The organism is Halomonas sp. ATBC28 (assembly GCF_005937175.1).
GTDB classification, from domain to species: domain Bacteria; phylum Pseudomonadota; class Gammaproteobacteria; order Pseudomonadales; family Halomonadaceae; genus Vreelandella; species Vreelandella titanicae.
This window is the reverse complement of sequence record NZ_VCQL01000004.1, coordinates 228,136-319,055: the sequence shown is the minus strand read 5'-3', so window position 1 is coordinate 319,055 and position 90,920 is coordinate 228,136. Positions and strand designations below refer to the sequence as shown.

The 90,920-nt window shown below is 54.8% G+C and carries 83 protein-coding genes (1 of these 83 running past the window's edge); 31 read left to right on the top strand and 52 right to left on the bottom strand.

Annotated elements, in window-relative coordinates; translation table 11 throughout:
* Positions 1 to 192: 192 nt before the first annotated feature.
* From lpxL to E0L35_RS06470, 12 genes are all read right to left on the bottom strand, one after another.
* Entirely contained in the window at positions 193 to 1,107 is a 915-nt protein-coding gene (gene lpxL / locus E0L35_RS06525; RefSeq protein ID WP_009287327.1) for an LpxL/LpxP family Kdo(2)-lipid IV(A) lauroyl/palmitoleoyl acyltransferase, read from the bottom strand.
* Positions 1,108 to 1,119: 12 nt separating this feature from the next.
* Complete coding sequence (gene alr / locus E0L35_RS06520) at positions 1,120 to 2,220, bottom strand: alanine racemase (protein ID WP_027958029.1); 1,101 nt, start codon at positions 2,218 to 2,220, stop codon at positions 1,120 to 1,122.
* A gap of 218 nt (positions 2,221 to 2,438) precedes the next feature.
* Positions 2,439 to 3,413: an RNA polymerase sigma factor RpoS gene (rpoS, locus tag E0L35_RS06515; RefSeq protein ID WP_022522360.1), complete on the bottom strand. Its 975-nt coding sequence runs from the start codon at positions 3,411 to 3,413 to the stop codon at positions 2,439 to 2,441.
* A 165-nt stretch (positions 3,414 to 3,578) separates the two neighbouring features.
* Positions 3,579 to 4,646, bottom strand: coding sequence for a peptidoglycan DD-metalloendopeptidase family protein (locus E0L35_RS06510; protein WP_081742557.1), 1,068 nt, complete (start codon positions 4,644 to 4,646; stop codon positions 3,579 to 3,581).
* A 6-nt stretch (positions 4,647 to 4,652) separates the two neighbouring features.
* On the bottom strand, positions 4,653 to 5,612 hold the full coding sequence (locus E0L35_RS06505; RefSeq protein ID WP_009287330.1) for a DUF368 domain-containing protein: 960 nt from the start codon (positions 5,610 to 5,612) through the stop codon (positions 4,653 to 4,655).
* Entirely contained in the window at positions 5,609 to 6,286 is a 678-nt protein-coding gene (locus E0L35_RS06500; RefSeq protein WP_022522357.1) for a protein-L-isoaspartate(D-aspartate) O-methyltransferase, read from the bottom strand. Before E0L35_RS06500 ends, E0L35_RS06505 begins: the two co-directional genes overlap by 4 nt.
* Positions 6,273 to 7,019 (bottom strand): 5'/3'-nucleotidase SurE, encoded by a 747-nt coding sequence (gene surE / locus E0L35_RS06495; RefSeq protein WP_022522356.1) that lies wholly within the window; start codon positions 7,017 to 7,019, stop codon positions 6,273 to 6,275. The genes E0L35_RS06500 and surE overlap by 14 nt, the downstream gene beginning before the upstream one ends.
* Before the next feature lie 169 nt (positions 7,020 to 7,188).
* Positions 7,189 to 8,220, bottom strand: a complete 1,032-nt coding sequence (locus E0L35_RS06490; protein ID WP_027958032.1) for a tRNA pseudouridine(13) synthase TruD — start codon at positions 8,218 to 8,220, stop codon at positions 7,189 to 7,191.
* Positions 8,213 to 8,701: a 2-C-methyl-D-erythritol 2,4-cyclodiphosphate synthase gene (ispF, locus tag E0L35_RS06485; protein WP_022522354.1), complete on the bottom strand. Its 489-nt coding sequence runs from the start codon at positions 8,699 to 8,701 to the stop codon at positions 8,213 to 8,215. The genes E0L35_RS06490 and ispF overlap by 8 nt, the downstream gene beginning before the upstream one ends.
* A gap of 16 nt (positions 8,702 to 8,717) precedes the next feature.
* Positions 8,718 to 9,425: a 2-C-methyl-D-erythritol 4-phosphate cytidylyltransferase gene (gene ispD, locus E0L35_RS06480; protein WP_009287334.1), complete on the bottom strand. Its 708-nt coding sequence runs from the start codon at positions 9,423 to 9,425 to the stop codon at positions 8,718 to 8,720.
* Entirely contained in the window at positions 9,422 to 9,760 is a 339-nt protein-coding gene (gene ftsB, locus E0L35_RS06475; protein ID WP_022522352.1) for a cell division protein FtsB, read from the bottom strand. The genes ispD and ftsB overlap by 4 nt, the downstream gene beginning before the upstream one ends.
* A 156-nt stretch (positions 9,761 to 9,916) precedes the next feature.
* Positions 9,917 to 11,065, bottom strand: coding sequence for a GNAT family N-acetyltransferase (locus tag E0L35_RS06470; RefSeq protein ID WP_027958033.1), 1,149 nt, complete (start codon positions 11,063 to 11,065; stop codon positions 9,917 to 9,919).
* 211 nt (positions 11,066 to 11,276) lie between these two features.
* On the opposite strand from E0L35_RS06470, the gene E0L35_RS06465 reads away from it, so the two are divergent.
* Positions 11,277 to 12,632: an aldehyde dehydrogenase family protein gene (locus tag E0L35_RS06465; RefSeq protein ID WP_027958034.1), complete on the top strand. Its 1,356-nt coding sequence runs from the start codon at positions 11,277 to 11,279 to the stop codon at positions 12,630 to 12,632.
* A gap of 214 nt (positions 12,633 to 12,846) precedes the next feature.
* On the top strand, positions 12,847 to 13,710 hold the full coding sequence (locus E0L35_RS06460) for a MurR/RpiR family transcriptional regulator (RefSeq protein WP_009287337.1): 864 nt from the start codon (positions 12,847 to 12,849) through the stop codon (positions 13,708 to 13,710).
* Between the two features lie 64 nt (positions 13,711 to 13,774).
* On the opposite strand, the gene E0L35_RS06455 is transcribed toward E0L35_RS06460, so the two are convergent.
* Both E0L35_RS06455 and E0L35_RS06450 read right to left on the bottom strand, forming a co-directional pair.
* On the bottom strand, positions 13,775 to 14,131 hold the full coding sequence (locus E0L35_RS06455) for a RidA family protein (RefSeq protein WP_027958035.1): 357 nt from the start codon (positions 14,129 to 14,131) through the stop codon (positions 13,775 to 13,777).
* 71 nt (positions 14,132 to 14,202) lie between these two features.
* Positions 14,203 to 14,688: an Lrp/AsnC family transcriptional regulator gene (locus E0L35_RS06450; RefSeq protein WP_022522347.1), complete on the bottom strand. Its 486-nt coding sequence runs from the start codon at positions 14,686 to 14,688 to the stop codon at positions 14,203 to 14,205.
* A gap of 278 nt (positions 14,689 to 14,966) precedes the next feature.
* Between E0L35_RS06450 and E0L35_RS06445 the strand changes: the two genes are divergently transcribed.
* Positions 14,967 to 16,658: a 2-isopropylmalate synthase gene (locus E0L35_RS06445; RefSeq protein WP_027958036.1), complete on the top strand. Its 1,692-nt coding sequence runs from the start codon at positions 14,967 to 14,969 to the stop codon at positions 16,656 to 16,658.
* A 25-nt stretch (positions 16,659 to 16,683) separates the two neighbouring features.
* On the opposite strand, the gene E0L35_RS06440 is transcribed toward E0L35_RS06445, so the two are convergent.
* Together E0L35_RS06440 and E0L35_RS06435 are read right to left on the bottom strand one after the other, a co-directional pair.
* On the bottom strand, positions 16,684 to 17,025 hold the full coding sequence (locus E0L35_RS06440; protein ID WP_027958037.1) for a molecular chaperone DnaK: 342 nt from the start codon (positions 17,023 to 17,025) through the stop codon (positions 16,684 to 16,686).
* A 40-nt stretch (positions 17,026 to 17,065) separates the two neighbouring features.
* The gene (locus E0L35_RS06435; protein ID WP_027958038.1) at positions 17,066 to 17,920 is read right to left on the bottom strand and encodes a universal stress protein; all 855 of its coding nucleotides are present in this window, start codon (positions 17,918 to 17,920) and stop codon (positions 17,066 to 17,068) included.
* Positions 17,921 to 18,242: 322 nt separating this feature from the next.
* Between E0L35_RS06435 and E0L35_RS06430 the strand changes: the two genes are divergently transcribed.
* Genes E0L35_RS06430 through E0L35_RS06420 form a run of 3 tightly spaced genes read left to right on the top strand, consistent with a single transcriptional unit; the run spans position 18,243 to position 20,030 of the window.
* Positions 18,243 to 18,644, top strand: a complete 402-nt coding sequence (locus E0L35_RS06430) for a CrcB family protein (RefSeq protein ID WP_027958039.1) — start codon at positions 18,243 to 18,245, stop codon at positions 18,642 to 18,644.
* Complete coding sequence (gene crcB, locus E0L35_RS06425) at positions 18,641 to 19,027, top strand: fluoride efflux transporter CrcB (RefSeq protein ID WP_027958040.1); 387 nt, start codon at positions 18,641 to 18,643, stop codon at positions 19,025 to 19,027. Before E0L35_RS06430 ends, crcB begins: the two co-directional genes overlap by 4 nt.
* Positions 19,028 to 19,073: 46 nt before the next feature.
* On the top strand, positions 19,074 to 20,030 hold the full coding sequence (locus E0L35_RS06420; RefSeq protein WP_009287340.1) for a bile acid:sodium symporter: 957 nt from the start codon (positions 19,074 to 19,076) through the stop codon (positions 20,028 to 20,030).
* 17 nt (positions 20,031 to 20,047) lie between these two features.
* Here the strand turns inward: E0L35_RS06420 and cfa are convergent, their stop codons facing one another.
* The 3 genes from cfa to E0L35_RS06405 form a co-directional block, all read right to left on the bottom strand.
* Positions 20,048 to 21,202 carry a cyclopropane fatty acyl phospholipid synthase gene (gene cfa, locus E0L35_RS06415; protein ID WP_170834162.1) on the bottom strand — a complete coding sequence of 385 codons (1,155 nt, stop codon included), beginning with the start codon at positions 21,200 to 21,202 and terminating at the stop codon, positions 20,048 to 20,050.
* Positions 21,203 to 21,429: 227 nt separating this feature from the next.
* Positions 21,430 to 22,287 (bottom strand): universal stress protein, encoded by an 858-nt coding sequence (locus tag E0L35_RS06410; RefSeq protein WP_022522339.1) that lies wholly within the window; start codon positions 22,285 to 22,287, stop codon positions 21,430 to 21,432.
* A gap of 19 nt (positions 22,288 to 22,306) precedes the next feature.
* Positions 22,307 to 23,932 carry a SulP family inorganic anion transporter gene (locus E0L35_RS06405; RefSeq protein ID WP_027958042.1) on the bottom strand — a complete coding sequence of 542 codons (1,626 nt, stop codon included), beginning with the start codon at positions 23,930 to 23,932 and terminating at the stop codon, positions 22,307 to 22,309.
* A 481-nt stretch (positions 23,933 to 24,413) separates the two neighbouring features.
* On the opposite strand from E0L35_RS06405, the gene E0L35_RS06400 reads away from it, so the two are divergent.
* Complete coding sequence (locus E0L35_RS06400) at positions 24,414 to 25,430, top strand: isocitrate dehydrogenase (protein WP_027958043.1); 1,017 nt, start codon at positions 24,414 to 24,416, stop codon at positions 25,428 to 25,430.
* A 25-nt stretch (positions 25,431 to 25,455) separates the two neighbouring features.
* Here the strand turns inward: E0L35_RS06400 and E0L35_RS06395 are convergent, their stop codons facing one another.
* Positions 25,456 to 27,678 (bottom strand): heavy metal translocating P-type ATPase, encoded by a 2,223-nt coding sequence (locus E0L35_RS06395; RefSeq protein WP_138799896.1) that lies wholly within the window; start codon positions 27,676 to 27,678, stop codon positions 25,456 to 25,458.
* Positions 27,679 to 27,746: 68 nt separating this feature from the next.
* On the opposite strand from E0L35_RS06395, the gene E0L35_RS06390 reads away from it, so the two are divergent.
* On the top strand, positions 27,747 to 28,226 hold the full coding sequence (locus tag E0L35_RS06390) for a helix-turn-helix domain-containing protein (RefSeq protein ID WP_022522335.1): 480 nt from the start codon (positions 27,747 to 27,749) through the stop codon (positions 28,224 to 28,226).
* Between the two features lie 7 nt (positions 28,227 to 28,233).
* On the opposite strand, the gene E0L35_RS06385 is transcribed toward E0L35_RS06390, so the two are convergent.
* Positions 28,234 to 29,010 (bottom strand): ZIP family metal transporter, encoded by a 777-nt coding sequence (locus E0L35_RS06385; RefSeq protein WP_027958045.1) that lies wholly within the window; start codon positions 29,008 to 29,010, stop codon positions 28,234 to 28,236.
* 173 nt (positions 29,011 to 29,183) lie between these two features.
* On the opposite strand from E0L35_RS06385, the gene E0L35_RS06380 reads away from it, so the two are divergent.
* Positions 29,184 to 29,753 (top strand): sigma-70 family RNA polymerase sigma factor, encoded by a 570-nt coding sequence (locus tag E0L35_RS06380; RefSeq protein WP_027958046.1) that lies wholly within the window; start codon positions 29,184 to 29,186, stop codon positions 29,751 to 29,753.
* Between the two features lie 16 nt (positions 29,754 to 29,769).
* Positions 29,770 to 29,973: a zf-HC2 domain-containing protein gene (locus E0L35_RS26830; RefSeq protein ID WP_081742556.1), complete on the top strand. Its 204-nt coding sequence runs from the start codon at positions 29,770 to 29,772 to the stop codon at positions 29,971 to 29,973.
* Positions 29,974 to 30,143: 170 nt separating this feature from the next.
* On the opposite strand, the gene E0L35_RS06370 is transcribed toward E0L35_RS26830, so the two are convergent.
* From E0L35_RS06370 to E0L35_RS06360, 3 genes are all read right to left on the bottom strand, one after another.
* Complete coding sequence (locus E0L35_RS06370) at positions 30,144 to 30,794, bottom strand: peroxiredoxin (RefSeq protein ID WP_022522333.1); 651 nt, start codon at positions 30,792 to 30,794, stop codon at positions 30,144 to 30,146.
* Positions 30,795 to 31,018: 224 nt separating this feature from the next.
* Positions 31,019 to 32,056: a CNNM domain-containing protein gene (locus E0L35_RS06365; RefSeq protein ID WP_009287346.1), complete on the bottom strand. Its 1,038-nt coding sequence runs from the start codon at positions 32,054 to 32,056 to the stop codon at positions 31,019 to 31,021.
* Between the two features lie 123 nt (positions 32,057 to 32,179).
* The gene (locus E0L35_RS06360) at positions 32,180 to 34,105 is read right to left on the bottom strand and encodes a diguanylate cyclase (protein ID WP_138799895.1); all 1,926 of its coding nucleotides are present in this window, start codon (positions 34,103 to 34,105) and stop codon (positions 32,180 to 32,182) included.
* A 345-nt stretch (positions 34,106 to 34,450) separates the two neighbouring features.
* Here E0L35_RS06360 and E0L35_RS06355 point away from each other — a divergent pair, with 345 nt between their 5' ends.
* Positions 34,451 to 35,722 carry a PAS domain-containing methyl-accepting chemotaxis protein gene (locus E0L35_RS06355; RefSeq protein WP_138799894.1) on the top strand — a complete coding sequence of 424 codons (1,272 nt, stop codon included), beginning with the start codon at positions 34,451 to 34,453 and terminating at the stop codon, positions 35,720 to 35,722.
* Positions 35,723 to 35,835: 113 nt separating this feature from the next.
* Here E0L35_RS06355 and E0L35_RS06350 read toward each other — a convergent pair whose 3' ends face one another.
* The 9 genes from E0L35_RS06350 to doeA all read right to left on the bottom strand — a co-directional run bounded on the left by E0L35_RS06350 (position 35,836) and on the right by doeA (position 44,362).
* Positions 35,836 to 36,447, bottom strand: coding sequence for a LysE family transporter (locus E0L35_RS06350; RefSeq protein ID WP_138799893.1), 612 nt, complete (start codon positions 36,445 to 36,447; stop codon positions 35,836 to 35,838).
* A gap of 161 nt (positions 36,448 to 36,608) precedes the next feature.
* Positions 36,609 to 37,076, bottom strand: a complete 468-nt coding sequence (locus tag E0L35_RS06345; protein WP_022522331.1) for an S-ribosylhomocysteine lyase — start codon at positions 37,074 to 37,076, stop codon at positions 36,609 to 36,611.
* A gap of 33 nt (positions 37,077 to 37,109) precedes the next feature.
* Positions 37,110 to 37,457, bottom strand: coding sequence for an antibiotic biosynthesis monooxygenase (locus E0L35_RS06340; RefSeq protein ID WP_027958049.1), 348 nt, complete (start codon positions 37,455 to 37,457; stop codon positions 37,110 to 37,112).
* A gap of 61 nt (positions 37,458 to 37,518) precedes the next feature.
* The gene (locus tag E0L35_RS06335) at positions 37,519 to 38,196 is read right to left on the bottom strand and encodes a haloacid dehalogenase type II (RefSeq protein WP_138799892.1); all 678 of its coding nucleotides are present in this window, start codon (positions 38,194 to 38,196) and stop codon (positions 37,519 to 37,521) included.
* Positions 38,197 to 38,325: 129 nt separating this feature from the next.
* Positions 38,326 to 39,759, bottom strand: coding sequence for an aspartate aminotransferase family protein (locus E0L35_RS06330; RefSeq protein WP_009287349.1), 1,434 nt, complete (start codon positions 39,757 to 39,759; stop codon positions 38,326 to 38,328).
* Positions 39,760 to 39,899: 140 nt separating this feature from the next.
* The gene (locus E0L35_RS06325) at positions 39,900 to 41,396 is read right to left on the bottom strand and encodes an NAD-dependent succinate-semialdehyde dehydrogenase (RefSeq protein ID WP_138799891.1); all 1,497 of its coding nucleotides are present in this window, start codon (positions 41,394 to 41,396) and stop codon (positions 39,900 to 39,902) included.
* Between the two features lie 223 nt (positions 41,397 to 41,619).
* Complete coding sequence (locus E0L35_RS06320; RefSeq protein ID WP_022522328.1) at positions 41,620 to 42,096, bottom strand: Lrp/AsnC family transcriptional regulator; 477 nt, start codon at positions 42,094 to 42,096, stop codon at positions 41,620 to 41,622.
* Positions 42,097 to 42,104: 8 nt separating this feature from the next.
* On the bottom strand, positions 42,105 to 43,124 hold the full coding sequence (gene doeB / locus E0L35_RS06315) for a N(2)-acetyl-L-2,4-diaminobutanoate deacetylase DoeB (RefSeq protein WP_022522327.1): 1,020 nt from the start codon (positions 43,122 to 43,124) through the stop codon (positions 42,105 to 42,107).
* 38 nt (positions 43,125 to 43,162) lie between these two features.
* Positions 43,163 to 44,362: an ectoine hydrolase DoeA gene (doeA, locus tag E0L35_RS06310; RefSeq protein WP_027958052.1), complete on the bottom strand. Its 1,200-nt coding sequence runs from the start codon at positions 44,360 to 44,362 to the stop codon at positions 43,163 to 43,165.
* Between the two features lie 304 nt (positions 44,363 to 44,666).
* Between doeA and E0L35_RS06305 the strand changes: the two genes are divergently transcribed.
* The 5 genes from E0L35_RS06305 to E0L35_RS06285 all read left to right on the top strand — a co-directional run bounded on the left by E0L35_RS06305 (position 44,667) and on the right by E0L35_RS06285 (position 49,690).
* Complete coding sequence (locus E0L35_RS06305; protein WP_022522326.1) at positions 44,667 to 45,602, top strand: glyoxylate/hydroxypyruvate reductase A; 936 nt, start codon at positions 44,667 to 44,669, stop codon at positions 45,600 to 45,602.
* 91 nt (positions 45,603 to 45,693) lie between these two features.
* Entirely contained in the window at positions 45,694 to 46,416 is a 723-nt protein-coding gene (locus tag E0L35_RS06300) for a hypothetical protein (protein WP_236557342.1), read from the top strand.
* Complete coding sequence (locus E0L35_RS06295) at positions 46,417 to 47,349, top strand: lysine exporter LysO family protein (protein WP_009287351.1); 933 nt, start codon at positions 46,417 to 46,419, stop codon at positions 47,347 to 47,349.
* An 81-nt stretch (positions 47,350 to 47,430) separates the two neighbouring features.
* Complete coding sequence (locus E0L35_RS06290) at positions 47,431 to 48,660, top strand: spore maturation protein (RefSeq protein WP_138799890.1); 1,230 nt, start codon at positions 47,431 to 47,433, stop codon at positions 48,658 to 48,660.
* A gap of 163 nt (positions 48,661 to 48,823) precedes the next feature.
* Positions 48,824 to 49,690 carry a DMT family transporter gene (locus tag E0L35_RS06285; protein WP_022522323.1) on the top strand — a complete coding sequence of 289 codons (867 nt, stop codon included), beginning with the start codon at positions 48,824 to 48,826 and terminating at the stop codon, positions 49,688 to 49,690.
* 5 nt (positions 49,691 to 49,695) lie between these two features.
* Here E0L35_RS06285 and E0L35_RS06280 read toward each other — a convergent pair whose 3' ends face one another.
* The 3 genes from E0L35_RS06280 to E0L35_RS06270 all read right to left on the bottom strand — a co-directional run bounded on the left by E0L35_RS06280 (position 49,696) and on the right by E0L35_RS06270 (position 52,616).
* The gene (locus E0L35_RS06280; RefSeq protein ID WP_022522322.1) at positions 49,696 to 50,709 is read right to left on the bottom strand and encodes an asparaginase domain-containing protein; all 1,014 of its coding nucleotides are present in this window, start codon (positions 50,707 to 50,709) and stop codon (positions 49,696 to 49,698) included.
* A gap of 42 nt (positions 50,710 to 50,751) precedes the next feature.
* Positions 50,752 to 52,215 (bottom strand): alanine/glycine:cation symporter family protein, encoded by a 1,464-nt coding sequence (locus E0L35_RS06275; RefSeq protein ID WP_022522321.1) that lies wholly within the window; start codon positions 52,213 to 52,215, stop codon positions 50,752 to 50,754.
* Between the two features lie 185 nt (positions 52,216 to 52,400).
* Positions 52,401 to 52,616 carry a DUF2798 domain-containing protein gene (locus E0L35_RS06270; RefSeq protein ID WP_022522320.1) on the bottom strand — a complete coding sequence of 72 codons (216 nt, stop codon included), beginning with the start codon at positions 52,614 to 52,616 and terminating at the stop codon, positions 52,401 to 52,403.
* Positions 52,617 to 52,716: 100 nt separating this feature from the next.
* On the opposite strand from E0L35_RS06270, the gene E0L35_RS06265 reads away from it, so the two are divergent.
* Entirely contained in the window at positions 52,717 to 53,619 is a 903-nt protein-coding gene (locus E0L35_RS06265) for a LysR family transcriptional regulator (RefSeq protein ID WP_022522319.1), read from the top strand.
* Between the two features lie 79 nt (positions 53,620 to 53,698).
* On the opposite strand, the gene E0L35_RS06260 is transcribed toward E0L35_RS06265, so the two are convergent.
* Positions 53,699 to 55,882: an OsmC domain/YcaO domain-containing protein gene (locus E0L35_RS06260; protein WP_022522318.1), complete on the bottom strand. Its 2,184-nt coding sequence runs from the start codon at positions 55,880 to 55,882 to the stop codon at positions 53,699 to 53,701.
* A 172-nt stretch (positions 55,883 to 56,054) separates the two neighbouring features.
* Entirely contained in the window at positions 56,055 to 56,696 is a 642-nt protein-coding gene (locus E0L35_RS06255) for a TetR/AcrR family transcriptional regulator (protein WP_022522317.1), read from the bottom strand.
* Positions 56,697 to 56,777: 81 nt separating this feature from the next.
* Here E0L35_RS06255 and fabF point away from each other — a divergent pair, with 81 nt between their 5' ends.
* Positions 56,778 to 58,049, top strand: coding sequence for a beta-ketoacyl-ACP synthase II (gene fabF / locus E0L35_RS06250; protein WP_022522316.1), 1,272 nt, complete (start codon positions 56,778 to 56,780; stop codon positions 58,047 to 58,049).
* Between the two features lie 61 nt (positions 58,050 to 58,110).
* Here the strand turns inward: fabF and E0L35_RS06245 are convergent, their stop codons facing one another.
* The gene (locus E0L35_RS06245; RefSeq protein WP_138799889.1) at positions 58,111 to 58,995 is read right to left on the bottom strand and encodes an alpha/beta hydrolase; all 885 of its coding nucleotides are present in this window, start codon (positions 58,993 to 58,995) and stop codon (positions 58,111 to 58,113) included.
* A 117-nt stretch (positions 58,996 to 59,112) separates the two neighbouring features.
* Entirely contained in the window at positions 59,113 to 59,997 is an 885-nt protein-coding gene (locus E0L35_RS06240; RefSeq protein ID WP_009287358.1) for a LysR family transcriptional regulator, read from the bottom strand.
* A gap of 122 nt (positions 59,998 to 60,119) precedes the next feature.
* Here E0L35_RS06240 and E0L35_RS06235 point away from each other — a divergent pair, with 122 nt between their 5' ends.
* The gene (locus E0L35_RS06235; RefSeq protein ID WP_138799888.1) at positions 60,120 to 61,130 is read left to right on the top strand and encodes a zinc-binding alcohol dehydrogenase family protein; all 1,011 of its coding nucleotides are present in this window, start codon (positions 60,120 to 60,122) and stop codon (positions 61,128 to 61,130) included.
* A gap of 108 nt (positions 61,131 to 61,238) precedes the next feature.
* The gene (locus E0L35_RS06230; RefSeq protein WP_022522313.1) at positions 61,239 to 62,042 is read left to right on the top strand and encodes a helix-turn-helix transcriptional regulator; all 804 of its coding nucleotides are present in this window, start codon (positions 61,239 to 61,241) and stop codon (positions 62,040 to 62,042) included.
* 26 nt (positions 62,043 to 62,068) lie between these two features.
* Here the strand turns inward: E0L35_RS06230 and E0L35_RS06225 are convergent, their stop codons facing one another.
* The gene (locus E0L35_RS06225) at positions 62,069 to 62,659 is read right to left on the bottom strand and encodes a TetR/AcrR family transcriptional regulator (protein WP_022522312.1); all 591 of its coding nucleotides are present in this window, start codon (positions 62,657 to 62,659) and stop codon (positions 62,069 to 62,071) included.
* A gap of 409 nt (positions 62,660 to 63,068) precedes the next feature.
* Here E0L35_RS06225 and E0L35_RS06220 point away from each other — a divergent pair, with 409 nt between their 5' ends.
* The 6 genes from E0L35_RS06220 to E0L35_RS06195 all read left to right on the top strand — a co-directional run bounded on the left by E0L35_RS06220 (position 63,069) and on the right by E0L35_RS06195 (position 71,679).
* On the top strand, positions 63,069 to 64,283 hold the full coding sequence (locus E0L35_RS06220; RefSeq protein ID WP_138799887.1) for an efflux RND transporter periplasmic adaptor subunit: 1,215 nt from the start codon (positions 63,069 to 63,071) through the stop codon (positions 64,281 to 64,283).
* The gene (locus tag E0L35_RS06215) at positions 64,280 to 67,402 is read left to right on the top strand and encodes an efflux RND transporter permease subunit (RefSeq protein ID WP_022522310.1); all 3,123 of its coding nucleotides are present in this window, start codon (positions 64,280 to 64,282) and stop codon (positions 67,400 to 67,402) included. The genes E0L35_RS06220 and E0L35_RS06215 overlap by 4 nt, the downstream gene beginning before the upstream one ends.
* Positions 67,402 to 68,808, top strand: coding sequence for an ATP-binding protein (locus E0L35_RS06210; RefSeq protein ID WP_138799886.1), 1,407 nt, complete (start codon positions 67,402 to 67,404; stop codon positions 68,806 to 68,808). Before E0L35_RS06215 ends, E0L35_RS06210 begins: the two co-directional genes overlap by 1 nt.
* A gap of 87 nt (positions 68,809 to 68,895) precedes the next feature.
* A complete protein-coding gene (locus E0L35_RS06205; RefSeq protein ID WP_138799885.1) occupies positions 68,896 to 69,591 on the top strand; it encodes a response regulator in 696 nt (231 codons plus the stop codon).
* Between the two features lie 14 nt (positions 69,592 to 69,605).
* Positions 69,606 to 70,307: a response regulator transcription factor gene (locus E0L35_RS06200; protein WP_022522308.1), complete on the top strand. Its 702-nt coding sequence runs from the start codon at positions 69,606 to 69,608 to the stop codon at positions 70,305 to 70,307.
* Entirely contained in the window at positions 70,300 to 71,679 is a 1,380-nt protein-coding gene (locus E0L35_RS06195; protein WP_022522307.1) for a sensor histidine kinase, read from the top strand. Before E0L35_RS06200 ends, E0L35_RS06195 begins: the two co-directional genes overlap by 8 nt.
* Here the strand turns inward: E0L35_RS06195 and E0L35_RS06190 are convergent.
* The 4 genes from E0L35_RS06190 to E0L35_RS06175 form a co-directional block, all read right to left on the bottom strand.
* A complete protein-coding gene (locus E0L35_RS06190; RefSeq protein WP_138799884.1) occupies positions 71,672 to 72,682 on the bottom strand; it encodes an AbrB family transcriptional regulator in 1,011 nt (336 codons plus the stop codon). The genes E0L35_RS06195 and E0L35_RS06190 overlap by 8 nt on opposite strands.
* Before the next feature lie 21 nt (positions 72,683 to 72,703).
* The gene (locus tag E0L35_RS06185; RefSeq protein WP_022522305.1) at positions 72,704 to 74,212 is read right to left on the bottom strand and encodes a tripartite tricarboxylate transporter permease; all 1,509 of its coding nucleotides are present in this window, start codon (positions 74,210 to 74,212) and stop codon (positions 72,704 to 72,706) included.
* Positions 74,213 to 74,221: 9 nt separating this feature from the next.
* Positions 74,222 to 74,671, bottom strand: a complete 450-nt coding sequence (locus E0L35_RS06180) for a tripartite tricarboxylate transporter TctB family protein (protein ID WP_022522304.1) — start codon at positions 74,669 to 74,671, stop codon at positions 74,222 to 74,224.
* Positions 74,672 to 74,768: 97 nt separating this feature from the next.
* A complete protein-coding gene (locus tag E0L35_RS06175; protein ID WP_138799883.1) occupies positions 74,769 to 75,782 on the bottom strand; it encodes a tripartite tricarboxylate transporter substrate binding protein in 1,014 nt (337 codons plus the stop codon).
* Positions 75,783 to 76,148: 366 nt separating this feature from the next.
* Here E0L35_RS06175 and E0L35_RS06170 point away from each other — a divergent pair, with 366 nt between their 5' ends.
* Positions 76,149 to 76,649: a hypothetical protein gene (locus tag E0L35_RS06170; RefSeq protein WP_138799882.1), complete on the top strand. Its 501-nt coding sequence runs from the start codon at positions 76,149 to 76,151 to the stop codon at positions 76,647 to 76,649.
* Between the two features lie 13 nt (positions 76,650 to 76,662).
* Here E0L35_RS06170 and E0L35_RS06165 read toward each other — a convergent pair whose 3' ends face one another.
* On the bottom strand, positions 76,663 to 77,613 hold the full coding sequence (locus tag E0L35_RS06165; RefSeq protein ID WP_138799881.1) for an alpha/beta hydrolase: 951 nt from the start codon (positions 77,611 to 77,613) through the stop codon (positions 76,663 to 76,665).
* A 149-nt stretch (positions 77,614 to 77,762) separates the two neighbouring features.
* On the opposite strand from E0L35_RS06165, the gene E0L35_RS06160 reads away from it, so the two are divergent.
* The 3 genes from E0L35_RS06160 (at position 77,763) to dauA (ending at position 82,337) form a co-directional block, all read left to right on the top strand.
* Positions 77,763 to 78,185 (top strand): hypothetical protein, encoded by a 423-nt coding sequence (locus tag E0L35_RS06160; protein WP_027958072.1) that lies wholly within the window; start codon positions 77,763 to 77,765, stop codon positions 78,183 to 78,185.
* Positions 78,186 to 78,388: 203 nt separating this feature from the next.
* The gene (gene betT, locus E0L35_RS06155) at positions 78,389 to 80,437 is read left to right on the top strand and encodes a choline BCCT transporter BetT (protein ID WP_009287370.1); all 2,049 of its coding nucleotides are present in this window, start codon (positions 78,389 to 78,391) and stop codon (positions 80,435 to 80,437) included.
* A 151-nt stretch (positions 80,438 to 80,588) separates the two neighbouring features.
* Complete coding sequence (gene dauA, locus E0L35_RS06150) at positions 80,589 to 82,337, top strand: C4-dicarboxylic acid transporter DauA (protein ID WP_027958073.1); 1,749 nt, start codon at positions 80,589 to 80,591, stop codon at positions 82,335 to 82,337.
* A gap of 76 nt (positions 82,338 to 82,413) precedes the next feature.
* On the opposite strand, the gene adhP is transcribed toward dauA, so the two are convergent.
* Both adhP and E0L35_RS06140 read right to left on the bottom strand, forming a co-directional pair.
* On the bottom strand, positions 82,414 to 83,442 hold the full coding sequence (gene adhP / locus E0L35_RS06145; protein ID WP_009287372.1) for an alcohol dehydrogenase AdhP: 1,029 nt from the start codon (positions 83,440 to 83,442) through the stop codon (positions 82,414 to 82,416).
* A gap of 138 nt (positions 83,443 to 83,580) precedes the next feature.
* Positions 83,581 to 85,101, bottom strand: coding sequence for an aldehyde dehydrogenase family protein (locus tag E0L35_RS06140; protein WP_027958074.1), 1,521 nt, complete (start codon positions 85,099 to 85,101; stop codon positions 83,581 to 83,583).
* A gap of 116 nt (positions 85,102 to 85,217) precedes the next feature.
* Here E0L35_RS06140 and E0L35_RS06135 point away from each other — a divergent pair, with 116 nt between their 5' ends.
* Positions 85,218 to 85,895 carry a response regulator transcription factor gene (locus E0L35_RS06135; RefSeq protein ID WP_022522294.1) on the top strand — a complete coding sequence of 226 codons (678 nt, stop codon included), beginning with the start codon at positions 85,218 to 85,220 and terminating at the stop codon, positions 85,893 to 85,895.
* A 10-nt stretch (positions 85,896 to 85,905) separates the two neighbouring features.
* Here E0L35_RS06135 and E0L35_RS06130 read toward each other — a convergent pair whose 3' ends face one another.
* The 4 genes in view from E0L35_RS06130 to E0L35_RS06115 are tightly spaced (each overlapping or abutting the next) and all read right to left on the bottom strand, a layout consistent with a single transcriptional unit that may run on beyond the window.
* The gene (locus E0L35_RS06130; RefSeq protein WP_027958075.1) at positions 85,906 to 87,282 is read right to left on the bottom strand and encodes a hybrid sensor histidine kinase/response regulator; all 1,377 of its coding nucleotides are present in this window, start codon (positions 87,280 to 87,282) and stop codon (positions 85,906 to 85,908) included.
* A complete protein-coding gene (nosP, locus tag E0L35_RS06125; protein WP_022522292.1) occupies positions 87,251 to 88,417 on the bottom strand; it encodes a nitric oxide-sensing protein NosP in 1,167 nt (388 codons plus the stop codon). Before nosP ends, E0L35_RS06130 begins: the two co-directional genes overlap by 32 nt.
* Positions 88,398 to 90,644, bottom strand: coding sequence for an ATP-binding protein (locus E0L35_RS06120; protein ID WP_009287376.1), 2,247 nt, complete (start codon positions 90,642 to 90,644; stop codon positions 88,398 to 88,400). Before E0L35_RS06120 ends, nosP begins: the two co-directional genes overlap by 20 nt.
* Positions 90,634 to 90,920, bottom strand: partial view of a molybdopterin-dependent oxidoreductase gene (locus E0L35_RS06115; RefSeq protein ID WP_223828113.1) — the 3' portion only. Its footprint extends 226 nt past the window's final position; only the last 287 of its 513 coding nucleotides appear in the window; the start codon falls outside the window, past its right edge; its stop codon occupies positions 90,634 to 90,636. The genes E0L35_RS06120 and E0L35_RS06115 overlap by 11 nt, the downstream gene beginning before the upstream one ends.

Genomic DNA, 90,920 nt, shown 5'->3' with positions numbered 1-90,920 from the left:
AAGCAATCTCTACCTACGGTGGGCACTCAAGTCGAGATCGCCGCGCTTCGCTCGCGATGACAGGAAGGGCATTAGGAGCCTGGCTTATCTGTCATTGCGAGGAGCCTGCGACGAAGCAATCTCTACCTACGGTGGGCACTCAAGCCGAGATCGCCGCGCTTCGCTCGCGATGACAGGAAGGGCTATCGCCGTTTAATAAACGCTTGGCTCGCCTTCAGGGCGAGTCTTAAAACGTCGGTGTAGCCAGAGGTACTGCTCGGGATGCTTGCGAATGGCCAGTTCAATAAACTGATTGATTCGTGTGGCATCGGCAACTTCATCGCCGCTGGGAAAACCTTCCAGGGCAGGCAGGCTTTCAATGGTATAGGTGGCGTTATCCGGGTTGCGGTGAAACATCATCGGCACCACTGACGCGCCGGTCATACGCGCAAGCTTGGCCGTTAAGCGAATAGTCGCGGCCTGCTGACCAAATAGCGGCGCAAATACGCTCACATCGCGGCCAAAATCCTGATCCGGTGAGTACCACACCATACGTCCATCCTTGAGCTGACGCACCGCGCCACGCAAGTCATAACGGTCGAGGGCAACACCAAAATTGCGCCCGCGGGCGCGGGTCATAAAACGCTCAAACAGCGGGTTATTATGCGGTCGATAGACCGCATCGGCAGAGAAAAACAGCGCGTGCAGGGCACCCCCTAAATCGAGGGAAGAGAAGTGAACCCCCACAATGATCACGCCTTTACCCCGGGCCTCGGCGCGGGCCATATGCTCTTCGCCGATGTAAGCGACCCGGTGGCGTAGGCTTTCGCCATCCCGACACCAGCCGGTTGCGGTTTCAATCAGACCAATACCATTGGCAATAAAGGTATCTTTAACGAGCTGATACTGTTGCTGGGGACTCTTTTCGGGAAAACAGAGCGCTATATTGGTTTCGGTAATATGGCGCCGCCGTTTGGCAAAGCGCCAGGCGAGCAGTCCAAGCCCTTTGCCAATGGCCATTTTTAATCGCCAAGGCAACCAGGCAGCGATATACATGGCACCAATAGCCAGCCATGTGGGCCAGTAACGCGGGTGGGCGAATGAGCGCGGGTAACGTGATTTCGACATGCAAACAACCGTTTAAGCAGAACGCCCATGATAACGCCGCGGCGCCCGAGGCAGTACCCCTGTTAGCAGCGTATAGCTGATGGTATCGCAGTAGCGGGCCACTTCATCCACCGACAGCACCTCGCCGTTGCTGGCCCTGCCCCACAATACAACGTCGCTGCCAATCGCGGCGTCGGGTACGTCCGTCACATCAACGGTCAACATATCCATGGAGACTTTTCCGGCAATCGCACAGCGCTGGCCGTTGACCAGTACCGGCGTGCCATCGCGGGCATGACGGTCATAGCCATCACCGTAGCCGCAGGCGACCACGGCAATGCGTGAACGCCGCGGTGCGCGCCAGCGCCCGCTATAGCCCACGGGCTCGCCCTCTTCCAGCTCCCTCAGGGCAATTATTTCTGAGCGTAGGGTCATCACCGGCTGCAGTTGCTGAGTGATTTCGTTGGCAACTTCCAAGGGGTCGCTGCCGTAGAGCATCACACCTGGCCGGTTCCAGTCACCATGGGCCACCGGCCACGCCAGGGTAGCCGGTGAGTTGGCCAGGCACAGCGGCGCTTCTAGCTCGCTAGCAAGACCTTGCAGCCGGGTCATTTGCTGGTTGAAATAGCGGTTATCGCGGGAATCGGCGCTGGCAAAATGACTCATAAGGTGGAGCGAGGCCACGCTTGGCGCGGCACTTAGCTGACGCCAGATAGCGGCGGCCTCGTCGATGGCAAAGCCCAGGCGGTGCATGCCGGAGTCAACTTTCAACCAGACAGGAATTGGCTTTATAGGTGAAGCGGCTAGCAGGGCATCGACCTGCCATTGGCTGTGTACCGCAATCCAGAAGCCGTGGGAATCCACCAGCTCCAGCTCGTCGGCGCTGAAGATACCTTCCAACAGGATGATGGGTTGGGTAATGCCGCCCTGGCGCAGGGTAAGCGCCTCTTCGATACAGGCAACGGCAAACGCGGGAGCCTGGCCTTCCAGCGCCTGAGCGCAGGCCAGCGCGCCATGCCCATACCCATCGGCTTTGATAACTGCCACTGAGCGGCTTTGCGGCGCGCAGCGGCACGCCAATTGATAGTTGTGACGCAGCGCGTCCAGATCAATATCGGCCACAAGGGGGCGCATGTGCTTTCTCACTTACCTGATTTAGCAATAAAAGTTTGTTAATAAAAATGCCAGCAATAAAAAGCCGAGTAAGCGCTTAATAACGCTCGCCCGGCTTAGAGAGGTGGCACACCTTTCCCAACCACATAAGCGGTCGCGAGCTAAAGCTGCCTCCCACTGGTGCATTTAGCCGACTAGAAGAGTTAACTCAGCGTTCAGTGGCAAAAGCTCCCGATCACTCAGGTTTCAAACAGCGCCTCTAAAGAAAGGCCCTGTTTTTCCAATGCACGGCGTAGTTTCTTGAGTGCTTCGACCTGAATCTGGCGAACTCGCTCGCGGGTTAAACCGATTTCGGCGCCCACCTCTTCCAAGGTGGCCGATTCGTGACCGCGCAAACCAAAACGGCGCACCACCACTTCGCGCTGTTTTTCGCTCAGCTCATCCAACCAAAGATCCACATGCTCTTTAACGTCGCCATCCACTAGCCGCGCCTCAGGCCCCTGCACTTCATCGTCAGCCAATGTATCGATCAGCGGTTTATCACTTTCACCACCCATGGGGTAATCGACAGATGATACGCGCTCATTAAGACCGAGCATCTTTTTGACCACATCGACCGGTTTATCAAGGTGATCAGCGATCTCTTCGGCGGTGGCTTCATGGTCAAACTTTTGAGTCAATTCACGCGCCGCACGCAGGTAAATATTGAGCTCTTTGACCACGTGAATGGGCAAGCGGATCGTCCGCGTCTGGTTCATCAGCGCCCGCTCAATGGTTTGACGAATCCACCAGGTGGCGTAGGTCGAGAAACGAAAGCCCCGTTCGGGGTCAAACTTCTCTACCGCGCGAATCAAACCTAAATTGCCCTCTTCGATCAAATCCAGCAACGTCAAGCCACGGTTTAGGTAGCGGCGGGCAATTTTCACTACCAGCCGCAGGTTGGATTCAATCATTCGTGAGCGACCCAAGGGGTCGCCTTTACGCGCTAAGCGGCCGTAGTAAACTTCCTCTTCTGGCGTTAACAGTGGCGAAAAGCCGATTTCGTTGAGGTAGATTTGCGTCGCATCCAAGCTTTGGGTCGATTGACGATCCTCACGCCCTAGCGCTTTCTCAAAGGCATCTTCTTCTATCGTGACATCGTCATCGGTATCATCAAGTGCCTCCTCAGCAGCGTCCAGGTCAACCTCCTGTAGATCTTTCTCCAACATACTCATGGCCTTACCCCTCGTTTGTCGCCTACCCGCCATTTAGAAAGTCAAAGGGTGCGTTCTAAGACGCACACCATATTGTTATGTGACGATTGTTATATGACGCTCGAATGCTGCGATTCGGGCAACGTCCAAGTTATGCGCTGACTGCTCACTATCCCGGTGAGTGCATTAGCGAGAAGGCAGGAAGTCCATGGGATCTTGCGGCTGCCCATCACGGCGAACTTCAAAGTGTAATCTGACGTTTTCAGCATCGCTATCTCCCATTGTGGCAATCACCTCACCAGCCTCTACTACGTCATTTTCACTGACCCGTAAGCTGTCGTTATGAGCATACGCGCTCAGGAACTGATCGTTGTGCTTGAGAAGGATGAGGTTGCCGTACCCCCTGACGCCACTGCCCGCATAAACCACAATGCCGGGGCCTGCTGCTTTAACAGGTTGCCCCTTTTCACCAGCGATATCAATCCCGGCGGTGATGCTATCACCCTGACCAAATGCCCCGACCACATTACCATCGGCAGGCCACTGCCAGTCGATGTTTTCGGCGGGCGTATAGGTACGCGATGAACGGTCTACGCTGGCACTTTGTGTGGCAGACGCTGCTTCAGGCTGTGGTTCGGGCTCAGATTCGGGCTGCGGTGCCGGCGCTTGCTGTGGCTCAGCTTGTTCGGGTTCTGATGATGGCTGTGGTTCAGGTTGCTCGGCGGGCTCAGGCTCAGCCGCCGCGACGACTTCAGGCTGAGGTGTTGAGGACGATTCATCAGCCTCTTGCTCTGCTGCATTGCGTTCAGCGGTAAGGCGCTGGTTGCGTTGAATCGCGGATTCATCGGGCAGTAGCCAATCCAACTCCTGGTCGTCGCTGGCCACTGAGGCCGTCTGTGGGCTCAGCCCGGTCGCCACTGCGCCACTTGAGGTATTCGTCGTGGGCTGGTTACTGGCCGTTGATGCCGACCCAGCGCCTTCACGCAGGGCAATCGTTTGCCCTGGCCGAATTTGGTAGGGCGGATCAATGTTATTGATTGCCGCGAGCTGGCGATAATCCAAATTGTGCTGCCAAGCAATGCCATACAAAGTATCACCCGCTTTCACCGTGTACTGGGGCGAGTTTTCCACCGCCTGGCGTGCTTGGCTTAAATCGCGCACCTGGGGGCTTCCGCCTTGCTGGCTGGCACAGCCAGCAATGGCTAATGCCAGCGCCGACATCATGAGTACTTTAGGTATATGACCTTTACGCATTCAAACCTACTCCTTTTCAGCGCCAAGCTGGGTATCGATTGGCCGACGATCTGCATGTCGGTTGAGTAACACGACAATGAGGGCACCCACGGCCATTAGCGCAACAACACCGGCCACTTGTGCCGAAGCGCCGGTCAATACGGCATAGTCAGCGGGCAATAAATAGCGGTACTCCAGAGGAATCATTTGCCCTTCTGGCCCGATTTGGTAGCGTAACAGCTCGCGCCATGGCCAGAGAACCGGCAGCGAACCGGCAATAAACCCCAATAGCAGTTGCATCGTTGGGGTATGGTGACGCCGTAACAGCCAGGACAGAAGTCGTGAAAACAGCGCTAAGCCGACTATGCAGCCCATGCCAAACAGCACGATAATGCCCAGATCCAAACTGCGAATTGCACCCATAATGGTGCCGTAGAGGCCCATAGTCAGCAATAGAAAGCTACCTGACACGCCCGGTAACAGCATGGCGCTAATCGCGATGCAGCCTGCCACCATGACTACCAGCGCTTCATTACCAATTAATAACACCAGCGGCATCATGCCCGGTAACGCCTGGGCGAGCACTAGCCCCACCAGTAGCGGCAATAGATACCAAAGCTTCCAGCCGCTACTCGCCTGCCCGACCACCAGAGCAGAGGCTGCCACCAGGCCAAAAAAGAAGCCATCCAGCAGCAACGGGTGCGCTTCCATCAACCAGAGCGCTAAATGCGCTACGCTAAACAGGCTAACCGCAACCCCCGCCAATAGCGGCACCAGAAAGGCGAGATTCAAATGGTTGCTAAGAGCCCGCCAGCCACCGCGGTGCCAAGCGCCGATGGCACCGGGGCCAAACTGTTTGATCGTATTGATCAGCTCTTCATAGATACCGCTAATAAATGCAATCGTTCCTCCCGACACGCCAGGCACTGCGTCGGCAGCGCCCATCCCTGCGCCTCGTAAAAATATTCCCAAGGGTTGCCGCTTCAATCCACTACTCCTTGCAGTAAGGGTACAAAACGCACGGGCTCAAGCCGACGTTTTTCAAAGGCACTGCCAATGCGCTTTACTTGAGTAAGCCACTGGTTGCCATCGGGCTCTTCCAACGGAGCAATCAGCACCCCGTCGTGGCTCAATTGCTCTAGTAGCGGTGTGGGTAGCGTCTGGGCACAGGCGGTTAGCAAAATAACGTCAAACGGCGCAACGTCTGGCCAACCATAGCCGCCGTCCGCCACCGCCAGTCTGGCAGGTGCTGCTAGCCGTCTTAACCGCTCCGCCGCACGCTCGTGTAGCGCACTGATGCGCTCAATGGAGTAGAGCTCTTCGACCAAGCGCGACAGTATTAACGTCTGATAGCCAGACCCTGTCCCCAGTTCCAATACCCTGCGCGGCTCGGCGCGCAACACAAGCTCCGTCATGCGCGCCACGATGAACGGCTGCGACAGCGTTTGGCTAAAGCCAATCGGTAGCGCGGTATCTTCGTAAGCGCGATGGGCCAGCGCTTCATCAACAAATAGATGACGCGGCTCTCTGGCCATGACTTCCAGCACCCGGGCATCGCTGATGCCCTGCTGCATGAGGCGCTCGACCATGCGGTCACGAGTACGCTGGGAGGTCATGCCGCGACCGCGCAGCTCTCCTGGAGAGATATCAGGCAAAAACATCCAACCATTCCTGCACATCGTTAAGCGCGGGGTGCCGCGTTAGGTCTGTTTGTAAGGGAGTAATCGACACATAGCCCGCCTCGACGGCAGCAAAATCGGTATCATCACCGTCATCGGCATTGGCCGCTACCGGCGCAATCCAGTAGCGCGTACGCCCCCGCGGGTCTTTTACCGCTAACGGTTTCTCGGCTGGCCCACGATAGCCTAAGCGAGTCACTTTTACGCCTTTAACCTCCTCCCAGGGCACATCGGGCACATTGACATTCAGCAGCGTTCTCGGCGGCAGAGAGAGCTGATCAGCAGCACCAATCAAGGTGGCAGCGACCCTGGCAGCGGTGGCGAAATGACGCTCGCCACACAGCGACATGGCAATCGCCGTCATACCTAAATTACGCCCCTCCATCGCCGCCGCGACAGTGCCTGAATAGAGCACGTCATCGCCCAGATTACTGCCGTGATTGATGCCGGAGATGACTAAATCGGGTTTTTCATCCCATACGCCGTGAACGCCCAAATAAACGCAGTCCGCGGGAGTACCATCGACGCTATAAAAGCCGTTATCCAGAGGCGTCAACGAGAGAGGCCGTGACAGAGTAAGCGAGTTGCTAGCACCACTGCGGTCTCGATCAGGCGCCACTACGCGAATATTGGCATGGGCCAACAGCGCATCGTGCAACGCACGCAGTCCGGGCGCGTACACACCATCATCATTGGAAAGCAGCAGTCGCCGCATAGTGGGTCTCCCTGTTCTTAACCACAAAAGTTATAAGCACAAGAGTCGTAAGCCAAGAGTGATAGCCACAAGAGACGTGAGCGCAAAAGCATATGCACGAAACGCGGCCGCTCATATCCCTCTCTTTTACTAACTTTTCTGTATGCTAATCTCAAATCTAATAGCTAAATCAGTTCGCTAACATCAGCTCACCCAGCACAGCGGTGGCAAAGCTGCCCCGCGGCAGCGAAAACGAAAGCCGGACAGCACCTGACTCCCAAGCATACTGGGGTTCCAGCAGCCGCATACGAAGTGCACGGCGTGCCTGCTTTACTCCGCTGCGTTGTAAGCCACTGCATAGCCCAGGGTAGTGCTCCAGCAAACGGGCTTCATAGCCAGCGGCGTCGCCCTGGTCAGCTTCACCAACGCCCCAAAGCACCCCAGTGGGATGCACATCCAGTTCAGCGGCGCGGGCCTGAAGCGTATGGTCGGAGGCGTCGATACGAAACACACTTTGGGTGCCGTCCAGCATCAACGTGTCTCCCGCCAGCGGCTGCGACCAGGTGCCATCCGCAATGCGCGCGCTGAGCAGTTCGTTAAACAAAAAACTGCGCGCAGTGGAGAGCATCATACCCTGGCGATCGTCGCGTTTTCGCCAACCTCGGTTAAGTAATGCTTCGGCACGCTGAAGATTACGTCCTTCGGGCCCAAAGCGCTGGGGGCCAAAATAGTTAGGCACGCCATGCTGACAAAGGGCTTCCCAGCGGCTGACAAAATCTTCGCTTTCAATGGCCTCACCGCTAAGGCGCAATACAAAACGGTTAGTGCGGTGAACGCCACGCTTCAGCTTACGTGGGTGGCGCGCCTGCTCAACGACAGTGATCCCCAGCGCATTAAGCGACTGCTCAAGCTCCGTGGGCGCGTCGCGGCCGGGCAGATGCACGCTCAGCCACTGGCGCGTGACGGCAATGCGGTCTTTCATGCCAGAGTAACCGATATCACGGGGCGTTACGCCACAAAGCCGACTTAATGTATTGACGACATCTAACGTGGTTTGATTGCGCTTTTCAACTCGCAGCCACAAATGTTCCCCGTGTGCTTCAGGGGTGAAATCCAGCTGCTCATCGACCCAAAAATCTTCCGGCTGGGCACGGTACTGGCCCGGTTTGGGAGAGCCAAATTGAGCATCGAGACAGCGCTGCCACTCAGGCATATTAATCATTAAGCGCCTCAGCACGGTTAAGCAGCACCACCGCCTCCGCGGCGATACCTTCACCGCGCCCGGTGAAACCTAATCGTTCGGTGGTGGTGGCTTTAACGTTGACTTGACCAAGCGCGACGCCTAGATCGGCAGCAATGACTTCTCGCATTGCCTCGATATGCGGTGCCATTTTAGGTGCTTGAGCCATTAGCGTGGCGTCGATATTGACCACCCCATAGCCTTGACCTTGAGTCAGCGTGACTACATGACGCAGCAGCTCGCGACTATCAGCCCCCGCCCACGCCGGGTCAGTATCGGGGAAGTGGCGGCCAATATCGCCCAGCGCACAGGCGCCCAACAGTGCATCACTAATCGCGTGAAGCAGCACATCGCCGTCGGAGTGGGCCACAAAGCCGTGTTCAAACGGCAGCTTAACGCCGCCGATCATTAAATGATCGCCGGGGCCGAAACGGTGTACATCAAATCCGTGGCCGATACGCATTATAAGCTCCTAGTGATTAAAGCCTGTCAGGCGTGTTAACGGTTTGTGCCGCCATAATCGCGGCTGCCAGCGCCAAGTCATCCGGGTGGGTAATTTTCAGGTTGTCGCGCCGTCCGCTTACCAACTGTGGGCATTCGCCCAAGGCTTCAACCGCCGAGGCTTCATCGGTTACCAAGGTTCGTTGCTGGCGGGCGGTTTCTAAGGCTCGCCGAAGTAGCGCATAGCGAAACCCTTGGGGCGTTAGCGCGTGCCACAAGTCATCCCGCGGTTCGGTTCGCGCGCTTTGGCACTGATCATCGGCACGCTTCATGGTATCCGCCACCGGCATCGCCAAAAGCGCGCCTGCGGGGTGGGTCGCGGCGGCTTGGTACAGCGCCTGGAGATCGCTCACGGTAATACAGGGGCGGGCCACATCATGCACCATCACTACGTCATTATCATCGGCGGCCATCGCGTGCAGGGCATTTAAGACGCTGTCCATTCGCTCATCGCCCCCGGTCACGCGCTGCCAGACAGTAAAAGGCACCCAGCGGGGCGAGAACCAGCGGTCGTCGGCATCTAAACAGAGCACCAAGCGAGCGCTAGGAAAGGCGCTATGAAGGCGTGCCAAAGTATGCGCCAACACCGGCTGCTCATCGGCCAAGGTTAAGTACTGTTTGGGCTTATCGGCCCCCATACGGCGCCCTTGACCCGCCGCGGGCACAATTAACCAGGTTTGGCTCACTGTGGCGGCTCCTGGGGAGCGACCAGACCTGCATTAATACCGATAAGCTCCTTCTCAATCGCTACACCAGGCACCCAGAAGAACTGCTCGTCGGTGCGCACCATGCCCATATCGCTACGTGCCCGCTCCTCAATGGCGTCTAAACCGTTTTTTAAATCCGTCACTTCGGCCGCCAGCCGCGCATTGCGCTCGCGCATGGGCACATTGGCCGCCTCTTGCACCGCGACCCGCTGCTCCACTTGCTGCAAATCGTGCCAGCCACCGTTGCCTAACCACAGCTCGTACTGAAGCAGCGCCAAGACAGCGAGCAATGTCATCACTAACCATTTACGCATCACGGCACTCCTTGGAAATATCGGCTGGATTTTATTCAAAGCCCTGGTTTGATCAAAAGCGGCGTTGATACACTAAAGAGTGCTTATCGGCGCGCATTATGCCATTAAGGGGCAGCACCAGCGAGCCGCACGTCGTTATAATGACAGCTTAAATAACTACTTAAATGGCAGCGCTTGATGGGCCGCATCGCGGTAGGCGCTGACATGCTCGCCCTCTTCATGACAAAACTGGGCAACACCTGCGGCAAGCCCAGGGTGGCTAATATAGTGCAGCGAACGCACACGCTGGGGCGCAAACCCGCGTACCAGCTTGTGCTCGCCCTGGGTGCCCGGATCAAACAGCGTTAAGCCGCGCTGCAAACAGTACTCGATACCCTGGTAGTAACATGCCTCAAAATGCAGGCAATCGGCGACGACTTCACTCCCCCAGTAGCGCCCATAGAGCGTGCTACTGCCACGAAAATAGAGTGCTGACGCCACCGGGCGCCCTTCAACGTAAGCCTGCACCAGCACCAGCGCCTCTGGCATGGTTTGGCGCAGGCGCTCAAAAAAGTCATAGTTTAAGTAAGGCGGCCTGCCGCGCTCATGGTAGGTAATTGCATAGCAGCGATAGAAATGCACCATGTCCGCTGATGTAATTGCATCACCCTCAAGGTGCGCTACCTGTAGCCCCTGCTCGGCGACCAAGCGACGCTCGCGCTTGATCATCTTGCGCCGTTTCGATGTCATGCTGGCTAGAAAGCCCTCAAAATCGCCGAAGCCGCGATCACGCCACTGAAACTGTACGCCTTCACGCGTAATAAGCTCAGGACACTGCGCCTGCCAGGCGGTGACATCGGCCTCGTCGGCAAATAGCAAGTGCCAGCTAGACAGACCGAGACTTTCACACTGCTCGCGCCAGGCGCCGGCCAGCAGCCCACGGACGGCGCGGGCATCGACATGCCTGGCGATTAACGTGCGCGCGCCAGGCACTGGCGTAAACGGTACCGCACTGAGGGCTTTTGGATAGTAGCGACCACCGGAACGCTCTAGCGCTTCCGCCCAACCCCAATCAAACACATACTCACCGTAAGAGTGGTGCTTGCGGTACATCGGCAGCGCCGCTACCAACTGCTCGCCTTGCCATACACTCAGATGGCACGGTTCCCAGCCCGTGGCCTCACTGACCGAGCCGCTTGCCTCCAGGGCGTGTAAAAACGCGTGACGCAAAAAGGGCTGATCATTATCGACCAGCGAATCCCACTGGCTTGCCGTAACGGCCTCAATGGTGGGTAGAATGGTGATCGATAGTGGGGGTAACGGCATAGCACCTTCCCGAACGTGTGGGGGCTAAAAGGTCACTTTACACTAACTGTTTATATAAACCGTTTACACTAACCACCTACATCGATGTCTAAATCAACTGGCTAAATCAACGAGCTATGCCATCGGGCTATGCCAACGAAAGCAGATACGGCTATTGAACTGCAGTATTTAACGTTAACGCCACGCCGGTAACGGCATATGAGGAGAGTCCATGACGCGCGATATGACGGGTGACTTTCAAACGCAGCGCCACGCTGTCGATCAAATGCCCTACCCGACGCTAACGGTGCGTCGTGACCGGCTGGCCCGCCTCGCGCGTATGACCAAGCATCACCAGCTTGAGATTATCCGCGCGATTCAAACGGATTTTGGTCAGCGCAGCGAGGTGGAAATACGCATGGCTGAAATCAGCGCGGTGCTCCACGCCATTCGCCATGCCAGACTGCATCTATGGCGCTGGATGCGCCCTTGGTCGGTCAGCATGCCGTGGCGATTGATGCCTGCCCGGGCACGCATCGCGCCGCAGCCGCTGGGCGTTGTCGGCGTGATGTCACCCTGGAATTACCCCTGGAGTTTGGCGCTAATGCCGATAGTGGATGCATTTGCTGCGGGCAATGTGGTGATGCTTAAACCCAGCGAGCACTCCCCCGCTACCAGCGCCCTACTGCAGCGACTGGTGCCGCAATACTTCACCCCTGAAGAACTCAAGGTAGTAGAAGGCGATGTAGAGGTGGCGCGTCGTTTTAGCAGTTTGCCGTTCGATCACCTAGTGTTCACCGGCTCCAGCGCGGTAGGTCGGCAAGTGGCCCAAGCAGCCGCGGCGAATTTGACCCCAACGACGCTTGAACTGGGCGGCAAGTCGCCCGCCATCGTGGCAGGCGATGCGGATTTCGACAAAGCGGCAGCAGATATTATTTTTGGAAAAGGCATGAACGGCGGGCAAACCTGTATCGCCCCCGACTACGTGCTGGTTGAGAGCCGCCATATTAATGCCTTGGTTAAAGCGTTGAGCGAGGCTATCCAACGGCAGCGCCCCGACGATCATGCGGCCACCCACGCGATTAACGCGGCCCACCAGCAGCGGCTAGATGCCATGCTGCAAGAAGCCCAAGACCACGGCTGCAGAGTCATCGATCACGGCACTCATGCCCCAGCGCTGATTATCGACCCCCACCAGGGGCTACAGGTGATGCGCGAAGAGATTTTTGGCCGCTGCCTACCGATAATTGGCATTAGCGATATGTCGGCTGCAATACGTTATGTGAATGCCCGCCCTCACCCGCTGGCACTGTATGCCTTCACACATGATAAGGGCTTACAGCAGCAGTTGCTGCAAACGACACGCTCTGGCGCACTGGTGTTTAATGCCACGCTGCTTCATCACGCCGTTCCTTCACTGCCCTTTGGCGGCGTCGGCGAGAGTGGCATGGGCGCCTACCATGGCCGTCACGGCTTTGAGCGTTTTAGCCACTTACGCAGCGTTTTTTATCAATCAAAACGCACCTCGAGCCACTTGCTTTATCCACCTTATCGGCGCTGGTTAATGAAATTGTTAGGAGTCGGTTAAAGCTTAAGAACTGATGATCGTTTGCTAATAACAAATTTTCACAATGCCCTTATGATATATTTCACATACGCTCTACGTTGGAATTATCTACAAAGCCCACGTAAGCACAGCAGAAACTGCCCTGAGCATTTGCAACAGCTTACTGAAACTCGTGGGAAAACTTTTGTAAGCATAGGAAATTTGCTGCTTTCCATACACGACACGGAGACCGTTAATGGCTCATGACTTACTTGACCGCTTACGCGAACGTTTAGAAGAACTCAACCGATCGGAGCGTAAAGTCGCCAATGTAATTCTTGAAGACCCAACGGTCGCCACCAGCCTAAGCATTGCCAGCCTGGCCCAGGCAGCTAGCGTCAGCGAACCCACGGTTAACCGGTTTTGCCGTAACTTTGGCGCCAAGGGCTATCCCGATTTTAAAATCAAATTGGCCCAGAGCTTAGCTGGCGGCACACCCTATGTGACCCGCGCAGTGGAGCCTGGCGACTCCGCCACCCAATACACCCACAAAATCTTTGGCGCCACCATCGCTGCCCTCGATGAAGCCCAACGCGACATCGATATGGGTGCTGTCGAGCGCATGGTCGACTACCTTACCCAGGCCAAGCAGATCCATATTTTTGGCTTGGGTGCCTCTGGCGCGGTGGCCCAGGATGCCCAGCACAAGTTCTTCCGCTTCAACCTGCCGGTGATGGCCTACATTGATGTGCTGATGCAGCGTATGGTCGCCGCCGCTTGCCATACGGGGGATGTGGTGGTGATTATCTCCTACACCGGGCGCACCCGGGAGCTGGTGGATATCGCCCGTTTGGCGAGGGATGCAGGGGCCGTCGTTCTTGGTATAACCGCGCCCAACTCGCCACTGGCCAACGAATGCACCGCCACCCTGGACGTCGCTACCCCCGAAGACACCGACCACTACATGCCGATGACCTCGCGGGTAATTCAATTAACGCTGATTGATGCGCTGGCCACTGGGGTAACCTTGAGGCGTGGTGAAGACTTCTTACCCCACCTCAAGAAAATCAAAGACAGCCTGCGCGACACCCGCTTTCCGGTAGAAAAGCCCGGTAAGTGAATGATAAATAGCAAGTGAATGGAAAATAGTGAGGGGTGAATGGTGAGTAGCGAATAGAAAGCAGTTAGCTCACTGCGGCAGTCACCGTAATTTCCACTTTAAGCTCATCGGCGGGCATGGGCGCGCAGACGCAGGTGCGCGCCGGTGCGTAGCCTGCGGGCATCCAGGCATCCCATACCCCGTTCATAGCGGCAAAGTCACTGCCCTCTTTCAGGTAGATCGTCGCGCTAAGCAGCTGCTCACGGCTTGAACCAATCTCTTTCAGTAGCGCATCCACCCGCGCCAGCATACTTTCCGTTTGGGCAGTAATGTCGCCCTCGCGGGCCTCCGAGCCAGCCACTTGGCCGCACAAATAGGCCACGCCCTGGTGAATCACCGCACGGCTCATGCGGGCTTTTGTATCGTGGCGTTGAATGGTCATAGGGAAAACTCCTAGTGGGTTTAAGAAAAGCAGTCTAAACCGCTTGACTTATCCTTGACTATGCCTTCTTATCAAAGCCGATCCGTAGGTACCGGCCGATGCTCAAAGACCCGCCGCAGCACAAAGCTGGTATGCGCGCCGGTAACACCCTCGATGCGGTTAATCACATGCAACAGCAGGTGTTGGTAGTCATCCATGTCCCGCACCAGGATTTTGAGCTGAAAATCCGCCGCCTGACCGGTAATGATCAGGCACTCGATAACGTTGGGTATCTCACGAATATGGCGCTCAAAATTATCGAAGCGCTCCGGCGTATGCTGATCCATGGAAATATGCAGCAGCGCCATTAACTGATAGCCCAGCTGGCGGGAATCGACCTCCGCACGGTAGCGCAGTATTAGGCCGTGCTCCTCCAGAGCCCGCACCCGGCGCAAGCAGGGCGAAGGCGAAAGCCCGATTCGATCAGCCAACTCCTGATTACTGATGCGCCCCTCCTGCTGCACAATATCCAGAATATGGCGATCAAATCGATCAAGCGACAGCGGCATTACGGCCATAGAAAGCAGCTCCTACCAATAAAAGAGAATTATGCGATATTTAATGTCAATTATTGGCGATAACACTACATTTTCGCAATAACCTTTCGTCGCTCTCCGCATACACTATGTCAAGTACGAGATAGCTAGTAAAAGATAGTCCAGTAAGAGATAGCTCAGTACCACAAGAGTCGTTGCCACAAGCAGCCCCTTAAAGTGCCTCACCCTGGCACTGCAGCAATGCGGCATACGCCACAAGCGGCCGCTTTTAACAACTCACCGCCTTTAGGAAACTCACCATGTCTGCTTTTGATCATCGCAAATATCGCCCTGCGCCCCGCGTACCTGCCTTCAATCGCCAATGGCCAGATCGTGACCTGGATCATGCCCCGATCTGGGTGAGCGAAGACCTACGCGACGGCAATCAGGCGCTGCTTGAGCCGATGACCGTTGAGCAAAAGCAACGCTTCTGGCAGCAGATCGTTAAAGTGGGCATTAAAGAAGTCATGGTAGGCTTTCCTTCGGCCAGCCAGCCCGACTACGACTTCGTGCGTTGGCTGATCGAAGAGAATCAAATTCCCGATGACGTCACCATAGCGGTACTAGTGCAGTGCCGTGAACACCTGATTGAGAAGACCTTTGCCTCGCTGGTGGGTGCCAAGCGCGCCATTGTTCACCTATATAATTCCACCTCCACCATTCAGCGCGAGCGGGTGTTTGAGATGGATCGTGCCGGGATTGTCGATATTGCGGTACAAGGGGCCACCTGGGTCAAAACCTACGCCGACCAATACCCCGATATTGAGTGGTGTTTCGAGTACACCCCGGAAAGTTTCTCCAGCACCGAGATCGATTTTTCGCTGGAAATCTGCGAAGCGGTGATGGATGTGTGGCAGCCGACGCCAGAGAATAAATGCATTCTCAACCTGCCCACCACGGTGGAAGTGGCCGGGCCGCACCATCACGCCGATCAGATTGAGTACTTTTGCCAGCACATTAGCCGCCGCGACAGCGTGATTATCTCGGTGCACACCCACAATGACCGCGGTGGTGCGGTAGCCTCTGCTGAACTCGCCCTGCTGGCCGGCGCCGAGCGGGTAGAAGGCACCCTGCTGGGCAATGGCGAGCGCACGGGCAATATGGATATCGTCACCCTGGCGATGAATCTCTACAGCCAGGGCATCGATCCTGAACTGGATCTATCCAACCCTGATGAAATCATTCAGGTGGTCAACGAGTGCACCGGTATCGCTATACACCCGCGTCACCCCTGGGTGGGCGAGATGGTCTACACCGCTTTCTCGGGCAGCCACCAGGATGCGATTCGTAAATCCCTCAAGCACCAAAAACCCGACGAGCCTTGGCAAGTGGCTTATCTGCCCATCGACCCCCATGATATCGGCCGCGATTATCAGGCGGTAATTCGCGTCAATAGTCAGTCCGGCAAGGGCGGTATGGCTTTCCTGCTTGAGCGGGATTACGGCATTAACCTGCCGCGCTGGATGATGCTGGCTTTGGCCCCCTTTGTTCAGCAAGAGAGCGAGCGGCGCGCCAGCGAACTCTCCAGTGAAATGATTCGCCAGGTGATGTTCGACAATTTCACCCAGGAAGCGCCCCTATCTCTTGTGGATTATCAGCTCTCCAAAGGCCAGCAGGAAGGCATTGAGCTGACGCTGAAACAGGGTGACGAAACGCTGCGCCTTTCTGGCAAGGGCAACGGCGCGATGTCGGCATTTACCGATGCGTGGCAACGCCACTCCGGCAGCAGTGTAGGGATTATCGATTACAGCGAGCATTCGCTGGGTGCCAGCAGTGAAGCCAATGCCATCGCCTTCGTTCAGCTCAATATCGATGGCCAACGGCTTTGCGCAGTGGCCGAAGATAGCGACACCGTGAGTGCATCGCTCAAGGCACTGTTGTCAGGTATTAACGCAACGATTAATCCTGGTCAGACAACTGAGCAGCAGCAAGAAGCTGCCGCCGAAGCGTAAACGGCTTGGCTCTAAGGAGCAGGGTCTAATCAGCACACTCAATACACTTCAGCACTAATGGGTCCCAGGTGAGGCGTTTGGCCCCAATCCATTCGCCGCACTCTATACACTCACCAAAGCTTTCACTCTCAATGCGTTGCAGGGCAGCGGCAATCTGCTTCAGCTTTAGCTGACGTCGCTGCTCGCCTGCTTTGGCCATCGCTTGCCCTTGCATTGCATCCATACGCGACAGCCGACCTACCGACGTTTGATCCAGCATCACCGTATCCCGGGACTCTTCACTGCTGGCGCTCTCCTCGCGGAGCGTGGCGTCAAGAGCAAGTAATTTCTCACGGATAACGACTATATCCACCTCAGGGTGATTCATCTGCAACTCTCATCCCGGCTGAGCCATAAAAGTGCAGCAATCAGCGCAAAATCAGCACCGGCAACTGGGCATTACGCAACATTGTGGTGGTAGTACTGCCGACCAGCAGATGACGGATCCGCGAGTGGCCGTAGGCGCCCATCACCAGCATGTCGATATCATGCTCTTGCTTATAGCTACGCAGCGTCTCTTCCACCTCGCCCGCGCGTATCGCCCCTTCGGCGGTGTGCCCGGCCTCGCGTAAGGTTTCCAGCGCCCAGTTCAGTTGCGAGCGGTTTTCAGCGGTTTCCGCGCCCACAATCACCACGTGGCAGGTAGCGCCCTCAAACAGCGGACTTTTGGCCAGCATTTCCACGCCTTTACGGGCCGTTTTACTGCCGTCAAACGCCATCATCACATTGTGCGGTTGAGTAAACTCTTTCGGCACCATGAGAATCGGGCGATGCATTTCCCGCACCACGCGCTCTAGGTTGGAACCTAAATGACCACTGGCTTGGTGCGCCGTCTCGCCCCGCTTGCCCACCACTAACAGCCTTACATCTTTTTCATTCTCGACCAGGGTTTCCACCAGAGTGCCGTTGCGCTGCAAACACTGCGGGTCGGCAATACCGGCGTTGGTCGCGCGCTCCTTGGCGGCGTCGAGTAGCAGGCGGCCCCGCTCGCGGGAGACTTTGGCATGCTGCTCTTCAATAGCTGACAGCTTTTCCAGCAGGTGCTCTCTAGTACCTAGTCCCAGGTTACCGGTTAAATCCGGCTCAGCTACTTGGGCATGGTTATCCACGGTATGAATAAAACTGAGCGGAGCATCCAGGGCTTGGGCGGCCCAAGCCGCATAATCACACACGCCTTCTGAAAACTGAGAACTATCAATAGCTGCCAACACGCGATCTGACATGAGGTACTTCTCCTTGAGCATCAACATTATTTTTATATTCTCACCCTTTTCTACACGAACTCATTGACCCGCGACACCCTAGGCTTTGTTCGAAAACTGCCTACGCTCGCCTATACGGCGTTAAAAATCATCTCAAAATGCTCATTTACACCCCGTAAATTCGCACGCGAATCCGATCCTTTTTTCGTTGATTTTTGCCTTGTCTAGCCTTCGCTCGCCGACTTTTCGTACAAACCCTAAAACGTTCTTACGTGCTTCGGACGCTATAAAACGCACATGCTAAACTTAGCGGCCTATTGAAGTTGGCGACTCGGAGGAAAGCATGGGGCATGGCTTAACAAGCGTACTGTTAGTCGCACTAGGCGGCGCGCTGGGCGGGATGGGACGATTTGCGGTTTCAAATCTACTTGCCCGCTATCTCGGCAAGGCCTTCCCCTGGGGAACCCTGGCGGTTAACGCCAGCGGAGCCTTTCTAGCGGGCTGGCTGCTCGGCAGCCTAGGTATCGCTAGCGCCCCCTCTTCTGTATGGCTGTTCACCGTCGGAGGTGTGTTAGGTGGCTACACCACTGTCTCCTCTTTTAGCTTGCAGACCATTGAGCTATGGCAGGGCGGCCAGCAACTCCGCGCAGGCATTAATGTGGGCACCACGCTGCTGCTTGGTTTAGTCATGGTCACCCTGGGCTGGTTGTTATCAGGGGCTTCTCTGTCAGGAGCGACCTTATGAGCGCCTGGAAGGCTTACCTTGCGGTAGGTGTCGGTAGCGGCGTGGGCAGCGCGCTGCGCTACGGCGTTTCGCTATTATCCCAGGCAGCACTAGGGGGCTATTTCCCCTGGGGAACACTCATTGTTAACGTACTGGGTTCGTGCTTAATCGGTTGGTTGGCCGCCACCCTCTCGCGCTCCCCCCACAGCCAGCTAGCGCGTTTTCAGCCATTATTGGTGGCCGGTTTTTGCGGCGGTTTTACCACCTTTTCGCTATTTAGCTTAGAGACGCTACATCTGGTGCAGTTAGGCCGCCCGGGGATTGCGCTGGTTTACATTGTGGTTAGCCTTCCCCTTTGGCTGGGCGCTGCCGTGGTGGGTGAGCGCATGGCGCTTTTTCGTTAGCAAAACAGCCCCGATTGCAAAACCGTTAGCGACAGGATGTGCCAGCATGCGCGATCAGATGGAAAAGCATCAGTCTTGGCTCTACCTGATTTTCATTGGCTTAGGCCTAACGTTAGGCATCAGAGCACCGCAATTCGCTGAGCCGCTAGCGCATTTTTTATGGCCGCTGTTAGCGGTGCTGCTTTACGCCACCTTTACGCAAATTCCTTTGCTGCATATTGCCCGAAGCTTCGCTGACACACGCTTTATGGCCGCGTTGATGGTCGGTAACTTTATTGCCATTCCAGCCTTTTTAGCCCTTACCGTTATTTGGCTACCACTCTCCCCCGCCGTGCTGGCAGGCGTTTTACTGGTACTGCTGGTGCCCTGCACCGATTGGTTTATCACCTTCACGCATTTAGGCAAGGGCGATAGCGCTCGGGCCGTTGCCGCCGCCCCACTACTGCTGCTGGTGCAGTTAGTCGCGTTACCCGTTTATTTGTGGCTGTTCCTGGGCAGTGAGTGGTTTCAGCTAACGCTCTCTAAAGAACTATTGAGCGCTTTTGCAGGGCTTATTCTCACGCCTTTAGCACTCGCCTGGTTAACCGAGTACATAGCCCAGCGTCACAAGGCAGTTAAACGCACCGTGTATTACCTGGGAATACTGCCAGTGCCCTTACTGGCCTTAGTGGTGTTTATGATCGCCGCTTCCCAGGTCAACACTGTGTTCGGCCTTAGCCAAGTGTTGGTTCAGGTGGTGTTTATTTTTATTGGTTTTTTACTCTTTGCAGCTCTATTGGGTAAGGGGCTTGGCAAGTTGTTTAAGCTACCCACCGCCAGCGCTAGAACGCTAGCGTTTAGCTTTGGTACACGTAACTCTTTTATGATGTTGCCCATCGCCCTGACGCTACCCAGCGCTTGGCAGGCGGCGGTTGTGGTGGTGGTGTTTCAATCACTGGTAGAGCTATTTGGTATGGTGACACTCTTACGCTGGGTGCCCAATAAGCTACTGCCAGATCCCTAGTTTGTGTTAGATAGCGATTAGCTAACGCGGGAATAACCGCCCAGTACCCCCTGCTTACTCATCACCAGTTGCCAAAGATGAATTTCTCTGGCTCGGAAAGCACCGGCGCAACTCAGCAGGTAGTAGCGCCACATGCGATAGAAACGCTCGCCATACTGGCTTTCGAATGTGGGCCAGTGCCTCTCGAAATTATTGTGCCATGCCATCAGAGTACGGTCGTAATCAGCCCCAAAGTTATGCACATCCTCCACCACAAACAGTGCTTCGGCGGCATCAGCTATTTGCCCCAAGGTGGGCAGTTCGCCATTGGGGAAAATATATTTATCAATCCAGGGGTCAGTCACCGTGTTGCTCAAGTTTTTGCCGATGGTATGTAGCAAAAACAGGCCGTCATCCTTTAAGCAGCGGTTAACCACGTTCATATACTCGCGATAATTTTTATGCCCCACATGCTCAAACATGCCGATGCTGACAATACGGTCAAACTGCTCGCTTTCATTGCGGTAATCCTGCAGTCGAAACTCTACCGGCAAGCCCTTTTTGATCAATCGTTGCCCAAACTCCGCTTGCTCTTTGGAGATAGTCAGGCCCACGCACTCAACACCATAGTGCTCAGCCGCGTAGGCCATGAAGCTTCCCCAGCCGCAGCCAATATCCAGCACGCGCATGCCTGGCTTTAATTGCAATTTACGGCAGACGAGATCGAGCTTGGCTTCCTGGGCCTCGTCCAGGGTTTTGGCATCTTTCCAGTAGCCGCAGGTGTAGGTCATGCGCTGATCGAGCATGGCCGCGTAGAAGTCATTACCCAGATCGTAATGCTTTTCGCCCACTTCCCAGGCACGCTTCACCGTTTGCCGATTCAGCAGGCGCGAACGCAGAGAGTGATAAATCAATTGAGTGGGCTTGATACGCTGCCCGAGCTGGGCACGCATTAAGCGGTAAAACAGCTCATCAAGCCGATCGGCGTTCCAGTCCCCCTTCATGTAGCTTTCGCCAAACCCAAGATTGCCTCGCGAAAGAGCGCTATCAATAACGCCGGGGGCATTCAATTGGATATCCCAGGGGCGGTGCCCGTCGAAATGAATATCGGCTTGGGCCAGTAGCTCAGCAACAAAACGGTGGGAAGTAGAGGCTTCGTCGAAGCCAACAGGCTTTTTTTCCAACATAGGCATGTTCACAGCAGGCTCCTTACGCTATTCCAGTGGGTGAATAGGTTACAACCTGACTACTAGCATAGAAGCGCATGGCAACATTAGCATCATTTGATGGAGATCATTTATGCACTGCAGAGACTAAAAAGCCGGCTCACTCAAGAAAGAGGGCCGGCTGCGAAGGTAATACGCAAAGCGAGCTAAACGGTTATGCGCTGCTGCTTTTTTGAGTTTTAGCTTATTGAGCCCTAGCGCAAAATCAGCACCGGTATGCGGCTACCACGTAGCATAGCCGTTGTGGTGCTACCTACCAGCAAGTGGCGAATACGCGAGTGCCCATAAGCGCCCATCACCAGCAGGTCAATACCATGCTCTTTTTCGTAAGCTTGCAGGGCTTCATCTACCTCGCCTGCACGAATGGCGCCTTCGGCTTGGTGGCCCGCATCGCGCAATATGCCTAACGCCCACTCAAGCTCGGAACGGCGTTCAGCCGTTTCCGCACCCACGATCAGCACATGGCACTCAGTGCCAGCAAAAAGCGGCGAACGAGCCAGCATCTCGACGCCTTTACGGGCGGTTTTGCTGCCGTCAAAGGCCATCAATATCTTTTCAGGTCGCTTGAAGGTTTTCGGCACCATCAGGATCGGACGGTGCAATTCACGCGCCACCCGTTCAAGGTTAGAGCCAAGGTGGCCACTGGCCTGGTGGGCGGTTTCACCGCGCTTACCCACCACCAGCAACCGTATGTCTTCCTCAAGCTCTAACAAGCTTTCCACCAGGGTGCCATTGCGTTGGCGCGTGGTGGGGTTGCTGACTCCATCATCGATAGCGCGCTCTTTAGCTGCTTCCAGCATGAGCTTGCCATGCTCGCGATTCACTTTAGCGCGCTGCTCATCAAGCTCGGACAGCTCTTTCATCAGCCTTTCGCGGGCACCGAAACGCAGGTTGCCGGAAAGGTTCTGCTCTTCGGGTACTGCTGAGTGGTTGTCGACCACATGCACAAAGGTTAACGGTGCATCCATAGCCAAGCTTGCCCAGGCAGCATAATCGCAGACGCCTTCAGAAAACTGGGAGCCGTCAATAGCGGCTAATACTTGATCTGTCATGTCGCTCTCCTTGCGTTGGTTAGTGGCCGCCCATCAGCTTTTCAACCGCTTCGGGGTCGTTGTGTACCGCATAGCGATCCACGACCGTCGCACTGGCCTCGCTCAAGCCCACAAGCTCTACCTCGGTACCTTCACGGCGGAATTTAATCACCACGCGATCCAGCGCCTGCACGGCCGTCACATCCCAAAAATGCGCACGAGAAAGATCAATCGTCACTTTCTCGATACTTTCCTTAAGATCAAAAGCGGCCGTGAAACGCTCAGAAGAGGCGAAGAACACTTGGCCGACCACCTGATATTCACGCTGCTTACCGACTTCCACTTCTTTTGAACCAACGTAGAGAATGTTGCCCACTTTATTAGCAAAGAATAGCGCTGCTAGCAGCACGCCTACAAAAACACCAATCGCTAAGTTATGTGTACTGACGGTAACTGCAACTGTTGCCAGCATGACAATATTGGTGCTTATCGGATGCTTTTTAAGATCACGAATCGACTCCCAGCTAAAGGTACCGATCGACACCATAATCATTACCGCCACCAGCGCCGCCATTGGAATTTGCGAAACCCAATCGGCTAAAAAGACCACCATCATCAGTAGTACGACACCCGCTATCAGCGTTGAAAGGCGCGTACGGCCACCCGATTTAATGTTGATTACCGATTGACCGATCATCGCGCACCCTGCCATGCCCCCCATAAGGCCCGAGCCGATGTTGGCCACGCCCTGGCCCTTGCACTCGCGGTTCTTGTCACTGGGAGTACCGGTCAAGTCATCCACGATGGTCGCGGTCATCATGGACTCCAGAAGGCCCACCACACACAGCATCAGCGCATAAGGCAGAATGATCATTAGCGTATCGAGATTCAGCGGTACATTGGGCCAGAGGAATACCGGTAGCGTATCCGGAAGCTCGCCCATATCGCCCACGGTGCGAATATCCATGCCAAAAGCTGAAGCAACGCCAGTCATTAAAACGATACACAATAGAGGCGACGGGATCTCAAGGTTACGCACCCAGCGCGAAAAAACACTTGCACAAGCGATCCCGATGATGGCTACACCATACCCCCAGCGGAAATCAAAACCACCAACTGCCAATGCAAAACCCAAGACCAGAAGATAAACTCCAACGCCCGGGAAGGTAATTCTACTTAGCCACGGGGCACCATATATGACGCCTAGTCCAGCCGCCGTTATGGCGTATACGTGCCAGGTGACGTTGGTCAGCTCCGGCAGCTGGGCCATGAAGATCAGAATCGCCAGGGCGTTGACAAAGCCCGTCACCACCGAGCGCGACACGAAGCGCATCAGCTCGGCCATGCGCATATACCCGGCGACAATCTGAAACACCCCGGTAAGCAGTGTTGCCGCCAGCAGATATTCAAGCCCATGCTCTCTCACCAGCGTCACCATCAGTAACGCCATAGCCCCCGTCGCTGCCGAAATCATGCCGGTGCGGCCACCAGTGAACGCAATGACCACAGCGATACAGAAGGAAGCGTAAAGACCAACTTTAGGGTCAACGCCTGCAATGATTGAAAAAGCAATCGCTTCGGGAATCAGTGCAAGGGCGACAACGATTCCCGAGAGCGTGTCGCCTTTAATGTTGGAAAACCACTCTTGCTTGGTATAGAGAGACATTCAGGAAGTCCATGGCTGGAGGTTAAGATTTTACAAACTCTCGACGCGGCGCATCAGCACACACAAGACGTGCGGCGTCAAACCAATGAGTCAGTGCTGGAGCAACCTAGGGTGCGGCCGACAGTAGCATGCTGCAACGCCATGACAACGCAATTAACGAGGCCAGACGTTTTCTTGAGGAGGGGGAAAACCTAGGGCGGAGTCATCAGCCCTGAAATAGGTAGTTTCTGGAATAAACGTGAAAAGATCATTACCGTTATGCCTTGCTGTAAGAAGAACGCAAAGTTAAAGCGTGGCGCTATAAGCCGCGGCATTCTAGCAGCAATTAGCGCTCTTTGCACCCGCGCTACACCCTTTGCAGGGTGCCCTCTAGATTCAATTTGGCGTACCATTGCACTCGAAAATGATGTCTTATCAAGTCCCAACTATTTACGTTGAAGCGGCATACGCAACACACTTGTCGCTCAAAGAGGAGCAGCACATGAGCCAATCTATTGCAGTCATCAAGGGCGACGGTATCGGTCCCGAAATTATGGAGGCCACGTTGCGAGTACTCGACGCCTTAGATTGTGGCTTAATCTACCAGCACATCGACGCTGGCTTAGGCGCCCTGGAAAAGCATGGGACGCTGATTCCCCAGGAGTCGTTGGATGCCATCGAGAAATACGGCATTGCGCTGAAGGGCCCGCTGACCACGCCGATTGGCAAAGGCTTCTCCTCAATTAACGTGCAGCTACGTCGTCACTTTGACCTTTATGCCAATGTGCGCCCGGCGATTAGCTTCCCCGGTACCCGCTCGCGCTACGACGATATTGATATGATCACCGTGCGCGAAAACACCGAAGGCGCGTATCTTTCCGACGGCCAGGAGATGATAGACGACGGCGATACTGGCATTTCGGTGATCAAAGTAACTCGCAAAGGCTCCGAGCGCATTGTGCGCTACGCCTTTGAGCTGGCCAAAAACAACGGTCGCAAAAAAGTCACCGCGGTACACAAAGCCAACATTATCAAAACCAGCTCGGGTTTATTTCTGGACGTAGCGCGGGAGATTGCCAAAGAGTACCCCGAGATCGAATTCCAAGAGATGATCGTCGATAACGCCTGCATGCAGCTGGTAATGAACCCACATCAGTTTGATGTGGTGGTCACTACCAACCTGTTTGGCGATATTCTCTCTGACCTTTGCGCTGGCTTAGTCGGCGGTTTGGGTTTGGCTCCAGGGGCGAACATCGGCGAAAAAGCAGCGATCTTTGAAGCTGTGCATGGCTCAGCGCCGGATATCGAAGGCAAAAACATCGCTAACCCCTGCGCCTTGCTGCTCGCCGCAGCACAAATGCTTGATCACCTGGGCATGACAGAGAAAGGCACCGCCATCCGCCAGGGTATCCGTACCGTGCTGGAAACCCGCCGCGATATGGTCACCCCCGATATGGGCGGCACTGGCTCTACCGACTCCTTCGCCCAGGCGTTGGTTGAGTACGTACAGAGCCACTAGTCGACTCTTTCTAGCTGATCGCTTTCTAGCCAATTTCATTAAAGCGGTAACGCAATAAGTACAATGCATTGAGGGTGACCAGCACGGTCGCCCCAGTGTCAGCCATTACCGCGACCCACATCCCTGTAATCCCCAGCACCGTAGAGACCAAAAACAGCGCCTTGAAGCCAAGCGCCAAGGCCACGTTGGTTTTTACATTGCGCATGGTCGCCCGGGAAAGTGCGATCATCTCGGCTATCCCACCTACGCGGTTTTTAAGCAGCGCGGCGTCGGCGGTTTCAAGCGCCACATCGGTACCGCTACCCATGGCAATACCCACTTCTGCCGCTGCGAGTGCTGGTGCATCGTTAATACCATCGCCCACTTTACCCACTGGCCCAAGCCCTTGCGCCTGCCACTCGCGCACGCGCTGGGCTTTATCTTCCGGCATCAGCTCGCCTTCTGCTTCAATGCCCAACTGTTCACCAATGGCCGCCACGGTGCGGGCATTATCACCGCTGAGCATCACGGCTTGCACACCTAGGCGCTCTAACGCTTGAAGACCTTCGCGAGCATCTTCACGGGGTTCATCACGCAGAGCGATTAGTCCTAATAGGCGCTCACTTTCTATCCCGTCCTCTCCTTCTATCCCTCTTTCTATCCCTCTTTCTAGCAATATGGCCAAGCTTTTGCCCTGCGCTTCCAACGCCGCAATACGGGCTTTTATCTCACCGGTGTGCTGGGTGAAAGATTGTAAATAGCGCGGGCTCACCAGCATTAACTCACGTCCTTCGACATGTCCGGCAACGCCCTGCCCTGCTAGCGCACGAGCACCTTGCACAGTAGGTACCGAAGCCCCCTCCTGCCGGTCATAATAGTCACTGATCGCCACAGCGAGGGGGTGGCTCGAGCCCTGCTCCAGAGCGGCAGCAAGACGCACTATCTCAGCGCAACGGCTTTTATCAAGACGGCTACCCGCTTCAAGGCTCTCTACATCCGTCACGGTGGGTTTGCCCGCGGTTAGCGTGCCGGTTTTATCCAGCGCGACCCGCTTGAGTTTGCCTAACTGCTCTAATACCGCACCGCCTTTCATCAGCAGACCGTTGCGAGCGCCCACCGATAACCCGGCTGCAATGGCCGCGGGCGTCGAAATCACCAGCGCACAGGGGCAAGCAATAAGCAGTAGCGCTAGGGCGCGATAGATGGATTCCGACCACAGCATCGTCGATACCAGCGGCGGTACGATAGCGACCAGCAGCGCCACCCCGACGACCGCAGGCATATAGTAAAACGCAAAGCGGTCAATAAAACGCGCCACCGGTGCTTTGGCCGCCTGAGCCTCCTCCACGAGCTTAATCACTCGGGCGATGGTGTTGTTTTCAGCGCTGCGGGTTACCTCAACTTCAAGCACGCCATCCAGATTGACGGTGCCAGCAAATACTGACTCGCCTTCGCTACGCTCCCGTGGCACCGACTCACCATTCACAGGCGATTCATCAATCGAGGAGTGACCGGCAATAATTTGCCCGTCACAGGGCAGACGGTCGCCAGGGCGTACCTGCACTCGTTGCCCCGGCACCAGAGACGCGGCAGCAACTTCCCGAGCTTCGCCCTGCTCCATCAACCGCGCAGTAGAGGGAGTCAGCTTGGAAAGCGCCGAAATACTGCGGCGCGCCTGAGCGGCGGCAACGCCTTCCAGCATCTCCCCCACTGCAAATAGAAACACCACCACTGCCGCTTCAGCGGCGGCGTTTATCGCCAGTGCCCCTAGGGCTGCGATGCTCATCAGCATTTCAATGGTGAAAGGGTTACCCATCTTAAGCGCCTGCCAAGCACGCTGAATAACCGGCACAAGACCAACGACCGTTGCGGCGATGAACGGCCAACTGCCCAGGGTGGGCCAGGCGAATTTAAGCCCCCAGGCAAGCGCCAGCAATACACCACTGACAATCACCAAACGCCCTTTAGGCGACTGCCACCATGAGGACGACTTTTCCGATTCAGTTGTGTTCACCGACTCATCGATTACCTGGTAGCCCAGAGCCGTGATCGTTGACTCAATATCGGAATGTGGCAGGGTCTTACCGGGCGGTGCGGTTAATCGCACCGAGCCGGTGACAGAACTCGCGGAAACATGTTCAACATGGTTTAAACGATTTAGCGCCGCCTCAACTTTACGTTCGCAGCCACCGCAGTCCATACCTTGCACGCGCAGGGTGGTCGGCGACGGAGAAACTGCAGAGGTTTTAGCCGGTGTGGTCGTACTCATCGCTCTTTGCTCCAAGTTAGTCTATCTTAGGAGCAGCGTAATACCTGTAGTCACTAGAGGTTCAAGTAATGAAAGATCAAACCCCTGAGCCAACTGCCACTGAGCGTTATATCGGCATTGGTGAGCTGGCACGCGAGTCCGGCTGCAAGCCAGAAACGGTGCGCTACTACGAACAGATTGGGCTACTGCCTTCAGCACCGCGCAACGAAGGCAATCAGCGGCGCTACACTACTGCTGCTATCCGCCGTTTGACGTTTATTCGCCATGCGCGGGATTTTGGCTTTTCGGTGGAGGCAGTCCGGGAGCTGTTACAAATGGCGGATTACCCCACTATGCCCTGCGAAGAGGTAGACACGCTAGCGAAGCGTCACCTAGCCGAGGTCGAGGCACGACTTGCACGACTCACCTCGGTACGCGATGAGCTCAAACGCATGATCAATCAATGTGCGGGGGGCAATGTTGGCCAGTGCCATATTATTGACGTACTCAGCGACCACCGGTTGTGCCATCAAACGGGGCCTCACGGTGGCGCGGATGTCATAGGTTAACGCGCAATTAACCCAGCCACACATCCAAGAACAGCATAATCACCAGCCCCATCGCCAAGCCAAAGGTGGCTTTTTTCTGGTGCCCGCAGCGGTGGGTTTCGGGGATGATTTCGTGGCTGATCACGTACAGCATCGCGCCGGCGGCAAAGGCCAGGCCCCAGGGCAGCAGTATTTGGGAAACGCTGACAATACTGGCACCAAATAGCCCGCCAACGGGCTCGATTAGGCCGGTTAGCGCAGCAATCGACCAGGAGCGCCACTTTGAGTAGCCCTCGCCCATTAAGGCGACCGCAACGGCGAGTCCTTCTGGCATGTTCTGTAAGCCAATACCGATCGCCAGGGGCATACCGCCCTCTAACCCATTGGCCCCAAAGCCAACGCCCACTGCCATGCCTTCCGGCAGGTTGTGGATAGTAATCGCAAACACAAACAGCCACACCCGGCGAAGCGATGCAGCCTCCGGCCCTTCACGGCCCTGGGCAAAATGCTCATGGGGCAGATGCTCGTTAAGCAGCGCAATCGCGCCCATTCCTAACAAAATAGCCGCACAAACAATCGCGGCAGGCACGGGGCCACCGGGATAATAGATTTCCGCAGCTTCAAGCGCTGGAATAATCAGCGAAAAGAATGACGCTGCCAGCATTACCCCCGCCGCAAAACCTAACGCCAAATCACGAAAGCCACGGCTAGGCGTTTTACCTAGCAGCACCGGTAGCGCACCTACCGCCGTCAACAATCCAGCAATTAAGCTGCCCAAAAACCCTAATAACAACGTATTTTCCATGGACAGCATAAACTCGGTTGGCATTCAGAAAGGCATCAAAGAGAACGACACGTTGTTGTCTAACGTGGTATCAACACGTACTTTAACGCATTAATGCCTAATGAATAAATAACGATGGTTTTCATTAGCGCGATGTCAGTAGTGCGCCTTGGGAACATTAAAAGGGGATTCTCGTGCCTCATTCCGCTACGTTCGCCGCCGCCCACTTTACCAAGCTACGACCCCGCTTAGTGGCCTTTGCGCGCCTGCAGTTACGCGACTCTACCGCCGCTGAAGATGCTGTACAGGAGACCCTGCTCACCGCCTTTGAGAAAAGCGCCACCTTTGAAGGGCGCTCCGAGTTCGAGACCTGGGTATTTGGCATATTAAAATACAAAATTCTGGATCAACTGCGTCAACAGCGCCGTCAAGGTACTTGGCAACCGTTAGGCCTGGACTTAGATGACGACACCCTTGACCGTCTATTTCAACAGAATGGTCACTGGCAAAGCGCTGCCCGCCCCAGCCACTGGGGAGAGCCTGAGCAGGTGTTAGAAAACCAGCGTTTTTGGCAAGTATTTGATGCCTGCTTGATAGCCTTACCGGAGAATATCGCACGCGTATTTACCTTGCGTGAACTCATGGGGCTCTCCACCACAGAGATCTGTAAGGAAACCGGCATTACTGAAACCAACTGCTGGGTCATCTTACACCGTGCGCGTTTACGGCTAAGAGAGTGCTTGGATCATGGTTGGTTAAATTAGCTGAGGGGAACCTGATATGCTTATGTGCCGCGAAGCCACGAGGTTGATGTCTTTAAAACAGGACAAAATATTAACATTGCGTGAAAAGATGGCTCTTCGTCTTCACCTGTCGATGTGCCGGGATTGCCGTCACTGCGCCCGCCAATTCGATCTGTTGCACAACATTAGCGACCACCACCCCGCCTCGCGAATCTCTTCCCGCAAAACGCTAGACGATTAGCTTTTTCGGCTAAGTGCTGCAAACCACTACTCTCTCCTGCTTCGCTTCTCCGTCAGCGAACTCCTACGTACGCCCGACAAAAACATTGTATAGAGTCCACTTGATGGCCCATGCAAAAGCCAGCGCATAGGCGCTGGCTTTTCGCTTTTTACACTATTCTACTAACGCAATTAACGCAGTGGCGTCTTACGCAGGTAAGGCAGAACCGTTTCATACTCGCCATACTTCTGCTTGGCATCGGCGTCAGAAACGCTAGGCGGAATAATCACGTCCTGACCTATCGTCCAATCAGCTGGGGTGGCAACGCCGTGTTTCGTCGTGGTTTGCAATGCATCCAGGGCGCGTAGGATTTCCGCAAAGTTACGCCCTACGGTCATTGGATAGGTCATGGAAAGCTTCAACTGCTTATCCGGCCCGATAATAAACACCGAGCGCACCGTTGCGCTGTCTGCTGGCGTGCGGCCATCGGGCAGGTAGGCATCTTCCGGCAGCATGTCATACAGCTTTGACACCGTAAGACCGTCGTCGGCGATGATCGGAAAATCGACTTCGCTGCCGCTGACGGTTTGGATGTCATTGCCCCAGCGTTTGTGGTCTTCAACACCATCCACGGAAACACCGATTACTTTGGTGCCACGTTTCTTCCACTCTGCGCTCAGCTGCGCGACGGCACCGAATTCTGTCGTGCAAACCGGGGTAAAGTCTTTAGGATGCGAAAACAGGATCGCCCAGCTGTCGCCAATCCAGTCATGAAAACGAATCGGCCCTTGGCTCGTCTCCGCTTCGAAATCGGGCACGACTGCATTAATACGTAATGACATGCTTTCCTCCTTAATGGGCGTTAGACGCCCTAATAGCTTATTTGACTTTCAACACCTTCACTATAGATCATTTAGCGCTAAGACAGCGAGTCGTAGTACAACGTTCACTCGCTCTGCCAAGCGTAGTCTAACGGCGTAAAAGCCTGAATATAAATGCCTGTAAAAGCAGAACGGCGCCCCAAGGCGCCGCTTTAAATCAACAACAGAGAGCACCTTCTTTGGGATTACTCGGCTGCTTTGGCAGCTTTATCTTCCCGTTTAACCCGCTTGATCCACTGCTGTTTAGCATAGTGGCGTAGATTGGCCACATTGTCGGTCTCATCAACAATATCTTGCCCCAGAATGGTTTCGATAATGTCTTCTAACGTGATTAAACCTACAAAAGTGCCATGCTCGTCGTAGACAACCCGCATGTGCAGGTGATCTTTTAGCATAGAGGTGAATACCTGCTCGATGTTATGTGAGACGTCCACGCTGCCAATCGGATGCATCAACTCGCGCATCGTTTTGGCATCGTCAGCGTGGTACATATCTGCTTTATGCACATAACCAAAGGCCTGCTCACCGTTGTCCATCACTGGGAAGCGCGTAAACGGTGCTTTGCCATACTGCTCATCGAACGTTTTCACGGTCATGTCAGGCAAAACGGTTTCACACACCGTGCGCGGCGTCATCGCTTTGCTGACGACGATATCGTGCAAGTTGAGCATATTGATAATGGTGCGCGACTCGTCCTCGTCCAGAACCTTCTCTTCCAGGCCGACGCGGGCAAGTACTTTAATTTCATCACGCAGATCGACGTCATGCTCTGACTTACCTAGCCGGCGGGTGATCTGCTCCGACATCCAGATAAAAGGCAGCAAGCCAATGATCATCGGGTTTAACAGGCGTGGCAAATACGGTGACAAGCCGCGCCAGTACGTCGCGCCTATGGTTTTAGGAATAATTTCCGACAGTATTAAAATCGCCATTGTCATTACTGCCGAAACGATGGCAATAGAGGCTTCGCCAAACACGACCGCCGCTTGAGCCCCCACAGCAGTTGCACCCACAGTATGGGCAATCGTATTGAGCGTCAAAATAGCGGCTAGGGGCCGGTCGATATTAGCCTTCAGGCGCGTAAGCGAGGCGTGCAGCTTGGGGTTGTCTTCTTTCTGCTTAGCAATGTAGCTGGGCGTAATTGAAAGAAGCGCCGCTTCAAGGATGGAACATAAAAACGAGAACGCGATTGAAAGGGTAGCAATCGTGATTAGGAGGAACATGGTCGCCTAGGGTGGTGGGTTGTCAGGCGTTTATAGGGGTAAGTTTTCCGGCTGTCAATGATCCCGCACAGGCGAGAAGTCCGCTTTTCAACAAACGGTCAGGCTTGATGATAAAAGGAATGCTCATGTTAGACTCGTCATCACGCTTGGTATATGCCACTTAACACGATTACGCCCCTCATTTTTTGCGCGATACAACGCAAGGTCAGCATGGCGTAAATCAGCCTCCCAATGATCGGTACAGCCGCTGGGCACCACTTGGCTCGCGCCAATACTGACGGTCACATAGACTTCACCTTCACTCGTCCATACAGGCTCTGCGGCTATCGCTTTTCGCAACGCCTCAAGCGTCGGCGCACCTTGGGTATCATACAGGCACAAACCGAACTCTTCTCCGCCCATGCGGGCAATGAGATCATCAGATCGCAGGTAGCTACTTAAGCGAAAAGCGACTTCCTGCAACACCTCGTCCCCCACTTGATGCCCATACTTGTCATTAATTGACTTAAAATAGTCAATATCAATAATGGCAATAGTAAAGACGGATGATTGAGAATAAAAACCATGTACACGTTCTATAAAGGCTCGACGGTTGGGCAGTTTCGTCAACACATCCGTTTCAGCTAAGTAGCGTAACTTCTGTTCTGCATTCAATCTTGATTTTTCTACTTCCAATGCATAAAACAGTGCCACCAATGTATCTAACAAGGGGTGAAGAAACTGGGCGTCTTCGTCGGTGTAATCCTCTTCTTTATTTGCCAGCCCAATCATTCCTACCGTTTCATCACCAATCTTGATAGGCAGCCCTAAAAAGCGAAGTAACGGTGGATGCCCTGCCGGCGTTCCTCTAGAAGCGTGGTGATGCCGAGGCTGGTTCGCCATTACCACACCACCGCTAGTGATGACATGGCCAAAAAGGTTATCCAGGCTGTTGAAGAACAGTTCACCACGCTGGTAGGCACGATACTGCTCATTTGTTTCTGCACTCCAGCTGATATTGGAAAGTGCGTGTATAAACAGTGATTTTTCGCCTGTTTCTTGCACCACCACTTGCCCAATGAACCCAAACTGGCTCTCCGCAAGCGAAAGGAGCTCATCGAAAATAAGCTCGCAGGAGTGGCGAATATTCTTTTCATGAAGAAAAACGCTTTGCGCCCGATTCATAAAATTCAGTAGCTGTACCTGCTTTTGCTCACGCAGCTCAGCCCGCTTCCTTTCTGAAATATCACGTGTCACACAGGTCATTCGCAGCGGACGCCCGTTACTGTCGTTAGCCACTACACGACCACAGGTGTTAACCCACACCCAGTGCCCCTGGGCATGACGCATGCGATATTCCACGTTGAGCACTGCGCCCTCCTCGGCCAGGTGGGCGCTGATCTCCCTGTTGAGTTGAGGGGCATCCTCATCATGCACCAGGCTTTTCCAGAATCGGGAACGGCTTTCGACCTCGTCCAGCCGCAGACCTAGCAGTTCACACCAATGCTGGTTGAACACATTGTAATCGTTGACAATTTCCCAGTCCCAAACGCCTACATCAGCAGACTCAATCATCGTTGCAAAATCAGCACCTCTGAGCCCGCCCCCCTGCTCCCCGATAAGACGAATATAGCCACTGATAAAATAACCAAGCGATTCCAGAAAGCGCAGATCCTTGGGGGAAAGCTTATTGGGTTGGTTATCCAGCAAACAGACAGCACCAACCTCTCGGCCACCAGCTATCAGCGGTACTCCCGCATAAAAACGGATTTTCGGCTTCGCAACAACAAGCAGATTGTCACGGAAATCCGGATGCAGGCTTGCATCTTCAATGACAAGCGGTGAACGCAGTGAGGCTACATGACGGCAAAAAGCATCCTCTAACGAGGTAATGTCGACATTCAAGCCTGCTTTTGCAATAAACCACTGCTGCTGACCAATAATCGAAATCATTGCAATGGGAAATTCAAAGAAATCGGCTATAGAGGCGACCAGCTTATCAAGTGCATCCGTGTCAACGTCATGGGTCAGTTTGTATTGACTGATGTATTGCCATCGTTTGTTTAACATGACAATTCTTCCTTCCGCCGCTTTGGGTCATCGTTCATCACCGGCCAAGCTATACTTTATCACTGACCCAATCAAGCTTTACCATCACAAAAACAAACTAATAATTAAACTTTAGTCTAAAGATAATAAAGAAACTCAAAGAAAGTTAACCAACATGCTTTAATGAGCTAATTACCCCCCACGATTTAAAAAACACAAGCCCATGTAAAATATAAAGAAACAGCATCTCCAAATAATAGACAATTTAAAAAGTTAGATTTTTTTTAAAAACCTGCCATAGTAATTTTAGTTCACTACCTCCGCCTGAACATAGCATAACCCCACTAAAAATACAGAGAGGGCCAAATGTTCAACCATTTTCTTAATGTATCTCTCTATGAAGCATTACTAAATCACACAGCCTGTATTTTCTTTACACCACAGGGAGTTATCAAGCACGCCAGCCAGCCGTTTCTTGAGGTTATGGGTTACCACCTGCAGGACATCAAAGGACAACATCACCGTATCTTCTGCGATCATGCCGAAGCACAACGCCCAGCGTACCACTCATTTTGGCTCTCGCTTGCCGCTGGTAAAAGCCACCATGGGCGTTTTCGTCGCTTTAGAGAGAATGGCGAAGAGGTATGGCTTGAAGCAACCTATCTGCCTATCTGTACTCGCACGGGGAAGGTCACTGAGATCATCAAGGTGGCGAATGAAGTCACCGCCAGCCATCAGGAAGCCAGGCATCAGGATGCGCTGTTACATGCGCTACATCGTTCCATGGCCGTGATCGAGTTCTCCCCGGAAGGCTATATACTGGATGTGAACAACAACTTCGAGAAAGTCATGGGCTACCGCAGGGAAGCACTGGTGGGCAAGCACCACAAGATGTTTTGTCGGCCCGATTTCTATCGCCAGCAGCCCACGTTCTGGCAAGGGCTTGCCAGCGGTAAGTTCACCAGCGGCCGCTTTGAACGAGTAGATGCACAAGGCAAGTCAGTATGGCTTGAAGCAACCTATAACCCAGTCACGGACGCGGAGGGCAATGTCATTGAAGTCGTCAAATTCGCCAGCGACATCACGCCTCTGGTCGAAAAAGCCACTGCGACATCCGGGACAATCAGCTCTGCGCAAAGTAGTACATCACAAATTGAGCAAACCGCAAAAGATAGTCTCGATCATCTGGATGAAATGGTGAAAGGGGCTGAACAGGCAGCACAAACCCTTTCCAAAGCCCAGGAACTGATTGATGCTCTGCATAAGCAGTCTCAAAGCATCAATACAATTACCGCATCAATTGCGAAAATTGCCAGCCAAACTAACCTGCTCTCGCTTAACGCTGCCGTGGAAGCCGCCCGTGCGGGCGAGCAGGGGCGAGGTTTTGCGGTGGTTGCCAACGAGGTACGGCAGCTCGCCAAGGGAGCCACTGAGGCGGTGGCTCAAATAACCCAGGTGCTGAATGACAATAGCAGTCTGGTGGAACACACGACCCAAGCCATGCAACAAGTCATCGAACAAGGCAAGGTCAGCCAATCCAGCGTCAATGAAATTGATGCCATCGTGAACAGAATTCTTCACGATGCACGCAACGTCGCCAACTCTATCGAACTGCTCGCTGCCGATACGCATATTTAGCATCATCAATTTCATGCACAGGAATGCGCCGCCTTTACAACTAAATACCGGCAGCTAATGACGTTGATACAGGTAAGTGGGGGAAGTGTAAAAAACCGTCGCTTCCAGGTGCCTTATGTCCTCAGCGGCAACGCAGCCCCGATGGCAACGAAGATGCCGCCGCAAGTGCGATTGAAGCCGCGGCCAACACGCTTCAGCCAGTGGCGAATGCGGTTAGCCATATTGGCGAGCAGGCCTTCAACCATACATTCAATAGCCACAAAGGTGCCTGCCAGCACGAAATATTGCAGCATCAAACTGCGCTGTGGGTCGATAAACTGAGGTAGAAAAGCGCTAAAAAATAACAGTACCTTGGGGTTGGTAACCGATGCCAGCACCCCCTGGCGGTACAGATGCCACCCGCTCGCTTGGCTTGCGCTCACATCCACCTCGCCCGTAATCGGCGGCGAGCGCCATACCTGGATACCCAGCCAAATAAGATACCCCCCACCGACCCATTTCAGCACTGTTAACCACACCACCGACGACTTAAGCAGCGCACCAATGCCAAACATGCACAGGGCAATAATCAGCATAAATCCTGTGGCGCCGCCTACGATGGTAAACAGGGTTCTACGGCTGCCATGTAGCGCACCGTGGGTCAGCGCCAGCAGGCCGTTTGGCCCAGGCGAAAGCGAAAGGCCAAGGCAGGCGATTAGGTATAAAAGCCACGTGTCCAACAGCATAGTAACGCCTCCCCCATGAAAAAATGCTTTCAATGCGCCAGCATGTCACTGTTGGTCGGCGTTTTCCATTCGTTAAAGCACGCTCAATAAAAACGCCTCCCCTTTGCTATATGTAACAAGGGGGAGGCGCCGTCTAACGACCTTTTGCTGCCACATAGCGCTTAGGCGAACACTTCAGTCCACTCACTACGCTTGGCCAGTAGGCCTTTGGCCAATTCTTTAGCGCCTTCCAGGCTGTGGCTGGCGGCCCAGCCGCACTGCATCTCGTTGCAGGCAGGTACTTCGGTGGCTTCTAGCACATCGTTTAGGGTTTGTTCGATGATAGTGATCACACCGTCGTAGTCGTCGTGGTTAATCATTGCGATGTAGAAGCCGGTTTGGCAGCCCATGGGGCTGATATCGACCACTTTATCGGTGTGATTGCGCGACAGCTCAGCCATCAAGTGCTCAAGGGAGTGCAGTGCCGGCATCTCCATATGCTCTTTATTGGGCTGGCAGATACGCAAGTCATATTTATGAATACGGTCGCCGTTCTGGCCTTCTTTAATATCGGCTAACCGAACGTACGGGGCTTTTACCTTGGTGTGATCCAGGTTAAAGCTCTCGACGTTCATCTTTTTATCGGTCATGTTGGCTCCTTTTTCACTGAAACCTTGATTCGCTTAAACCTTGGGCGCGTCAAAATTCCATGGTTCGTCGGTATAAACACACACGTTGGCATCTTCGATATCGCCATCCGGCGCTTCAACGTGCTTGGCAAAGAAGTCTTGAATCTCTTTGCGCTGACAATGGGCTTCAAACTCTTCGCGACTGGCCCAGATTTCATGAAAAACAATCGGATAACTGGTGCCCTGGGCGAAGGGGTTATCAATCTGCCGGGTTACGGTGTAGTGAATGCACGCATCTTCCCGGTGGGTGTTCGGCTCTAACGACTGAAGCGCTTTGAATACCGCTTCTTCTTTGCCAGGTTTGGGCCTAAAACCGGCAACACAGTAAATTTTTTCTGACATGGTCATCTCCTAAGTCGTTAAGCGTACGTCATTATGCGGCTTGTCGACGTAGGTTAACAACCTAGCGGATTATGCGCTCTGCCAATGCTTCTAGATCGGTAACCGTCATATCCGGCTCGACACCCCAAGGGTCGAAAGGGGCGTCGGAACTGCGCCGTATCCAGGCACTGCGTAGGCCTGCGTGGGTGGCGCTAATCACATCAAAAGGGTTACTGGAAACCAACCATGTGTGCTCGGGGCGTGTCTCTAAGCGGCTACGCAAATGCGCGTACACTGCGGGGTCTGGCTTAAAGCGTTTTACCTCATCGGCGCTGATTACATCGTCCATATGGCTCTCAACGCCTGCTCGAGTGAGTAACTTGGACACGGCATCTGCTGTGCCGTTCGAAAACGCCACGCAGCGTATGCCCGCTTCGCGAAGCTGATCGAGCGCAGGCACTACATCGTCAAACGCGGGCAGCTCAGCATACACCGTCATCAGATGATCTTGGTCATTATCCGAAAGCCCGGTTTGCAGTGCACGGTCAATAAAAACCAGCGCTTCGCGGGTGCACTCCGAGAACGGCACGTAAGCCCCCATCAGGCCGTGGCGAAAGCTGTACTCAAGCTGCTTATCGCGCCAGCGGCGAGCAAATTCGCCAGCTTTGGAAGCATCCGTTAGGCGATGTTCGAGCTCAACGGTAACGCCTTGGGTATCGATCAGCGTACCGTATACATCGAAGGCTAAGACCGGTTGCATCGTTGGCTACTCCTTAACTTTCAATTGATTGTGACCTGAGTTCAGCTTATATCTTTAGCATAGACGACACCTTCAATAACAAAAGCGCCGCTGCACAGGCAGCGGCGCTCAGAAGGCTACGACACTCGGTCAGACCGTAAACGCGGCCTCTTTTTCACCGCTTTTCAGGTCGCCAGAGCGCGTAAGCTCATCGGTAACCCGGTCAATGGCGCGCTTGGCGCGGCCAATCATCTCGTCCACTTCACCACGATTAATGGTCAGCGGCGGCGCAAAGCCGAGAATATCGCCTTGCGGCATGGCCCGGGCAATCAGGTTCTCTTCCATGGCGGCAGCCGCCACGCGAGGGCCAACTTTAAGCGCTGGGTCGAAGTGCAGGCGCTGCTTGGCATCCGGAGAGAACTCCAGTGCCGCCATCAGGCCTACACCACGAACGTCGCCCAGCAACGGATGACCTTCGAAATTGGCTTTTAGCTGCTGCTGGAAGTAAGCACCGGTTTCCGACGCGTTACCCACCAGGTTTTCACGCTCGATGATATCCAGGTTAGCTAGCCCTGCCGCACAGCCCAGGGCGTGGCCAGAGTAGGTCCAGCCGTGGCCGATGGGGCCGTACTCACCGGTGCCCTGCTCCAGCACCTGCCAGACTTTCTCACCCACAATCACGCCGGAGAGCGGCTGGTAGGCGCTAGTTAAGCCCTTGGCGATGGTGACCAGGTCAGGCTTCATATTGTAGTGGTGGCTACCGAAGTCAGAGCCGGTACGGCCAAAGCCACAGACCACTTCATCGGCAATCAGCAGCACGTCATACTTCGCCAGCACGCTTTGAATGGCATCCCAGTAGCCTTCCGGCGGCGGTACGATACCGCCAGTACCCAGTACCGGCTCACCGATAAAGGCGGCCACGGTATCCGGGCCTTCTTCCAGAATCATCGCTTCCAGTTTCTCAGCGCAATACGCAGAGAACTCCAGCTCGGTCATGCCGTGCTGTTCGGCGGCACGCAGGTAGTAATGCGGCGCTTCGGTATGGCGAATGGTATCGATGGGCAGATCGAAGTGGTCGTGGAACGCTTTCAGGCCGGTCAGCGAGCCCGAGGCAATGCCCGAACCATGGTAACCACGCATACGTGAGATAACCTTTTTCTTCTGCGGACGGCCCAGCACGTTGTTGTAGTAGCGTACGATCTTGAGCTGGGTTTCGTTGGCATCAGAACCCGACATGCCGTAGTAAACCTTGGACATATTCATCCCGGCGATTTTTAGAATACGCTCGGAAAGCTCGATCTGCGGCTCGTTGGAGTGACCTACGTAGGTATGGTAGTAAGAGAGTTCAAGTGCCTGCTTATAGATCGCCTCGGCGACTTCGGTGCGCCCGTAGCCGATGTTGACGCAGTAAAGCCCGGCAAAGCCGTCGATAAATTCGCGGCCGTCCTTATCCACGATATTGATGCCTTTGCCGCCGGTAATCACGCGGCCCGGCGCATCGCCATGGGCGAAATCGCGCAAGTGGGTAGAGGCGTGGAAAGTGACTTTACGGTCGCGTTCGATCAAATCCTGATGCAAGCTCATAGTGTTCTCTCTGTACGGTAAACCTCTCCAGTCAGCGGGGAGGTGCTTTATTCATTAATGATGAACTTATTTTTGGGCACCTAACGGTGCCTTCGCCCGGCCGAGCCGGCCTCCCACAAGGCCAACTCAAGTTCCCGGACTTAACTACCCGACACCGAACCCAGCGCGCCCAGGCAGTAATACTTCGTTTCCAGGTATTCATCGATACCCGTGGCACCGCCTTCACGGCCAAGGCCAGACTGCTTCACGCCACCAAAGGGAACCGGCGGGCCGGTCATCTTAACCGAGTTAACGCTGACCATGCCGTACTCCAGGGCGCGCATCAGCTTCCAGATGCGGCGAATATCGTGGGTATAGATATACGCCGCCAGGCCGTACTCGGTGTCGTTGGCCATTTCAATCACTTCGTCGTCGGTGCTGTAGGCGGTGATCCCGGCCACAGGCGCGAAGTTCTCTTCCCGCCACACTTTCATCTGCGCCGTCACGCCGGTCAGCATCACCGGCATAAAGAAGTTTTCCCCCGGTGCTTGGCTTTGATCACCCCCCACCATCTTGGCGCCTTTGGAAATGGCGTCATCGACAATCGCGGCCGCCTTTTCTACCGCCTGACGGTGAATCAACGGGCCAAGGTCTATCTCACTGTGGAGGCCATTGCCCACGGTAAGCGCCGCCATACGCTCGCTGAAATGCTCTACGAATTCATCATGGATAGATTCGTGCACCAGGATGCGATTAGCAGCCAAGCAGTCCTGCCCAGCGGTTTGGAACTTGGCGTCAATGGCTGCAAAGGCCGCCTCTTTGGGATCCATATCGGGCCCAACGATAAACGGTGCATTGCCCCCCAACTCCAGGGAGAGCCGCTTGACGGTATTAGCGCTCTGCTCAATCAGCAGACGGCCCACGCGGGTGGAACCGGTGAACGACAACGCCCGAATACGCGATTCGGAGCAGAGAATCTTTGAGACTTCCGCAGGATCGCCCAGCACCACATTGAAAATCCCCGCGGGAATCCCAGCACGCTCGGCCAGCTCCGCCAGCGCCAACGCCGAGAAGGGCGTTTCATTGGCGGGTTTGACGATCACCGGGCAGCCCGCTGCCAGCGCCGCCGCAGCTTTGCGGGTAATCATCGCCAACGGAAAGTTCCATGGCGTAATCATCGCCGCGATTCCCACCGGCTCTTTAATGGTACCAAGTGATGCGTTGGGAATATGGCTGGGGATGGTTTCGCCATAGGTACGCTTACCCTCTTCGGCGAACCAGCGCACGAAACTGGCACCGTACTGCACCTCCCCACGGGCATCGGGCAGCGGCTTACCCTGCTCCAGCGTCATGATGGTCGCAAGGTCTTCACGGTTAGCTTGAATCAGGTCATACCAGGCCAGCAGGCGCTCGCAGCGCTCATCGGCGCGTAGCGCCCGCCACTGTACAAAAGCGGCTTCAGCGGCATCTACAGCGGCGGTTATCTGCTCGGCTTCCAGCAACGGGATATGACCAATGGCTTCATTGGTAGCGGGGTCATAGACAGCCTCTTCGCGACCGCCTTCCCCGTGAGTCCACTTACCGTTCACGTAGGCGTACTGCCGGAACAGACGCGGATCTTCCAGGCGCTTGGCGAGCGTGGTCGATAGTGTGGTCATGGGAACCTCCCCCTCAAATGCAGTCTGGCTAACCGAGCGCTGCAGTCACTGTGTGGCATTGTCAGCAAGTGCTGATTAGCCTTGCCGTCGAATGCCCACAGGTTAACGGAGAGGAGCCACGAAGTGTTTTTGAAAACCGAGACTTATCACGCGACTTTTTTTGTCAGAGAGCGTTTGGCAGTGCTTTTTTTTGGTGGGCTTACGATAGGGGGCCAAAACTACATTAAAGAATGTCGTCGGTATCAATGCCTATAGGAACGCGCTTGACGGTTTTGGTCACGATATAGGTGAAGTAGCGCTCGATACCGGCTTCAGAGACCAGCCACTTATCCATCAAACGCTGGTAGCTATCGATGGTGCGCGCTTCAAACTTCACTAAGTAATCCACCCCACCGCCCACCGCCACACACTCGGTAACTTCCGGGGTTTGCATCACTAGCGCTTCAAAACGAGTGAAGCTTTCGGCGTTGTGCTGCTTGAGCTCAATCTGCACCCAGACAGGATTGCGCGGCACCAACACGTCCGCGTTGATGCGCGCGGTATACCCTTCAATGATGCCAGCCTTTTCCAGGCGCTTTACCCGCTCCCAGCAGGGGCTGACCGAGAGATTGATCGCCTCGGCTAGCTTCGACTTGGTGATTCGCCCATCGCGGGAGAGGATATCGAGAATTTTCAGATCGTAACGGTCAAGTTTCATCATGCCGAGGATTACGCCTCCAGGCGTTCAACAACATCGGCAATCACCGCCAGGGTATCCCCCATATTGATCAGTGAGGGGGCACGGCGAGCCATTAGAATGCCGTCGCGCTCTGCTTTATAGGCAACCGGATCGGTGCCGCTGCGGGTCATGTCGTACACGTAGGCGATGGTTTGGCCTTTTTTCACTTCATCACCCAGGGCCACCAATAGCTCTAACACGCCGGAGTGCTGGCTCTGCACGTAGCAACTGGCGTCGGGCATATCGAGATACAGTTGCCCACCTGTGGGCATTTCCACTTCGCCTTCTACAAGGCCGTAGTGAATCAGGAAATTGCGCACGCCGCGCTCGGCAATGGCAATGCTTTGTGGGGTGGAAGTACCGCCGCCGCCAAGCTCGGTGGCCACAAAGACTTTGCCCTGGCGCTCGCAGGCAGTGTCGAAGAGTTTTTCCGCATCCAACTCAAACATCACCATGGCATAGGGGGCGCCGAACGCTTTGGCACCTTCCAGAGCGGCCTGCTGCTGCTCTTTATTATCCAGCACGTGAGACGCGCCGAAGGGCAGAATATCCAGCGTGCGGCCGCCCGAGTGAAGGTCGAGCACCACGTCCGCCATGGGTACCAACACACGGGTGAAGTAGTCGGCAATTTGCGGTGTGACGCTGCCATTGGGGTCGCCGGGAAAGCTGCGATTGAGGTTGCCCTTGTCCATCGGAGAGGTACGCTTGCCTGCCATAACCGCTGGAGTATTCATGCACGGCACGATAATCACCCGCCCTGTCACGTCCTCTGCCTTCAGCGTTGAAGAGAGTTTCAGTAGCGAGGTGATGCCCTCATATTCATCGCCGTGGTTGCCGCCGGTCAGCAGTGCCGTGGGGCCTTCGCCGTTTTTTACCACGGTCACAGGAATCATCACCGCGCCCCAGGCAGACTCATCGGTAGAGATCGGTAGCTTTAAAAAGCCGTGCTGCACGCCATCGGCATCAAAATCAACGGTGGCGGAAATGGGACTTGGTCGCATCGTCGTCATGAAAAAATTCCTTTATGTTACGGGCAGCTATATCAGCACTACTTCACAAACAGCTGGCGCGGGAAATTGGCCAGCGTCTCACAGCCATCGTCGGTAATCAGAATGCTTTCGGTAATTTCCAGACCCCAGTCATCGACCCATAGCCCAGGCATGAAGTGGAACGTCATGCCTGGCTGGAGAATGGTTTCATCCGAGGGGCGCAGACTCATGGTGCGCTCGCCCCAGTCGGGCGGATAGGAGATACCGATAGGGTAACCACAGCGGGCGCCGCCACGGTCAAAACCGTATTTATCCATCGCCGCACCCAGTGCCATGGCGATATCCGCCGTACGGTTACCAGGTTTGGCCACTGCCAAACCATTTTCGATGCCTTCTAGCAGAGCTGATTCCGCGCGAATAAAATCCGTCGGCGGTGTGCCCAGAAATACGGTGCGCGACATCGGCGCATGATAGCGTTTAAACACCCCGGCAATCTCAAAGAAAGTACCTTCACCTTTGCGGAACGGCGTGTCGTCCCAGGTTAGGTGTGGCGCGGCGGCGTCTTTACCAGTAGGCAGCATGGGCACGATGGCGGGATAGTCGCCGCCAAATACTTTGCCGTTCTCATCCACAAAACCTTCGATGCCAACGCGGTAAATCTCTGACACCAGCTTGCTCTTGGGCAAGCCAGGCTCAATCACTTCAAGAATACGCGTATGCATGCCTTCCACAATCTTGGCGGCAATGCGCATATAGGCCACTTCTTGCGGCGATTTGATCGCCCGGCACCAGTTAACCAGCGCATTGGCATCCATAAAACGCGCATGGGGGAGTTCGCGCAGTAGGCTTAGATAGGCCTTGGCGGAGAAGTAGTAGTTATCCATCTCCATACCCACCACCCCCAGATGCCAGCCGCGATCCGGCATGATCGACTGAGCCAGATACTCCATCGGGTGCATGTCCGGATTCTGTACGTAGTAATCCGGATAGTAGGTAATGTTTTCGGGATCGATCCAACAGGTGAGCAGAGCACCGTTGGCATCCATACGCCGCCCGAACCATACCGGCTCGCCTTCAAGGCCCACCAGCACACACTGATGCACATAAAACGACCAACCGTCGTAGCCGGTCAGCCAAGCCATATTGGAAGGGTCACTGACGATCAGTACGTCAATACCACGACTGGCCATTTCAGCACGCACTTTCCACAGGCGGTTAGCGTACTCTTCGCGCGTGAAAGGCAGGGAAACCTGAGTCATCGGGCAACTCGCCATTAAAGATCACCAAGAACCAGCGCACTGCCTACTATAGGCACGCAACGCTGGGCCACAGGATCGACCTGGCCACCACCGATCAGGCGTCGGGGTTGCATCTGCCGCGCTTGCAGCAGGCCCGCCAATGTCGTCTTAAGCCGATACTAGCACCGACCCTTGGTTAGCGGTCAAAGGCTTTATGACAAAAAGTGCATACGGCATCGTTATTTGCACTATGCGAGCTTGCAACGGCACCTATCGCTCACCATGATAACCTGCATTGGAAACACGTTTAGCGAGAGGAAACGAAATGAAAATTGTTGTGCATATTGATGAGGCGGCACAGTGGCAAGCGGCGCTTGCGGAAGCGTTGCCCCAAGCCACCGTACTCACCAGCGAGGCACCAGCGGATGAGCGTAAAGACGCTGACTATCTCGCCATCTGGAAAGCCCCCGCCCATTTACTGCAAGAGCAGACCCAGCTCAAAGGCATCATCAATTTAGGCGCAGGGGTGGATTATTTGCTGAAAACCCCAGGCCTGCCCAGCGACGTGCCAATTGTAAAATTGCGCGATGCGGGCATGGGCGAGCTGATGGCCGATTACGCCTTCTATGGCGTACTGCACTTTTACCGCAGCATGGATCGTTACTCAGAGCAGCAGCAAAACGCCACTTGGAAGCCGCAAGAGGTGGTGGAAAAATCCCAGTGGCCGGTGGGTGTATTAGGCCTGGGCGCTATTGGCAGCTTTGTGGCCAGCGCCTTGGAGCAAGCAGGTTTCCCTGTACTGGGCTGGAGCCGCTCCCCCAAGCAGATCCGTGGCGTGCACTGCTTTCATGGCGATGATGGATTAAGCGAACTGCTCGGCCAAGTGCAGAGCCTGATCACCATTTTGCCCGATACGGCCGCCACTCAACATATTCTCAACGCCGAGCGGCTGGCCCAGCTGCCCCAAGGGGCTAGTGTGATTAATCCTGGCCGGGGTAGCTTGATTGATGAGCAGGCGCTATTGGAAGCACTGGGTAGCGGTAACCAGCCGGGGCACCTGCGGGGTGCGCTATTGGATGTCTTCCAGGAAGAGCCACTGCCCACTGACAACCCGCTCTGGCAGCATCCTAAGGTAATCGTCACACCCCATATGGCGGCGCCTACTCCGCTGAATGATGCCATCGACCAAGTGATCGCTTACTTGCATGCCTTTGAATCGGGTGAAAAACTCTCCACCATCAACCCGGAAGCAGGTTACTGACGCCACCCCTCACCCAGGCTATACTGGCGCGCTGGGAACCAAGCAGTGGCTAAAGGCTCTTAGGAAGATACCCTTTATGGAGGAAAGGCCCTTGGTCAATGTTTTCGCACGACTACCTGGCCGCGCGCTCAGGTGTGTGGGGTTGGGTTTTGCTATTTCCTGCTCAAGTGGCATGGCATTAGCAACTGAGACGTTCAAAGAGCCGCAGCCCTTTGAAGCCCCCCAACCCTTTGAAGCACAGTACCGGCTTGAGGTTCGCGGTTGGCCTGGGGCTACCATTACCCATCGCCTCTCTAACGAAGGGAATCACTGGTTAAGCGATATGCGCTTTTCAATCACCGTGGCGCGCGGCCAGGAGTTCAGCCGTTTTTCGCTCAATGGCAATGACACCAACGCTCTGCTCTTTAGCAGCAGCTATTCGGTGCTGGGCGTGGGTGATAGCTATCAACTGAACGAAGGTGAGATCCCCACTTTAGATCGCCAAGCGGCGCTATTTGATCTCTCCCGCCGGGCGGGACACGAAAACTGTACACAAAGCACGCCCTGCGCGATTGAGTTTGTCGATCAAAAAGGCCGCGATGAGCACTTTCAATATTATGTTACCGCCCCAGGCAGCATTGAGGTTCCCGCAGGAGAGTTTGAAGCACTGAACGTATCGCTCATTGATATCGAGAAGCCCGACCGCCTGCTAACCATTAGCTTTCACCCTGACTGGCCCGGGCTGATTCTTTCTGCGGTGTATCGAAAAGAGGGTCGCCGCGAAACGCAGCTGACATTAACTAACTTCAACCCAAACGGTGGCGCGACGCCCTAAATGTTTTCCGGTTTATTGATTGTTCTACTACCGCTTTTTCTTGGCTATCTGGTTCGCGTCCGTTCCATACAGTTACAGAACCTGATCAACCGAGCGGTTAATGGCTCGGTTTACCTGATTCTGCTCTTCATGGGCATAAGCCTTGCCGGGCTTGAAAACCTGACTAGCCAGCTTTCGCGCCTGGGTGGCAACGCCTTGCTGTTATTTAGCATTACCACGCTGTTTAACTTAGCAGCACTATGGTGGCTATCGCGCCGTTTAACGCTTAAGGCCGGTAGCTCACCGGTGGTGAAAAATGCTCCGACCAGTAAGCTGGCGGCCATGCAGGGTTCGCTGTTATTGGTCGCCGTGGTGGCAGGGGGAGTTATCGCTGGCCTGCTGCTGGGGCCACTCCTGGGTGATAGGCTTTTCAACAGCGCAGATTTACTGGCCGAATGGGTACTCTACCTGCTGCTGGCACTGATTGGCTGCCAGCTGCGTAACTCCGGCATGCCACTCAGGCAGATCTTACTTAACCGCATGGGGCTGGCGATTGCGGTGACGCTAGCAATAAGTTCGCTGCTGGCAGGCTTGGCTGCCGCCCCGCTGCTCTCATTAAGCTGGAACGAAGGCCTGGCGATGGCGTCAGGCTTTGGCTGGTACTCTCTTTCGGCCATCTTGATCGGCGACCAGCTAGGCCCACTGATGGGCGGTGTGGCGTTCTTCAACGACCTGACCCGGGAGCTGCTGGCGTTTATATTGATTCCATTGGTGATTCACCGCCATACCGCACTGGCGATTGGTTACGGCGGCGCCACCTCCATGGATTTCACCCTGCCCGTCATTCAGCAGCACGGCGGTGTGGCCTGCGTACCCATTGCCGTGGTCAGCGGTTTTATCCTTTCACTGCTCTCCCCGCCGCTGATTCTGTTCTTTCTTTCGCTGTCGGGTTAGCGGTGACGGGCGCTCATTGGTTAGGATAAGTGGCATTGCTGGAGATATAAAAACTCTTACCCCCCAGGATGCCCACTCCCCATGCTCAACAGAATTTGGTTAAGCTTCTTTATCGCTGCCTTCGCGGCCTCACTCTGGCAGTGGTTGGTTGGCGGCGATAGCGAGGTATTTGCCCGCTTGGTGCAGTCACTGTTCGACATGGCGGAAGTGAGCGTTGATATTATCCTGGTGCTGCTGGGCACCATGACGCTGTGGCTAGGGTTTCTTTCGATTGCCGAAAAGGCAGGCTTGATTCGCCTGCTTGGACGGGTGCTCGACCCGCTGTTCTGCCGCTTGATGCCAGAGGTTCCTCGCGGCCACCCTGCTATGGGGCTGATCAGCATGAACTTCGCGGCGAATATCCTGGGTCTGGATAACGCCGCCACACCGATTGGCATCAAGGCGATGCACTCGCTGCAGAGCCTTAACCCCAGCAGTGAGACCGCCAGCAACGCACAAATTCTGTTTCTGGTGCTCAATACCTCTTCTCTCACGCTATTGCCGGTAACGATTTTTATGTATCGCGCCCAGCAAGGCGCCGCCGACCCCACTCTGGTCTTTTTACCTATTTTACTAGCGACAACCGCCTCCAGCCTGGCAGGGCTTTTGGCGGTGGCACTGATGCAGCGCTTAAAACTCTGGCAGCCCGTGGTGCTAGCCTATTTAGCGATTGCTGCACTTGCGTTGGGGCTACTGATAACCACGCTGGCAGGCATGTCCGCCCAGGCGCTAGCCGCGGCCTCTACGCTAGTCGGTAACCTGACGCTATTTAGCATCGTGATGATGTTTTTAATGGTCGGGGCGTTACGTGGGGTGAGGGTGTACGACGCCTTTATTGAAGGTGCAAAAGAGGGGCTGAGCTTTACCATCACGTTGCTGCCTTACTTGATCGCCATGCTGGTGGCAGTCGGCGTACTGCGCGCCAGCGGCGTTTTAGACGCTGGCTTAGGCGGTATCCGCTGGATAGTAGAAGGCTTTGGCTGGGACACCCGCTTTGTCGATGCTCTCCCCACCGCCTTTGTGAAACCGCTTTCTGGCAGCGGCGCCCGCGCCATGATGATCGAAACCATGGATACTTTCGGCGTAGACAGCTTCGCCGGGCTACTCGCGGCCACTATGCAAGGTAGCACTGAAACCACCTTCTATGTGCTGGCTGTCTACTTTGGCGCCGTGGGTATCACTCGCATTCGCCACGGGTTGGGCTGTGCGTTGGTCGCCGATGTGGCGGGAGTAACCACTGCGATTGCGGTGTGTTACTGGTTTTTTGGATAGCTGGTGTTAGCTGGCTTTCGTTCACTGGGCTCAGCGTCTACCTTTCAGGGGAGCCGCATTAAGGTCTACAGGCAGTAGATCAGGAGCCATCGCTAAGCAGTAGAAATGCGTTTAAACATTCGTTGCTCCCGAGTGTTTACCGCTCAAGGACGATAGGTGAAATATGGCAGGCGCAAGCAGTTTATTGATAGCGCTGGCGGCCTTCTGCTGGGGGATATCTGGGGGAATCGCAGGCATTTTGTTAGACGACGGCTGGGATGCAGCCGTCGTGTCATTTTATCGAGGGTTTATAGGGCTTCTCTTCGCACTTGGGTGGCTGCTGCTTCAACGTCGGCATAGCGGCCTAAACAGCAAGCGGCTTTGGTTCTGGTCAGTGGTTGCAGGCCTGGGCGTCGCTGGCAATTTTACGTTCTATTTTCTTAGTATTGAGTATGGCAACGTTGCGGTCGCTGCCACCCTGATGTACTGCGCCCCTGTTTTTGTCTACCTCGTCTCATTTTCCCTCAAACTAGAGCGCCCCACCGCTGCCAAGTGGCTGGCCATTGCGCTGGTCATGGTGGGTATTGTGCTGTTAACCAAGCTGTATGCCATCAGCGCCAGTGGTCTCTCGTTAATTGGCGTAGGCACCGGGCTGCTTGCCGGGCTCTCTTATACAGCGTTCATTTTTGGTTTCAAGTATGCCGCGCCCCATGGCAGTCCTCAGGCAATTCTTTCGGTCGCCTTCACCGTGCTAGCCATCGCACTGCTGTTTCCAACGGACATTAACCAGGCTGTCAGCGTTATCAGCGCTCCGGAGCTGCCGCTGTTTGTGGCGCTGGGCATTCTCGGCGCTGGACTATCTTTTCTGCTGTACGTGGTAGGTATCAAGCATGCGGCACCTGCGCTAGCCTCCATGGTTGCCATGGTCGAGCCGATTACCGCCACCCTGTTTGGTGTAGCGGTGTTAAACGAAAGCCTGGGCGTTATTCAAATGGTCGGTATGGGGATCATCTTGCTAACCGTCACCGCGCTGAGCGTTTCTTCCCGCTGATAAGCTTAACGGCTACACTCACCGCGCATGGGCGCACTCAATGCCTTGCTCAGCATTGACCCCACCAGCCCTTGCCCAATGAGTACGGTTAGTTTCGCGATAGCTGCTTCCAGGGTAATATCACTTCCGGCAATCACGCCCGCTTGATTGAGTGCGGCACCGGTGGCGTAGGCGCCCTGCACTACCTCGCCTTGGGCACACTGGGTGACGTTAAGCAGCGCTACGCCTCTCTCGCTGGCCGCCTTCAAGGCGTCAAGCAGCTCGCCTTCAAAGCTAAGCGGGTTGCCAACCCCGTAGCTATAAAGCACCAGCCCTTTTAGCGTTTTATCCGCCAGCAACGCCTTTGCGCGGCGCAGCGACATTCCTGGATGCAGCGGCAGTACCGCCACCGCCTCGTCGTCCACCTCAATAGGTGCAAAATTCGGTTTACCGCTTAGCAGCGCCGAGGGCTGAGGGAAGTTTATACCAATGCCAAGCTCGGCAAGCCAGGGGAAGTTGGGTGAGTCGAAGGCATCCAAGCCTTGAGTGCGCACCTTGCGGGCTCGGTTACCGCGCAACAGCCGGTCGTGAAACACCAGGCTTACTTCACAAGGTGTTGCGGGGTGAACCGCAAGCTGCAGCGCGCTGAACACATTATTCAGCGCATCGCTTCTTGGCTCACCCAGGGGAATTTGGGAGCCGGTGAAGATCACCGGCTTATTCAACGCACCGAGCATAAACGAAAGCGCCGCGGCGCTGTACGCCATGGTATCGGTGCCATGGAGTATCACAAACGCTTCATAGCACGACCAGTGGATTTCCAGCTGTGCCACCAAACGGTTCCAGGCCTCTGGCATTAGCTCGGCGCTATCAATCAACGGCTGCATTTCCAGCACATCAAACGCTGGCAGCCGGTAAAGATCGTCCAATGCCAAATGCGCCGCTAGGCGTTCGGCCAGCCCCGCGCAAGGTATATAACCCTGTGACGATGGCTGCATACCAATAGTCCCACCGGTATAGAGCATCAGTACGCGGGGCATGGCCACTCCTTTCCTAATCAGTACAGTCGTCTAAATAAATACTTACTTCGCAGGCACGCCTTCCAGGCGCTGCTTTAACGCTTCGGCCTCTTCAGGCTCTAGCTCCCAGGCTTTTGGATCCAGGTCAAGATCTGGGTGCTGGTTAGCGTCAAAAATCGGCTGTTTGATGCCCTGCCGACGCTGACCATCGAAGTCCTTCAAAATGCGCAGGCCGCACTTGAACAGCATGATCAGCGCAATCAGGTTGACCACGGCGAGCAGCCCCATGGTGACATCAGCAAAGCCGAACACGGTGCCCAAATCAGTGGTCGCGCCCCAGCAAACCAACAGCACGATGGCAACGCGGAAGGCGTTAAACAGGTTCTGGTTGTCGCGGCTAAAGAAGTTGAGGCTGTTCTCACCCAAGTAGTAGTTGTAGAGAATGGTGCTAAACGCAAACAGCAACAGTGCCAAACTGACAAAAGTGCGGCCCCATTCGCCCACATGGTCGGCCAGCGCTGCCTGGGTCAGGGCGATGCCTTCAACACCAGCACCTACGGTCGGGTCATAAGCACCGCTGAGCAGAATCACAAACGCCGTGGCGGAACAGATAATCACGGTATCGATAAATACCGAAAACGCCTGCACGATGCCCTGGTTGGCAGGGTGCGGCACATAGGCCACCGCCGCGACGTTTGGCGCACTACCCAAGCCCGCTTCATTAGAGAACAGGCCACGCTTCAGGCCCATCATAATTGCCGCGCCAATACCGCCACCAATCAGTGGTTCAAGGCCGAAAGCGCTCTTTACAATCAGCACAATCACGCCAGGTATTTCCGTAATATTCATGGCGATGACCAGCAGCGCAATGGCGATATAGCTCACCGCCATAAAGGGCACCAAAACCTCGGAAATACGTGCAATACGCTTAATACCGCCGAAAATAATCAGCCCTACCAGCATCGCCAGGGCAATACCGCTATAAAGCACCGGTACGCCAAAAGCATCGCCGAAAGAGGTTGCCACCGCATAGGATTGCAGTGCGGTAAAGGCAAAACCGAAGGTCAACAGCAGCAGTACCGAGTAGAACGCTGCCAGCCAGCGCCACTGCTTACCCAGCCCTTTAACAATGTAGTACGCGGGGCCGCCGCGATAGGTGCCGTCACCTTCGGCTTCTTTATAGGTCTGTGCCAGGGTGCATTCCAAAAAGCTGGTGGCCATACCCATTAAACCCACCAACCACATCCAAAAAATCGCCCCTGGGCCACCCAAGGTAATCGCAACCGCTACGCCGGCGATGTTGCCACCACCAACGCGCCCAGCCACTGAGAGCACCAGCGCCTGAAACGAGCTTAAATGGCCGTGTTTATTGCGCTTAAAGGCTTGGCCGGAACCGAGGATGCGAAACATCTCACCGAAATAACGAAACTGTACAAAGCGGGACGCAACGGTAAAACCGATGCCAACGCCCACCAGCAGCACTAGTAGAACCTTCCCCCACAGGAGGTCATTGAGCATATCGAGCATGTGATTCTCTCCGCGTTTTTGTATTAGCGTTATGTTTGAATTCGCGTCGTTTGTTATCGCGCTTGTGGAATTCGCGCCGCGGAGAACGTTTTACCAAGTGTGGGGCAGGATTAAATTTGGCGCAGCGGTGCAGTTGTGTGCACTCGCTGCATCAGTGGGTGCACCATAGTGCATCAGGCAAGCCGTCAGACCTTCTCGGCAATGCGGTGGGCTAACTTATGGATAAAGGGGCCGCTGATAAACGCAATGATCCCAGCGGCTGGCCAGGCAAGAAACCAAGCGTGCATCCAGATGCCAACAAAATCAGCATGCATGCCGATATTCACGTAGGTCACCCAGGCAGACATAATTAGCGATAGCGTAAACGACATGAGAATAGCGAAGATAATTCTATGTTTCATGAGAGTACCTAAGGATGATGTATAAGTGCAGGTAGATTAACAAACATCTATAACGGTAATATATGCCAATATATGAGAATCAATTTTACAGAATTGCAAAATGCGAAAACCCTCGTTAGATGACCTAAATATCTTTATCGTGGCCGCTAATCAACGCAGTCTCACGGCTGCGGCGGCACCGTTGAAGATGACTATTGCCACCGTGTCGAGGCGTATAAGCGCATTAGAAGCCACGCTAGGCGTTGAGTTGCTCTATCGCTCAACCAAGGGGTTGACGTTGACGCCTCACGGCGAATCCTACTACCGCGAATGTGAGGAATTGGTGCTCGCACTAGATCAGCGCATTTTGGATCTGGATCAAACGCTGCATAGCCTAAGCGGGCCGTTGAAAATTATGGCGCCGGTCAATTTGGGCAGCGGGCCGCTAGATGCATTTTGGCGTCACTTTATCCATCGCTACCCTGAGATTTCGCTGACCATCGAGCTGGACAACAACGTAGCCGACATTCGCGGCCAACAAGCGGATATTGCACTACGCTCTGGGCCACAAAAAGACGATACGCTGATCCAGAAATACCTGGGCTATATAGAGCTCATATTGGTGGCATCACCCACCATGATGCATCCTCTTCCCAGTAAGATTGATGAGTTAGAAGCGTGCCCCAGCGTGGCCGCCAAAATGTTTAGCGACTGGCATCTCACGCACAGGGAAGGCAGTCAGTACACTTGCCGCAAAAGCCATTTTCACATCAGTAACGACATGAGTATTGTGCTGAATCTCACCCAATCGGGCGCCGGCGTTTCCTTGATGCCTACCAGCATGGTGGCCAACAGCCTACAAACGGGGGAGTTAATCCGAGTACTGCCTGAGTGGCAGGGGCTCAACAGGGAAATTTTCCTGGTATGGCCCTACCGGCGAAGCCTTTCAGCGCGGGCCAAGCTGTTTCGCAGCGAGTTAATCGAATTCCTCAGTCACCAATCCTGGTTCCACTCTGCTGATTAGACCGACTGTACGGAGCAAACCGGCTTCTCTACTGGCGCCGTAACGCCAGCAGTTAACGATCATCATTTTTGGATAATGCTTAGATGCCCGCTTTTGCCGCCCGAGCAGCGTGGAGCTTTTTATAGCTTTCAATCAAGCGCTGGTGGCGCTCTAGGCCTTCTAACTGCATGTTAGTGGGCGTTAGGCCGTGGAAACGTACCTCGCCACTCACTGAACCAACCACCGCCACCATGGTGGCTTCGCCGAACATGCGCTGGAAGTTATGCAGATAATCTTCAAGCGCCAGCTCGTCATCCAACACAATTTCCAGCACCGCGTTCACCGCCTGGTAGAACAGGCCGCGCTCGACGGTGTTGTCGTTGTACTGCAGGAACATCTGCACACAGTCCAGCGCTTCTTCGTGACGGCCAAGCGCCAGGTAGACCAACAGCTTCAGTTCCAGAATCGTCAGCTGTCCCCACTCGGTGTTTTCATCAAACTCGATACCAATCAGCGTAATGATATCGGCGTGGTCATCCATCTGGCTCTCTTCCAGCCGCTCGACCAGGTCAGTCAGTTGATCATCGTCGAGGCGATGCAGATTAAGAATATCCTCGCGGTAATCCAGCGCCTTATTGGTGTTATCCCAGATCAGATCTTCGATGGGATATACCTCCGAGTAGCCCGGCACCAGAATTCGGCACACCGGCGCGCCCAGGTCTTCGTGTACCGCCATATACACTTCGGCACCCAGCTCTTCAAAGATACCAAACAGTGTCTCGGCTTCTTCCTCGTTGCTGCCGGAGAAGTCCCACTCGCTGAATTCAAAATCGGGCTTGGCGCTAAAGAAGCGCCAGGAGACCACGCCCACCGAGTCGATAAAGTGCTCAACGAAGTTGTTGGGCTCGGAAACCGTCTGTGAGTTAAAAGTGGGCAGCGGCAGATCGTTCAGGCCTTCGAAACTTCGACCTTGTAGCAGCTCGGTCAAGCTGCGTTCCAGCGCCACTTCAAAGCTTGGGTGGGCACCAAAGGAGGCAAACACGCCACCGGTGCGCGGGTTCATCAAGGTGACGCACATCACCGGGAACTGCCCGCCCATGGAGGCATCTTTGACCAACACTGGGAACCCCTGGGCTTCCAGAGCGTTAATACCCTCTACTATGCTTGGGTACTTTGCTAACACTTCCTGCGGTACATCCGGCAGGGTTAGCTCCTGCTCAAGGATTTCACGCTTCACTGCCCGTTCGAAAATTTCCGACAGACACTGCACCTGGGCTTCCACCAGGGTATTGCCCGCGCTCATGCCGTTACTCAGGAACAGGTTTTCGATCAGGTTGGAAGGAAAGTAAACCGTTTCGCCATCGGATTGACGCACATAAGGCAGCGAGACAATGCCCCGGTCTTCGCGCCCCGAGTTGGTATCGATCAGGTTTGAGCCGCACAGCTCGCCTTCCGGGTTATAGATCGCCAAGCAGTGCTCGTCGAGGATTTCCGCAGGCAGTTCATCGTTCGGGCCCGGCTTGAACCACTTCTCATTGGGGTAGTGAACAAAGGCGCTGCCCGCCATCTCTTCGCCAAAGAACTGGTCGTTATAGAAGAAGTTGCAGCTCAGACGTTCGATAAACTCGCCCAACGCCGAACACAGCGCACTCTCTTTGGTCGCGCCTTTGCCGTTGGTAAAGCACATGGGGGAGGCCGCATCGCGAATATGCAATGACCAAACATGAGGCACGATATTACGCCAGGAGGCGATTTCGATCTTCATGCCCAGGTCAGCAAGGATCGCGCTCATATTGGCAATGGTCTGCTCCAGCGGCAGGTCTTTACCTTCGATGTAGGTACTGCCGCCTTCCGGCGCGCCCATAAGCAGCGCCTGGGCGTCCTCATCGATGTTTTCTACCGTCTCGATTTGGAAATCAGGGCCAGTTTGCACCACTTTCTTGACCGTGCAGCGGTCAATGGAGCGCAGAATGCCCTGGCGGTCTTTTTCAGAAATATCTTCAGGCAGCTCGACCTGGATTTTGAAAATCTGCTTATAGCGATCTTCCGGATCGACGATATTATTCTGGGAAAGACGAATATTTTCGGTAGGAATATCGCGGGCGTTGCAATACACCTTTACAAAGTAGGCCGCACACATGGCAGACGATGCCAGGAAGTAGTCAAACGGCCCCGGTGCCGAGCCGTCACCTTTATAGCGAATCGGCTGGTCGGAGATAACCGTAAAATCGTCGAACTTGGCCTCCAGGCGGAGGTTGTCGAGATAGTTAACTTTGATTTCCATGAGCGGGCATCCGGAGCAATGAGTTTGACTAGCAGTGGGCAGTAGGCGAATTGCGGCCCATTATCCAGTTTTTTACCCGCTTCGTCTTGGTCAGTCTCCCAAATCATCTACCACATGTCGTGCAAAAATGGTTGTTCTTACTACAGCAGCAACTCGGGGTTCTCTTCACGCACTATTGAGCTTGCATCATACGCTCCGCCTCAGCTTCGCTGACCCCGAGCATCAGCAAAATCTGGCGTTGTGTGGCTACCAACACCTGCTTTCGCTCCACCTCCCCCGGCAAACTTTTGGCAATGGCGACGGCCCCTATCAAGGAGGCCAATATGACCCGGGATTTATCAGCAATCGCTTTGCGGTCATCGGCAAAGGGAAGTTGTTTCAGCTTACTCAGCGCTATCAATCGCGTTTCAAGCATCTTTTTCATACTCATATATGACGCTTCAAACATAGTGCGGATTTCTGCTTTTTCACTGCCTATTTCATTGAACAGTACCGCTTCAGGCCCCGGCTTATGCTTAGCTTCCAACTCTTGGAGATTGCAGTAGTTAGCGACTAACTCGGTTAAGTGCTGCAACGAAAGCGGGCCTTTTACCAGTCTCGCTGCTCGGCTGTTATCAATGGTCAGACGCACAGACTCATTGTAAAGGGCCTCTTTTGAAGCGAAATGTGCATAAAAGGCGCCATGGGTCATCTTGGCTAGCTTCATGATCTGACCGATCGACACCTTTTGAAACCCATTGCGGCTGAATAGCTCTGTCGCCGAAGCCAAAATGCGCTCTTTGGTTTTCGATTTATGGCTCTTGGGATAAGGCATATCTACCTCGTCAGCTAAATATTATCTTGATCATATATTGCCCATTGCTAGGGTGACCATATCAATAACTCAGGAGTCACTATGCACTCACCTATCGTGATTACTGGCATGGGTATGGTCAGCCCGCTAGGCAACAGCGTCAACACAAGTTGGCAGCGACTGGTTAACGGTCAGTCTGGCATCAGCACCATTGACCGCTTTGACACAAGTAATATCCCGATCAAAATTGCCGGGGTGGTGCCGAGCATTAGCCATGACCCCAGCGGCGGTATTGACCTGGATGAGATAGCTGACCCCAAAGAGCAGCGCAAAATGGACTTGTTCAGCCTCTACGCATTGGCGGCAGCCAAAGAGGCACTGTCACAGGCCAACTGGTTTCCCGTTGAGCAGGCTCAGAAACGCAGAACGGCCACCATTATTGGTTCCGGCATTGGCGGCTTCCCTACCATTACTCAAGCCCAAAAAACCCTTGCCGAGCGAGGCTATCGCAAACTTTCCCCCTTCACGGTGCCCGCCTTTCTAGCCAATTTGGCTGCGGGCAATCTGTCCATTCGCTATGGTTTTCAAGGCCCACTGGGGTGCCCAGTAACGGCTTGCGCGGCAGGTCTACAGGCGATTGGCGACGGTATGCGCATCATACGCAATGGAGAAGCCGATGTAGCCCTCGTCGGCGGTGCCGAGGCATGTATTGACCCGCTTTCACTCGCCAGCTTTAACGCTCTAAAGGCCGTTTCCACAGAAGCAGACAACCCTGAACGCGCGTCCAGACCCTTTGATAAAGCCCGTAACGGTTTTGTGATGGGAGAAGGCGCTGGCGTTATGGTGATCGAAACGCTTGAGCATGCGGTCGCGCGGGGTGCAACGCCGTTAGCGGTGATTAGCGGCTACGGCACCAGCGCAGATGCCTATCATCTAACGGCAGGCCCAAAAGATGGGGCTGGCGCAGCAGCAGCGATTCAAGCAGCGCTAGGCATGGCGAACCTTACCACTGATGCTATTGACCATATCAATGCCCACGCTACCTCGACCCCCGTTGGCGACCGGGCTGAAATTGCCTCATTGCGTAATGTATTCGGCGAGCGCTTGCCCGCCATCCCGATTTCGGCAACGAAAGCCGCCACAGGCCATCTCTTAGGCGCAGCAGGGGGCATAGAGAGTATTTTCTCTGTATTGGCAGCCAATACGCAGCAACTTCCGCCTACCATCAATCTTGAGCACTGCGATGATGATATGCAGGATTTAACCTTCGTCACGGCGACTCATCATAAGCACGTCACTAAGCATGTATTGTGCAACGGATTCGGTTTTGGTGGCGTCAATGCGGCGCTTATTGTTAGCAGTATCGAGCGTTAAAGACGGAAATAAATAAACCGATCTGCCGCCAGGCTATGATCGGTTTATCTAAACACTATTGTCATCCTTTCTTGCATAGAAACGACAGCGCTTCCTCAAGCAGCATTTCAGGAACTTCCTCAGCGATGTAGTGGCCGCAAGGCAGCGCTTTGCCGTCTACATCGGTGGCGACTTTTTGCCACTCGCTTAAAGCATCGAAGCAGGCTTCAATAGCGCCTTCAGCGCCCCACATCACTTTTATCGGGCAGGTGAGTTTTACACCCGCGTCGATATCTGCCTGATCGTGCGCTAAATCAATCGTGGCGCTGGCGCGGTAGTCGCCGCAAATGCCGGTGGCGGTACCGGGGAGCGACAAGCAGCGCTCATATTCGGCCAGGGCTTCTGAGGAGAAAGGCGCCATACCGGCACTGCGGGCACCCATTACGCTTTTCAGATATTGGGTGGGATCGCTCTGGATCAGCATTTCCGGCAGCGGCTGAGGCCGAATCAAGAAGAACCAGTGCCAGTAACTGCGTGCAAAGGCCTCGTTGGTGCCGCGATACATGGCAAGCGTCGGGGCGATATCCAGCAGCACCATGCGCTCTACGCGTTCAGCGTGGTCAACACCTAAACGGTGGGCGACCCGCGCGCCGCGATCATGGGCCAGCACTTTAAAACGCTCGAAACCCAGCGCGCTCATTAGCTCAGCCATATCCTGCGCCATAGCGCGCTTGGAGTAATTTAGATGCTCAGGATCATCGTCGGGTTTACTGCTGTCACCGTATCCGCGCAGATCCGCGGCGATAACGGTGAAATGTTGGGCAAGTTCTTCTGCTACTTTGTGCCAAATCACGTGGGTCTGAGGGTGGCCATGAAGCAGTAGCAGTGCCGGGCCTCTGCCACCCATTCGAAAAGCGATCTCGACGCCATTAACGTGGCGCGTTTGTTTTTCAAACCCATGAAACATGGTGTTCTCCTGGTCTGCTGGCAATGTAACTAACACAACGTAATCGCGTAACCCTTTTATAAACGCCTATATCAGTGATTCGCAATACAAGTTGATGTTAAACCCTGACCTCAGTCGCTAGCGGCTGTAACCTTTTAACTGCTGAATAAGAAAGTCTTTTAACGCTATCACGGCAGGCGTCAATGAAAGGCGATGAGGGCACACAAGGTAAAGCGGCGTTGGCTCGCAGGGAAACTCCTCCAGCATTGCCACTAGGCGACCATTGCGAAGATCTTCTTCAACGTCTAGCCGTGACTTGTAAGCAATGCCCTCGCCAGCCAATGCCCAGCGCCGCACACAATCGGCATCGTCGCTCACCCGATTGCCTTTTACGTTGATGTTGTCACTCCCAAACTTCCACTGGTTATGAACACGTTCGCCAAGCACGAAACACAGACAGTTGTGCTGGTGTAAATCGTCGGGGTAAGCAGGACTGCCATGACGCGTAATATAGTCTGGAGAGGCACATACCACGCGATAGTTATCGCTTTTAAGCGGCAATGCGACGAGGCTGGAGTCTTCTGGAACGCCGTATCGCAGGGCGATTTCTACGGGTTGGCGGAACAGGTCACTCACGCGGTCACTTACTCGCAGGCGTAAATGCAACTGCGGGTGCTGGGCCATAAAGGTGTCCAACCAGCCCAGCAGCACATTGCGACCCAGGTCGGAAGGCATGGCAAGACTGAGCTCTCCAGCGATCTCTTGGCGCTCGCGGTGAAGTTCTTTCTCGCCTTGGTTGAGAGCATTGAGCGCCGCTTTAGCGTGCACAAGGTAGTGTGCGCCCGCGGTGGTTAGCCGCAAACTGCGGGTAGAGCGCACCAATAGCCGTGTGCCTAGCGCGTCTTCCAAACGTTTGATGGCCACACTGGCCACCGCTGGAGTAATCGCTAACTCCCGCGCAGCGGCAGAAAGGCTGCCGTACTCGGCGGCATAGGTCAGCACTTTTAGATCATCGACACGCATTAGACCCCCTGGCGCCTGCTATCTTCAAAATTTATTAGAAACTGTTAGCAAGATTACCCCTCTTTTTAGCAAAACAACATCCAGGCATGATGGCGCAACGACAACTCACGAGACTCCCCATTATGAAAGCGATTGCCTTTACCCAAAGTCTGCCTATTGATCATCCTGATGCACTTCAAGAGATTGAGTTACCGATCCCAACACCAGAAGCCCACGATATTCGTGTTGCGGTTAGCGCCCTTTCCGTAAACCCCGTTGATGCCAAAGTGCGCAACAGCGCCTTGCCGAAAACCGGCGAGCCGCGCGTACTTGGGTACGATGCTGTGGGCATTGTGGATGCCGTTGGCAGCGCCGTTACGCGTTTTCAGCCAGGTGACCGGGTGTGGTATGCGGGTAACGTTGCTCGCCAAGGCTCTAACGCCGAGTTTCAACTGGTCGATGAGCGCATCGCCAGCCTAGCGCCAAAAAGCCTTTCTGACACTGAAGCCGCTGCGCTTCCATTAACCGCCATTACCGCTTGGGAACTGCTGTTTGACCGGCTAGAGCTGGGCATGCGCGATACCCAAGGCAAAAGCCTGTTGGTGATTGGCGCAGCGGGGGGCGTGGGCTCAATCCTTGTGCAACTTGCCAAACAGCTCACCGATATTACTGTTATTGGTACGGCGTCTCGGCCCGAAAGCCAATCCTGGGTGAAGTCGCTAGGCGCGGACGCAGTGATTGACCACCACCAACCACTTGATCAGGCGCTTAAAGTGGCAGGCTTTGACGGGGTGGATATGGTGATCAGCCTTAACCAAACCGATCACCACTTTGAGGCCATTGTTGAAGCCCTTAAGCCTCAGGGCAAATTGGCACTGATTGATGACCCGGAACTGATCGATGTGCGGAAGCTCAAAGTGAAAAGCCTTTCGCTGCATTGGGAGCTGATGTTTACCCGCCCGTTATTCACCACCGACGATCTTGCCAAGCAGCACGATCTGCTCACAGAAGTGGCAGCCATGGTCGATGATGGAAGGCTAACAACCACCTTAGGCGAGGTGTTAGGCCCCATTAATGCTGAGAATCTAAAACGCGCGCACGCACTTATTGAGAGCAACCGCACGATCGGCAAACTGGTCTTGGAAGGTTTTTAAACAAAAAATTGCTTAATGGGCGCGACGGCCCTGGCACAAGGCCGTTGCACTCTGAGGCGTTAACCATCACATTAGGCAGCCACGACACCAAGAGAATCGAGTCACCCCATGCATGACGATTTTGTGGCCAACCTGCGCCTGCTCTGCAGCTACTACCCGTCTATTGCAGAGGTTTGTCGGCGTTTAACGATCAACCGTGCTCAGTTTAACCGCTACCTGAGTGGGCGCTACCGCCCCAGCCACGCCGCTCTTCAGCGCATTTGCCACTTTTTCGGCGTCACCACTGAGGATATCGCGCTACCCCATCATGATTTTCGTGCTCTGGTACAAACCGGCCAGCTCAATAGAGAAGCAACCCCAGCAACGCTGCCTTGGCCTAACGCGCTGGTTCAGCGCGGCAGCGAAGGCATGGAGCGCTATATTGGCCGTTACTTTGAGCTTTATCACTCAATGTCGCGACCGGGGCAGTTAATGCGAACTTTGGTGTGCCTGGAAGCACGGGAAGGTGGCGTGGTCTATCAGCGCACCGAGCGGATGCAGACCACGCCCGGCTCCCGCCCGTGTCACAATCGTTATGTAGGTACCGCGGTTAAGCTTGCTGATCGACTCTTTTTGGTCGACCACGAAACCCTTAACGGCCATGAAATCACTCAGACGATTCTGTTTCCGAGTTTTCAGAGCCAAGTAACGCGTTTGACCGGCTTAAAAATAGGCGTGGCGGATAACAGTGAACGCATGCCCTGCTGTGTGCGGGTGGTGTATCAACGCCTGGATGAACAGGTCAGCCTGCGCGAAGCGCTGGCACAGTGCGGTTTAATAACACTGGACGACCCTTCACTTGATGACGCTCTAATAGCCGCCACTCGAAACGATGTGGCCGCTGATGAGCATCACTTCAGAGCTCGTCACTAGAGCACGGATGTTTAAGTAGGTAAGCGTTAAGAGGAAGGCACCAGCACTTGCTGGAACAGAATCTTTTCAAAGTGTTCCATGGGCTCGACGGATTTCAACGTCTTGGCGCGTAGAATAGCGCCTTCCCAGCCGGTAAGAATAAAGCTGGCTAGCGCTTCTGGGGGCGAATGGGTGGCAATATCTCCCCGCGCCTGGGCATCTTCCAGGCAGCGCACAAAACGCTGCTCCCAGCGCTGAAAGACTAGATTTAGCGCATCGCGGAAGGTATCGCTCTGCCCCGAAAGCTCTTGGCCAAGGTTGCCAATCAAACAGCCCGTGGCGTGGTCGCACTCGTGCATATGCTCACGGCCAGCCGCGAAGTAACGTTTTAGACGCTCAAGCGGCGGCGTGTCATTATCTTCCAGCAGCGCCATCAACGTTTCATCATAGCTGGCGGCAAAACGCTCGATCACCGCCAACCCGAAATCTTCTTTGCTGGAAAAGTAGTGATAGAAAGAGCCTTTAGGCACACCGCAGGTTTTTAAAACGGCATTAATGCCCGTTGCGTTGTAGCCTTGCTGACTAATCAGCTGGGCGCCGCTATCGATTAATTTGTCGCGCGTTGCAGTATTTTTCATATGCCTAAAGTAGACCAGTCAGTCTATTGCTTTCAAGTGAGAGAAAGCCAAGTGAATGAAAGCCAATTTGTAAGAGAACCCAATTGTAAGAAAATCTAGCTGTAAGAAAGCCTGGTTAAGTGGCAATTGCATGTTATTTGCACATTTTTTGACTAATGGCTGCTTAACAATGCGCGATGCTGGGCTTTGTACGAAAACTGCCTGCGCTCGCCAATACGGCGTTAAAAATCAACTCGTGCCCGAGTCCGATCAAAATGTTCATTTACACCCGTAAATTCGCACGCGAATCCGATCCTTTTTTCGTTGATTTTTGCCTTATCTAGCCTTCGCTCGGCGACTTTTCGTACAAACCCTAGCATCATACGCTTATTTTTCTGGAATTTTCGCTCCCAATGGATGACGCGCGGTAATGACTCTTTCTCGCTATTACGCTACGAATCAACATGGCCGCATTCGTTTGGGTGCTGTGGTCGCATTATTGATTCTTATTACCACATTGGCCCTTGCTTGGTGGATCATTACTCAACCACCGCGTATAGAGCGTACCCCACCGCCAGAGCCTCTGCCTAGTGTGGTAGACGTTGTCACGGTGAATGCCAGTTCCCAGGCACCCAACCTGTACGCTTTTGGGCGTGTTGAAGCAGAGCAGGAGACGATGCTGGCCAGCCGAGTAGCGGGCCAATTGGAGCGTTTTGCTGATAACGTTGTGCCCGGTCAGGTGGTCGAGCAGCAGGCCCCTGTAGCCTATATAGACCAAGCCGACTTGGCCCTGAGCCTTGAAGATGCTGAGGCGCAGTTGTCCAATGCTCAAGCGCAGCTGGCGCTAGAGCAGGCGGAGCAGCAACGCGCCCGCAGCGAGTACGAATCTTTTGGTCGTCAGCTCTCAGCAGAGCGGCGGTCACTGGTACTACGCGAACCGCAGCTGCGCCAAGCACAGGCCCAAGTCACCCAAGCACGAGTGGCCCGCGACCAAGCGGCGCTGAATGTGGAACGCGCCACTCTCACTGCTCCCTGGCGGGCCATGGTACAAGAGCGCCTGGTCGGCGCCGGCAGCCTGCTCAGCCAGGGTACAGAAGTAGTCCACTTGGTGGGCGTTGAGCAGTTTTGGGTGCGCGCTTCGCTTCCCAGCGAGTGGACGGAGTGGCTGGAATCGGGCAGCAGCGTTACGTTAACCAGCCGCGGCTGGCCCGAAGGCGCCACACGCGAAGGACTCCTGGTCTCAATGCTACCCAGCCTTGAAGAGAATGGCCTGCAGGCACAGCTGTTGATTGCGGTTAACGACCCGCTCGCCCTAGAGACCGACGGCCCTGCCCTGCGCCTGGGCGATGTCCTGCGCGCCTCTTTTCAACCGGCTATTCAGGAGCAGCTTATTTCACTACCTTCTGCGGCTCTCCGCCCGGGTGACGTAGCGTGGCGGGTAGATGAAGAGAATCGTTTACGCCGAACGCCGGTCACCCTGGCTTATCGCGGGGAAGATGATGCTTTGATTCGTGGCGGCTTGGAAACCGGCCAGCAGGTCGTCACCGCGGGCTTGGCCCAGCCCAGAGAAGGCCAGCTAGTGCGCATTCGTCACCCCAACGACACCCCGGCTCAAGCAGGAGATGGACCGGGAGATGAATCATGAAGGTACCACGCGGCCCATTGGCTTGGATGGTAGATCACGGGGTAGCCCCCAACTTATTGATGGTGCTGTTTATCGTCGGCGGCCTAATGGCGTCGCTAGCGATTAAGAAGGAAGTGTTCCCTGAATTCGACATCGAAGTTGTGCAAGTCACTATCAGCTACCCTGGCGCCACACCAGAGGATGTGGAACAGAGCCTGCTGCTACCGGTGGAAGCCGCGATTGCCGATGTAGAGGGCATCGACGAGCTGACCGCGACGGCCAGTGAAGGCAGCGCCAGCGTCTACGCAACGCTGATTGATGGTGTGGATGTGATGCGCGCCTATCAGGATATCCAGCAGGCGGTGAACGCCATCACAACCCTACCCAGCGCTGCCGATCCACCCCGCTTTACCCTCGCGGGGCGCTCCCGCAGCGTGTTGAGCCTACAGGTTTACGGCCAAGTCGGTCTGGAAGCACTGCACAACGCGGCCGAAGATGTACGCGGTGAACTGCAAGCCACTTCCGGCATCTCCCGTGCGGAGCTATCCGGCAACCGCGAGCGAGAGATTCAAGTCCACTTGGACGAAGAGGCCATCGAGCGCTATGGCCTTGATCACCAGGAACTTGCCAACCGCATTGCCGAAGAAGCCCTTGATCTTGCTAGTGGCCAGCTCACTACGGAAGAAGGTGAATGGCTGATTCGCTATCAGGGACGGCGTAACAGTGCCGAGGCCTTTGCCGAGCTGCCGATTCTGACCAGCACCCAGGGGGCGCCGATTACCCTGGGCGAGATCGCCAGAGTCAGCGATGGCTTTGCCGAAACCGACCGAGAGGAGTTTTATAACGGCCAGCCCGGTCTCTCTGTGGATGTTTACCAGATTGGTGATCAAACCCCGACCAGTATTTCGGAAGCGGTCAACGGTGAGCTTGAGCGCCTACGCGCAGGTATGCCAGAAGGCGTCAGCCTGGATATTTCCCGCGACAGCTCAGAAGTTTACGAAGATCGTCTTAGCCTGCTGTTAAAAAACGCCTGGATGGGGCTAGCGCTGGTATTGGTACTCATGGCGCTATTTTTGGAAGCGCGGTTGGCGTTCTGGGTCACCCTGGGCATTCCAACGGCGTTCCTGGGTGCCATGCTGTTTCTGCCCTGGATCGGCGTCTCGCTCAATATGATGTCGATGTTCGCCTTTATTATCGCCCTGGGGATCGTGGTAGATGACGCCATTATCGTTGGTGAGAATATCTACAGCTACCGGGAAGAGGGTTACTCACTGCGCGATGCGGCGGTCAAAGGTGCCAGCGAAATTGCCACGCCGCTAACCTTTGCGATTCTGTCCAATATCGTCGCCTTCCTGCCGCTGCTATTTTTACCCGGCTTTTTGGGACTGATTTTTGCCACCGTGCCGGTAGTGGTGGTGACGGTATTCTTGATTTCCTGGCTGGAAGCCTTGGTGATTCTACCCGCTCACCTGGCGCATAGTCGCAAACCGCGCCAAACCCCGGCGTGGCAGCGTCCCCTTGAAGCACTGCGCCAGCGCCTTCAGGGGGGCCTGCACCACTTTACTTATCACCAGTTCGAACCGTTCCTGCAACGCGCCCTCAATCAGCGCCTGCTGAGTATTTCGCTGGGCATCGCGATTCTGTTGATCGCGCTCTCCTGGGCGATGAGTGGGCGTTTGGGCTTTTCCCTGATGCCACGGGTCGAATCGGATCAGGTGCAGGCCACGGTCACCCTGCCCATTGGTAGCAATATCAACGTTAGCCGCGAGCTTAGCCAACAGTTGCTCGACGCCGCCGATGCCCTCAGCGAGCGCGAAGAGACACTTAGCTTCAGCAGCTCACGCAGCCGCTTAGATGGCGAAAGTTTGGAAGTGCGTTTGGATATTGCCAGCGAGAGCCTGGAAGCGTGGCCACCCTCGCGTATCGCCCGGGAGTGGCGTGATCTCACCGGCGATTTACTCGGCGCCCAGTCGGTTCGTTTTGAAGCCGATGTCGGCGGGCCCGGTAGCGGCGCGGCACTCAGCCTACGTCTTTCGCACCCGGATACTCAGGTGCTGGAAGCCGCCGCCGAACGCTTAGCGGAAACGCTGGGCGGCTATGGCCTCACAGATATCGACAGCGGCCTTGGTGACGGTAAACCGCAGTTAGAAATGCGTCTTTCTGCCGAAGGCCGCGCCTTGGGGCTCACGGGTAATAATCTAGCCCAAGCCCTGCGCGGGCCACTCCAGGGCGCCACCGCGCTTGAACAGTACGTGGGGCGCAGCGAAATCAGCGTTGAGGTACGTTTACCCACCGACAACCGCGACAGTTTGAATGAGCTCTACCGCATGCCGGTGCGCACACCTGATGGGCTGAGTGTACCGCTATCGCGAGTGGCCGACATTACCATCAGCCAAGCCTCTAGCAGCCTTGAACGCATTAACGGGCGGCGGATTATTACCGTTACCGCTGACTCGGAAAGCGATGTGGCCATCAATCAAGTGCTCGCCACGCTCCAGGAAGAGGAGTTTCCCAGTCTGGAAGCGACCTGGCCGGGGTTGGAAGTCAGCATGGGTGGCCGTCAGCAGGATACCGCCGACAATTTAGCCACGCTAAGAACTTCCATGTGGTTAATGATTGCCGCGCTCTATGCACTGCTGGCGATCCCGTTTAGAAGCTACCTACAACCACTGCTGGTGCTGGCCGCGATCCCCTTTGGCATTGTTGGTGCCGTCGCTGGACATATGATCATGGGCTTCGGGCTATCCATCATTAGCCTGCTGGGTATGCTGGCGCTCTCAGGCGTGGTCATTAACGACGCCTTGGTGCTGATTGATTACGCCAATCGCAAACGCCGTGAGGGCATGGCCGCCCGGGAAGCCATTGTGGCAGCAGCCACCCGCCGCTTACGCCCGATAATGATGACCACGCTGACGACCTTTCTAGGTCTGGCACCGATGATCTTGGAAACGTCCAGACAAGCGCGCTTTATGATCCCCATGGCGATCTCGCTCGGCTTCGGTATGCTTTTCGCCACAGTGATACTGCTGATCCTGGTGCCCTGCCTCTATTTAGGCATGGAGAATGTTCGCGAGCGGCTCAGCGCGCCACGCCAACCGACACTAGATAAAAACCCTAGCCAAGAAGAAGGAGCCCACTGATGGCCTTGCTCACAGCCATACGTCAATGGCGCCCCTCTCGGCTGGGGCTCAAGCTGTTCGTGATTATTCTCAGCGTCAATGTAGCGATCTCAGCGAGTATGTTTCTTGCTGTCTCGTACAGTATTGACCGCGGCTTTCTCGACTACCTCAACCAGGCCCAGGAACGCCGTGCCACACTGCTGGCTGACGGCCTCGTGACTCGCTGGGAAACCCAGCAGAGCTGGGGATGGCTGGAGCAGTCACCGGAACGCTGGCCGTATATTGTCCGCTTTGAACTGGGTCAGGAGCATAGTGACCGCCCTTCGCCACTCGGTGAGGCGCGGGACTTCACCCTGCGCGCAGCGGATGGCCGTTTTGTGGTGCTCCCCAGGAGCGGGCGCGAAGGTTCGGGCAGTTGGCATTGGCTAACCCTTCGCAGCGGCGATACCGATATCGGCTCGCTGGGTTTTCGGCCGCCCCGAGAAATGATGGAGCGTATGGAGAGCCGCTTCCTTGAGCGCCAACAGCGTAACTTGGTGCTTATCGTGATATCACTCTGCGTTGCCTCACTGCTACTGGCAGGCGGGCTCTCCTGGTGGCTGGGGCGACGCACTCGGGCACTGGCGGGCGCCACGCTGCGGCTTACCGAGGGCGACTATCGCACTCGACTGCCTGAACGCGGTCGCGATGAGCTATCGCGCCTGGCACGCGACTTCAACGTATTGGCGGCAACGCTGGAGGCCAGCCGCGATGCCCGCGCCCGCTGGGTTTCTGATACCGCCCACGAGCTGCGCACGCCGCTGGCGGTGCTGCGCGGCGAAATCGAAGCCATGCAGGATGGGATTCGTCCATTGAATCAGGAGAACCTTAGCTCCCTCGCCCAGGAAGTGGGGCAGCTAGAGCGTTTAGTGGCGGATTTACGCTTGCTATCGCAAAGCGATGCTGGCGCGCTGGATATTCAGCTGGCGCCGATGGATCTTAGCGACTGCCTCGCCAGCCGCCTGGCCGACGCCGACCGCTGGCTAGTCGAAAGCGGTTTAACGCTGACCGAACAGATCGAACCTGGCATTATGATTCGTGGCGATGCCCAGCGCCTGCGCCAACTCTGGAACAACCTGTTGGACAACAGCTGCGCCTACACCCAGCCGCCGGGAGAGCTACGGGTCACGCTTACCGCGCAGCAGGGAGTGGCAGTGGTCATCTGGGAAGACACTACGCCGGGCGTACCGGAAGGTGAATTAGCTCGCCTGACCGAGCGGCTCTATCGTGTGGAAGGCTCGCGCAGCCGTGCCAGCGGCGGCAGCGGTTTAGGACTTTCGATTGCCAGCGCCCTGGTTAATGCCCACGGCGCAACGCTAACCCCCTCTAGCTCCACGCTGGGTGGGCTACGCTGGACGCTACGTTTTCCGCTGTTGGCTGCTGATTAATATTTTCGGGATTAGTACCACCAAAACTGATATTACACGAACCGTTAAGCCCTGCTTTTACGTTCACTGTTAAGCGAGTCTACCGCTATGTCTGATGCTGCCTCTTTACTGATTGTTGAGGATGAACCGAAGATTGCCCGCCTAATGGCAGACTACTTAACCACCCACGGTTTTGAGGTGACGACCCTGGGTCACGGCGATGAGGTGATGCCGTGGCTGGCGCAGCACTCCCCTGCGTTAGTGCTACTCGATATCATGCTACCTGGTAAAGATGGCCTCACCCTCAGCCGGGAAATACGTCAAAAGTGGCCTACCATTGCGATCATTATGGTCACCGCCAAGGTAGAAGAGGTGGATCGATTGCTGGGGTTGGAACTGGGCGCCGATGATTATATCTGCAAGCCGTTCAGTCCCCGGGAAGTCGTCGCCCGGGTGAAAGCGGTACTACGCCGTAGCCAAGCGGCGGCCGATGCCCCAGCCGAGGTGCAAAATGCACCGGTGGTATTAAACGAAGATGGCTGGCAGGCGCTCGCCCACGGGCAGGATTTAGGCCTGACGGCAGTAGAGTTTCAACTGCTGCGGGTGATGATGCAGGCGCCAGGACGTATCTTCAGCCGCGAACAGCTGATGGATCACATGTATCGCGACAACCGCATCGTCTCGGAGCGCACCGTGGACAGCCACATCAAAAAGCTGCGCAAGAAGATCCACGAAGCGCTTCCGGAGCTGGAGATCATCCGTTCTGTCTATGGCGTAGGGTATAAGTACCAGCCGGAGGGATAACAACAGGACTGCTTATGAAGGCGCTTGTAGTAGAAGACAACGTTAATTTAGCCAACTCTATTGCAGCCACACTTAGCGAGGCTGCCTTTAGCATTGATGTCGCCGACGATGGCAGAAAAGCACTCCATATGCTTGAACAGGGCGGATACGACCTGTTGGTGTTGGATCTTGGCCTGCCTGAATTGGATGGCATCTCCTTACTACGCACATTACGCCACCAGCAGGATACGATCCCTGTCTTGATTATTTCGGCACGCGACAGCCTGGATCAGCGCATACATGGTCTTGAAGTGGGCGCAGACGACTATCTATGCAAGCCTTTTTCGTTGGAAGAAGTTACTGCACGTGCCCGTGCGTTAGTGCGGCGTGCCAAGCACTTTGGCGGAGAAACGCTGCAGTGTGGGCGCTTAGAGTTTTTACCTGATGCCATGGAGCTTCGGCTTGATGGCAAACCCTTGCTGTTGCATCGCCGCGAGTTAGAAGTCATGGAGTACCTGCTGATAAACCAAAATCGCCTCGTTAATAAGGATCAAATTATCGACCGACTATCTACCTCCGATGAGTCGGTCAGCTACGCCGCAGTGGAAACTTACATCTCCCGGATTCGTAAAAAAATTGGCTACGATTTCGGCTTAAAAACGGTACGCGGCCTGGGCTATTACCTGGAATCTAAAGACTACGAACCTAAAGACGTGAAAGCCCCTGGCTATGAATAAACGCCAATCGATCCGCAGTCGGCTGCTTTTATGGATTGGACTGCCTTTCACCGCCCTCGCGATCTTGGCATTGATCTCTAGTCACCTGCTGCTGTCTCGCCAAATTAATGCCACCTTTGATGACCTGCTACTTAATGCAGCTCAGAGACTGGAGCGTCGAATTTACACAGCGGATGGTGAGCTACGCATCAATATGCACTATTTCAGCATCAGTACACTTGGCAGCAGAGGTGAAGGAAAAATTTTCTATCGCATTAAAGAAAATGACGGAGACATAATCGCAGGCTTTAGCGGTTTGACAGATCCACCCCAAACGTCGCATGAGCCAATTTTTTATGATGTAGATTATGCGGGCAATGCTTTAAGAGCTGTTGCGCTCACCCTTCCGTTCCGGCGCGGAGGCGAACCGGTAGACATTGAAGTCGTCGTCGCCGAATCAAAGGAAGCCCGCCACACCCTTACCAACGACTTCATGATAACGCTCACAGGATTAATGGTCGTTACAGGATTACTAGCAATTTCAATTGCACTTTTAGCCATTCACCTTGGGTTAGCACCTCTTAACGCGGTTAGCCAAGCCTTGCGACAACGTTCACCGAATGACTTGCATGCATTGGATGATGCAGCCCCAAAAGAGATCCTGCCGCTAATCCAGAGTATTAATCATTTAATGCAGCGTATGCGGCGCAGTATTGAAAGCACTCAGCAGCTCAATGCTGATGTCTCGCATCAGCTTAGAACACCTGTCTCAGAGATTCGCGCTTTAACGGAAATGTCGCTTAAAGACCCCTCGCACTCACCCGCTCATACTAGCCTGCGAGAGATTCAACGCATCGCTGAACATGCCAGCCATACCGTTAAGCAACTGCTTAAATACGCCAAAACACGCAGTGAATTAGTCGATACGTCTCATCTCGAAAGTGTCGATTTAATCGCCATTTGCCATGATGCCTGTGCCCAGACTGCCCCTAATATTTATAAACAGAACCAAGAACTCGCCTTTGATCAACATAAAGCAATACCTAACATTTTGGGCGACCCCATTATGCTGCGCTGGTTGGTGACCAATCTCATCGAAAATGCCAGCGTGCATGCGGGTGGCAGCATGGCCTATAGAGGCGTTATAACCGTTGCACTAACGGCTGACACGCGCCAAGTAACGTTAACGGTTAGCGATGAGGGTACAGGCGTGGAGGAAGCGCAGCTTTCCAAATTGACGGAACGCTTTTTCCGCCACAACAAACATACGCCTGGAAGCGGATTAGGGCTGGCCATTGTGGAACAAATTGCCACGACGCACTCTGCCCGACTGGCGTTAACGAATCGGCCCCAGGGCGGCTTTGAGGTCTCGGTGACTTTCCCCGCTATTTAAGCGGCTGATTAACTATTCGCAGCATTAGCGGGGTCATAAAGATCAATAGCAGTAGGCGCAGTATGTGGTGAGAAACAACATAGACTGGGTCGATACCCATCACCATGGCGATCACCGCCATTTCTCCTACTCCGCCAGGAATTAACGCAAGCAGGACAGCAACGAAGGCTAGTTGGGTAAAACTTGAAACCAACCACGCCATGAGCGCCGCTAACACCAACGCAAATAGGGCAAAAGTAATCCCATAGCGCCCCATGCTGACTACCTGCGACCACTGAGTCCCTGAAAAACGCGAGCCTACAGAAGCCCCCAGCACCAGAAAGGCTGCAAGCACTACCCCGGTCGGCAGGGAGTAATCAAATCCAAGATTAGCAATAATGGCCCCTGCGGCCATGGGCCCTAAAAACTCAGGCAGAGGAATTCTTAATAAGCGCGCTAACCACCAACACAGTGGTGCCAATAACAGAGGCAAAATATCGACTAAGGCTAGCGCTGATGGTGAACTGGCAAGCGCTACATCATCAACAAAAAAACTCGCCACGAAAGCCGCACCCGAGACCACGGTGACTAAGCGTAGTGAGTGAGAGATGGCGATCCAACGTAAATCTCCATTTGCACGTTCAGCCAGCACCAGCGCTGAATTCATACTCCCTGGGTACGAGCAAAAAATAGCATTCATCCGCCCTACTCTTGCTCGGTTAAAAATCCAGAACCCGCCGATCAGCATTAGTCCCATATAAACCAGCATTGCCAGCACACTGGGGTACCACAAAACCAATCCTACGAGCTCATCTGCTTGGATTCGACTCCCGATAAATAGCCCTAGCAGTGCGATGGCGGTGCGGTGTACGCGCTTATCGACACCTGTTTTCACCCCCACCAGTGATAAGCCCATCACCATAAACAGAGAACCAAGCATCCAAGCCAAGGGCAATGAAAAAAGGGTGGCAAACCAGCCACCCACAAAACCCAAGCCAACGGTAATGACAGTTCTTTTCAACATTTCAAATTCTGAATTCAGGAATCATAGTTGAGCAGCCTCTTGACGCGCTTTAAGGCGCTTCATTAGTGGCTGGCTAAATAGTGAGATAAGCAGTAAGGCAAAAATAGCCAGCGTTACTGGGCGCTCAAAAACGTACGTGATGTCGCCACCACTGATTTGGTAGGAGTGAAGTAGCGATTTTTCAGCCAGCGAGCCCAGTAGCATGCCAATCACGGCAGCGGGTACGGAGTAGCCATAGTGGCGAAATATCCAACCGATCACCGCAAACACCAGCACCGTAGCGGGCCCAGTCATATTGCCGGTTAGCCCGAATGACCCCATTACCGCCAGCACCAACACAGAAGGTATCAAGTAGCGCATGGGCACTTTGACGATATTGGCCAAGAGAGGAATAAACAGTAAGCCGATGATCACCAGTAGAAACACCTGGGCAAAGTTAGCGAAGATAATCGCGTAAACCACATCCGTTTGTTGGCGAATAAACTGCGGGCCGCCAGTGATGTTATGCATAGCAAACGCCGCTAACATTACCGCTGTAGCGCCACCGCCGGGAATCCCTAGTGCCAGCAGTGTTGCCATCGAGCCCCCTTCGGAGCTGCTGTTAGCCGCCTCAGAGGCCACGACCCCTTTCGGATTGCCTTTCCCAAATGAATCGGGATCCCGATCACGGCGCTTAGTTTCTATGTAAGAGAGCAGGTTAGACACGGATGAGCCCACACCAGGAACCGCCCCGACCAACACCCCGATCAAACCACCCCGAATCATCACAACAGGGTAACGCATCGCCATTCTGCAGCCTTCGAAGATCTCACTCACCTTGACCTTACGAGCATCGGCGGATTCAACGATGAAGCCCTTGTTGGCCAGCTTAAATAGCTCAGAGGCCGCAAACATACCCATCATGGCCGGAATGACGGGGACGCCGTCCAACAGGTAAGTCTGCCCCATCGTACCGCGTGCCAAGCCGATTTCGCTAAACCCAATCGTCCCCACTAACAGGCCAACAAATCCTGCAATCAAGCCTTTAAGCACCTGTTCGCCTTTTAAGCTCGCAATCAGCGTCATCCCCCAGAGAATCACTACAAACATCTCTGCTGGTCCCAATCTCAGCACCATGTAGGAAAGCGGCTGTATCATAAAGAACAGCACCACGTAGCCCATCAGCGCGCCAATCACCGAGGAGGCTAACGCGACGCCTAACGCCTGGTTATGCTGCCCCTTCCGCGCCATGGGGTAACCATCAAACGCGGTAGCGATTGCCGAAGAGGTTCCCGGAATATTCATCAGAATGGCTGGGATACCGGCACCAAATGAGCCGCCAGTAAAAATAGCGGTAAGAAACAACATGGCTTGAATAAAGTCCATGTACATAGTCATTGGCAGGAAAATGGCCATAGCCATTGATATCTGCAGGCCTGGCGTTGCGCCAAAAATAAGCCCCAGCACGATACCTGGCACTACCACCAACCAAGGGCCAAAATTAGAAAAAAGCAGATCAAAACTCTGCCCTACTGCGCCAAAATCAATCATGATATCTCCTCAGCTTGGAAGCAGCAGCAGTGTCATAGGGTACGGCAGCATCTGCGAGAAAAAGAACGCGACACTCAGCCCAAAAGCGACGCTATAGCCACCTACCAACAACCAATTGCGCTCCCCCTTAAGGATCAGGAAAAGCGCCAGAAACGCTACGGTGGCAATATCAAAGCCTATCGCTTCAAGCGACAGCACATAAACGGCGAAGAGACCCACAACAGGTAATGTTTTATGCAGCGGTTCTTCTTCAGAGGAGCGAAACAGCGAGCCGTGTTTAATACGCAGGATCAACTCGAGTGCAATAATCGCTAACACGATAACGGCAAGTGGCAATATAAGCAGCAGGTTTTGCGGTGTGGCGGATACGCGAATGGCGTCTAATAAATACCATAGTGTAAAGCCAGCCAGACCCATGAGAACGATAAAGTCCCCATAGTCACGTTTACATTCAGACATGGTAAAACCCCATACTGGCCCCTCATTAATGTGAGGGGCCAGCTATCATGGAAGGATTAGTTCGGAAAAGCTGTTCGGAAAAACCTGGTCGTGAAAACTAGTTAAGCAAGTGAGCGTACTTTTCAAACACCTGATAGTTTTCGCGCATCAGCTCGTTGGAGCGCTCTGGGCCTACCCAAACGCCGCCCATTTCGTTGCGCTCAAGCTGCTCTTGAACATCCTTGCGGGCAAGCGCACTTTGAATAGCCGAGGAGATCTTCTCAAAACGCTCAGGATGCTGACGCTCCATTTCACTGGTCACTGCAAAGCCGCGCATTGAGCCCTGAAGAACGGGCACCTCAAGATTCATCGGCGCCAGCGCTTCATTGATCGGGAGTGCATCCCACTGTTCAATGCGCTCATCACTTACGATCGCCAACGGGGTTAAGAACTCACGGATTCCCTCACTGCCCTGGGCACTAATAGAGACGAAATCCACCTGCCCACCCGCTACCGCTGAACGGGCTTCACCGCCGCTGTTATAGGTCACCAAGTTGAGGTTATCTTGGGGAATACCTGCCTCATCAAGCAGCAAGCGCACCATTAAGTGACCAGCAGAACCTTGAACCACCGCACCGCGTACTTGACCCTCTTCTGCGCGGATCGCTTCAAGCAGGCTTGGCAGGTCTTCATAACCGCTGTCTTTATTTGCAGCGATTAGATCCAAATCAAACCACTGGAAGTTGATATAAGAAAAGTCGTCGACACTAAACTCTGCATCACCAGTAAGGATCGAGTTGGTTAAGTAAGGAGCAAACGTCGAGGCATAGACGGTATAACCATCGTCAGGCACGTTAAGAACGTAATTAGAAGCAACCTGAGTGCCCGCACCGGGGCGATTAGTTACTTGTACTGGTACACCTAGCTCTTCGGAAATAGGCCCTGACATCATGCGGGCCATACGATCCGCACTTCCGCCGGTGCCAAAACCTACCACCATGTTGAGCGGCCGAGAGGGAAAGTCGTCAGCTACAGCAGGAAGCACCATTGATAGAGAGGCAATGGCGGCCGTTGCCCCTACCAATATCGATTTGATATTAAACGATAAGGAAGCACTGGAAGTGTTAAGCATAGCGTGGCTCTCTTTTTATAAGTTTGCTTGGTTTTCGACACAGATCTTACCTTGTGTGCTTAAGACGCTACCCCACGAAACTGTCACCAACCTTGCATAAAGTAAGAACGCAACTAAAGTCTAACCCCTGCTAACTACCTGCCGATTAAGAAACGTGATGCCTGCATCAATGGCCATGCAGCAATGATGGCTATCCCTATTGCACTGACTTCCAGGTCACCTAGGTGTTCCTTAGCGTAAGCTAAAGTATTGTCTCGGGCTGTCGATAACACTATTAGCCTGCTTTGAACCTATTTATCTAAGCAAGCCTGTGTAGCCGCGGTCGCGCCTGCTTAAAATAGCCCTTAACACTAACGAGAGATTGCCATGACCATCTCTTTACCTACCGGGAGTGCTTCTTTAGACGCACATTCTTTACGTAGTGAGCCGTTAAATGCCGAGAAGGTAACAACTACACCGGTCACTTCTAACGCCGCCCAGGAAGAAGCCAACACCAGCATTCATTTGGATCTTTCGCCCGTGGCTAGAGGCATCGCCTCAGCTTCAGAAAAGGCTGGTAACACACAGGAAGCGAAGAACACCAAAATCGATGAAAGCGATCTCCCGCAGGAGATTAAAGAACTACTAAAGCGAATTGTTGAATATAGAGAAAAGTTAAAGGAGAAACAGCAGGAACTTGAAGATGTTATGCGCGACAAGTCCCTAAACGATGAACAACGCCAAGCAAAACTCGACGCCCTGCAACAGGAAATCAGTAGCCTCAATAATTCGCTTCAAGAGGCTATGAGCCAACTAAGCAAACTCGTCACTCAGATGGATCTTGATGATGGCGCTGTTATCGAAATGATGTCATTGGCTATGTCTTGATGACGTATAACCGTTAAGGATTGACCTGCCGATTAAGAAACACAATGCCTGCATCAATGGCGCCGCCACGGAATAGAAAGCTGGCGAAGTGGCCGCGCCAGCGCTGCAGATACAGCTCGCTCTCGATGTTATTTTCCTGCAGGGCTTGATAGAAGTCCGTGGCGTGATCCACCGGCACCAGTTGATCCCACTTGCCGTGGAACAGAAAAAATGGCGGCGTCTGCGGAGTAATTTGCCGTGCGGGAGAGGCTAGGCGATACGCTTCGTTTTCTTCAGCGCGAGTACCGCCGATAAAGTCGACGACTAAGCGTCCATCGTCAAACTTAAGCAAATCACTAGGTAGTCCTCCTGCCAATACTGCAGCCAAACGGCTCTGCTCACCGCCGTTAGGTTCAGCCAGCGGCCCCTCTACTCCCGCCACTGCCAGCAAACTCACTAAATGCGCCCCCGATGAAAACCCCACCCCGACAATACGGCTCGTATCCACCTGCCACCTATCGGCATTGGCGTGAATCCAGGCCATCGCCTGTTGCAAGTCGTGCAGTTGGCTGGGGAAGCGATACTCCGGCGCAAAGCGGTGCTCAATATTAACCGCCACATAGCCTTGCCCTGCTAAGCGCTCAGCGATGCCCTGCATATCTTCCGGTGTGCGATTACGCCAGCCGCCACCATGCACAACTAAGGCAGCAGGTCGCAACCCACCGAGCGAGTCGTCGGGTAGATAAACATCAGCTGTTAACGCCTGGGGCCACTCTTCGGGCGTATAAGTGGCAGGTGACAAGCGCGTAAAAGGCTGGGGTTCGCGCAGCGCATTGCTCTCAATCGCAGGCTCACCCTGGCTAACGTGTTGGGCAGCGCTACAAGCACTCAGCATTAAAGCAATGGCCCCCAGGCCAGTCACGCGGCGGAGAGAGGTAAACGCGCAACGCTGCTGCCATACGCGAAGTTGCTCGGTTCGCGACATGATGCTTCTCCTTGAAAAGTAGGTGACCCCTCACCTAGCGACTACGACCTGCAACAAGCCAATAAGATCATGATTGTTGCACACTATCTGCAAACGGTTTGCACGTCGCCTAGCGATACTGTCATCGTCAACTCATCAGGAGAGTACTTATGAACGTTTCAAGTGCTAGGAAAATGTCAATTCGCCAACTGTTCGCCCCCGCCCTGCTGGCTATCGCCATTGCTCCATTAGCGTTTACCGCTCAAGCAAATAGCCACGGTGACCATGAAGGGCAAGGCCCTGATCGCGAACGCATGGAAGAGCGCATGGAGGAGCGTCGCCAGGAAGTGTACGAGCGTGCAGATATCTCAGCAGAGAAACAGGCAGAGCTTAACGAAGCACACGCTGAACATCGCGAAGCCATGCAGGCACTGCGTGAAGAGCATCACGAACGGGTAGCTGAAATTCTCACAGAAGAAGAGCAGCAAGCACTGCGCAACGCCATGCAAGAAGCCCATGAAGAGTATCGTGGCAAGCACGGCAAACGTGGCCATCACGATGGTAATAGTGACGAAAACGCCGACAGCGAATAAACGCAGGCCAAGCCTCAAACCTTGATCCAACGCCCGGTTTTCCGGGCGTTTTTGTGTCTGCGCTTTCATCAGCACGCTGATAACTCCACGCTAATTCAACCCAAATAGGAAGGTTAACTTGAAGGGGGACACTTAATCGCGTATTTTATTTGAACGTTCATTCAAAATAAAAATTCATCTTTCAACAACAGGAGTCCGCCTGCATGGCGAAAGACAACCCCATCCTCCCCTCCCGCGACCGCCTCAATCCCGTGGTTTTCCACGGCAGTGTGGCGGGTATCGTTATCTTTTTAGTACTCACCATGCTGTTCACCGAGCAAGCCGGTGCTTTTTTTGATGCCGGGCTTGCCTGGGTCAGCAAAACCTTTGGCTGGTACTACATGCTGGCGATTGTTGCCTACCTGGTCTTTGTGGTTGCTATTGGCATGTCACGCTTTGGCAGTATTCGCCTAGGGCCCGACCACTCCCGGCCCGAGTTTTCGCTGCTCTCATGGTCAGCCATGCTGTTTGCCGCGGGTATCGGGATCGACCTGCTGTTTTTCAGCGTTGCCGAGCCAGTGGCCCACTATTTGGCACCGCCGGATTTAACCCCGGAGAGCCAAGCTGCGATGCGTAACGCCGTCGTCCAAACCTATCTGCACTGGGGGCTCTCCGGCTGGGGGCTGTACGTGTTGATGGGTATGGCGCTGGCCTACTTTAGCTACCGCCATCGCCTGCCGCTAGCGATCCGCAGCGCGCTCTACCCAATTCTAGGGAAGCGTATCCACGGCCCCATTGGCAACGCAGTGGACATTACCGCGGTTATTTCTACCGTGTTCGGCATTGCTACCAGCCTGGGTATCGGGGTGATGCAGCTCAACTACGGCCTCACCTATATGTTCGGCGTGCCGGAAACGCTCACCGTGCAGGTGATTTTGATTGTACTGGTGGTGGTATTAGCAACGATTTCTGTGGTGACCGGCGTTGAGAAAGGCATTCGCCGCCTCTCTGAGTTCAATATGCTGCTGGCATTGGCGCTGATGCTGTTTGTGCTCTTTTCAGGCGACACCCTGGTACTGCTGGATAAGGTGGTCAATAACGCCGGTGATTATCTATCCGGTTTTGTCGCTGCAAGCTTTGACACCTACGCCTTTGCCGATGAAGGCGCCCAAGAGTGGAAGATGTGGTGGACGATCTTCTTCTGGGGCTGGTGGATTGCCTGGACACCGTTTGTGGGTCTGTTCCTGGCACGTATCTCCCGCGGCCGCACCATTCGTGAATTTGTCGCAGGCGCCTTGTTTATTCCGCTGGCCTTTATGATGGTGTGGATGTCGGTATTTGGTAACAGCGGCATTGAGCTGGTGGCCAACCAGGGCGTTGTCGAACTGGGTGAACAGGCTCTGAACACCCCACAAACAACGCTCTACACGCTGCTTGAGTACTACCCCTATGTCGGCCTAACTGCGGCGGTTGTCACCGTGCTGGGTATCGTGTTCTTTATTACCTCAGCGGACTCCGGTGCACTGGTACTGGCCAACTTCACCTCTATTTTGAGCGACGTGAACCACGATGCGCCGGTGAAACTGCGTATTTTCTGGTCTGCGACGATAGGGTTGATCACCATTGCTCTGCTGATGGCCGGAGGCTTGAACGCACTACAGAGTGCCGTCGTTATAACCGCACTGCCCTTCTCAGTGGTGATTTTCGCGGTAATGGTGGGCATGTATAAAGCGCTGAAACTTGAAGGTAGCAAAGCCGATGCACGCCGCATGATTGCTGGTGGTGCCCCCGGTGGTGACTGGCGAGAGCGCCTGGATCGCGCCCTGGATACCTCTAATCGTGCGGGTGCCGCTGCGACGATCGAGCACTCCATTCGCCCAGCGATGACCCAGTTTGCTCAGGAGCTTGAAAGCCGTGGTCAAACCGCCAATGTGACCGAAGAGCATGTCGAGGGCGAGTCGCTACCGAACCTGACGCTCCAGGTCGACTTCGGTGACGCCACCAGCTTTGTCTACCAAGTGTGTCCGCACCGTATGCGCACACCAAGCTTCATCCCTGCCGATGATGACTTCTATGTACGTCTGGATGTCTACCTGGCGGAAGGTGGACAAGATAAAGACCTTAACGGTTATACCCGTGGTCAGGTGATTGGTGATTTGGTGGCTGAGTATGAGCGCCACTTACACTTCCTCACCTTGGCCGGTGAGCAGATGGGTCATGTTCAGGCAATGCCTGGCACCATCGGCGAACCGCCTGAAGACTCGCAGATATAAGTAAGCATCTGCGCTTAGCCTAAAAAAATCCCAGCCAAGCGGCTGGGATTTTTTGTGCGCGAACGACTCCGCGACTAACGACTTGTTGTGCAAATTTCACCGCAGGCGTAGCGTAATGGCTTGTTTTCCCTATTTTTAGGAGGCTGACTCTATGTCCCGTGTCCATCAATCTTCGGGATACGTTTTCCCGATGCCTGGCCGCGCGTTAGTAAACGCCTGGCGTGAAGGGTATACGCTGGCCAAATTCAAGCGGGATGTAATGGCGGGTCTGACGATTGGTGTGGTGGCGGTACCGCTCTCCATGGCGCTGGCCATCGCTACTGGCGTGCCACCTCAGCACGGGCTATACACTGCCATCGTGGCAGGCGCGGTGATCGCCTTGACCGGCGGTTCGCGGTTTAATATCTCTGGCCCTACCGCCGCCTTTGTGGTGATCCTATTCCCCATTGTGGCCAATCATGGTTTGGGCGGGCTGCTGATTGCTACCTTTATGGCAGGCGCCATTTTGGTCGCGCTGGGGCTGTCGCGGCTGGGCAGTCTGATTCAGTACGTCCCCTACCCGGTCATTCTTGGCTTCACAGCGGGCATTGGCGTCGTCATTGCGCTGCTGCAACTGCCCGATTTTCTCGGTTTGGCCGGGGTTGAGCTCGGCGATAGTACTCTGCGTAACCTCATGCTGATTGGTCGAGCACTGCCCACTCTGTCACTGGCTGAAATCAGCGTCGGGCTTGTGACCTTGGCAACGCTGTTAATCTGGCCCCGCCTGAATACGCCAGTTCCTGCCCCGCTGGTTGGCTTGGCGGTGGGTACCCTGGTTGCCGCCCTGCTGCTGGTGGGTGGTGTCGAGGTCGATACTATCGCCTCGCGCTTTAGCTGGGAGTATCAGGGCGAAAGCGGCAGTGGCATTCCTCCCTTCGCGCCTGGCTTTATCGCACCGTGGCATTTCCCTGGTGCCGATGGCACGCCGCTTGAGATCGACTTTGCGCTGATTCAGGCTCTGCTTGGCCCGGCACTGGCGATTGCACTGCTGGCGGCCATTGAGTCGCTACTGTGTGCCGTGGTAGCAGATGGCTTAACTCGCACCCGCCATGATCCTAATGCCGAGCTAATTGGCCAGGGGCTGGGCAATATGGTGGTGCCCTTCTTCGGCGGCATTACCGCCACGGCGGCCCTTGCCCGCACCGCGACCAATATCAAAAGCGGTGCCTTTTCACCTATCGCTGCAGTGGTGCACTCAGTCGTAGTGCTACTTGCCGTGGTCATGCTCGCGGGAGTACTGGGATATGTACCCATGGCCGCTCTGGCTGCCCTGCTCTTCATCATCGCCTGGAACATGAGCGAGGCGCACCACTTTATGCATACGCTGAAAAGCGCCCCCGCCAGCGATGTTTGGGTGTTGGTGATCTGTTTCGTACTCACGGTTGTTTTCGACATGGTGGTTGCCGTGGCCGTGGGTATTGGCCTAGCCGCCGCGCTGTTTATTCGCCGAATGGCACAGCTGACTCATACCCAACGCTTGGCGGCACCCAACACCAGCGAACACTTCCCGCCGGAAGTAGCCCTTTATAAGATAAGCGGACCGCTGTTTTTTGGCGCAGCAGAAAAGGCCATTGCCACACTCAGAGTGATTGACCACAGCGTAAAAATCGTCGTTCTGGATATGCGCGATGTACCCAGCCTGGATACCACCGCCATGGTGGCGCTGGATACGCTGCGACGCGAGCTGGGCGAGCATGGGGTGGGGGTAATATTTGTAGGGTTGTCACCGCGCATGGCGCTGAAACTCAAACGCGCGGGCATTAAGCGCGAAGCAGGTCAGTTAGCGGTTGTCAGTAACCTTGCCCACGCAGAGCGAATGGCGCGCCGTTGGTTGGGCCAACAGGGGAACGGCGGGGATTAAATCGTGCCTGAGCAGTGACACTGCCGAAATTAAAAAGGGGAGTTGCCTCCCCCTGAGATACGACACTAGAACGATGTCAGCTCGCCATATCCAACACGATACGACCCTCGATTTTGCCGTCGATCATGCGCTGGAAGACATCGTTGATATTGTCCAGCGTATCGGTTGCGACCGTGGCCTTAACCTTGCCTTCGGCAGCGAAATCCAGCGCTTCCTGCAGATCGCTGCGCGTACCAACGATAGAGCCACGTATGGTAATGCCATTGAGCACTGTGCTAAAGATTGGCAGCGGGAAGTCGCCGGGTGGTAGGCCATTGAGCACCAGTGTTCCGCCGCGGCGTAGCATATTCTGCGCTTGATCAAACGCCTTCGGCGACACCGCTGTCACCAAGGCCCCGTGAGCACCACCAATGGTTTTCTTCAGGTACGCCGCTGGGTCGGTTTTCATGGCGTTAACGGTTACCGTGGCGCCTAAACGCTCAGCCAGGGCTAGCTTACCGTCATCGATATCGACAGCCGCCACGTTCAGCCCCATCGCTTTGGCGTACTGCACCGCCATATGGCCAAGCCCACCTATCCCCGAAATCACCACCCACTGACCGGGGCGGGTATCGGTCATTTTCAAGCCTTTATAAACCGTTACACCGGCACACAGCACCGGGGCTATTTCGATAAAATCAACGGCATCCGGCAAGCGCCCTACATAGCCTGCATCCGCTAAGGTGTAGTCCGCGAACCCGCCGTTAACGCTGTAGCCGGTATTCTGCTGGGACTCGCACAGCGTCTCCCAACCGCCTAAACAGTGCTCGCAGTAGCCGCAGGCCGAGTAGAGCCAGGGCACACCAATACGATCACCCTCTTTGACATGGGTGACACCTGCACCCACCGCCACGATATGCCCAACGCCTTCATGGCCGGGAATAAACGGTGGCGAGGGTTTCACCGGCCAATCGCCGTGGGCGGCGTGTAAATCGGTATGGCAAACCCCAGAGGCCGCCACTTTCATCAACACTTCGCCCTGCTTGGGGCGAGGTACATCAACTTCTTCTATGACCAACGGCTGGCCAAACTCACGAACGACCGCCGCGCGCATTGTGCTATCCATGATGCAACTCCTAATAGTTTTCGATACGGCAGTTTAAGCACTGCTCTTATCAGTAGAGTCAGCGTCAGGGGACTGACAATTACCGCCCGGCTGATGCCGGACGGTGTGGGTTAGCTATACATAGAAAAACGTGGCGGGTTAGAAGAAGCCCAGCGGATTGATGTCGTAGCTGACCAGCAGGTTTTTGGTTTGCTGGTAGTGCTCAAGCGCCACCTTGTGAGTTTCACGGCCAACGCCGGATTTTTTATAGCCACCGAAGGCCGCATGGGCGGGATACTGGTGGTAGCAGTTGGTCCATACACGTCCGGCTTGAATGCCTCGGCCCATGCGGAAGGCGACGTTGATATCGCGGCTCCACACGCCTGCGCCCAAACCAAACTCGGTGTCGTTGGCAATCGCCAACGCTTCTTCTTCATCCTTGAAGGTAGTGACTGCCACCACCGGGCCAAAGATTTCTTCCTGGAAGACGCGCATCTGATTGTTACCCTTCAGCAGCGTGGGCTGGATGTAGTAACCATCGTTGATGCTGTCGTCCATGGTCTCTTTGTTACCGCCGGTGAGGAATTCCGCGCCTTCATCTCGGGCGATATCCATATAGGACATGATTTTATCGAACTGCTCTTGAGAGGCCTGAGCCCCCACCTGCACGTCGGTATCCAGTGGATTGCCGCGTTTGATGGTTTTGGTACGCTCGATGACCTTGGCCATGAACTCCTCGTACATGCTCTCTTGGATCAGCGCACGTGACGGGCAAGTACACACTTCACCCTGGTTAAAGAACGCCAGCACCAAGCCTTCGACTGCTTTATCAATAAAGGTCGGTTCGGCGTTCATGATGTCGGCAAAGTAGATGTTGGGGGATTTGCCGCCTAGCTCCACGGTAGAGGGAATGATGTTTTCCGCCGCGCATTTCAAGATATGCGAGCCAACAGGGGTAGAGCCGGTAAAGGCGATCTTGGCAATGCGCTTGCTGCTTGCCAACGCCTGCCCTGCCTCGGCGCCAAAGCCATTGACGATATTAAGGACGCCCGGAGGTAGCAGGTCGCCAATCAATTCGACGACTTTTAATATCGATGCTGGGGTTTGCTCGGCAGGTTTGAGCACCACGCAGTTACCCGCCGCCAGTGCAGGCGCCAGCTTCCAAACCGCCATTAGAATCGGGAAGTTCCAGGGGATAATCTGGCCCACTACGCCAAGCGGCTCGTGGAAGTGATAAGAAACCGTGTTGGCATCGATATCCGCCGCCGTGCCTTCCTGCGAGCGTATGCAGCCGGCAAAGTAGCGGAAGTGGTCAACCGCCAGCGGCAGATCGGCGTTCAGTGTTTCACGCACGGCTTTGCCGTTGTCCCAGGTTTCGGCAACGGCAAGCATTTCCAGGTTCTGTTCAATGCGGTCAGCGATTTTCAGCAGGATATTGCTGCGCTCTTGGGCGGATGTTTTCCCCCAGGCAGGTGCCGCTTTGTGGGCCGCATCCAGCGCTTTATCGATATCCTCTGCCGTTGAGCGGGGGATTTCGCAGAAGACATGGCCATTGACGGGGCTAATATTATCGAAGTATTGGCCTTTCACCGGGGCAACAAATTCGCCGCCGATATAGTTGCCATAGCGTTTTTCAAATGACACCACAGAACCGGTATCACCAGGGTTGGCGTAGATCATTGTATTGCTCCTGAGTATTATGATTATTAAAGGTGCATTGACAGTGTTGTTCACTAAAGCAAATGGCGATATAGCCCGATGGCAGGATTAGCCCTCATCCCTTGGTAGGAGACGCCATGTATTCCCTGTTGGTGGCGGATGACCATCCGCTGTTCCGAGACGCGCTACAAACCGTGATTAGCGGGGGCTTGGCAGGCAGCCTGCTATTGGAAGCAGAGAGCCTTGCTGATGCAATAACGCTGATTGAAGCGCAAACAGAGCTAGATCTATTGCTGCTGGATTTAAGCCTTCCGGATGCGGAAGGCTTAGAGGGGCTGACAGCACTGCGAGAGGCATTTCCCTGGTTGCCGGTGGCGATTGTTTCTGCACATCAAGAGCGCCAGTTGGTACTCGATGCCATAACCCTCGGCGCGGTGGGCTATATTCCCAAATCCACACCCCGGGAAGCGCTGCTGGCGGCGTTAACGCAGATTCTTGAAGGCCAGCTCTACCTGCCGCCCGATATCATGCGTCGCCCAGCACCGCGCACTTCTGCGGTGCCACCCATTGCAAATGCTTCATCGACCAGCGAGCGGTTGGCGCGTTTAACCGATAAGCAGTTAGAGGTGTTGGCGTGCATGACGACAGGCATGTCGAACAAGCATATTGCCCGGGAGTTGTTGATTGCCGAAACGACCGTCAAAACCCATGTCTCGGCGATTCTGCGCAAGCTGAATGCCACGAGCCGGGTTCACGCCATTGTGATCGCAGGCGAGGAGGATCTAAGCTTTCACCGGGCCAACCGCACGCGTTAGGCGGCATCCGTTAGGCTTTATTGAGCAGTGTGGCTAGCAGCATGCGCAGCCGCAGGGGCTTTAACGGTTTGAGCAAGCAGTACATGCCCGCTTCGCGGGTCGCACGCTTAATCTCCGCCTCGTGATTGGCAGTAATCACCACCGCTGCCAAGCCTGGATAACGGCGCTGCAGTCGCGCGGCCAACTCAATGCCGGTTTCGCGGTGATCGCCCAAATGATAATCCACCAGCAATACTGACGGTCGCTCACCGTCGCTGGCAGCCTCTAACGCACTCACCGTGGCAGCGGCGCGCACTCGGCCCCCCCAACTGCCTAGCAGCGCCTGCATACCTTCTATAATCGCCAGGTCATCATCAATCACCCAAATGACACAGCCGCTTAGCGGATCCTCTGCAACGTCAGGCAGCGGCGTATAATGAGTGCTCGCCACTGCAGGCGGCGCGGCCGTCGCGTAGGGTACGGTGATCGAAAATAGCGCACCCGCGCCAGGGCTAGAGGCGAGCGAGATCGGTTGTCCCAGCATGGCGCTGATCCGGTCAACGATGGCTAGACCCAACCCCAAACCGCGGCTGTGGGAGCTATTGGGCTGATTAGCGCGGCGAAACTCCAGAAAGATCGCTTCCCGCTGCTGCTCAGGGATCCCGGGGCCGGTATCGCCCACCATAATTTCCAGGCCATCTCGTCTCCGCCGACAGCCCAGCAGCACGCGCCCCTGCTCGGTATAGCGCACCGCGTTGCTTAAGAAGTTGCGGATCACTCGCGCCAGCAACGCTAGATCCGACTCGACCACCGCACTGGAAGGCACGTAGTGCAGTGTCAGCCCCCGCACCCCGGCCACTTGGCGATACTCCTCTGCCAGCGCATCTAGCAGCGTGCTCACCGCGAAGGGCGCTTTATCGGCGTGGAGTACGCCTGCGTCCAAACGCGAGATATCCACTAGCGTTCCTATCAAGCCTTCAACATCTTTCAGCGAACGGCCAATATGGCCGACCAGAGCTTGTGAGGTATCAGGAAGCGAGTGGGTTTCTAACGCACTGGCAAACAGCCGGGCGGCATTGAGTGGCTGAAGCAAATCGTGACTGACCGCCGCCAGAAATTTCGTTTTGGAGAGATTAGCGGCTTCGGCTTCGGCTTTCGCGGCCAGTAGGCGCGTATTGACCTGGCTCAGTTCGTCTAAGGTGCGGTGCAGCGCATCAGTGCGCTCACGCACCTGTTCGGCAAGTAACACTGAGCGTTCAAACGCGGCATAGGGCGCGGGGTCGGCACCGCTCCCCGTTTCCACCCGCTCCATCAGCGCTTGGCACACTTTACGCAAGCGACGGTTCTCTTCCCGCAGCGCCGCGACATCCGCCGCGTCAGTGTTTGTGGTTAGTTGGAAGAGATCCAAACGCCACCCCCGTAAACGTTTGATTCACATGCATACCATGATGCTGTTCACCGTACGTATTGAACCCCACTACGCCTGCCTGGCGCAGCAACTGCGATGCCTGATCCAACTGTTGTAACGCCTCGAGCTCCATCCTGCGTAGAAAACAGTCGCAGCCAATAATCATGCTCGGCGCGCCTAGGCGGGCACCTACTCCAGCAAGCATCACGCTGAGATTATCCAGTAGCGGCGTGGGCTGCATGGCGGTCAGTACAATGCCGTTTTCCACCGCGCAGTAAAAGCTCAAACTACTGTCGCTATTAACACGCTGAATAGAGCGCACGTAGTGCTGGCCGCCGATGCGTACGGCTAATGGATGACGGGCAAAAATGCCAGCGTTGAGCTGCGCAGGCGCACTACCTACCAGTTCGGCATATACCTGGGCGGCAGGCAACCCGTTGAGTTCTATCACCCGCCGCTGTTCGCGGTCAGCCTCGGTCACTACGAGTTTGTGGGCCAATGGTATTAAGTGGTGGGTTGAAAATACTTCAAAAGGCAACCGGGTGTTGATCATCACCACCACTGCTGCACGGGTATAAAAGCGCCCAGCGGTATACACATGGGTATGGCTAAGGTGATTGTCGTCACCCGCCGAGCCGCCAAAACTGGGGATACGGCCTAGGGCGGCATCTAAGGTAGCGAGCACCTGCTCTTCACGGCTGGATAAGCCATCCAATAGCGTCAGCGCAAAGCTGTGTTCGTTAATCGGCGCGATGGTTTGTTGGCGGCACTGCTCCAACAGCGTATCGACCAGCGGTTGAGCGTTGGCTAGTTCAAAATGCTCCAGGTCGTCGATCAGCGCCGTTTCAATGGCAAACAGTCGGCGATCAAACCCAATCGCCACGATGGAACCGCGGTCATAGCCTCCAGGGGTTATTTCCCCAGCCGTCGTACAGCCACTTAGCGGCGTGGTGGGAAAACTACTTTCCAGCGCGTCTGCTAGGGCAGCTAAATCATACTCCGCGCTGCAGAAGAACAGCACGAACCCCAAGTGTTCGTGCTGTAAAGCGTCGGCTAACTCCGCCGCTGCCTGGCAAGCATTAGCCTGCTGACTGGCCGCAGTAAGAATACCCTGCTCAACCTGATAAGTGGTCACGGCACCACCTCTCTAGTGCGGCATATGTATGCGCCGCTGCAAGTCTTAACGCGCAGAACGCATCATCAAGCTGCTTGGATGTCGCATGTTGCGTTTCAGCTAATTTTTCAAGCTGCTTCGCCAATTCGGCAAGCTGGTCGGCGCCCATACTCAATGACTCGCCGCGCAGTTGGTGGGCAAGCCGCTCAACCTGCTGTGTCTGCTCTGACGTTAGGGGAGTAGCGGCCAAACACGCAGCCAACTGAGCGGAGTAATCGCTTACTTGCTGATGATATAGCATGATCAGTTGTGTAACGCTCGCCTCCCCTAGCGTCGTTTTCAGCATGCCAAGGGTATCGCTGTTAAGGAGTGATTGCTGCTTGGTTAACGGAGGAGAGACCGCTAATGCCTGTAAAGGCGTTGCGTCTGGGGTTGCAAAAAGTTGTAATGCCAACACGTTACTTAACGCCGCAAGCGACAGTGGCTTAGTGATGTAATCATCCATGCCCGCCGCCAGGCAGCGTTTACGGTCATCTTCAGCCCCCCCGGCCGTCATGGCAACAATCGGCACACTGGCCAGCCAGCCACCCTGTTCCCGCAAACGCTGGGTGACTGCCAGGCCATCCATATCGGGCAGTTGAATATCCATAAAGATCAAATGCACTTGTTGGGATTCGGCCATGGCCAAGGCATCATGGCCGTTCTCGGCCCAGACGACATCGCAACCTAAGCGCGCCAACAAGCCCATCGCGACTTTGCGATTAACGGCATTATCCTCTACCAGCAGCAGTGTTGTGCCGGTAAAGTCCCGTTTGGGGGATGGGGGCAGCGTTCTGGATACGGGGTCAGCGGCGATCAAGGGCAACTCACACCAGAAAGTGCTACCTTGGCCTAATTGGCTTTTTACCCCTAATCGCCCCTGCATGGCTTCGCTTAACCGTTTGCAAATTGCCAGACCTAACCCGGTACCACCAAATCGACGTGCCACCGACTCATCCGCCTGCTGAAAAGGCTCAAATAGACGCTGCTGTTGCTGTTCGCTTAGACCACAGCCCGTATCACTGACCTCAAACAGTAACTGCTCCACCGTCGAAGAGACTCGTACGCTGACATCACCGTGATCAGTGAATTTAATCGCATTGGCAATTAGGTTAAGCAAAATTTGCCTCAGCCGACCTGCATCGACAAGCACCCAGGCAGGCACCAGTGCATCGACATTGACCGATAGCGTTAACCCTTTCATTTTTGCTCGGGGCGCAAATAGCACGACAACACTATCGACCAGCGGCTTGAGTTCCGTAGGCGATGTTTCAAGGGTTAAGTGCCCTGCTTCGATTTTTGAGAAATCGAGAATTTCATTGATCATCGCCAGCAATTGGTTGGCGCTGTCGTGGATCGTATGAGCGTAATCTTCTACCTGAGCGGGGCTGGCGGATTCACGCAGCAGCTCACTCATGCCGATAACACCGTTCAGCGGCGTGCGAATTTCATGGCTGACCATGGCTAAAAAGTCTGACTTTGCCTGATTCGCCGCCTGAGCCTGTTTGGCGGTGACTTCCAGCTGCCGACCAAGCTGCTCCTGGCTCCGCCTTATCGCCGCACTCTCACGCATTTCACGCACCAAAAAAGCAATCACCAGAAACGCCGCTAAGCTCATGCCAATAATCAGGCTCATCAGCAACTTGTAAAGCAGGCTGAGCTGGGCACGCTCCTCCGTCGCCGATTCGGCTAAATAGCCGTTAATAGCAATAACCAGGCGTTCAGTCAGTTGCGTTAGTACCTGTAGCTCATCTTCCAGCGCTGCTATCGGCAGTTGATCAAACACGCCGTAGGGTTCGAATATGATATCCAGCACATCAAGCTGCTGCTGAATTTCTTCCAGTAGCTCACGGGCGGTATCGATCTGCTGCAACAAGTTGCTGACTTCGCCGTCGTTAAGCAGCGTTATACGGCTATAAAGTAGCTCAAAGCGAAGATTTAGCTCCTCGTGAGCCGTCGGAGTTATCGGCTCGCGGGTTGCCGCCAATAAATGATTAAGTAGCTGTACCGCATCACGATCCAGCTTATAAACAACCCAGGCGGTATCTTCCCTCAGGCTTTGGGTTAGATTTTCCTGCCGCCAAGCGGCCAAGGTAGCGACGACCAACGCCGCAGCGAACAGTAACACCGCGACAATGGCAACGAGCTTAAAACGGCGAGGATAACGCAGTAGGTTGGAAGCCTGCGCACTAGGAGCGCTAGAGAACATTAATATGCATAACCTGCCATACCGCTCTAAAGCGGATTTTTTCGCTTAACAGCACTTCATCTTGATCAAAGGGGTAGAGCACCCACAAAGGGCCATATTCGCGAATCGGAATCGCCTCACCGTTTTTTTCGATGGCTAAGATGACATCGTGCTCAATAAAATCACTGACCGGTATTTCGGCTTCGTAACCGTTCAGCGCGGAAACGTGAACCGCATCACTGTCGGAGCTTAATAGCGCCAAAAGATCACGCATTAAAGGGCCACTATAGTGGCTGC

Excerpts from the sequence above, each read along its gene's own strand:
- lpxL (WP_009287327.1), bottom strand. The coding sequence starts at position 1,107 with ATGTCGAAATCACGTTACCCGCGCTCATTCGCCCACCCGCGTTACTGG.
- alr (WP_027958029.1), bottom strand. The coding sequence starts at position 2,220 with ATGCGCCCCCTTGTGGCCGATATTGATCTGGACGCGCTGCGTCACAAC.
- rpoS (WP_022522360.1), bottom strand. The coding sequence starts at position 3,413 with ATGAGTATGTTGGAGAAAGATCTACAGGAGGTTGACCTGGACGCTGCT.
- E0L35_RS06510 (WP_081742557.1), bottom strand. The coding sequence starts at position 4,646 with ATGCGTAAAGGTCATATACCTAAAGTACTCATGATGTCGGCGCTGGCA.
- E0L35_RS06500 (WP_022522357.1), bottom strand. The coding sequence starts at position 6,286 with ATGTTTTTGCCTGATATCTCTCCAGGAGAGCTGCGCGGTCGCGGCATG.
- surE (WP_022522356.1), bottom strand. The coding sequence starts at position 7,019 with ATGCGGCGACTGCTGCTTTCCAATGATGATGGTGTGTACGCGCCCGGA.
- E0L35_RS06490 (WP_027958032.1), bottom strand. The coding sequence starts at position 8,220 with ATGATTAATATGCCTGAGTGGCAGCGCTGTCTCGATGCTCAATTTGGC.
- ispF (WP_022522354.1), bottom strand. The coding sequence starts at position 8,701 with ATGCGTATCGGCCACGGATTTGATGTACACCGTTTCGGCCCCGGCGAT.
- ftsB (WP_022522352.1), bottom strand. The coding sequence starts at position 9,760 with ATGCGTAAATGGTTAGTGATGACATTGCTCGCTGTCTTGGCGCTGCTT.
- E0L35_RS06470 (WP_027958033.1), bottom strand. The coding sequence starts at position 11,065 with ATGCCGTTACCCCCACTATCGATCACCATTCTACCCACCATTGAGGCC.
- E0L35_RS06465 (WP_027958034.1), top strand. The coding sequence starts at position 11,277 with ATGACGCGCGATATGACGGGTGACTTTCAAACGCAGCGCCACGCTGTC.
- E0L35_RS06460 (WP_009287337.1), top strand. The coding sequence starts at position 12,847 with ATGGCTCATGACTTACTTGACCGCTTACGCGAACGTTTAGAAGAACTC.
- E0L35_RS06455 (WP_027958035.1), bottom strand. The coding sequence starts at position 14,131 with ATGACCATTCAACGCCACGATACAAAAGCCCGCATGAGCCGTGCGGTG.
- E0L35_RS06450 (WP_022522347.1), bottom strand. The coding sequence starts at position 14,688 with ATGGCCGTAATGCCGCTGTCGCTTGATCGATTTGATCGCCATATTCTG.
- E0L35_RS06445 (WP_027958036.1), top strand. The coding sequence starts at position 14,967 with ATGTCTGCTTTTGATCATCGCAAATATCGCCCTGCGCCCCGCGTACCT.
- E0L35_RS06440 (WP_027958037.1), bottom strand. The coding sequence starts at position 17,025 with ATGAATCACCCTGAGGTGGATATAGTCGTTATCCGTGAGAAATTACTT.
- E0L35_RS06435 (WP_027958038.1), bottom strand. The coding sequence starts at position 17,920 with ATGTCAGATCGCGTGTTGGCAGCTATTGATAGTTCTCAGTTTTCAGAA.
- E0L35_RS06430 (WP_027958039.1), top strand. The coding sequence starts at position 18,243 with ATGGGGCATGGCTTAACAAGCGTACTGTTAGTCGCACTAGGCGGCGCG.
- crcB (WP_027958040.1), top strand. The coding sequence starts at position 18,641 with ATGAGCGCCTGGAAGGCTTACCTTGCGGTAGGTGTCGGTAGCGGCGTG.
- E0L35_RS06420 (WP_009287340.1), top strand. The coding sequence starts at position 19,074 with ATGCGCGATCAGATGGAAAAGCATCAGTCTTGGCTCTACCTGATTTTC.
- cfa (WP_170834162.1), bottom strand. The coding sequence starts at position 21,202 with ATGCCTATGTTGGAAAAAAAGCCTGTTGGCTTCGACGAAGCCTCTACT.
- E0L35_RS06410 (WP_022522339.1), bottom strand. The coding sequence starts at position 22,287 with ATGACAGATCAAGTATTAGCCGCTATTGACGGCTCCCAGTTTTCTGAA.
- E0L35_RS06405 (WP_027958042.1), bottom strand. The coding sequence starts at position 23,932 with ATGTCTCTCTATACCAAGCAAGAGTGGTTTTCCAACATTAAAGGCGAC.
- E0L35_RS06400 (WP_027958043.1), top strand. The coding sequence starts at position 24,414 with ATGAGCCAATCTATTGCAGTCATCAAGGGCGACGGTATCGGTCCCGAA.
- E0L35_RS06395 (WP_138799896.1), bottom strand. The coding sequence starts at position 27,678 with ATGAGTACGACCACACCGGCTAAAACCTCTGCAGTTTCTCCGTCGCCG.
- E0L35_RS06390 (WP_022522335.1), top strand. The coding sequence starts at position 27,747 with ATGAAAGATCAAACCCCTGAGCCAACTGCCACTGAGCGTTATATCGGC.
- E0L35_RS06385 (WP_027958045.1), bottom strand. The coding sequence starts at position 29,010 with ATGGAAAATACGTTGTTATTAGGGTTTTTGGGCAGCTTAATTGCTGGA.
- E0L35_RS26830 (WP_081742556.1), top strand. The coding sequence starts at position 29,770 with ATGCTTATGTGCCGCGAAGCCACGAGGTTGATGTCTTTAAAACAGGAC.
- E0L35_RS06370 (WP_022522333.1), bottom strand. The coding sequence starts at position 30,794 with ATGTCATTACGTATTAATGCAGTCGTGCCCGATTTCGAAGCGGAGACG.
- E0L35_RS06365 (WP_009287346.1), bottom strand. The coding sequence starts at position 32,056 with ATGTTCCTCCTAATCACGATTGCTACCCTTTCAATCGCGTTCTCGTTT.
- E0L35_RS06360 (WP_138799895.1), bottom strand. The coding sequence starts at position 34,105 with ATGTTAAACAAACGATGGCAATACATCAGTCAATACAAACTGACCCAT.
- E0L35_RS06355 (WP_138799894.1), top strand. The coding sequence starts at position 34,451 with ATGTTCAACCATTTTCTTAATGTATCTCTCTATGAAGCATTACTAAAT.
- E0L35_RS06350 (WP_138799893.1), bottom strand. The coding sequence starts at position 36,447 with ATGCTGTTGGACACGTGGCTTTTATACCTAATCGCCTGCCTTGGCCTT.
- E0L35_RS06345 (WP_022522331.1), bottom strand. The coding sequence starts at position 37,076 with ATGACCGATAAAAAGATGAACGTCGAGAGCTTTAACCTGGATCACACC.
- E0L35_RS06340 (WP_027958049.1), bottom strand. The coding sequence starts at position 37,457 with ATGTCAGAAAAAATTTACTGTGTTGCCGGTTTTAGGCCCAAACCTGGC.
- E0L35_RS06335 (WP_138799892.1), bottom strand. The coding sequence starts at position 38,196 with ATGCAACCGGTCTTAGCCTTCGATGTATACGGTACGCTGATCGATACC.
- E0L35_RS06330 (WP_009287349.1), bottom strand. The coding sequence starts at position 39,759 with ATGAGCTTGCATCAGGATTTGATCGAACGCGACCGTAAAGTCACTTTC.
- E0L35_RS06325 (WP_138799891.1), bottom strand. The coding sequence starts at position 41,396 with ATGACCACACTATCGACCACGCTCGCCAAGCGCCTGGAAGATCCGCGT.
- E0L35_RS06320 (WP_022522328.1), bottom strand. The coding sequence starts at position 42,096 with ATGATGAAACTTGACCGTTACGATCTGAAAATTCTCGATATCCTCTCC.
- doeB (WP_022522327.1), bottom strand. The coding sequence starts at position 43,124 with ATGACGACGATGCGACCAAGTCCCATTTCCGCCACCGTTGATTTTGAT.
- doeA (WP_027958052.1), bottom strand. The coding sequence starts at position 44,362 with ATGACTCAGGTTTCCCTGCCTTTCACGCGCGAAGAGTACGCTAACCGC.
- E0L35_RS06305 (WP_022522326.1), top strand. The coding sequence starts at position 44,667 with ATGAAAATTGTTGTGCATATTGATGAGGCGGCACAGTGGCAAGCGGCG.
- E0L35_RS06295 (WP_009287351.1), top strand. The coding sequence starts at position 46,417 with ATGTTTTCCGGTTTATTGATTGTTCTACTACCGCTTTTTCTTGGCTAT.
- E0L35_RS06290 (WP_138799890.1), top strand. The coding sequence starts at position 47,431 with ATGCTCAACAGAATTTGGTTAAGCTTCTTTATCGCTGCCTTCGCGGCC.
- E0L35_RS06285 (WP_022522323.1), top strand. The coding sequence starts at position 48,824 with ATGGCAGGCGCAAGCAGTTTATTGATAGCGCTGGCGGCCTTCTGCTGG.
- E0L35_RS06280 (WP_022522322.1), bottom strand. The coding sequence starts at position 50,709 with ATGCCCCGCGTACTGATGCTCTATACCGGTGGGACTATTGGTATGCAG.
- E0L35_RS06275 (WP_022522321.1), bottom strand. The coding sequence starts at position 52,215 with ATGCTCGATATGCTCAATGACCTCCTGTGGGGGAAGGTTCTACTAGTG.
- E0L35_RS06270 (WP_022522320.1), bottom strand. The coding sequence starts at position 52,616 with ATGAAACATAGAATTATCTTCGCTATTCTCATGTCGTTTACGCTATCG.
- E0L35_RS06265 (WP_022522319.1), top strand. The coding sequence starts at position 52,717 with ATGCGAAAACCCTCGTTAGATGACCTAAATATCTTTATCGTGGCCGCT.
- E0L35_RS06260 (WP_022522318.1), bottom strand. The coding sequence starts at position 55,882 with ATGGAAATCAAAGTTAACTATCTCGACAACCTCCGCCTGGAGGCCAAG.
- E0L35_RS06255 (WP_022522317.1), bottom strand. The coding sequence starts at position 56,696 with ATGCCTTATCCCAAGAGCCATAAATCGAAAACCAAAGAGCGCATTTTG.
- fabF (WP_022522316.1), top strand. The coding sequence starts at position 56,778 with ATGCACTCACCTATCGTGATTACTGGCATGGGTATGGTCAGCCCGCTA.
- E0L35_RS06245 (WP_138799889.1), bottom strand. The coding sequence starts at position 58,995 with ATGTTTCATGGGTTTGAAAAACAAACGCGCCACGTTAATGGCGTCGAG.
- E0L35_RS06240 (WP_009287358.1), bottom strand. The coding sequence starts at position 59,997 with ATGCGTGTCGATGATCTAAAAGTGCTGACCTATGCCGCCGAGTACGGC.
- E0L35_RS06235 (WP_138799888.1), top strand. The coding sequence starts at position 60,120 with ATGAAAGCGATTGCCTTTACCCAAAGTCTGCCTATTGATCATCCTGAT.
- E0L35_RS06230 (WP_022522313.1), top strand. The coding sequence starts at position 61,239 with ATGCATGACGATTTTGTGGCCAACCTGCGCCTGCTCTGCAGCTACTAC.
- E0L35_RS06225 (WP_022522312.1), bottom strand. The coding sequence starts at position 62,659 with ATGAAAAATACTGCAACGCGCGACAAATTAATCGATAGCGGCGCCCAG.
- E0L35_RS06220 (WP_138799887.1), top strand. The coding sequence starts at position 63,069 with ATGACTCTTTCTCGCTATTACGCTACGAATCAACATGGCCGCATTCGT.
- E0L35_RS06215 (WP_022522310.1), top strand. The coding sequence starts at position 64,280 with ATGAAGGTACCACGCGGCCCATTGGCTTGGATGGTAGATCACGGGGTA.
- E0L35_RS06210 (WP_138799886.1), top strand. The coding sequence starts at position 67,402 with ATGGCCTTGCTCACAGCCATACGTCAATGGCGCCCCTCTCGGCTGGGG.
- E0L35_RS06205 (WP_138799885.1), top strand. The coding sequence starts at position 68,896 with ATGTCTGATGCTGCCTCTTTACTGATTGTTGAGGATGAACCGAAGATT.
- E0L35_RS06200 (WP_022522308.1), top strand. The coding sequence starts at position 69,606 with ATGAAGGCGCTTGTAGTAGAAGACAACGTTAATTTAGCCAACTCTATT.
- E0L35_RS06195 (WP_022522307.1), top strand. The coding sequence starts at position 70,300 with ATGAATAAACGCCAATCGATCCGCAGTCGGCTGCTTTTATGGATTGGA.
- E0L35_RS06190 (WP_138799884.1), bottom strand. The coding sequence starts at position 72,682 with ATGTTGAAAAGAACTGTCATTACCGTTGGCTTGGGTTTTGTGGGTGGC.
- E0L35_RS06185 (WP_022522305.1), bottom strand. The coding sequence starts at position 74,212 with ATGATTGATTTTGGCGCAGTAGGGCAGAGTTTTGATCTGCTTTTTTCT.
- E0L35_RS06180 (WP_022522304.1), bottom strand. The coding sequence starts at position 74,671 with ATGTCTGAATGTAAACGTGACTATGGGGACTTTATCGTTCTCATGGGT.
- E0L35_RS06175 (WP_138799883.1), bottom strand. The coding sequence starts at position 75,782 with ATGCTTAACACTTCCAGTGCTTCCTTATCGTTTAATATCAAATCGATA.
- E0L35_RS06170 (WP_138799882.1), top strand. The coding sequence starts at position 76,149 with ATGACCATCTCTTTACCTACCGGGAGTGCTTCTTTAGACGCACATTCT.
- E0L35_RS06165 (WP_138799881.1), bottom strand. The coding sequence starts at position 77,613 with ATGTCGCGAACCGAGCAACTTCGCGTATGGCAGCAGCGTTGCGCGTTT.
- E0L35_RS06160 (WP_027958072.1), top strand. The coding sequence starts at position 77,763 with ATGAACGTTTCAAGTGCTAGGAAAATGTCAATTCGCCAACTGTTCGCC.
- betT (WP_009287370.1), top strand. The coding sequence starts at position 78,389 with ATGGCGAAAGACAACCCCATCCTCCCCTCCCGCGACCGCCTCAATCCC.
- dauA (WP_027958073.1), top strand. The coding sequence starts at position 80,589 with ATGTCCCGTGTCCATCAATCTTCGGGATACGTTTTCCCGATGCCTGGC.
- adhP (WP_009287372.1), bottom strand. The coding sequence starts at position 83,442 with ATGGATAGCACAATGCGCGCGGCGGTCGTTCGTGAGTTTGGCCAGCCG.
- E0L35_RS06140 (WP_027958074.1), bottom strand. The coding sequence starts at position 85,101 with ATGATCTACGCCAACCCTGGTGATACCGGTTCTGTGGTGTCATTTGAA.
- E0L35_RS06135 (WP_022522294.1), top strand. The coding sequence starts at position 85,218 with ATGTATTCCCTGTTGGTGGCGGATGACCATCCGCTGTTCCGAGACGCG.
- E0L35_RS06120 (WP_009287376.1), bottom strand. The coding sequence starts at position 90,644 with ATGTTCTCTAGCGCTCCTAGTGCGCAGGCTTCCAACCTACTGCGTTAT.